The sequence below is a fragment of the Limnohabitans sp. 2KL-51 genome, assembly GCF_003063645.1.
GTDB lineage: Bacteria > Pseudomonadota > Gammaproteobacteria > Burkholderiales > Burkholderiaceae_C > Limnohabitans_A.
Window position 1 is genome coordinate 57672 of the sequence record NZ_NESJ01000015.1, and the last position, 83852, is coordinate 141523.

The 83852-nt window shown below is 59.1% G+C and carries 87 protein-coding genes, 1 tRNA gene, 1 pseudogene and 1 riboswitch (1 of these 90 only partly in view); of the genes and pseudogenes, 69 read left to right on the top strand and 20 right to left on the bottom strand.

The genetic code is table 11. From position 1 onward, the window contains the following. From B9Z49_RS15800 to B9Z49_RS15855, 12 genes and pseudogenes are all read left to right on the top strand, one after another. Positions 1–248: the 3' end of an aryl-sulfate sulfotransferase gene (locus B9Z49_RS15800; protein WP_108354404.1), read on the top strand. It extends 1402 nt beyond the left edge of the window; 248 of the gene's 1650 nt are visible here — the last part of the coding sequence; its start codon lies beyond the left edge, outside the window; it ends in the stop codon at positions 246–248. Continuing rightward, positions 245–703 carry a tripartite tricarboxylate transporter TctB family protein gene (locus B9Z49_RS15805; RefSeq protein ID WP_108354405.1) on the top strand — a complete coding sequence of 153 codons (459 nt, stop codon included), beginning with the start codon at positions 245–247 and terminating at the stop codon, positions 701–703. Before B9Z49_RS15800 ends, B9Z49_RS15805 begins: the two co-directional genes overlap by 4 nt. A 12-nt stretch (positions 704–715) precedes the next feature. Continuing rightward, positions 716–2218 carry a tripartite tricarboxylate transporter permease gene (locus B9Z49_RS15810; RefSeq protein WP_108354406.1) on the top strand — a complete coding sequence of 501 codons (1503 nt, stop codon included), beginning with the start codon at positions 716–718 and terminating at the stop codon, positions 2216–2218. 31 nt (positions 2219–2249) lie between these two features. Beyond that, positions 2250–3215 (top strand): tripartite tricarboxylate transporter substrate-binding protein, encoded by a 966-nt coding sequence (locus B9Z49_RS15815; protein ID WP_108354407.1) that lies wholly within the window; start codon positions 2250–2252, stop codon positions 3213–3215. 34 nt (positions 3216–3249) lie between these two features. Next, entirely contained in the window at positions 3250–4020 is a 771-nt protein-coding gene (locus B9Z49_RS15820) for a sulfite exporter TauE/SafE family protein (protein ID WP_108354408.1), read from the top strand. Positions 4021–4037: 17 nt separating this feature from the next. Next, positions 4038–5514, top strand: a pseudogene (locus B9Z49_RS15825) (NAD-dependent succinate-semialdehyde dehydrogenase). A gap of 132 nt (positions 5515–5646) precedes the next feature. Further along, positions 5647–6744 (top strand): porin, encoded by a 1098-nt coding sequence (locus B9Z49_RS15830; protein WP_108354409.1) that lies wholly within the window; start codon positions 5647–5649, stop codon positions 6742–6744. Between the two features lie 7 nt (positions 6745–6751). Continuing rightward, positions 6752–7507 (top strand): SDR family NAD(P)-dependent oxidoreductase, encoded by a 756-nt coding sequence (locus tag B9Z49_RS15835; RefSeq protein ID WP_108354410.1) that lies wholly within the window; start codon positions 6752–6754, stop codon positions 7505–7507. A 6-nt stretch (positions 7508–7513) separates the two neighbouring features. Further along, positions 7514–9085 carry a sulfatase-like hydrolase/transferase gene (locus B9Z49_RS15840; protein ID WP_108354411.1) on the top strand — a complete coding sequence of 524 codons (1572 nt, stop codon included), beginning with the start codon at positions 7514–7516 and terminating at the stop codon, positions 9083–9085. A 145-nt stretch (positions 9086–9230) separates the two neighbouring features. Then, a complete protein-coding gene (locus tag B9Z49_RS15845) occupies positions 9231–10685 on the top strand; it encodes an aldehyde dehydrogenase family protein (RefSeq protein WP_108354412.1) in 1455 nt (484 codons plus the stop codon). A gap of 18 nt (positions 10686–10703) precedes the next feature. Further along, positions 10704–11150, top strand: a complete 447-nt coding sequence (locus B9Z49_RS15850; RefSeq protein WP_108354413.1) for a VOC family protein — start codon at positions 10704–10706, stop codon at positions 11148–11150. Positions 11151–11440: 290 nt separating this feature from the next. Further along, on the top strand, positions 11441–12277 hold the full coding sequence (locus B9Z49_RS15855; protein ID WP_233254665.1) for a tripartite tricarboxylate transporter substrate binding protein: 837 nt from the start codon (positions 11441–11443) through the stop codon (positions 12275–12277). Between the two features lie 10 nt (positions 12278–12287). On the opposite strand, the gene B9Z49_RS15860 is transcribed toward B9Z49_RS15855, so the two are convergent. Next, the gene (locus tag B9Z49_RS15860; protein WP_108354473.1) at positions 12288–13220 is read right to left on the bottom strand and encodes a LysR family transcriptional regulator; all 933 of its coding nucleotides are present in this window, start codon (positions 13218–13220) and stop codon (positions 12288–12290) included. A 251-nt stretch (positions 13221–13471) separates the two neighbouring features. Between B9Z49_RS15860 and B9Z49_RS15865 the strand changes: the two genes are divergently transcribed. Beyond that, on the top strand, positions 13472–15046 hold the full coding sequence (locus B9Z49_RS15865) for an FAD-dependent monooxygenase (protein ID WP_233254657.1): 1575 nt from the start codon (positions 13472–13474) through the stop codon (positions 15044–15046). A gap of 251 nt (positions 15047–15297) precedes the next feature. Here the strand turns inward: B9Z49_RS15865 and B9Z49_RS15870 are convergent, their stop codons facing one another. Both B9Z49_RS15870 and B9Z49_RS15875 read right to left on the bottom strand, forming a co-directional pair. Continuing rightward, the gene (locus B9Z49_RS15870) at positions 15298–16155 is read right to left on the bottom strand and encodes a DUF6671 family protein (RefSeq protein WP_108354416.1); all 858 of its coding nucleotides are present in this window, start codon (positions 16153–16155) and stop codon (positions 15298–15300) included. Then, positions 16152–17159 carry a sodium-dependent bicarbonate transport family permease gene (locus tag B9Z49_RS15875; protein WP_108354417.1) on the bottom strand — a complete coding sequence of 336 codons (1008 nt, stop codon included), beginning with the start codon at positions 17157–17159 and terminating at the stop codon, positions 16152–16154. The genes B9Z49_RS15870 and B9Z49_RS15875 overlap by 4 nt, the downstream gene beginning before the upstream one ends. 83 nt (positions 17160–17242) lie before the next feature. Here B9Z49_RS15875 and B9Z49_RS15880 point away from each other — a divergent pair, with 83 nt between their 5' ends. Continuing rightward, entirely contained in the window at positions 17243–18139 is an 897-nt protein-coding gene (locus B9Z49_RS15880; protein ID WP_108354418.1) for a LysR family transcriptional regulator, read from the top strand. 15 nt (positions 18140–18154) lie between these two features. Here the strand turns inward: B9Z49_RS15880 and B9Z49_RS15885 are convergent, their stop codons facing one another. The 4 genes from B9Z49_RS15885 to B9Z49_RS15900 form a co-directional block, all read right to left on the bottom strand. Continuing rightward, complete coding sequence (locus tag B9Z49_RS15885) at positions 18155–19336, bottom strand: ATP-binding protein (protein WP_108354419.1); 1182 nt, start codon at positions 19334–19336, stop codon at positions 18155–18157. 263 nt (positions 19337–19599) lie between these two features. After that, the gene (locus B9Z49_RS15890) at positions 19600–20706 is read right to left on the bottom strand and encodes a hypothetical protein (RefSeq protein WP_108354420.1); all 1107 of its coding nucleotides are present in this window, start codon (positions 20704–20706) and stop codon (positions 19600–19602) included. 120 nt (positions 20707–20826) lie between these two features. Then, complete coding sequence (locus tag B9Z49_RS15895) at positions 20827–22365, bottom strand: cryptochrome/photolyase family protein (protein ID WP_108354421.1); 1539 nt, start codon at positions 22363–22365, stop codon at positions 20827–20829. Then, positions 22362–22559, bottom strand: coding sequence for a DUF2256 domain-containing protein (locus B9Z49_RS15900; RefSeq protein ID WP_108354474.1), 198 nt, complete (start codon positions 22557–22559; stop codon positions 22362–22364). The genes B9Z49_RS15895 and B9Z49_RS15900 overlap by 4 nt, the downstream gene beginning before the upstream one ends. Before the next feature lie 88 nt (positions 22560–22647). Here B9Z49_RS15900 and B9Z49_RS15905 point away from each other — a divergent pair, with 88 nt between their 5' ends. The 9 genes from B9Z49_RS15905 to B9Z49_RS15945 all read left to right on the top strand — a co-directional run bounded on the left by B9Z49_RS15905 (position 22648) and on the right by B9Z49_RS15945 (position 30584). After that, positions 22648–23253 (top strand): glutathione peroxidase, encoded by a 606-nt coding sequence (locus tag B9Z49_RS15905; RefSeq protein ID WP_108354475.1) that lies wholly within the window; start codon positions 22648–22650, stop codon positions 23251–23253. Positions 23254–23261: 8 nt separating this feature from the next. Then, positions 23262–24578, top strand: coding sequence for an NAD(P)/FAD-dependent oxidoreductase (locus tag B9Z49_RS15910; RefSeq protein ID WP_108354476.1), 1317 nt, complete (start codon positions 23262–23264; stop codon positions 24576–24578). Next, on the top strand, positions 24575–25351 hold the full coding sequence (locus B9Z49_RS15915; RefSeq protein WP_108354422.1) for a DUF1365 domain-containing protein: 777 nt from the start codon (positions 24575–24577) through the stop codon (positions 25349–25351). Before B9Z49_RS15910 ends, B9Z49_RS15915 begins: the two co-directional genes overlap by 4 nt. A 29-nt stretch (positions 25352–25380) precedes the next feature. Then, positions 25381–26625, top strand: coding sequence for a class I SAM-dependent methyltransferase (locus B9Z49_RS15920; protein ID WP_369913702.1), 1245 nt, complete (start codon positions 25381–25383; stop codon positions 26623–26625). A gap of 5 nt (positions 26626–26630) precedes the next feature. Continuing rightward, the gene (locus tag B9Z49_RS15925) at positions 26631–27245 is read left to right on the top strand and encodes a chalcone isomerase family protein (protein ID WP_108354424.1); all 615 of its coding nucleotides are present in this window, start codon (positions 26631–26633) and stop codon (positions 27243–27245) included. Beyond that, positions 27242–28606, top strand: a complete 1365-nt coding sequence (locus tag B9Z49_RS15930; protein ID WP_108354425.1) for an MFS transporter — start codon at positions 27242–27244, stop codon at positions 28604–28606. The genes B9Z49_RS15925 and B9Z49_RS15930 overlap by 4 nt, the downstream gene beginning before the upstream one ends. 99 nt (positions 28607–28705) lie before the next feature. Further along, a complete protein-coding gene (locus B9Z49_RS15935) occupies positions 28706–29236 on the top strand; it encodes a DUF3833 domain-containing protein (RefSeq protein ID WP_233254666.1) in 531 nt (176 codons plus the stop codon). 122 nt (positions 29237–29358) lie between these two features. Continuing rightward, positions 29359–30129, top strand: coding sequence for an SDR family oxidoreductase (locus B9Z49_RS15940; RefSeq protein WP_108354478.1), 771 nt, complete (start codon positions 29359–29361; stop codon positions 30127–30129). A 20-nt stretch (positions 30130–30149) separates the two neighbouring features. Next, a complete protein-coding gene (locus B9Z49_RS15945) occupies positions 30150–30584 on the top strand; it encodes a nuclear transport factor 2 family protein (RefSeq protein ID WP_108354426.1) in 435 nt (144 codons plus the stop codon). 31 nt (positions 30585–30615) lie between these two features. On the opposite strand, the gene B9Z49_RS15950 is transcribed toward B9Z49_RS15945, so the two are convergent. From B9Z49_RS15950 to B9Z49_RS15965, 4 genes are all read right to left on the bottom strand, one after another. After that, positions 30616–31305 (bottom strand): substrate-binding domain-containing protein, encoded by a 690-nt coding sequence (locus B9Z49_RS15950; RefSeq protein ID WP_108354427.1) that lies wholly within the window; start codon positions 31303–31305, stop codon positions 30616–30618. A gap of 43 nt (positions 31306–31348) precedes the next feature. Beyond that, on the bottom strand, positions 31349–32317 hold the full coding sequence (locus B9Z49_RS15955) for a tripartite tricarboxylate transporter substrate binding protein (RefSeq protein WP_108354428.1): 969 nt from the start codon (positions 32315–32317) through the stop codon (positions 31349–31351). Positions 32318–32394: 77 nt separating this feature from the next. Next, complete coding sequence (locus B9Z49_RS15960; protein WP_108354429.1) at positions 32395–33369, bottom strand: tripartite tricarboxylate transporter substrate binding protein; 975 nt, start codon at positions 33367–33369, stop codon at positions 32395–32397. Between the two features lie 51 nt (positions 33370–33420). Next, on the bottom strand, positions 33421–34293 hold the full coding sequence (locus B9Z49_RS15965) for a fumarylacetoacetate hydrolase family protein (RefSeq protein ID WP_108354430.1): 873 nt from the start codon (positions 34291–34293) through the stop codon (positions 33421–33423). Positions 34294–34587: 294 nt separating this feature from the next. Here B9Z49_RS15965 and B9Z49_RS15970 point away from each other — a divergent pair, with 294 nt between their 5' ends. Then, positions 34588–35274, top strand: coding sequence for a FadR/GntR family transcriptional regulator (locus B9Z49_RS15970; protein ID WP_108354431.1), 687 nt, complete (start codon positions 34588–34590; stop codon positions 35272–35274). Between the two features lie 28 nt (positions 35275–35302). Here the strand turns inward: B9Z49_RS15970 and B9Z49_RS15975 are convergent, their stop codons facing one another. Next, positions 35303–35917: a glutathione S-transferase N-terminal domain-containing protein gene (locus tag B9Z49_RS15975; RefSeq protein WP_108354432.1), complete on the bottom strand. Its 615-nt coding sequence runs from the start codon at positions 35915–35917 to the stop codon at positions 35303–35305. Positions 35918–36073: 156 nt separating this feature from the next. On the opposite strand from B9Z49_RS15975, the gene purB reads away from it, so the two are divergent. Both purB and B9Z49_RS15985 read left to right on the top strand, forming a co-directional pair. After that, a complete protein-coding gene (gene purB / locus B9Z49_RS15980; RefSeq protein WP_108354433.1) occupies positions 36074–37474 on the top strand; it encodes an adenylosuccinate lyase in 1401 nt (466 codons plus the stop codon). Between the two features lie 124 nt (positions 37475–37598). Then, a complete protein-coding gene (locus tag B9Z49_RS15985; RefSeq protein WP_108354434.1) occupies positions 37599–38159 on the top strand; it encodes a YaeQ family protein in 561 nt (186 codons plus the stop codon). 25 nt (positions 38160–38184) lie between these two features. On the opposite strand, the gene argC is transcribed toward B9Z49_RS15985, so the two are convergent. After that, positions 38185–39108: an N-acetyl-gamma-glutamyl-phosphate reductase gene (argC, locus tag B9Z49_RS15990; RefSeq protein WP_108354435.1), complete on the bottom strand. Its 924-nt coding sequence runs from the start codon at positions 39106–39108 to the stop codon at positions 38185–38187. Between the two features lie 184 nt (positions 39109–39292). Between argC and sucC the strand changes: the two genes are divergently transcribed. From sucC to B9Z49_RS16045, 12 genes are all read left to right on the top strand, one after another. After that, entirely contained in the window at positions 39293–40453 is a 1161-nt protein-coding gene (gene sucC, locus B9Z49_RS15995) for an ADP-forming succinate--CoA ligase subunit beta (RefSeq protein ID WP_108354436.1), read from the top strand. 94 nt (positions 40454–40547) lie between these two features. Beyond that, positions 40548–41444 carry a succinate--CoA ligase subunit alpha gene (gene sucD / locus B9Z49_RS16000; protein ID WP_053173032.1) on the top strand — a complete coding sequence of 299 codons (897 nt, stop codon included), beginning with the start codon at positions 40548–40550 and terminating at the stop codon, positions 41442–41444. A gap of 129 nt (positions 41445–41573) precedes the next feature. Further along, on the top strand, positions 41574–42284 hold the full coding sequence (locus tag B9Z49_RS16005) for a TerC family protein (protein ID WP_108354479.1): 711 nt from the start codon (positions 41574–41576) through the stop codon (positions 42282–42284). 150 nt (positions 42285–42434) lie between these two features. Continuing rightward, a complete protein-coding gene (locus B9Z49_RS16010) occupies positions 42435–42917 on the top strand; it encodes a pilin (RefSeq protein ID WP_108354437.1) in 483 nt (160 codons plus the stop codon). 61 nt (positions 42918–42978) lie between these two features. Then, entirely contained in the window at positions 42979–44475 is a 1497-nt protein-coding gene (locus B9Z49_RS16015; RefSeq protein ID WP_108354438.1) for a PglL family O-oligosaccharyltransferase, read from the top strand. A gap of 75 nt (positions 44476–44550) precedes the next feature. Next, positions 44551–45198 carry a response regulator transcription factor gene (locus B9Z49_RS16020; RefSeq protein WP_108354439.1) on the top strand — a complete coding sequence of 216 codons (648 nt, stop codon included), beginning with the start codon at positions 44551–44553 and terminating at the stop codon, positions 45196–45198. 24 nt (positions 45199–45222) lie between these two features. Beyond that, a riboswitch (S-adenosyl-L-homocysteine riboswitch) is annotated at positions 45223–45323 on the top strand. 55 nt (positions 45324–45378) lie between these two features. Continuing rightward, positions 45379–48117: a methionine synthase gene (gene metH, locus B9Z49_RS16025; protein ID WP_108354440.1), complete on the top strand. Its 2739-nt coding sequence runs from the start codon at positions 45379–45381 to the stop codon at positions 48115–48117. A gap of 131 nt (positions 48118–48248) precedes the next feature. Continuing rightward, positions 48249–48854, top strand: a complete 606-nt coding sequence (locus B9Z49_RS16030; RefSeq protein ID WP_233254659.1) for a LemA family protein — start codon at positions 48249–48251, stop codon at positions 48852–48854. After that, positions 48854–49837, top strand: coding sequence for a YgcG family protein (locus B9Z49_RS16035; protein WP_233254660.1), 984 nt, complete (start codon positions 48854–48856; stop codon positions 49835–49837). The genes B9Z49_RS16030 and B9Z49_RS16035 overlap by 1 nt, the downstream gene beginning before the upstream one ends. Before the next feature lies 1 nt (position 49838). Continuing rightward, complete coding sequence (locus tag B9Z49_RS16040; protein WP_108354441.1) at positions 49839–50381, top strand: TPM domain-containing protein; 543 nt, start codon at positions 49839–49841, stop codon at positions 50379–50381. Between the two features lie 85 nt (positions 50382–50466). Then, positions 50467–50631: a hypothetical protein gene (locus B9Z49_RS21830; protein ID WP_158273523.1), complete on the top strand. Its 165-nt coding sequence runs from the start codon at positions 50467–50469 to the stop codon at positions 50629–50631. Next, on the top strand, positions 50582–51652 hold the full coding sequence (locus B9Z49_RS16045) for a DUF6352 family protein (RefSeq protein WP_108354442.1): 1071 nt from the start codon (positions 50582–50584) through the stop codon (positions 51650–51652). The genes B9Z49_RS21830 and B9Z49_RS16045 overlap by 50 nt, the downstream gene beginning before the upstream one ends. 10 nt (positions 51653–51662) lie before the next feature. Here the strand turns inward: B9Z49_RS16045 and B9Z49_RS16050 are convergent, their stop codons facing one another. Genes B9Z49_RS16050 through B9Z49_RS16070 form a run of 5 tightly spaced genes read right to left on the bottom strand, consistent with a single transcriptional unit; the run spans position 51663 to position 57336 of the window. Next, complete coding sequence (locus tag B9Z49_RS16050) at positions 51663–53051, bottom strand: formimidoylglutamate deiminase (protein WP_369913690.1); 1389 nt, start codon at positions 53049–53051, stop codon at positions 51663–51665. Positions 53052–53057: 6 nt separating this feature from the next. After that, positions 53058–53681 (bottom strand): HutD family protein, encoded by a 624-nt coding sequence (locus B9Z49_RS16055; RefSeq protein WP_108354443.1) that lies wholly within the window; start codon positions 53679–53681, stop codon positions 53058–53060. A 4-nt stretch (positions 53682–53685) separates the two neighbouring features. Beyond that, a complete protein-coding gene (locus tag B9Z49_RS16060; protein ID WP_108354444.1) occupies positions 53686–55866 on the bottom strand; it encodes a TRAP transporter permease in 2181 nt (726 codons plus the stop codon). 10 nt (positions 55867–55876) lie between these two features. Continuing rightward, a complete protein-coding gene (locus B9Z49_RS16065; RefSeq protein WP_108354445.1) occupies positions 55877–56368 on the bottom strand; it encodes a DUF1850 domain-containing protein in 492 nt (163 codons plus the stop codon). Beyond that, positions 56365–57336 (bottom strand): TAXI family TRAP transporter solute-binding subunit, encoded by a 972-nt coding sequence (locus B9Z49_RS16070; RefSeq protein ID WP_108354446.1) that lies wholly within the window; start codon positions 57334–57336, stop codon positions 56365–56367. The genes B9Z49_RS16065 and B9Z49_RS16070 overlap by 4 nt, the downstream gene beginning before the upstream one ends. 186 nt (positions 57337–57522) lie before the next feature. Between B9Z49_RS16070 and B9Z49_RS16075 the strand changes: the two genes are divergently transcribed. The 8 genes from B9Z49_RS16075 (at position 57523) to B9Z49_RS16110 (ending at position 67182) form a co-directional block, all read left to right on the top strand. Continuing rightward, on the top strand, positions 57523–58533 hold the full coding sequence (locus B9Z49_RS16075; protein WP_108354447.1) for a LysR family transcriptional regulator: 1011 nt from the start codon (positions 57523–57525) through the stop codon (positions 58531–58533). A gap of 101 nt (positions 58534–58634) precedes the next feature. Continuing rightward, complete coding sequence (locus B9Z49_RS16080; protein ID WP_108354448.1) at positions 58635–59819, top strand: FAD-binding oxidoreductase; 1185 nt, start codon at positions 58635–58637, stop codon at positions 59817–59819. 67 nt (positions 59820–59886) lie between these two features. After that, positions 59887–61113, top strand: coding sequence for an ABC transporter substrate-binding protein (locus B9Z49_RS16085; RefSeq protein ID WP_108354449.1), 1227 nt, complete (start codon positions 59887–59889; stop codon positions 61111–61113). Between the two features lies 1 nt (position 61114). Continuing rightward, entirely contained in the window at positions 61115–62833 is a 1719-nt protein-coding gene (locus B9Z49_RS16090) for an ABC transporter permease (protein ID WP_233254661.1), read from the top strand. Then, positions 62830–63561, top strand: a complete 732-nt coding sequence (locus B9Z49_RS16095; RefSeq protein WP_233254662.1) for an ATP-binding cassette domain-containing protein — start codon at positions 62830–62832, stop codon at positions 63559–63561. Before B9Z49_RS16090 ends, B9Z49_RS16095 begins: the two co-directional genes overlap by 4 nt. Then, complete coding sequence (locus B9Z49_RS16100; protein WP_108354450.1) at positions 63554–64174, top strand: CDP-alcohol phosphatidyltransferase family protein; 621 nt, start codon at positions 63554–63556, stop codon at positions 64172–64174. The genes B9Z49_RS16095 and B9Z49_RS16100 overlap by 8 nt, the downstream gene beginning before the upstream one ends. Positions 64175–64267: 93 nt before the next feature. After that, positions 64268–66430 (top strand): FAD-dependent oxidoreductase, encoded by a 2163-nt coding sequence (locus B9Z49_RS16105; protein ID WP_108354451.1) that lies wholly within the window; start codon positions 64268–64270, stop codon positions 66428–66430. Next, the gene (locus B9Z49_RS16110) at positions 66427–67182 is read left to right on the top strand and encodes a DUF3047 domain-containing protein (protein ID WP_108354452.1); all 756 of its coding nucleotides are present in this window, start codon (positions 66427–66429) and stop codon (positions 67180–67182) included. Before B9Z49_RS16105 ends, B9Z49_RS16110 begins: the two co-directional genes overlap by 4 nt. A 27-nt stretch (positions 67183–67209) precedes the next feature. Here B9Z49_RS16110 and B9Z49_RS16115 read toward each other — a convergent pair whose 3' ends face one another. Further along, positions 67210–67959: an IclR family transcriptional regulator gene (locus B9Z49_RS16115; protein WP_108354453.1), complete on the bottom strand. Its 750-nt coding sequence runs from the start codon at positions 67957–67959 to the stop codon at positions 67210–67212. Positions 67960–68096: 137 nt separating this feature from the next. Between B9Z49_RS16115 and B9Z49_RS16120 the strand changes: the two genes are divergently transcribed. From B9Z49_RS16120 to ubiA, 4 genes are all read left to right on the top strand, one after another. Next, positions 68097–69371: a Rieske 2Fe-2S domain-containing protein gene (locus B9Z49_RS16120; protein ID WP_108354454.1), complete on the top strand. Its 1275-nt coding sequence runs from the start codon at positions 68097–68099 to the stop codon at positions 69369–69371. A 29-nt stretch (positions 69372–69400) separates the two neighbouring features. Further along, complete coding sequence (locus B9Z49_RS16125) at positions 69401–70387, top strand: tripartite tricarboxylate transporter substrate binding protein (RefSeq protein ID WP_108354455.1); 987 nt, start codon at positions 69401–69403, stop codon at positions 70385–70387. A gap of 5 nt (positions 70388–70392) precedes the next feature. Further along, the gene (locus B9Z49_RS16130; RefSeq protein WP_108354485.1) at positions 70393–71172 is read left to right on the top strand and encodes an SDR family NAD(P)-dependent oxidoreductase; all 780 of its coding nucleotides are present in this window, start codon (positions 70393–70395) and stop codon (positions 71170–71172) included. 132 nt (positions 71173–71304) lie between these two features. Then, on the top strand, positions 71305–72156 hold the full coding sequence (gene ubiA, locus B9Z49_RS16135) for a 4-hydroxybenzoate octaprenyltransferase (RefSeq protein ID WP_108354456.1): 852 nt from the start codon (positions 71305–71307) through the stop codon (positions 72154–72156). Positions 72157–72192: 36 nt separating this feature from the next. Here ubiA and proC read toward each other — a convergent pair whose 3' ends face one another. Beyond that, the gene (gene proC, locus B9Z49_RS16140; RefSeq protein ID WP_108354457.1) at positions 72193–73017 is read right to left on the bottom strand and encodes a pyrroline-5-carboxylate reductase; all 825 of its coding nucleotides are present in this window, start codon (positions 73015–73017) and stop codon (positions 72193–72195) included. Positions 73018–73105: 88 nt separating this feature from the next. Here proC and glpK point away from each other — a divergent pair, with 88 nt between their 5' ends. The 19 genes from glpK (at position 73106) to B9Z49_RS16235 (ending at position 83672) form a co-directional block, all read left to right on the top strand. Then, on the top strand, positions 73106–74608 hold the full coding sequence (gene glpK / locus B9Z49_RS16145) for a glycerol kinase GlpK (protein WP_233254663.1): 1503 nt from the start codon (positions 73106–73108) through the stop codon (positions 74606–74608). A gap of 256 nt (positions 74609–74864) precedes the next feature. After that, positions 74865–75233 (top strand): 50S ribosomal protein L14, encoded by a 369-nt coding sequence (gene rplN / locus B9Z49_RS16150; protein WP_108354459.1) that lies wholly within the window; start codon positions 74865–74867, stop codon positions 75231–75233. A 9-nt stretch (positions 75234–75242) separates the two neighbouring features. Next, positions 75243–75563 carry a 50S ribosomal protein L24 gene (rplX, locus tag B9Z49_RS16155; RefSeq protein WP_108354460.1) on the top strand — a complete coding sequence of 107 codons (321 nt, stop codon included), beginning with the start codon at positions 75243–75245 and terminating at the stop codon, positions 75561–75563. Positions 75564–75565: 2 nt separating this feature from the next. Further along, entirely contained in the window at positions 75566–76105 is a 540-nt protein-coding gene (rplE, locus tag B9Z49_RS16160; protein WP_108354486.1) for a 50S ribosomal protein L5, read from the top strand. A gap of 8 nt (positions 76106–76113) precedes the next feature. Further along, complete coding sequence (gene rpsN / locus B9Z49_RS16165; RefSeq protein WP_108354461.1) at positions 76114–76419, top strand: 30S ribosomal protein S14; 306 nt, start codon at positions 76114–76116, stop codon at positions 76417–76419. A gap of 18 nt (positions 76420–76437) precedes the next feature. Continuing rightward, complete coding sequence (gene rpsH / locus B9Z49_RS16170; RefSeq protein WP_062407198.1) at positions 76438–76833, top strand: 30S ribosomal protein S8; 396 nt, start codon at positions 76438–76440, stop codon at positions 76831–76833. Positions 76834–76846: 13 nt separating this feature from the next. After that, positions 76847–77380: a 50S ribosomal protein L6 gene (gene rplF, locus B9Z49_RS16175; RefSeq protein WP_108354462.1), complete on the top strand. Its 534-nt coding sequence runs from the start codon at positions 76847–76849 to the stop codon at positions 77378–77380. Positions 77381–77391: 11 nt separating this feature from the next. Then, complete coding sequence (rplR, locus tag B9Z49_RS16180) at positions 77392–77757, top strand: 50S ribosomal protein L18 (RefSeq protein ID WP_108354463.1); 366 nt, start codon at positions 77392–77394, stop codon at positions 77755–77757. A 17-nt stretch (positions 77758–77774) separates the two neighbouring features. Next, a complete protein-coding gene (gene rpsE / locus B9Z49_RS16185; protein ID WP_108354464.1) occupies positions 77775–78293 on the top strand; it encodes a 30S ribosomal protein S5 in 519 nt (172 codons plus the stop codon). Between the two features lie 14 nt (positions 78294–78307). Then, on the top strand, positions 78308–78490 hold the full coding sequence (gene rpmD / locus B9Z49_RS16190; protein ID WP_019429275.1) for a 50S ribosomal protein L30: 183 nt from the start codon (positions 78308–78310) through the stop codon (positions 78488–78490). A gap of 10 nt (positions 78491–78500) precedes the next feature. After that, positions 78501–78932, top strand: a complete 432-nt coding sequence (gene rplO / locus B9Z49_RS16195; protein WP_108354487.1) for a 50S ribosomal protein L15 — start codon at positions 78501–78503, stop codon at positions 78930–78932. A gap of 22 nt (positions 78933–78954) precedes the next feature. Further along, on the top strand, positions 78955–80274 hold the full coding sequence (gene secY, locus B9Z49_RS16200) for a preprotein translocase subunit SecY (protein WP_108354465.1): 1320 nt from the start codon (positions 78955–78957) through the stop codon (positions 80272–80274). A 104-nt stretch (positions 80275–80378) separates the two neighbouring features. Then, complete coding sequence (gene rpmJ, locus B9Z49_RS16205) at positions 80379–80492, top strand: 50S ribosomal protein L36 (RefSeq protein WP_028820150.1); 114 nt, start codon at positions 80379–80381, stop codon at positions 80490–80492. Between the two features lie 24 nt (positions 80493–80516). Then, entirely contained in the window at positions 80517–80882 is a 366-nt protein-coding gene (gene rpsM, locus B9Z49_RS16210) for a 30S ribosomal protein S13 (protein ID WP_019429278.1), read from the top strand. A gap of 19 nt (positions 80883–80901) precedes the next feature. Next, entirely contained in the window at positions 80902–81306 is a 405-nt protein-coding gene (gene rpsK, locus B9Z49_RS16215; RefSeq protein WP_019427456.1) for a 30S ribosomal protein S11, read from the top strand. An 86-nt stretch (positions 81307–81392) separates the two neighbouring features. Next, complete coding sequence (gene rpsD, locus B9Z49_RS16220) at positions 81393–82016, top strand: 30S ribosomal protein S4 (protein WP_108354466.1); 624 nt, start codon at positions 81393–81395, stop codon at positions 82014–82016. A 100-nt stretch (positions 82017–82116) separates the two neighbouring features. After that, positions 82117–83109, top strand: coding sequence for a DNA-directed RNA polymerase subunit alpha (gene rpoA / locus B9Z49_RS16225; protein ID WP_108354467.1), 993 nt, complete (start codon positions 82117–82119; stop codon positions 83107–83109). A gap of 81 nt (positions 83110–83190) precedes the next feature. Further along, a complete protein-coding gene (gene rplQ / locus B9Z49_RS16230; RefSeq protein ID WP_108354468.1) occupies positions 83191–83577 on the top strand; it encodes a 50S ribosomal protein L17 in 387 nt (128 codons plus the stop codon). An 18-nt stretch (positions 83578–83595) separates the two neighbouring features. Beyond that, a tRNA-Met gene (locus B9Z49_RS16235) sits at positions 83596–83672 on the top strand. Positions 83673–83852 lie beyond the last annotated feature (180 nt).

Sequence of the window (83852 nt, forward strand, 5' to 3'; positions counted from 1 at the left end):
TGCTGGTGGACTTCTCGCTGTGCTATCCCGGCCTGAACATCGAAACCTTTGATGCGAACGACCTGACGCGGGTCTACCCCGACGATCTTCCGTCAACGCCTCGCATCCGGGAGTACGCCATCGACGACCCGCAGAACCCCGTTTTTGACGTCGAGGTTGTCCCGCTACACGATTTGGTGCAAATGGAAGTTTTCGGGGTGGCTCGGGTTGCCATTCCAGATCAAGCGCTGCAAGAGGGACAGGTATGAAAATAAAGAGCGAAGTCGACTTCTGGTCGGGTGTGGTTTTCATCGTGGTGGGTTTGGCGTTTGCGATCGGTGCCACTGAATATCGATTTGGCACATCGGCAAGGCCCGGGCCTGGATATTTTCCGGTTGGGCTTGGACTGCTGCTGGCCACGGTGGGCGTTATCGAGTTGATCGGCGCTCTGGGCCGTGAACGCAATGAGGATGACCGCATCACGTCACCCATTTGGCGGCCCATTTTGGTCATCGTCGCTGCAGTGCTGGGAGCCGGTTTCCTCTTGCCGCGCGTCGGCATGTTGATCACCCTGCCGTTCGTCATCGTACTCACTTGCTTTGCTACGAGCGACTTCAAATTACGTGAGGCGTTTGGCTTGGCGGCAGTCCTCACCTTAGGCAGTTGGTTGCTCTTTGTCGTTGGGCTGGAGCTGCGTATTCCCATCATGCCAAGCAAAATATAAAGAGACGAGAAGATGGACCTGTTTTCCAACTTGGCAACCGGATTCGGAGTTGCGCTGACCTTGCAGAATCTGGCCTTCGCGCTAGGCGGTGTTTTTATCGGAACCCTCATAGGCGTTCTGCCAGGATTGGGGCCTGTGCCTGCCATCGCGATGCTTTTGCCGTCGATCTACACACTGGATCCGACGGCCGCGCTGATCATGCTGGCAGGCGTCTATTACGGTGCACAGTACGGCGGCTCGACCACGGCCATCCTGATCAACCTACCCGGAGAATCGAGCTCAATCGTCACGGCCATTGATGGGTATCAGATGGCACGCAAGGGGCGGGCTGGCGCTGCGCTGGCGGCGGCTGGACTTGGCTCATTCTTTGCAGGTTGCGTGGGTACCTTGGTGTTGGCGGCTTTTGCACCAGCACTGGCAGGGATTGCATTTGCCTTTGGTCCTGCGGAATACGCTGCGTTGATGCTGCTTGGTTTGATCGGTGCCGTTGTGCTGGCTTCTGGAGCAGTCATGAAGGCTGTTGGTATGGTGCTTCTAGGTCTCTTGCTTGGCCAGATCAACACCGATCCCTTGTCAGGTGTCGAGCGCTTTAGCTTTGGCATTCCAGAGTTGACCGACGGTCTTGGGTTCGTCGCAGTCGCTATGGGTCTTTTCGGCTTTGGCGAAATCATCGGCAACCTGAATCGCCCCCCTGAATCGCGTGAAGTCTTTACACGTGACGTCAAAAACTTATGGCCAACACGTGAGGACTTTCGGCAAGCGATGCCTGCTGTTTTGCGGGGTACGGCACTCGGCTCCTTGCTGGGTGTCCTACCCGGTGGTGGTGCCATCCTGGCGTCGTTTGTTTCTTATACGCTGGAAAAACGGGTCTCCAAGACACCCGAGCGATTTGGACACGGTGCCATTGAGGGCGTGGCCGGACCTGAAAGTGCAAACAATGCGGCGGCACAAACCTCCTTCATCCCGATGCTGACGCTGGGTATACCACCCAACCCCGTGATGGCATTGATGATTGGCGCGATGGTGGTCATGGGCATCACACCAGGCCCCAAGGTCATGGTTGAAAACCCCGACTTGTTCTGGGGTCTCATTGCTTCGATGTGGATCGGCAACTTGATGTTGATCATCCTCAACCTGCCGTTCATCGGCATTTGGGTGAAGCTCCTGACGGTGCCTTATCGGTTCTTGTTTCCATCGATCGTTTGTTTTTGCGTGATTGGCCTGTACACGCTGTCGAACAATAACTTCGATATCTACCTCGCTGGCGTGTTTGCCGTCATTGGCTTTGCATTCATCAAACTCCGGTGCGAAGCTGGCCCCTTGTTGCTGGGCATGGTGCTTGGGCCGATGCTCGAGGAGAACCTGCGCAGAACGCTTCTTGTTTCACGTGGGGATTGGAGCGTGCTCCTGACCCGTCCGATCTCTGGCACCTTGATCGCAATCGCTGTCGTGATGTTGGTCGCCGCATTGTTGCCCGCAATAAGAAAAAGGCGAGACAACGCCTTCCGTGATTAACCCCCTCACAAACATCAAAGGAGTTCAATTTATGAAGAATTTTTTCGCATCGATGGCCATTGTGTTGACTGGCGCAATGACCGCGATTCCGAATATGGCTCTGGCACAAAACCGTATCTTCGTCGGTACCGTTGCCGGTTCTGATCTGGACGGGCTTGCGCGTCGCGTGGCGGAAGTATTGGCTGCTTCTGATGGATCACGCTGGATCGTTGAGAACCGCCCCGGATCTGGCGGGGCCCTCGGATTCGATGCGATCAAGAGCGCGCCAGCAGACGGTACGACACTGCTGATGGCCCCATCGGGTGCAATGACCTTGACGCCCCACACACGTGGCAACCTCAAGTACTCTTTGGCAGACGTGGCACCAGTTTCCCGCGTTGCCGGATTCGATGTGGCCTACATCGTGAGCGCCAAGGTTCCGGCGACAACGCTGAAGGCCTACATCGACTGGGTCAAGCAAGACAACGCCCGCGCTGTGTTCGCCACCCCCCAGTTTGGCGGCATCCCGCACATGTTCGGCATCAAGTTGGGGCGCGCAGCCGGTGTCCCACTTGACAATGTGGCCTACCGCGGTGGTGGATCGCAGTTGATCACCGATGTGGTTGGTGGACACTTGTTGGCGGCCTCGTCGGGCGTTGCTGAGTGGTTGCGCGAACATCAAGCTGGAACGGTGCGCATATTGGCGACCAGCGGTACGAAAAGAGCCCCCCAACTGCCCAATGTGCCGACATTTCAAGAGCTCGGCTACAAAGACTTGGTGGCCTCAATTTCCTACATCTTGATGGCCCCTGCACAAACACCCAAGGCGATGATCGATGGCATAGCTGCCCGCGTGAACAAGGGACTTACCGACGCCAAATTGCGCGACGCTTTGACAGCGCAGGGTTTTGTGGTTGACGGTACAGCAGCCCCAGCAACGGTGGCAGCGGAGTTGAGGGCAGAGCACAAATATTGGGGTGACTTGGTTAAGGATACCGGCTTCAAGATGCCGAATTGACGAGCACGACTGAGCGCATCTGAGGCCACCGACGATGGAGTTGTTATCAGCCATGGTGTTCGGGGCTTGCGCGGGTGCTCTGATGTACTTGTCTGGTGTTGGGGGCGGCGTTGTCGTCGTGCCCATTCTGGTTGGGCTGTTTGGAATGTCCTTGCCAGTTGCGGTTGGCACGGCCAGTGCCTTCTCGTTTGTTTACAAGATCGGTGCGGGATTGAGCCACCAACGTGCCGGCAACGTGGCTTGGCCATTGTTGCGGACATTTCTGAAAGCGGCGTTAGGGGTGTGCCTCCTGTGCTCTGTATTGGTGGTTTGGGTCATGGGCCAATCAGGGGTTTTGGCCACAGTGGTGAATGGCTCGCTCAAGCTGGCGATATTTGTCGCAGGCGTATTGGCCCTGGTGTCCCTTCACTCACAAAATTTGAGTCGCGTCCTGCAAAGACTCGGGCTTGCCCCATTGGCGTGCGCCACCGGTGCGCTTGTCGGTGCGACAGGTACGGGAGGCGGCATCTTGGTCTCACCCGCGTTGATGGCCACCAGCGGCGAATCGGCGCAACGCGTGGTCGGCACTTCACTGGTCATCGGCCTCGCTCTTTCGGCCTGCACGGGGGTGGTTTTTGGCATGAGTGGCAGCATCGATACGACCCATCTGGGCGCCATGCTCCTGGGTGCCTTGGTGTCCATGCCGATCGCCAAGTTTGGCTTTAAGAGATTGAGCGCGCAAGACATTCGCCGGTTGACCTCTGCGGCGATCGTGGTGGCCCTAGCGTTGATGATGGCGTCGGTCTGGCGCAGCGCATTTTCCTGAAGAAAGAATTCGATCCCATGCAGTCCACGCCCTTGACTCGACCGCCCTTTGTCGCGGGATCGGTCCCCGAGTACCGTACGCCAGAGCTTCTGATCAACGGCCGATGGCGTTCTGGACGGGGTGCATTGCGCATCGCGGTTTGCAATCCGGCGACAGAAGAACCATTGGGTGATTTTTCTTCTGCCAGTACCGAGGATTTGGCAGAAGCTTTGGCTGCATCTGAGCTTGGCTTCGCAGCCTGGCGCCAACGGCCAGCCCGCGAACGCGCCGAAATTTTGGAGCGGGGTGTGGCGCGCATGCTGGAGCGACTGGAGACCATCGCCATCTGGCTCACTCTGGAACAGGGCAAGACCCTGGCCGAGTCGCGACAGGAAGTGCAAGTCGCCGCAGAGATGATCAAGTGGTATGCCGAGGAGTCACGCCGCGTGTATGGCCGACTGGCATCTTCGCGCTTGGTCGGTGCGCACCATGGAGGTGCGCAAGTACCCGGTTGGGCCGGTGTTGGCCCTTTCACCCTGGAACTACCCGGTGATATTGACGGCCCGCAAGATCGGTGGGGCGTTGGCGGCCGGATGCTCGGTGATCGTCAAGGCTGCCGAGGAAACACCTGCGGCCGTGGCCGCCATGGTGGATGGTCTCCAGGCTGAGCTGCCGCCTGGCGTCCTTCAACTTGTATATGGAAATCCAGTTGAAATATCAGAAACCTTGATTGCCAGTCCGGTCATTCGCAAGGTGTCCTTCACCGGTTCTGTGGGTGTGGGCCGAACACTGGCACGGCAGTGCGCTGAAGGATTCAAGCGGACCACGATGGAGCTGGGTGGGCATGCGCCCGTCATCGTGTGGGCCGATGCTGACCTTGACCGATTCGTACCCATGCTGGTGGGGCACAAGTTTCGCAACGCAGGACAGGCCTGTCTGGCACCCACACGTTTCCTGGTGCACAAGTCTATTGAACGTGAGTTCTGCGACCGCTTTGTTACCGAGGCCCAAGCCTTGAAGCTGGGTAACGGCATGAATCCAGCAGTGCAAATGGGGCCCATGGTCAACGCGCGCCGTAAGGCCGCCATGGCACCACTGGTGGCCGATGCACTGGCACATGGCGCCGAAATGGCCTGTGGAGGTGCGATGGGTGGTCTGGGGCACTTCCATGCACCGACTGTGCTGCGCAATGTGCCGCCCACGGCGCGGATCATGTCGGAGGAGCCCTTCGGGCCTCTGGCACCCATCACAGGATTCAACACCCTCGAGGAGGCGCTGGTCATTGCCAACCACAACCCGTATGGCCTGGCGGCTTATCTGTTCACCGACAGCAGGCGCATTGCCAATGTTGTAACTGAGCAACTGGAAGTAGGCGCCATCGCCATCAACAACGTCATGGTGTCTACGCCAGAAGCGCCCTTCGGCGGACTCAAGGACAGCGGCATCGGCAGCGAGAGCGGCATGGAAGGCATGGCGTCCTTCTTGGAGACACGCACTGTCCACGCGGCCCATTGAGCGTGGTCGAACAGCAATTAGGGTAAGTCCCAGCAGCAGATCATGCAGTATCTATTTGAGAAACGCCGTATTTTTTATAGAATCATCTAGACCTTGACTGAAGCCAACCTACAAACCCCATAGGAGAACACGATGAACAGTTCCAGCCTTTCCCGAGCTGCAGCGGCCATGCTTGCCATGACGGCATTGGGCGCGCAAGCGCAAGTGACCATTTCCGGCGCTATTGATACAAGCCTCGAATTCGTGAACACAGGGGATCCCGGCGGAAAGACAACCCAATTGGGGACAGGAACCGTCACGGGCAGCCGAATCGTTTTCTCAGCGCGCGAGGACATGGGCGGTGGACTTTCAGCCTTTACCCGGCTTGATATGGGCATCCGCACCGATTCAGGCGACATGCTGCCAGGTGCTAATGCCAATTTTGGTCGCACATCCATCGTAGGCATCGAAAGCCGTGAGTGGGGTCAACTGGCGTTGGGCCGCACGGGTACACCGCTCATTCCGATGCTGAACCAGACGGATTACGGGGGCATTGGCTATTACGGAAACAACGGCAGCATCAGTCAAAACATCATCGGCCGTGCGAGCAATGGCATTTACTACATGTCACCGGATATGCGTGGGCTTACGTTGCGTGCTGTGGTCACAGCAGGACTTGAGAACGCCACAGCGCCACAAGATCAGGGACGCATGATGGGCCTGGGTGCCTACTATCGCACAGGCAAATTGAATCTCGCCGCAGCCTATCAAAGCAGCAAAGAGAGAACCGGAACGGGCGCAAACCTCGCTGTAGATGATCAAACTGAGATGGGGCTCGGTGGTCGTTACGACTATGGCTGGGTGACGGTAAACGCCGGATGGTACAAGATCCACCAAGTCACACCGGCAGCTTCTCGTGATCGGGCCATTCCCAGTAACAACACCACGTCTTATTGGCTTGGCGCCGTGTTTCCCGTGGGAAAAGCAGGCAGGCTGGGCATGCAGATGGGTGAAACCAAAGGCGATCTGAAGGTCGCTGGTTTGCCTGAACCCAAGGGCACAACGATGGCGGCTTACTACAGCCACAGCCTTTCAAAGCGTACAAGCCTTTACGTCAACTATGGCCGCATCGACAACAATGCGGGCTCAATGCTCAGTTTGATTCCAGCTGCTTATTTTGCACGCGTGCGTCCTGCGGTCAAGGGCTCAGACCCAAGTGCATTCGCTGCGGGCATCGTTCACAACTTTTGACAAAACCATGAAATTAGCAGGACGTACCGCACTGGTGACTGGTGGCGCAACAGGTTTGGGCCGTGCATTCGTGCAGCGTCTGCTGGCTGATGGGGCGCGTGTTGTCATTGGTGACCTGCGCGGCGCCGATGTCGCCGCAGCAGAAGAGGACAGCACAGGCACGCGCTGTTTTGGCGTAACGATGGACGTGACCGATGAGGCTTCAGTCGCTGACGCGGTCAAGGCCATCGAAGCTCGCTTTGCTGGTGTGGATATCCTCGTCAACAACGCTGCGCTCTTTTCAACACTGGTGAACCGTCCTTTTGAGGAGTATTCCAGTGACGAATGGATGCAGGTCATGCGCGTGAACACGCTTGGCCCCTTCATCTGCGCCAAGGCTGTGGCACCACACATGAAGGGCCAGCAATGGGGCCGGATCATCAACGTGGCCTCCACATCGGCACTCAAGGGCCTGTCGAACATGGCCCACTATGTGACCAGCAAAGGTGCAGTCATCACTTTCACACGCGTGCTGGCACGTGAACTGGGTGCCTGGAACATCACGGCCAACGCACTGGCGCCGGGTTTGACGCTCTCGGACCAGATACTCAAAAATGATGACCATATGGCGAAGTTTGGCGAGGCCATTCGAAAGTCGCGCTCGATCCAACGCGATGCGTTGCCCGCCGACTTGGTAGGCACAGTGAGCTTTCTTGCAAGCGACGACGCCGCTTTCATGACTGGGCAGACGCTCTGCGTCGAGGGTGGTGCCATCTTTGTGTAAGTTCCCATGACCCAAGCACCACTGCGCAACTTGCTGTTCGTGATGAGCGACCAGTTGCGCTGGGACCACTTGGCCTGCAATGGCCACCCCAGCATCAGAACCCCCAACCTGGATGAACTGGCGGCTCGCAGCGTCAGATTCGACGCCGCATTTGTGCAGGCAGGCGTGTGTGGCCCGTCACGCATGTCTTATTACACCGGCCGCTACGTGGGCTCACACGGGGTGACCTGGAATCGTGTGCCGTTGCCCGTGGAGCAGCCTACCCTGGGTGACTACCTGGCGGGTGCGGGTCGACAGCTGCACTTGATTGGCAAGACACATGTCATTGCAGACACGGCGGGCATGCAACGCTTGGGCATGACGCCGGGCTCACCAGCTTGGTTGCACCATGCCAGCGGTGGCTTTGTGGAGATTGACCGCATCGAGGGCCATGGGCCGCCAGACGCCAAGAGCGGCTATGCTGACTATTTGCGTGCCCACGGCTACAAGGGCGATGACCCATGGACCGAACATGTGGTGGGCGCGGATGGACTCGATGGTGAAACTGCCAGCGGCTGGTTTTTGCGTAACCTGCACTTGCCCGCACGCGTGGCCGAGGAACACTCTGAGACAGCCTATGTCACCGGATGTGCCCTGAACTATTTGGCTGAGCAAGGACAAAAACCTTGGGCGCTGCACCTGTCCTATGTGAAGCCGCATTGGCCCTACTTGGCCCCTGCACCCTACCACCAGCGCTATGGCCCGCAGGACATGCTGCCAGTAAAAAAGCGGGCGAGTGAATTGATCGACCCACACCCGGTGGTGGCGGCCTATATGCAGATGGAAGAGTCACAGACTTTTGCGCGGGATGAGGTCGTACGCCAGGTTCGGCCGGTTTACATGGGCCTGATCGAGCAGCTCGACCACCACATCGGCCGTGTCATCCAGGCCTTGAAAGACAACGGGCAGCTCGAACACACCCTCATCGTCTTCACCAACGACCATGGCGACTTCGGTGGTGACCACCATCTGGGAGAAAAGGACCTGTTCCATGATCAGGTCATTCGATCGCCACTGATGGTGTTTGATCCACGTCCGCAGGCCGACGCCACCCGGGGTCATCGTGTGACAGCATTTGCCGAGTCCGTGGACGTGGTGCCTACCGCGCTGGACGCACTGCAGATCCGACCAGAGCTGGACCGGACTCAGGGGCGTTCTCTGATGCCCTGGATTCATGGCAACAGTCCGACAGACTGGCGTGACTGCGTTTTCGCGGAGATCGATTATTCGTTCCGCCGCGCCCGTCTGCTGCTCAATCGTCAGCCTGGAGAATGCCGCGGTTGGATGGTTCGCGAGAGGCAATGGAAGTACGTGCGTTGGCAAGGTTTCACGCCGCAACTTTTCAACCTGGGAGACGATCCGGACGAATATGTGGACTTGGGGAAAGACCCACGCTGTGCGGCTGAGCGCCAGCGTCTGGACGAACGTCTGCACGCTTGGCTCAACGATCAACATCCACGCTTGACCATGGGCGATGACGAGGTCGCGCAACGAACTGATCGTGCCAAGGAGCACGGTATCTATTACGGAACCTGGTGATGTTGGATGACCCCCTGATCATCAAATACACCTCAAAGGTCCTGAAATGAAGGCCGAATTCATCAGCGCTATCACCATCCAATGTTGGGTCGGAACGACGCCGATCTGGCCGTGAACTTAATCGAGAATCCAAGGAGTCAAAAAAGTGGAACGAGCAAAGAATTATTTGGACGGCATGTGGTCCGTCGGCACAGGACAACCCGGCATCTGCATCAACCCGGCCAATGGCGAACACGCTGCCCAATACAGCGAGGCATCACTTGACGATGCCTTGACGGCCATCGGTGCGGCTCGCCAAGCCTTCGACCATGGCGCTTGGTCGCGCAGCCCGCGCCTGCGTGAGGCGGTGTTGCTGGAGTTTGCGGCCAACCTGCAAGCGCGCGCGCCCGAGATCGAGCGTTGGCTGGTGACACTGAATGGCAAGCTGACACGCGAAGCGCGTGGCGAAATCGCTACCGCCGTGTCTGAACTGCGCTTTTATGCGGGTTTGGCGCGCAACCTGTGGGGGCGTGTGGCCGAGATCGACAACGGGTGCTATTCGCAGCTCAGCCGTGAACCTGCTGGCGTGGCTGGCATCATCGTTCCATGGAATGCGCCGGTGATTCTGCTCATTCGATCTCTGGCGCCAGCCTTGGCTGCAGGTTGCACGGTGGTGATTAAGGCAGCACACCAGACCGCCCTGGTGAACCAACTGACGCTGGAGTGTCTGACCTCCATCGCAGGACTGCCTTCAGGCGTGGTGTGTTCGTTCACAGAGTCAGGTGCGGATATCGGGCGCGCCATCAGCCAGTCCCCGCATATCGACGTCATCAGCTTCACAGGCTCTTCTGCTACTGGCAAAAAAATTGCCGCTGATGCGTCGGGTACGCTGAAACGTCTGTCGCTGGAACTCGGCGGAAAGGCGCCAGCCATCGTGTTGCCCGACGCCCCGCTGGTGTCGACCTTGACCGGTTTGGTCGCTGGCGCCCTGCCCATGGCTGGACAGCAATGCACAGCCATTGCGCGGGTGCTCGTCCACGAGAGCCGATTCGATGAGACCGCCGCAGCGCTGGCCGAACGTTTGAACAGCCTGGTGATCGGGCCTGGGCATGAGCCCAACTCGCAATTGGGTCCTTTGATTGACCACGCCAACCGTGACCGCCTAGCCCGTTTGGCAGCCGAGGCTTCGCAACACGGAAAAGTCTGGCTACAGGGCGGTGTCCCGACTGGCCCCCTGAGCCAGGGCGCGTTCGTCTCGCCCACGCTGGTGGAGGTGTCTGACCTGTCTTCCAAGTACATCCAGGAGGAGCTCTTCGGGCCAGTTCTGGTGATCGAGCGCTACCGCGATCAGGCCGATGCGATTGCGCGCGCCAACGCCACACGCTATGGCTTGGCCGCCAGCGTATGGACGAGCGATCGCGCCGCTGGGCAGGCCATGGCGCGAGAACTGAAATCGGGCACCGTCTGGATGAACACCCACAACAAACTCTTCCCCGAGGCCGAGACCGGCGGCTTCCGGGAAAGTGGCTATGGCCGCTTGCATGGCGTGGAAGGACTGAACGATTTCCTCAGTACCAAGCACGTTTACTGGGAAAGCCAACCCATCGGCGTGGTGCGTTGATTGATTTGAAGGAAAACCATGGCTGTTCTTCGCACGATCCACACGGGGCTCACGGTTCATGATCTGGAGCAAATGCTCGCCTTCTTCAGTCAATGCCTGAACGCCCAAGCGGGCGAAATTCGGCAGATACCGGTTGGCGACACGTTGGGGCACATCACAGGCGTTGAAGGCGCGCAGGCCCGTGTGGCCATGGTGACGCTTGCGGGCGGGCATGTGGTGGAGTTGCTGGAATACAGCGCACCTGAAAGTGCGACGTCCATGGCACCTCGACCTTGCGACATCGGCGGTGCGCATCTGGCGCTGGAGGTGGAGTCCGTGTCTGAAACGACGCAGGCGTTTGAGCGGTTCGGATTTGCCGTTGCCGGTCAAATCCTGACCCTGCCTGGCGGACCATTTGCCGGCAGGTGCGTGACCTATGTTCGAGATCAGCATGGCTTCACGCTTGAGTTGATTGGTGGTCGTTGAAAAGCATCAGTTTTGATCATGAAATCATGAACAGCTTACGTTTGATGAATGGGTAGACCTCAACTCAAATCTCGATTGAACAAGCTTTGAAAGCTGACTTGGATAGGACAGCTGAAACAAAAATAGGAGACCTCATGACCTGCGAAATTCCAAAAAACAGCCGCCGATCGATCCTGATGGCAAGCGCATTGATGTGCAGCGTTTTACCGATGTCCGTTGGCGCACAAAATTGGCCAGACAAGCCAATCAAAATTGTCGTGCCTGCACCCGGAGGATCAGCCGTGGAAGTGATGGCGCGTTTGCTCAGCGACAAACTCCAAGCTCGCACCGGGCAGCCTGTGATGGTGGATACAAGGCCTGGTGCGGATGGCGGGATCGCTGCAGTGGCTGTGAAATCGGCGACCGATGGCCACACATTCTTGCTTGGCAATGCCGGCATCATGACCATCAACCCGCACTTCAATGCACGCCTTCCGTACGACCCGGTGAAGGACTTCATGCCGGTGTCCATGCTCGTCAACAACGTGGTGGTGATGACCGTATCCCCCGCATTGGGCGTGAACAGCGTGAAAGAATTGATCGCGCTGTCCAAGCAACAGCCCGGCCGCATCAACTATGCGAGTGTTGGCGGGCGCGGCGGCGTACCGTTTCTTTCTGGACAACTTTTGCGTCAGCGCGCAGGCGCCGATCTGACCTGGATCGGCTATGCATCAGAAGCACAGGCTCGCACCGACCTGATGGGTGGGCAGATTCAGGTGATGTTCGATGTTTTGGCCTCAACTTTGCCGCTGGTTCAGGCGGGCAAGTTGAAGATCATTGCCGTGACCGGAACACAACGCGCGCCACAACTGCCCGACGTGCCGACACTCATAGAGGCCACAGGGGCCGGAGTTGAAGGCGTCGGCTGGTTGGCCTTGTTTGCACCGACAGGCACTCCTGAGACTGCAGTGAACGCAATGAACCAGCATTTGCGAGCGATTCTGGCCATGCCCGATGTTCGCGAACGCTTGAACGTGCTGGGCATGGAGCCGGTCCCCGGCTCACCTCAGGCATTGGCACGTACCCAACGTGACGACTTCGTCAAGTGGGAGCGATTGATCCAGGATCAGAAAATTCTGCCCCAGTGACCTTGCCTGTTTACTTGCGGGTGGTTTGTCTTTTTGGGGCAGGCGCAGCCAACTTGGCTGCTGTAGCTTTGAGGCGCGCCGTGAACTCCAAAGATGTGGACTTGGCCTGGGTGCCTCTGCGTGTGACGAGGTAGAGATCCAGGTTGACGACAGGTGCAGTGAGCATGCTGATTTGTAAACCATGACGTTTGCACTCCTCAATGGCAAACGAAGGGATGATGGCGTGACCCAATCCGGCGCGAACCATGGCAATCACAGTGCCAATGAAGTTCACCACTTGACGCTGTTCGCCGCCTCCCCCGATTTGGGCCAGATGGGCTTCCACCAACGATTGGATGGGGTTGTCAGCAGGAAGTCCAATCAACGGCAGATCACGAAGGCCAGTCCAGGGGCGAGATGACAGGTGAGTGCTGGGGTTTGACGCCGGTGGACTGATGCACATCAGTCGAAAGCGGCACAGAGGCTGCCGTAAAAGTCCAACGGCAGGCTTGACGAAGAAGCCCAGACCAATATCGGCATCACCATCTAAAACGCGCTGGCGTACAGCATGGACATCGACATCCGCAATTGTGATGTCCACTTGTGCATTCGACTTGGTGAACTCGCGAACGATCTCAGGCAAAAGGCTCATGGACACCATGGGCGTTGCTGCAACCTTCAGGCGGGAACGATTGGCCGATTCGGTTCCTTGGATTGCCGAACGCAGGTCCCGCAATTCCTGAACGATGCGCTGTGCCACAGGCAGGAGTTCGCGACCGGAATCGGTGAGCGTCACCGACCTCGGATTGCGGTCGAACAATCGGGCGCCAATTTGATCCTCCAATTCCTTGATCAACATGCTCATGCCCGACTGGGACATGGGGATGCACTCGGCAGCCTTTGAGATGCTGCGAAGACGAGCGACCTCCAGAAAAGCCAGCAACTGACGGCTGCTTAAATGCATGAGCTTTTCTGATGGATACATGAACAAGTTCAGTTTGAATGATTGAATGATGTCAAGTTTAATAGAGCCAGTTAAAAGGCCAATCGTCAGAATTGATTTGAGTTGGGTCTTTTAGTGAGGCGCAATGGTGGTTCGTCCACGTTGCTGAAAGTCAAAGTTTTTGCCGAAATAGGGCCAACGAAATGGGTGATGTAAAGATGATGGATACGACCGATGTAGTGATCGTGGGCGGAGGCCCCGTGGGTATGGGCATGGCCATTGACCTGGGGCAGCGCGGTGTTCGATGCGTTGTGGTGGAGCGTTATATTCAACCGCAGCCCATCCCCAAAGGTCAAAACCTGACCCAAAGAACGATGGAGCATTTCCAGGCATGGGGCGCTGAATCGCAACTTCGTGCGGCGCGAACGATTCCACCAGAGTACGGCATCGGTGGTTTGACGGCCTATGGGACGCTGTTAGGTGAGTACTCTTATGACTGGTTGCAGCGCGACCTTGTCAAGCCTTATTACCATGCAGCCAACGAGCGCTTACCTCAGTACGCAACAGAGGCCGTGCTGAGGAAACGTGCGGCTGAGTTACCCAAAATCGAGACGATCTATGGTTGGAGCGCCGTGTCCGTCGTACAGGATGATGATGGCGTCGAGCTTGTATTGACTGAACGTCAAGGCACTGGGCGACGCAAGTTACGAGCGAAATATGTGATCGGTTGTGATGGCAGTCGTTCGGTTGTACGCGAGCAGGTCGGAATAACGCAGACACGAACGGATCATGACCGTGTCATGGTGCTGCTGGTCTTTCGCTCGACAGAGTTGCATTCATTGCTTGAACGTTTTCCTGGCAAGTCTTATTACAACGTGCTTCATCCTGAACTCAAGGGTTACTGGAAATTTCTGGGTCGGGTTGATCTCGGCAAGACCTGGTTTTTCCATGCGCCGGTGCCACTTGGGACGACAGAAGACAATTTCGATTTCCACGCCTTCTTGCATGAGGCCATAGGCGCTGAGTTTGCAATTGAATTCGAACACATTGGTTTTTGGGATCTGCGATTCGCGGTCGCTGACAGCTATCGGGCAGGCCGCATTTTCATTGCGGGTGATGCTGCACACAGCCATCCGCCCTATGGCGGTTACGGCGTCAACTCTGGCTTTGAAGATGCACGCAATTTGGCCTGGAAGTTGGCAGCTGTAGTTCAGGGCCGTGCAGGGGATGCACTTCTCGATTCATACGAGGCTGAACGGCGACCCGTATTTTTGTCAACCGTGAACGATTTCATCGCGAAATCAATTGAACGGGACAGCCAGTTCATGAGTTCATTTGACCCTTCTGTCAATCGGACTGCTTTCGAATCGGAATGGCAGGCGCGAGCCAAAGGGGCAGTTGGTGAAGTCCACGCCTTTGAGCCGAACTACGAAGGTTCGCCGATCGTTTTGAATGGGAATAACGGCATCTGCAGCGCTGTCGGGTCACATCGCTTCGAAGCACGTACAGGGCATCATCTGCCACCTGCACCATTAACGGCCGGTGGGGATGTCTTCGGACATCTGGGCACAGATTTCACCTTGCTGTGCATTGGTACATCCGAAGAGAATGCGCGCGTGTTCAGTGAGGCTGCGGCTGCACTTTCGGTGCCTTTAAAAATGGTAGCGCTGACGTCCGGCCTGGGTGCTGACCGGTATGACGCCAAATGGGTTCTGGTCAGGCCAGACGATTTTGTCGCATGGACGAGCCAGGAAGAAGCCGTGTCGCCACAAACTGCAGCCTGGGTGTTGGCTCGGGCATCAGCCAATGCCAGCCCGGAGATGATGGTCAAGACAAGTGCTTATTGATCGGGCCCGGTGAAGTCTTGAGCAACATTCAAGGGATGGGGTTTTTTGTAGGAGCCCACCCCTGTGGGTGATGGCGTGCCTTGGCGGTGTGGATGAAATCGCCCACAAGGTGGGCTCCTACAAAAACAATACATCCGCATGGCCGAAAAAAACATGGGCCATTCAAACATCTACGGGCCGGATCAATAGCAGAGCGTTGCCCCATTCGCATTGTGCAGACACGATGGTTCAGTCATTTGTGATGACCACCATCATGGGTTGCAAAAATCACACCGGGCCGGATCAGCCCAAGGCTGGGCATTCACGGCACGTTGCCCTTCATGGCCGCATTTTTTGCAGCCCCATATTTCTGCTTTGGGCAAACGGGTCAAGCTGCCACACGCACGGCAAGGCAAACCCGGAATCTGCTGGCTGAGCCAGTACCCGGGAGAGTCACAGCTTGGGCAGGCTGAAAGCAATTTTTGAATGAGTTCTTCGGTGGCCTTGCGGATCATTTTTTGGCGAGTCGGGTTACAAAAAGCCCGCAGATCGTTTTCAGCAAACACCACGCCATTGGCAGACTTGGCTTGGGCCAGATGAAAGGCCTTGAGCAGCGAACTGTGATCATGGATGCCTTTGTCCATGTCGAGGTGCTCGGGGTGTTCGGGTCGCAGCACCAAAAGGTGTTCTGGAAACCCAGCCTCTGCGGCAAAGCGCTCCAGCTCTTGTAGGCTCGATACCATTCGGTGCAAGCTCAGGGCAGGGCCGTGAGCAAAGCTCGTTACTTCAATCCCTGACAAGCGATCTACCCACAACACGACTTCGGTGTTCCAGGGCATGAAGGCTCCAAATGGGTCTGGGCCAAACGCACCCTCGCTGGCCATGCCCACAGACGCGCCGGTCAGTGCCATGCCAATGCTGGACTTTTTTCTGGCCGCATCCAGCTGGGAGCCGGCGCGGGTCAGCTCTCGCGTGAAGGTGCCCAACTGGTCGGTGTCATAGCCATCGGTGTGCACCAGCTGACAGCCCAGGGCGGCTTCCAGGGGGCCGCGCACCAGGTCTTGTTTGCCATGTTGCGTCAGGATGGCAACTTGGCGACCTTGATAAAAAAGGGGCGGCGCTGTGCTCATGTCAGGACCATTTGAGCCACCGCCAAATAGACCGGGATGCCGAGCACGATGTTCAGCGGAAAGGTCAGCCCCAGGCTGAGCCCGAAATACAGCGCGGGTTTGGCCTCGGGCAAGGCGGTGCGCAGCACGGCGGGCACGGCAATGTATGAGGCGCTCGCGGCCAACACCATGAGCAAGGCCCCATCGCCTGCGCTCAGTTTCAAGGCGATAGCCAGGCCAAGGGCCAGCGCCGCATGCACGATGGGGCCGAGCACGGCATAGGCGATCAGCACAGGCGATTGGCCTTTGACCTGCGGCAGGTTGCGTGCAGCCATCAAGCCCATGTCGAGCAGGAAGAAGGCCAACATGCCCTTGAAGAGGTCCACCGAGAAGGGTGCCATCGCCTCTTTGCCCGCTTCGCCTGTGATCAGACCGATCACCATGGCCCCCAGCAGCAGCAACTGCGCGCCATCGGTGAAGGACTCGTGCAGGATCTTGCCCACCGACGCACCTTGAGGAGCGGTAGGCCCGCCCAGTGCGGCCACACCACCTGCTTGCAGCACCACACCCGAGGCCTGCTTTTGCCGCAGCGAATTGGCCAACACCACCGCCAGGATGATGGCGGGCGATTCCATCAGCGCCATGGCTGCAGCCATGTGTCCGCCATAAGGCACGCCCTGGTTTTCCAGTGTCTGCACTGCCGTTACAAAGGTCACCGCGCTCACCGAACCATAAGTGGCCGCCACCGCCGCTGCGTCAAAACCCGAGACAAAACGGCGCAGCAAGGCGTAACCGATGAGCGGAATGACGATGGCCAACAACACGGCGGCGGCCAGGCTGATGCCCACGCTGGCCGTCAGGCCCGATTGCGACAGCGCAAAACCGCCTTTGAGGCCCAGGGCCATCAACAGGTAGAGCGACAAAAAGCGGGAGATGGCGGGCGGTATTTCGAGGTTGGATTTGACGGTGCCGGCCAGCACGCCGAAGATGAAAAAGAGAATGGCGGGGTCGATCAGATTTTGCATAGGGTGTTCCTTGCGCCGATCATAAAAAAGGATGAAACACTTGTAAAATCGATTCTTCAACCCTTGAATATAGATAAAAGTCTATGAATGTCAGCTTCCGGCAATTGCGCCTTTTTCTGGCTTTGGCCGAAACTGGCAGCGTCAGCGCAGCGGCTAAAGTGATGCACGTCACCCAGCCCACGGCCTCGATGCAGCTCAAGGACATCAGCGAATCCGTGGGCTTGCCGCTGTACGAGTTGGTGGGTAAAAAACTCTACCTGACCGAGGTGGGCCAAGAGCTGGCGCAGACCGCACGCGCCGTGGCGCACACCTGGGACGCTTTTGAGCAAAACGTGGACGCCGTCAAGGGCTTGTCGCGCGGCAAGCTGCGGGTGGCGGTGGTGAGCACGGCCAAGTACTTCATGCCGCACCTGATCGGCAGCTTTTGCAAGCGCCACCCGGCCATTGACGTCTCGCTGGAAATCCTGAACCGCGATGGCGTGGTGCAACGCTTGCGTGACAACCTGGACGACCTGTACATCATGTCCATGCCCCCCAAAGACATGGACTTGGGCGACGAGGCCTTCATGCCGAATCCGATCGTGGTGATCGCACCGACTTCCGACCCCTTGGCCAAACGCAGCGCCGTGCCTTTGCAAGAATTGGCTCAACGCCGCTTCATCTTCCGCGAAAAAGGCTCAGGCACGCGCATGGCGGGCGACCAGTTTTTTCGGCAAATGAAGTTCCGCCCCGACGTGCGGCTGGAACTGGGCAGCAACGAGGCGATCAAGGAGTCGGTAGCGGGCGGCCTGGGCGTGGGCGTAGTCTCGCGTCATGCCCTGCATGGGCACCAAAAAGAAAATGGTGTGAGTGTGATCGACGTGCAGGGATTTCCTCTGCCCTCGGCCTGGCATATCGTCTACCCTGCCAGCAAAAAGCTCTCTCCGCTGGCGCTGGCGTTCAAGCAGCATGTGCTCCAACAAATAAGTCGGCGTAAATAACGGATTGGTGTGCCGCTATGAATTGGTGGGTACGGTGCGCAGCAGGTATTCGTGAAACAGGGGTACCGTGAAGGCTGTGTCGCCGTGGGTGGGGCTCCAGACGATGCCTTTGCGGATCAGGCTGGAGCGAACGGGCGCTTGTGTGCTGACCGTTTTCAGCAATTGATTGGCGATGTCCCCGGAGCGGTGTGGCCCAGGACCCAAGTCTGCCATGGCACGCAGATACCGGCGTTCACTGGGTGTGGTTCGTTCCAGCCGCACCTTGAAGAAACTTTCATCAAGTCCAGCGATGGTCAGTTGGGTTGCGGTCTTCACGACATCCAAAGTGATCGGACTGGTGGTGGCCACATCCCAGGTGTGTTTGCCCCACTCCTGCAAAAAATAGGGATAGCCTTGGGTTTTTTCCACAATGGCCAACGCTGCATCGTCGGTGTAGTGCACGCCCAGTTGTTGTGCCGGTTTGCGCAAGGCATCCATTGCGGCACTTGTGTTGAGTTTGTCGACTTGCGGGTATTCGAACAAGCGTTCTGAATACGACTTGGCTTCACCGGCCAGGGCCAGCAACTGTGGCAGGCCAGCCCCCACCAAAGTGATGGGCAAACGCAAGTGCGCGCAGCGGTGCAGCGCAGAGATCAGGGCAGCAAACTGACTTTCTTTGACATACTGAAGTTCGTCGATGAACATGACCATCACGGTGCCTGCGGCCTTGGCCGCTTCTCCGGTTTGAACCAACAGCGCAGTCAAGTCGGACTCCAGTTCGCCGTTATCGGCCAGACCGGGCTCAGGCGCGTAGTCAAAGCCCACTTCGATGTCGGCAAATTTAAGCTTTAGACCTTTGGCAAAACCCGCTAGTGCACGCAGGGCTCTTTGTGAAACTTCTTTGGCTGACTCGATGGTGCTCATGCGCAAGAGGGCCTTGCGCAATTCGGGCGCCAGCATCGCTGGCAAAGATTTGTTTTCAGGTGCTTCAATGCGCAAAGTCTGGATGCCTGTGCCCTCTGCGTCCAAGCGCATGCGGTCCAACAAAACCGTTTTTCCAACCCCTCGCAAACCCACCAAAATCAGACTTTTTGCTGAATTGCCGATGCGCAGTCGCTCTATGCAGATCCTGACCTTTTCGCGCAGTTCATTTCGACCGGCCAGCTCAGGCGGGGGCGTGCCTGCGCCGGGGTTGTACGGGTTGGTGATCGGATTCATTGATATGTATATTAGTAAAGTTATTGAAATTCTATAACATTTGTAATTTACTTATAAAACTCGTCGTGGGTCCAGATCTTCTTCAAACTTTATCCAACCCCGCCCACACGGCCCCAGCTTGCTCCCCGATCTGTGCCTTGCCCCCCATGAGCATGTGCTCAAGCAGATCAGTCGGCGTAAATGATGGCTACAGGGGGAGGTGAATGTGGGGTGCTCCAGGTTGGTCCTGACGCGTGAAGCTCAGTTTGGCCCACAGTCATGCTTTATCTGTGAACCAGCAGATTCAAAGTCCGAAATGCTGCTTCCATCGAGGGGCCCAAGCGGAACGCACGGTCTGACAAAAAGGGCGCAGCAAGGGGCGTTTGTCGCAAGCATTGGTGGATGGCCTCCACCATGGCTTGGGCATCGTTGATCGGGGTGAACACCACCAGATCCTCCCAATCGGCATGTTGGCCTTGATCGGTGGCGGCTTCAGAAATGACTCGCGCGCCCAAAGACAAGCATTCACAAATGCGCGTACTTTCGAGCAAAGCGTTTTCGTAATAGTGAATATTGACCACCACTTTGGCATGCGCCATGGCACGCCACAAGTCTTGGCCATACAAGCTGCGTTCCGCCCGCACGTCAAAGTGCTCGCTCAGCACCTTGAGAAAAGCCTGTCTTCTTTTGTTTTTCAAGTCGCCATAAAACAGCACATCGCATGCAGGCGAGCTGTCGGAGTCGGCGACTTCGTTTGAAAATTCAGCGCCAGGGTAGTTGGGCACCGGAGACAAGGGCACGTGAAAAACCATGTCGGCGGGTAGGCCTTGCTGGATCAAAAACTGGATGTTCTGCGCCGAGTAATCAAAAACCGCCACCGAGTTGTAAAGGATGTTCAGATAGTCAGGAGTGAACCACCGGGGATGAACCGATTGCTCCATTTGAAAAACGATGCGTTTTTCGCGTGGCGGCAAATGCGAAAACATTTGTGGGCAAATGACCAGGTACAAGTCTTCGGGAAAGGCCTCAGGCATCTCGTGGTCGATGTGAACCGCAAAACCCAAAGACTGGGCATGGGTCTGTAGGGCGTGTGCCACAAAAGAGGTAGCGTGTGTGTACACGATGTGCAGGGTGCGTGCAGAGCCCAAGTTTTTTTGATCAACGATGCGTTGGCGACGCAAAGGCCAATCGTTTGAGGATGAAGGCGCTGGGTTTTGCAAAGCCAGACGAAGCCACTCACGAAAAGCCGGATGAATGTCTATTGCTGTGGGCCCAACCCATGGTTTGAACACGGGGCGAGGCGCCAATTGGGCGTCAAATACCAGCGATGTCAACCAGGCACGTGGCTTGCCATTGGCATGAAAACCTATTTTTTTCAAAGGATGGATCATGATTTCTGCCAAGCATACGCACAAATCAGGCTTGAATTGTCGGCCGACAACAAGTTGTTGAACCGAGGTGTGTCACAACCCGACGGACTTCAGTGCCAACGCAGGACTTGTACACGTCATTTACAACCGATCCAACCCATCCCGACTCGCGTCTGCTTGCGCTCGGATCTGCGCTTTGTCTTCCGCGCTCATGCGACCCACATGCTTGACCATGAGCGCGGTGCGTGGGTTGCCAGAAAAGTCGGGTTCATGGCGGATCAAAAAGTCCCAATACAGCGTGGTCATGGGGCAGGCATCCGGGCCGGTGCGTTGCTCGGGTTGGTAGCGGCAGCCTTTGCAGTAGTTGCTCATACGGCTGATGTACTGGCCGCTGGCCACATAGGGTTTGCTGGTGAAGCGCCCGCCGTTGGCGTGCAGCGCCATCCCCAAGGTGTTCGGCGTCTCCACCCATTCCACCGCGTCGACGTACATGGCGCGGTACCAGGCGCTGACCTGTTGCGGTGACAGCCCCGCCAACACCGCAAACTGCCCGGTGACCATAAGGCGTTGAATGTGGTGCGCGTAGCCATGCTGCAGGCTTTGGCCAATGGTGGCTTGCATGCAGGCCATGTGCGTCTTGCCCGTCCAGTACCAGGCGGGTAAGTCGCGCGTGTGGCCGTAATGGTTGGCCTCAGCCATGAGCGGCATGTCCAGCCAATACACCCCGCGGATGAATTCGCGCCAGCCCAGCACCTGGCGGATGAAACCTTCGACACTCGCCAGTGGCAAGCCGCGTGCGTGGTAAGCCTGTTCGGCCGCGACGATCGCCTCACGCGGGTGGAGCAGGTGCAGGTTCAAGCTGCTGCCCACCAGCGCGTGCCAGCCAAAAGGCAGTGTGGTCCACATCGCGTCTTGCCAGGCACCAAAGTTTTCGAGCCGCTGGTCAATGAAGTGCTGAAGCGCCACCAAGGCGTCTTCGCGGGTCACGGGCCAAGCGAAATGGTCCAGCGTGCCCGGGTGTTTGGCAAAGCGTGTTTGCACCAGCGCGATCACGTCTTGCGTGACGCGGTCAGGCGCAAAATGTGCCGGCGGCGGCACGGTGCCCGGGCCTTTGGCCCCAAAGCCCTTGCGGTTCTCGGCGTCAAAGTTCCATTGCCCGCCCAACGGTTCTTTGCCCGCCATCAGCACGCCGTGGCGTTTGCGCATCTCGCGGTAAAAGAACTCCATGCGCAGCTCTTTCTTGTCCCCTGCCCACTTGGCAAATTCGGAGCGGCTGCACAAAAAGTGGGTGTCGGCCACCCAGCGCAGCGGCACCTGGGCTTGCTCGGCCGCCTTCTCGATCAGCCTTTCCATGCGCCAAGCTCCAGCCTCCAGCATCAACAGGGCTTGGGGTTGAAGGCTTTTCAGGGTGAGCATGAGCCGCCCATAAAAGTCATCGGGCAGCGTGGTGTCGTCCAGCTTCAAATAAGTGCAGGGCCAGCGGCGCTGGTGCGCTTCATTGGCAAAGTGCCTCATGCCCGACAAGAAGATCGCGATTCGGGCTTGGTGGTTCCAGACCTCGGCGGCCTCGCTGTCGGCTTCGATCAGCAACAACTGGTCTTGCGCCGGGTCAAAGTCCGCCAGAGCAGGGCTGTCCCAACCAAGCTGGTCTCCCAGCACCAAGACCAGGTGGCGTGTCATGCCAGGGCCTTGTTCGGAAAGTTGGTGTTGGAAGGCGCGCGGGATTTGTCGGCGCGGCAGCGCTCGCTGCAATACAAAACGCTGTCCCAGTTTTTGGCCCAGCTTTTGCGCCACACCATGGCGCGGCCACAAACCGCACACGGCTTTTGCGGCAAACTTTGTTTGTTCCCTTTGAACCCCGGGGTTTTGGCCATGCTTTTCTCCAATGGGCAGAGAGGGGATGTGACAATAAGATCAAACAAGTTTAAACTGATTAGTCATAAAATGAGTTTTGAAGTTCAAATGAGCCACTCTTCGGTAAAAAAATGGGGCATTAACCTGACTCTGGTCGCCTTGGCAGCCATGCAGGGTTTGGGGCTGGAAGCGGCGCAAGCTGCCACGCAAACGGCTGTTCAGGCGCCCGCCTGCCCAGCCATTCTTAACCACAGCTTTGACCGCCTGCAAGACGAAAAGCCGCAGTCACTCTGTCAGTACACGGGCAAGGTGGTGCTGGTGGTTAACACCGCCAGTTTTTGCGGTTTCACCTCGCAATACAAAGGCCTGGAAACGCTGAACACCCAATACAAAGACCGTGGCTTGGTGGTTCTGGGCTTTCCCTCGAACGACTTTTCTCAGGAAAAAGGCAGCAACAAGGACATCGCCGCCTTTTGTGAAAGCACCTTTGGCGTGAAGTTCCCGATGTTCACCAAAACCCAGGTCACGGGCGATGGTGCCGCGCCCTTGTTCAAGCAGCTCACCGCCCAAACCGGCCAAAAGCCCCGCTGGAACTTCCACAAATACCTGATTGGCCGGGACGGCAAGGTCATTGAACAGTACAGCAGCATGACCGGGCCGGAAAGCAAAACCCTGCTGTCCGCCATCGATACAGCGCTGAAAGCCAAGCCATGAGCCGCCGCATGAAACTGGCCATCGTGGGGTCTGGCATTTCCGGCCTGGCTGTAGCCCACACGCTGAAAGACCATGCCGACATCACCGTATTCGAGTCGGGTGACTACTTTGGCGGCCACACCCACACGGTGGACATCACCCTGCCTACGCCCAAAGGCCCGGTCACGCATGGCGTGGACACGGGTTTTTTGGTGTTCAACGAACGCACCTACCCCAACTTGATCAACCTGTTTGCCGAACTGCAGGTCGAAACCGCGCCGTCCAACATGTCGTTCTCGGTCAAGGTGCCGGGGGCGGTGAATGGCAAGACGCTGGAGTGGAGCGGCACCGACCTGAACAGCGTCTTCGCCCAGCGCAGCAACTTGGTCAACCCACGGTTTTGGCGCATGCTGGCCGATGTGATGCGCTTCAATGCGCTGTGCACCCGCATCGCCAAAGCCCAGCGCGAACAAGACCTGCAGCAGCCGCTGGTCGATTTTTTGCGCACGCACAAGTTCAGCGATGCTTTTCGCGACTGGTATTTTCTGCCCATGCTGGGCTGCATATGGAGTTGCCCGACCGACCAGATGCTGCAATTTCCGGTGGCCACCATGATTCGGTTTTGCCATAACCACGGTCTGATCCAGGTGACCAACCGGCCACAATGGTTCAGCGTGGTGGGGGGTGCACGCCACTACGTTGAGAAAATTTTGGCGGGCCTGCACGACAAGCGCCTCAGCACCCCGGTGCGCCTGATCGAGCGCGACGCGCAAGGCGTGCGCATCATCACCGACGGACATGCCGAACGCTTTGACGAAGTGGTGATCGCCACCCACACCGACCAGGCGCTGGGCCTGCTGCGCGAGCCCTCAGGTGAGGAGCGCAAGGTGTTGGGCGACATCCGTTACCAAGACAACCGTGCAGTGCTGCACACCGATGCCAGCGTTTTGCCGGCCAACCCCAAGGCCTGGGCCGCCTGGAATTACGAGCGCGCAGCCAGCACCGAGCGCGAGTCCTCTCGGGTGTGCCTGCATTACCTGCTCAACCTGTTGCAGCGCATCCCTTTTGCCCAGCCCGTGGTGGTGTCGCTCAACCCATTGCAGTCCATCGACCCTGCCACCATCTTGGGCGAATACGACTACGCGCACCCGGTGTTTGACCTCAAAGCGATTGACGCGCAAAAACGCGTGCCTTTGCTGCAAGGCCAGCACCACACTTGGTACGCCGGGGCCTGGACGGGTTATGGCTTTCACGAAGATGGCCTCAAGTCGGGTCTGCAAGTGGGCCGTGCCTTGCTCAAGCAAATCCACGAGCAAGGCGGCCTTCAGGAAAAACTGGCCGCATGACCTCAGCCACCGCACTCATTGGCTGGGGCCAAGTGCGCCACACGCGCCACCGCCCGGCCCACCACGCGTTCGTATACCCGACCGCTTTTTTGATGCTGCCCATGCGCAGCTTACAAGCGGGTCTGTGCCGCACCGATCTGGCCATCAACCGCCGCGCCTGGTTTGCCTTTCACGATGCCGACCACGGCGATGGCCGTCCGGCCAAGACCGGCGGGGCCTTGGCTTGGCTCGATGCCTTGCTGGACAAAGAAGGCATCGAGGACGCCACAGGTGAGGTCTGGTTGCAGGCCTTTCCGCGTGTGTTGGGCCATGCCTTCAAGCCCGTGAGCTTTTGGTACGCACACCGTGCCGATGGCAGCCTGGCCGCCATCGTGGCCGAGGTGAACAACACCTTTGGCGAGCGGCATTGCTACCTGTTGCCCGAGCCGCAATACGGCCAAACGATTGTGGCCCACAAGGTTTTCCATGTCTCACCCTTTTGCGATGTGCAAGGCCAATACCGCTTTCGCTTCATGCGTGTGACACACGCAGGCCAAGACCGGGTCGTGGCGCGTGTGGACCACGGCGACGCCGATGGCCCCTTGATCGACACCAGTTGGAGCGGCGTGCTCGAGCCTGCCACCGGTGAGGCCCTGCGCCGCGTGATGTGGCGCTATCCCCTGCTCACACTGGGTGTGGTGGCCCGCATCCACTGGCATGCGCTCTTGCTGTGGTCGAAAAAAGTACCGTTTTGGCGCAAGCCTGAGCCGCCCCGCGATTTTGTGACCCGATGAACACTGGACCCCACCGGATGCCGCCCTCTATGAAGACCGCTGACAACGCCCAAGCCTTGGGTCACCGCGCCACCACCAGCATTTCGCACGCCAGCCTGCCCAAGGCCGCTGCACGTCTGCTCAGCCTGTTAACGCGCCTGAAAATTGGCACGCTCACGGTGCATGCACCCGATGGCAACAACCAGGTCTTTGGCACGCACGAGGCCCCGTTTGCCGCTTTGCACATTCACCGCTGGGACATGTGCGCCGAGGTGCTGAAATCAGGTGACATTGGTTTTGCCGAGGGCTATATGGCGGGCGACTGGACGACGCCCGATTTGGCCGCCCTGCTGCGCCTGACCATTGCCAACCGTGACCACATTGAAAGCGCCATTTACGGTCACTGGCTGGGGCGTTTGTTCTACCGCATCAAACACCTGCTCAACCGCAACAACCGGACCAATAGCCGCAAAAACATCCACGCCCATTACGACTTGGGCAACGCCTTCTATGAGCTGTGGCTGGACGGCACGATGAACTACTCATCGGCCTGGTTTGATGGTGACCAAAGCCAAGACATGGCCGATGCCCAAAAAGCCAAGGTGCGCCGCGCCCTGCGCATGGTGGACGCCAAGCCTGGCGACCGGGTGCTCGAAATCGGCTGCGGCTGGGGCGCTTTGGCCGAAGCGGCCACCACTGAATTTGGGGCCCACATCACCGGCGTGACCCTGTCCACCGAGCAACTGGCTTTTGCCAACGCCCGCATGCAATCGCACGGCATGCAGGCACGCGCTGATTTGCGTTTGCAAGACTACCGCGACATCAGCGATGGGCCTTACGATGCGGTGTGCTCGATCGAGATGATCGAGGCGGTGGGCCAGGCCTATTGGCCAACCTACTTTCAGACCATCAGCCGCATGCTCAAGCCGGGTGGCCGCGCGTGCGTGCAGAGCATCACGATTGACGACCGGTTTTTTGAGCGCTACTTGCAATCGACCGATTTCATTCAGCAGTACATCTTTCCGGGCGGATGTTTGCCCAGCCCGAGCGAGTTCCGAAAACAAGCGCAAGATGCTGGCCTGCAGGTGGTCGATGAGCTGAACTTCGGTCCCGACTACGCAGAGACGCTGCGCCGCTGGCGCGAGAGCTTCATGTCGCAGTTGGGCACCGTGCGATCGCTCAAATTTGATGACCGCTTTATCCGCTTGTGGTCCTTTTATCTGGCGTATTGCGAAGCGGCGTTTGACGAAGCCAGCATCGACGTGGTGCAGTTCACTTTGGTCAAGCCCGGCTAATTCCCATGCACACCTCACTGACAACCCGCGCCACGTCCTGGTTGCTGCAAAGCAGCTGGCGACACGGCTTTCTTCTGGTCTTGTGGGGTGGCTTGTTCGGCGCAGCACAAGCGCAAAGCACCAGCGTGACCAGCCCCAACGCGGCTTACAGCCGTCCCGAAGTGGCGGGCTTGGGCGGCGTGGTGCCCACCGCGCCGGTGCGCCTGCGGGTTTGGGGCTTTGAGGTGTATGACGCCAGGTTGTGGACGCCGCGGGGTTTTCGGCACAGCCAGGCCATACAACAAGCCTTTGCCCTGGAGCTGCAATACCTGCGCAAACTGGAAGGCGCGGCCATTGCCAGTCGGTCGATTGACGAGATGCGGCGTGTGGGCAGCTTCACCGATGTGCAATCACAAAGCTGGCTGGCAGCCATGCGCGAGATGTTTCCCAACGTCAGCGCGGGTGAGCGCATCACGGGCATCAACCTGCCCGGTGAGGGGGTCGAATTTTGGGTCAATGGCCAACGCGTCGGCGTGGTCAAAGACGTGAATTTTGCGCGCTTGTTTTTTGGCATCTGGCTGGACGAGCGCACCTCTGAGCCCAAGATGCGTGCGCAACTCTTACAAGGCTTGCAACCATGAGTGACTTGGCCCTGGCAACCCCCATCGCTGTGCAGCGCAAGACCTCGGCCGCCTATGGCTTGCTGGGTTTGCCTTTGGCGTTTGTGGCGTTGCCGGTCTATGTGCATTTGCCCAACCTCTACGCCCAGCAGTACGGTGTGCCCCTGGCGGCATTGGGCGCGGTGCTCTTGCTCAGTCGCAGCATCGACGCGGTGGTGGACCCGTGGCTCGGGCGTTGGGGCGACAAGTTGTACCGCCACTCGTGGCAGGCCGTGTGGCTGGCGGCGGTGTTGTTGGCGCTGGCAGTGGCGGTGGGCTTTGCGGCCTTGTTTTTTCCGCCCGCGGCGGCTTTGTCGCCCACGGGTTTGCTGGTTTGGGTGGGCGCAGCGCTCACGCTCAGCCACCTGGCCTACAGCGGGCTGGGCATCTTGCACCAGGCCTGGGCGGCGCGCCAAGGCGGCGGGGGAATCGCTCAAAGCCGCTGGGTCGCCTGGCGTGAGGGCTTTGCGCTGGTGGGGGTGTTGCTGGCGTCTGCCTTGCCCGCGCTGTGGGGCTGGGGGCCGACGACGGCCTTGCTCGTGCTCATGCTGGCGCTGGGCTTATTCTTTTGGCGGTGGGTTGCGCGCAGCGCCTTGGCATCGACCATTGCGGTGGTGCCCGGGCATGCGGTGGGCAGCCTTTGGCAGCCCTGGCAGCACGCGGGCTTTCGCCGTTTGCTGATGGTGTTCATGCTCAACGGCCTGGCCAGCGCTGTTCCCGCCACGCTGGTGCTGTTTTTTGTGCAAGACCTGTTGCAAGCGCCCAAAGCCATGGAGCCGTTGTTTTTAGGCCTGTACTTTGCCGCCGGAGCGCTGTCGTTTCCGCTGTGGCTCAAGGTGATCGACCGCATTGGCCTGCTGCGCACTTGGGCCACGGGTATGGCTTTGTCGGTGCTGGCCTTTGTCAGCGTGGTCACGCTGGGCGCGGGCGATACAACAGGCTTTTTGGTGGTGTGTGCCCTATCGGGCATGGCGCTGGGCGCTGACCTCACGGTACCCGGTGCCCTGCTCAACCAACTGATTGACCGCTGCGGCGAGCGGGGCCGCACAGACGGCGCGTTCATGGGCTGGTGGAATTTGGCCACCAAACTCAATCTGGCGCTTGCCGCTGGGCTGTCTTTGCCATTGCTCGGTTTGTGGGGTTATGCCCCGGGTCAGCAGGGTGCCGATGCCGTGCTGGCGCTGGGCCTGGCTTATGGCCTGCTGCCTTGCGTACTCAAGCTCCTGGCCGGACTGGCTTTGTACACGGGCCTGATCCGTCGCCCCGATTTGATGTCGGGGCCTGACCTGGCCCACCCTTCAGCAGATTCTTCGGCCCACACTTCGGATCATCCTTTGGCATGAGGCCGCTTTGAACCCACACCACGAAAGGCTCCCATGCGCCCACAAGCCAACGCCATGATCCACCGCCGCACGGCCCTGACTCGCCTAGGTGCTTTGTCTATGGTCGCCGCCACACCCTTTGTGACCAGCTGCGCCGGGCCCCAAGTGCAAAACTACGCTCAAGAAAAACCACTGCTGGATTTGCGCACTTACTTCACCGGTACCATCGACGCGTGGGGCGTGTTCACCGACCGCAGCGGTCAAGTCGTTAAGCGCTTTACCGTAGTGATGGACTGCAGCTGGAATGGCGACGAAGGCGTTTTGGACGAAGCCTTTGTGTACTCAGATGGTACGAAGCAGCGCCGCATCTGGAAGCTCAAGGCCGGCCCTAACGGCAGCTACACCGGCCGCGCCGACGATGTGGTGGGCGAGGCCACGGGCCAAGTCAGTGGCAACGCATTCCGCTGGGGCTACACCCTGGCGCTGCCGGTCGATGGCCGGGTCTGGAACGTCGAGTTTGACGACTGGATGTACCTGATGGACGACCGCGTCATGCTCAACAAAGCCACCATGAGCAAATGGGGCGTCAAGCTGGGTGAAGTCACTTTGTCCTTTACGCGCCGCACGCCTTTGGCGTCCAAGTCGGGTTGATATTCATGAACTCACATTCCTCTGGCGTTGCAGCAATGCCCACTGAAGCGGCCGACATGGCCATGCCCAAAGCAGGCCCGCAAACTGCGGCACCCGCCCCACAGGCGCAAGCCCGAAACTGGCTGCAGCTCAACACGCCCATCACCCACTGGCAAGGCCGCCGGGTCTGGTTGGTGGGCGCATCCACCGGCATTGGCCTGGCCTGCGCACAAGCGCTGCGTGCGGCCGGAGCCCGGGTGGTGGTCTCAGCCCGCAATCCGCAAGGCATAGAAGACTGGGCCGCGCAGGACAGCGGCGTACAGTGGCGTGCACTGGACGTGAGCGATGCTGCCCAAGTGGAGGCCACGGCCCGCGCCCTGCTGGCTGAAGGCCCGCTCGACATGGTGGTCTATGCGGCAGGCACCTACCGTGCCCAACGCGCCACCGCCATGGACATCGATGACTTGTTGCAGCACGACAAGGTCAATTACCAGGGCGCTTTGCAGGTGGTTCACGCGGTGTTGCCGGGCATGCTGGCACGGCGCAGCGGGCACATCAGCCTGCTCAGCAGCGTGGCGGGTTGGCGCGGCCTGCCCAATGGCCTGGCGTATGGCCCGACCAAGGCCGCCCTCACCCACTTGGCCGAGACGCTGTACATGGACTTGCAGGACCAAGGCATTGGCGTGAGCGTGGTCAACCCCGGGTTTGTCGCCACGCCGCTCACGGCGCAAAACCAGTTCACCATGCCCGCCCTGATCAGCCCCGAAGAAGCCGCCCGCCAAATGCTCAAGGGCTGGTCACAAGGTCAGTTCGACATCCATTTCCCCAAACGCTTCACGCTCTGGCTGAAACTGCTGCGCTTGCTGCCCTACCGCTTGTATTTCCCGTTGGTGCGCAAGTTCACGGGGCTTTGAGCCCGAATGGAAAGCCACACATGAACAGCCGACAAGCCACCGACAACCTGGCCACTTTTTTTGAAACCCTGTCGCCACGAAGCGTGGCGCAGCTGCACACGATTTATGACGCGCAAGCCCGCTTCAAAGACCCCTTCAACGAGGTGCAGGGTTTAGCAGAGATTGAACGGATTTTTCAGCACATGTACGTGGCGTTGAACCAGCCGCACTTTGTCGTGACCGGCCAGGTGGTGGACGGCGCACAGGCCTTTTTGACCTGGGAATTTCGCTTTCGCTTCAAGCGCTTTGACACCACCACCTTGCAAGCCGTGCGTGGTGCCAGCCATGTGGTGTTCAACGAGCAGGGTTTGGTGACCATGCACCGCGATTATTGGGATGCTGCCGAAGAGCTCTACGAAAAACTGCCGGTTCTGGGCGGCGTGATGCGCTGGCTCAAAAAACGCGCCAATACCTGAAGCCGTTCAACGGCCGGGCGACTCGGCGACCTCAGAACTCAAAACCGCCTTGCCTGCGCACCGCCTCGGATGCGGGACCACTCAACAGGTCGGCCAAGAATTGAGCCTGCTGCAGGTTTTGCGTGTGGGTGCAAATGCCCAGCGTGTAGTCGGTGCTCAGCTCGAATTCGGCAGGCAGCACGGCGACCAGGTCCACCCCTTCGGTGTAGTTGATTTCGGTGACTTGCGTGCAGCCGATCAAGCCGCTTTCCGTGCTTTTGGCCATCTCGCCCATGGCCGTGGCACCGTTCGGAAAGGCACGAAATTGACCCCGCATGCTTTCATTGAGCCCCAAAGCCTTTAGCACGTTCATGAAGTGGATGCCGGCTGTGGCTTTGTCTGGGTCTGGAAAGTAAATGCCCTTGGCTGCGCTGATGGCCGCATGCAGTTCGGCTCGGGTGCGCACGGGCGGATGCGGCGTACCGCTGCGCACGGCCACGCCTGTTTTGACCAAGCCCAGCGATCGTGCACTGCCCGCCACCACATGACCTGAAGCGATCAGTTGCTCGATCAGGGGTTGCGTGAAAATCACCACATCGCAGGGCGCACCGGCCACCAATTTGTCGCGCATCATGCCCACCGCGCTGAAGGTGCCGTCGATGCGGCTGCCGGTGGCTTGTTCAAACTCGGCTTGGACGCCTTTGACCACGGCTGCGGCTGCGCCGCCACTCAATACATGCATGTTGTGCTTTCCATCAAGGGGCAAAAGTGGCCGTTGAAACGCTTCAGTCCGGCTTGGCGCCCGAGACTTTGACGATGTTGGCCCACTTGGCGATGTCAGCGTTCAGATACTGGTCAAATTCGGGCACGCTCATCGACATGGGCACCGCACCCTGCTTGGCCCAGGCGGCTTTCACTTCGGGGTTATTCACAATTTTGCGCACTTCGGCGTTGAGTTTGTTCACGACATCGGCAGGGGTGCCTTTGGGGGCCATCAGGCCCAGCCAGATGGTGGCTTCGAATTTGGACACGGTCTCGGCCACGGTGGGAAGATCCTGCAGGTTTGCCGAGCGGGCCAGGCCTGTGCCTGCCAAAGCGCGAACCTTGCCATCGCGCGAGAGCGACGCCATGGTGGTTTCAGCGTCGAACATCACATCGACCTGGCCGCCCACGATGTCGGTGCGAGCGCCAGAGCTGCCTTTGTAGGGCACATGGGTCATGTCGATGCCCGCCATGAATTTGAACAACTCGCCCGCCATGTGGTATGGCGTGCCGTTGCCCGAGGATGCGTAATTGATTTTTCCGGGCTTGGACTTGGCCAGCGCCACCAGCTCTCCCACCGTCTTGACAGGTACGGAGGGGTGCACCACCAAGAGCAAGTTGGAGTAATTGACCGGCGCGATGCCCACAAAGTCCTTCATCAAGGCAAACGGTTTGGTCGAGATTAAGGACTCGTTCACGGTGTGCGTGTTCGACATCATCAGCAAGGTGTAGCCATCGGCCGCTGACTTGGCCACCAGATCGGTCCCGATGATCGAGCCTGCGCCGGGCTTGTTGTCGATCACAAAGGTCTGCTTGAGCTCTTCGCCCAAACGTTGCGCCATAAAGCGGGCGTAGTTGTCGGCGGGGCCACCTGCTGCAAAAGGCACCACGATTTTCACGGGACGGTTGGGGAAGCTCTGCGCATGCACCAAGCCGCAGGCCAGTGCCAAAGTCAAGGCGGTGAATTTCAGGGTCTTATTCAAGTGGTTCATGGGGTGTCTCCGATGGGTTGAATGGGAAAGCTTTGGGAAACGTTGGGTCAGGCTCGGGCCAAGTGAACCGCTTGGGGTCAATCGACCTTGCCGATGCGCTTGACCAAGGCGCTCATTTCTTTGCCGTCGGCCTGCACAAAGCGCTCGAACTCGGGCGCATCTTGGTACATGAAGGAGGTGCCAGCAGAAGTCAGTGCGGCCACTGCGCGTGCATCTTGTGCCGCAAAGCGGGCCGCTTGTCGCAAAGCGTCCACCACAGCGGCAGGGGTGTCTGCCGGAACAAACATGCCCGCCCACTGCGAGTATTGGATCGGCACCCCCAACTCTTTGAAGCTGGGGACCTCGGGCATGCTGGTCAGGCGTCCATCGCCCCAGTGGGCCAGGGCGCGCAAGCGGCCTGAAGCGATGTGTTGTTTCACACTGGCAGGGCCAGTGGACAGTGCTTCAATTTGCCCGCCCAGCAAAGACAAGACAGCTGGGCCAGCACCCGTGTAGGGCACGTGCAGCATGAAGGTCGAGGTGGCAGCTTTGAGCTGCTCCATAGGCACATGCATGGTGCCGTAGTTGCCAGACGAACCGAAGCTGATGCGACCGGGGTTGGTCTTGGCGTAAGCGATGAAGTCAGCGTAGGTTTTCCATGGGCTGTCGGCACGCACCACCAGCACCGTGGGATCGGCCGTGAAGCGGGCCACGGGTTTGAGCTGATGTGTTTCGTAGAGAGGGGCACGCTTGAGGATTTTGTCGGCTTCTGGCAAGACCACTAAGGAGGACAAAGACATCAGCACCGTGTAGCCATCTCCTTTGGATTTGGCAACTTGTGCCATGCCAATGCCGCCACCTGCGCCGCCTTTGTTCTCCACCACGATGCTTTGCTTGAGGTGCCGCGACATGGCTTCTGCCACGGGACGCCCCACCGTGTCGGCCACGCCACCGGGCGGAAAGGGCACCACCATGGTGATGGGTTTGGTCGGGTAGACCTGCGCCATGGCATTCAGGCCTGTGCAGGCCCATGCTGCGCACAGCGTGGCTGCCAAGAGTTGTCGCTTTTGCATGTCTTGTCTCCTCGGTTTGGGTTGGTGTGCACCTGTCCGCGTGAGGTGTTTTTAAACGAAACGGTTTTCGATGTGGCCCACGCCATCGATTTCGACCCGGATCACATCGCCCTTGGCGATGTAGCGCGGTGGGTTCAGGCCCATGCCCACGCCAGCCGGTGTGCCCGTGGCGATGATGTCGCCAGGGTAGAGCGTGATGCCTCGGGAGATGGTTTCGATCAGGGTGGGGATGTCGAAAATCATGTTCTCAGTGGGGCCGTCCTGTCGCAACTCGCCATTGACCCAGCAGCGCACCCGGGTGTTGCGGCCGTCGATTTCGTCGGCGGTCACGATCCAAGGGCCCATGGGGCAAAAGGTGTCAAACGACTTGCCCATGTCCCATTGTTGGTGGCGCATCTGCACGTCGCGGGCGGTCACGTCGTTGACCACGGTGTAGCCAAACACATGCTTCATGGCGTCGGCCTGGCTGATGTTCTTGCCACCTTGGCCAATGATCACGGCCAGTTCGGCTTCGTAGTCGATTTGCTCGGACACGTTGGCGCCGGGCAGATGCACATCGTCGGTCGGGCCCACCACGCATTCGGGCACTTTGGTGAACACGATGGGCCAGGCCTTGGTGTCGGTGTTGCTGTCCTTGAAGACCGACGCCTGCAGTTCTTTGGCGTGCGCATGGTAGTTGCGGCCCACGCACCACACGTTGCGGCGGGGCAAGGGCAAGGGCGATTCGAGTTTCACCGAGGACATGGCCAGCGCTGCATCCGCCAGGGCAGGCAGGGGCTGGCCGGCAACCAGGGCATCAATGATGGGCTGTGCCCCGCGTTGGGCTTGTGATTCGCTCAGGGCAAAAGGCGTGACCAGCAGGCCGTCGGCCGAAACTTGGCCGACATGGCGTTTTCCGTGGTGAGCAAATGTGGCGATGCGCAAAATTCTTCTCCTGGGGCGTGTAACAAATTCGGGCTTGTTCAATAAAAAAGGTTGCAGTGCAACCAATGCAAACCATCATACGGAGTCAGGCTGACTGGTCAAGACCCATACCGGACAATTTGCATGAGGGTTTTTACGGGGTGATGTCGGTTTTGCATAGGCACTTCCCCCCAGCAATCATGACATTTGTGGGTTTTATGCCTTGTGCACGAGGGAGTCAGGCGGGTGCTACCAAAGGCTTTCAAGGCGGAGGTTAAATTGGTATGATTTGGTTTTTCCCCATCAACCCACAACGTGGACTCCTCTTACCTCTTTCGCGCCACCTTGCTTGACCAGTTGCACAGCGGCCAGTGGCAGGCTGGTGAGCGCTTGCCGACCGAGCGTGCGTTTGTTGAGCAATACCAGATCAGCCGCAGCACTGTGCGCAAGGTGCTGGCCGACATGAAGGCCCAAGGGCTGATCGCCCAGACCGTGGGCAGTGGCACTTATGTCACCGACAAGGCGATGGTCGCTGTCAGTTCGAAAAAGACCACGGCGGTTAATGCGCCCGATGCCACCTGGCACACCAGTCCGGCCGAACTCATGGAGGCGCGCATGGCCCTGGAACCCGCCATCATCGAGATGGTGATTGGCAACGCTACCCTGGCCGATTTTGAGCAAATGGACAATTGCTGCACACACGCCGAAGCGGCGATCAGTGTTGAAGAGTTCGAGGTCTGGGATGGCATGTTTCACGAAATCATTGCCCGTGCCGCACACAATGCCTTTGTGGCCCGTTTGTTCAAGCTCATGAACCAGGCCCGCGCCCAAGGGGAGTGGGGCATGTTGAAAAAACGCAGCCTCACGCCCGAGCGGCGGTTGACTTACCAGTCAGAACACCGCGCTTTGCTGCAGGCCATCAAGGCCCGCGACCCGGTGCTGGCCAAGTCCTTGTCCACGGAGCATTTGGTCCATGTGCGGCGCAATTTGTTGAATTACTGAATGGCACACCCTGTGGGCTACAGCGTCATCAAGTCGGTGAGGTGTCGATGAAGCTGGGCCGCTGCGCCAGCTTGTCGTGCAGCTTGTGCAGGTTGGGGTATGGCGTGCGCCAGTCGATTTGCGGAAAGCGGAAATCCAGATAGGCCACGGCGCAGACCACGGCAATATCGGACAGGCTCAGGTGAATGCCGGAACAAAATGCTTTGTCGCCGAGGCCTGTGCTCATGGCCCGAAGGGCGTGCTGAATCTTGTCGAGTTGTCGATCGATCCAGGCCTGGCTGCGCTGGCTGTCTTCGCGGCCGGTCCAAACGGCCTCCATGCGGGCCAGCAGCGCAGCATCGAGCAGGCCATCGGCCAAGGCCTCCCAGGTCTTGACTTCTGCCCGCTCACGCCCGGCTGATGGAATGAGTTTGCCCACCGGAGACAAGGTGTCCAAGTACTCAACGATCACGCGCGAATCAAACACCGCTTCTCCGCCCTCCATCACCAGACAGGGAACTTTGCCCAAGGGGTTGGAGGCGTGTATCAGGGTCTGGGCCGACCACACGTCTTCGGTGACGAACTGGTAGTCCAGTTTTTTCTCGGCCATGACAACTCGCACCTTGCGAACATAAGGACTAGTGACCGAGCCAATGAGTTTCATAAATCAAAAGAAGTGAAAATAAATGGATATCCGATTCTAGGTGAAGCCGAAGAATGTTTTTATCGTCTTGCGTTAGGGGGTGCGCCCATGAGGACAAGATTGGCGCTTGCAACGAGTCGAATCGAGCTGACAGGGCGCGGGAATTACAATGGAAGCATGAATTTCACCCCCATTTCTGCCCTGTCACCGCTGGATGGCCGTTATGCCAGCAAACTCGATGCCCTGCGCCCGCTCATGAGCGAGCAGGGTTACATGCACCGCCGTGTTCAGGTTGAAATCGCCTGGTTCATCGCTTTGTCCGATGCAGGTTTTGCCGAATTCAAGCCCTTGACCCCCGGCGCACGCGCCTATTTGACAGCGTTGGTGAAGAACTTCGCAGAATCCGACGCCCTGGCCATCAAGGATTTTGAAAAGGTCACCAACCACGACGTGAAAGCCGTGGAGTACTGGCTCAAGTCCAAGTTTCAGGATCGCCCTGAGCTGGAAAAAGCCTCCGAATTTGTGCACTTTGCCTGTACCAGCGAAGACATCAACAACACCAGCCACGCCTTGCAACTCAAGGGCGCACGCGCCCAGGTCATCCTGCCGGGTCTCGATGGCCTGATCACCAAATTGCGCGAGATGGCGCACACCTTTGCCGACGTGCCCATGCTCAGCCGCACCCATGGCCAGACCGCCAGCCCCACCACGGTGGGCAAGGAAATGGCCAATGTCGTAATGCGCCTGAAGGGCTGCCGCGAAAAAATTGCCGCTGTGCAATTGATGGGCAAGATGAATGGCGCGGTCGGCAACTACAACGCCCACTTGTCGGCCTGGCCCGACTTTGACTGGGAAGCCTTTGCCCGTAAAGTCGTGGAAACCCCTGAGATCAGCGAAACACAAAGCAGCCAATGGGGTCTGGGTTTGACATTCCAACCCTTCAGCATTCAGATCGAGCCGCATGACTACATGGCCGAGCTGTTTGATGCCTTAGCCCGCACCAACACTATTCTGATCGATCTGTCGCGTGACATTTGGGGCTATGTGGGCTTGGGCTACTTCAAGCAGCGCTTGAAAGCCGGCGAAATAGGCTCTTCCACCATGCCGCACAAGGTCAACCCGATCGACTTCGAGAACGCCGAAGGCAACCTGGGCCTGGCCAATGCCGTGCTCAAGCACCTGAGCGAGAAGCTGCCAATCAGCCGCTGGCAGCGAGATTTGACCGACTCGACCGTGCTGCGCAACATGGGCGTGGGCCTGGGCTACACCGCGCTGGCCTATGCCTCTCTCATGACCGGATTGAACAAGCTCGAACTCAATCAAGAGGCGCTCGCCGCCGATTTGGACGCCGCCTGGGAAGTCCTGGCCGAGCCGATCCAGACCGTGATGCGCCGCTATGGCGTACAAGGCGCTTACGAAAAACTCAAGGAAGTCACTCGTGGAAAGACCGTCACGGCTGCCGACCTGCATGGTTTGATTCAAGCTTTGGAGATCCCGCAAGCCGACAAAGACCGCCTGCTGGCCATGACGCCGGGCAGTTATGTCGGTAAGGCCGCAGAGCTGGCGCGCCGCGTCTGAGGTTTCAACGAAGACAGTCTTTACATTGCTTGTCACCCCGGACTGATCAGGGGTCCATCTTTTCCCGCCATGGATGCCGGATCCAGTCCGGCATGACAGATGCAGGCGCAAACTCAAGAAGCCCATGGCACTCAAATCCACCATCTACAAAGCCAATCTGTCGATCGCCGACATCGATCACAGCTATTACGAAGACCACCAGCTCACACTGGCGCGTCACCCCAGCGAGACCGACGAGCGCATGATGATCCGCTTGCTGGCGCTGGCCATCAACGCTTACAAGCTGCAGGCCGTGTGCAACGGCGACGGCAAGCTGGCCTTTGGTGCGGGCTTGTCGGACCCGGACGACCCGGACTGCAGCCTGCGTGACTTCACGGGTCGGACACGCATGTGGATCGAAGTCGGCCAGCCCGAAGACAAGCCCATCATGAAAGCTTGCCAAAAGGCCGATGAGGTGCTGCTGTATTGCTTTAACCATGCAGCCGAAGTCTGGTGGAAAGGCATCGAGACCAAATTGACGCGCTTAGACAAGCTTCAAGTCTGGCGTGTGCCGACTGAGGGCTCCCAAGAATTGGCCAAGCTGGCTGAGCGCAGCATGCAGCTGCAAGCCACCCTTCAAGAAGGCAGCGTGACCTTCAGCAGCGACAAAGGCAGCGTGCACATTGAGTTGATCCGCTGGAAATAAGCGCAGATCGGGTGCAGCGTTAGGCTCACAAACCCAGCATCAGTTCGATGTTTTGCACGGCCGCGCCGCTGGCGCCTTTGCCCAGGTTGTCCAATCGGGCGATCACCACGGCATGCCGTGCCTCTTCATTGGCAAATACCCGAATTTCCAGTTTGTTGGTGTTGTTCAGGGCGGTGGCGTCCAGTTTGGCGTCGGCCGTGGCGGGCAGCACACTCACCCAGCCGCCTGCAGCCTGGCTAACCGCGTAGTGCGCCTGCAAGGCCGCGTGCAGGTCTGCGCCCGTGGGCTTGCCCGGTAAGCTGTCCAGATGCAGTGGCAGTTGCACCAACATGCCTTGGCGGAAATTGCCTACGGCGGGCACAAACAAGGGCCGCATTGTCAGTCCGGTGTAGTGCATGATTTCGGGGATGTGCTTGTGCTTGAGGCCCAGGGCATAAGCCTCAAATAAAGGAGCCCGGCCTGCTTCGAAGTCTTCGATCATGCTGCGGCCGCCGCCGGAGTAACCACTCACGGATGGCAAGCACACTGGAAAATCTGGCGGCAGTAAGCCCGCGTCGATCAAGGGCCGCAAGATGGCGATCGCACCCGTGGCATAGCAGCCGGGGTTGGCCACGCGCTGGGCCTGGCGTACGGCGGCGGCCTGATCGGCAGCCAGTTCGGGAAAGCCGAACACCCATTCAGGGTGGCAACGGTGCGCGGTGGAGGCGTCCACAATGCGCGGTTTTTGACCCGGCAAGCGGTCAATCATGGCCACCGATTCGATGGCCGCATCGTCGTGCAGACACAACACCACCAAATCGGCGGCGGCCATCAGCTCCTGCTTGGCTTCGGGGTCTTTGCGGCGTGCCGGAGCGATGCTGAGCACTTCGATCTGGGCCATCGAAGCCAGGCGCTCGCGAATTTGCAAGCCCGTTGTTCCTGCTTCGCCATCGATGAAAATTTTAGCCATAGGTAATACTTTCTAAAGGGTTCTGGCGCAGTGCGTCAAGCCTATGTAAGAAGCGAGGCCCAGTATTGGTGCATTGCAGCATGATACAGTCGCACGCTGAAGTGTCCAGAGCCTGCTGGAGGGCCTACTTGATTGAAGGACTGCAGCGGACCGGTCGAATTCCACCCCTCTGAGAGAAGACCTCATGAAGATTCACGAGTACCAAGGCAAGGAAATCTTGCGTCAATTCGGTGTGCCCGTTCCCCGCGGCATTCCGGCATTTACAGTTCAAGAGGCGATCGAAGCCGCTCAAAAATTGGGCGGCCCTGTTTGGGTGATCAAGGCCCAGATCCACGCCGGTGGCCGTGGCAAGGGCGGCGGCGTGAAGGTGGCCAAGACCATTGACGATGTGAAGCGCATTTCTGGCGAGATCCTGGGCATGCAACTTGTCACGCATCAAACAGGCCCAGTCGGCCAAAAAGTCCGCCGCCTCTATATTGAAGACGGCGCTGACATCAATAAGGAATATTACGTTTCCGTGGTCACCGACCGCGCCACCCAAAAGATCGCTTTCATCGCTTCCAGCGAAGGCGGCATGGACATCGAGGAAGTGGCGCACAGCACCCCCGAGAAAATCATCACCGAATTCGTCGATCCGTTGACCGGTTTGGGCGATGCACAAGCCAAGAGAATCTCTGACGCCATTGGCATGCCAGCAGACTCCACAGCTCAAGCCGTGGACATCTTCAAGAAGCTGTACCAGTGCTACATGGAAACTGACGCGTCTTTGGTGGAAATCAACCCCCTGAACCGAGACAGCAAAGGCAACGTCATGGCACTGGACGCGAAGTTCAACTTCGACGCCAACGCCTTGTTCCGTCACCCCGAAATCGTGGCTTACCGCGATCTGGACGAAGAAGATCCTGCTGAAGTAGAAGCTTCCAAGTTCGATCTGGCCTACATCAGCCTGGACGGCAACATCGGTTGCCTGGTCAACGGCGCTGGCCTGGCCATGGCCACCATGGACACCATCAAGTTGTTCGGCGGCGAGCCGGCCAACTTCCTGGACGTGGGCGGCGGCGCAACAGCCGAGAAGGTCACCGAAGCCTTCAAGATCATGCTGGCCAACAAGAATGTCAAAGGCATTTTGGTCAACATCTTCGGCGGCATCATGAAGTGCGACACCATCGCCACCGGTGTGATCACCGCTTGCAAGGCCGTGAACTTGTCCGTGCCACTGGTCGTGCGCATGAAGGGCACCAATGACGAGCTGGGCAAGAAAATGCTGGCCGAATCCGGTCTGCCGATCATCTCCGCCGACACCATGGCCGAAGCCGCGACCGCCATCGTCGCAGCCGTCAAATAAATGTCTTTGTGGGACAGATCTTCAGCTCTGTCCCCAACTGATTAACTTTGCGGGACAGATCTTGAGCGCTGTCCCCAACTGATTAGGAACAAACATGTCCATCTACATCAACAAAGACACCAAAGTCATCACCCAAGGCATCACCGGCAAAACCGGTCAGTTCCACACTGAGAAGTGCCAGGAATACGCGAACGGCAAGAACTGCTTCGTCGCGGGTGTGAACCCCAAGAAGGCGGGCGAGTCCATCTTCAACATCCCGATCTACGCATCGGTCAAAGAAGCCGCCACTCAAACTGGCGCGACCGTGTCCGTGATCTACGTGCCCCCAGCAGGCGCAGCCGCTGCCATCTGGGAAGCCGTAGAAGCCGACCTGGACATGGCGATTTGCATCACCGAAGGCATTCCAGTGCGTGACATGCTCGAAGTGCGCAACAAGATGAAGGCCAAGGAAGCCGCTGGCGGCAAGCGCACGCTGCTGCTGGGCCCCAACTGCCCAGGTCTGATCACCCCCGACGAAATCAAGATCGGCATCATGCCCGGTCACATCCACCGCAAAGGCCGCATTGGCGTGGTGTCCCGTTCGGGCACTTTGACCTATGAAGCCGTGGCCATGTTGACCGAAGTGGGCCTGGGCCAGTCCAGCGCCGTCGGTATCGGTGGCGACCCGATCAACGGTTTGAAGCACATCGACGTGATGAAGGCTTTCAACGATGATCCAGATACCGACGCCGTCATCATGATCGGTGAAATCGGCGGTCCAGACGAAGCCGAAGCCGCCATGTGGTGCAAGGCCAACATGAAAAAGCCCGTGGTCGGCTTCATCGCCGGTGTGACAGCCCCTCCCGGCAAGCGCATGGGCCACGCCGGTGCCTTGATCTCCGGCGGTGCCGACACGGCCGACGCCAAGCTGGCCATCATGGAAGAGTGCGGCTTCATCGTCACACGCAACCCGTCTGAACTGGGCAAACTGCTCAAGGCTCAGCTGAAGTAAACTGCCAGCCGCCTCCGTGCGGCTGTGGTTTGCCACAATACCGAAGCCGGATGTCCTGCAGGACAATCCGGTTTTCCGTTTTTTGAACTCATGTTTCACTGGCCTTGTGCCTGTGACAAAAGGAACGCCGTGGAAGAATTTCTGACCCCTACTTTTTGGTTCGCCGTCGGCCAGATCATCATGATCGACATCCTGTTGGGTGGCGACAACGCCGTGGTGATTGCGCTGGCCTGCCGCCAGCTGCCAGACCACCAACGCACCAAAGGCATCATGTGGGGCACAGCAGGTGCCATCATCTTGCGCGTCATCCTGATCTTCTTTGCGCTCACCTTGCTGGCCATTCCCTTCCTCAAGTTTGTGGGCGCGCTCTTGCTGATTTGGATTGGCGTGAAGCTGCTCACCCCCGATGCTGAAGACGACCACAGCAACATCAAGGGCAGCGACAAGCTCTGGGGCGCTGTCAAAACCGTCATCATCGCCGACTTGGTGATGAGCGTGGACAACGTGATCGCCATTGCCGGCGCTGCCCAGACTTCTGGCAATGCCGACCACCAGATGCCTTTGGTGATCTTCGGCTTGCTGGTCAGCATCCCGATCATCGTCTGGGGCAGTCAGTTGGTGCTCAAACTCATGGACCGCTTCCCGATGATCATCACCGCTGGCGGCATGCTGCTGGGTTGGATCGCGGGCACTATGACGCAAACCGACCCGGGCCTTGTGGCTTACTTGCCGCAAGACAAGGTGTGGGGTTATGCCATGGGCACGGCCGGCGCTTTGCTGGTGCTGGTATTGGGCAAAGTCATCATGGCGCGACGCGCCGCCCCGGGCAGCGCGGCCTGAACCTGACCGGCCTCTTCAGCCCCAAGTTGCACCGCGACTTGGGGTTTTTGTTCGTTTGTGGGTTGTTTGTTTTCAACAGCAACAAACCACACTGGAGTTTGATGGGGGGATGATTTACCATCTCTTCACATTAACCAGGGAGAAAATGCCATGCAAAAAAGGCAACAAGGGATGACACTGATCGAGCTGATGATCGTTATTGCGATCATTGGCATTTTGGGCGCTTTGGCGCTGCCGGCTTACCAGGACTACAGCATTCGGGCTCGGGTTTCCGAGATGCTGCTGGCCGCAGGCGGGTGCAAAACCGCCGCCAACGAGGCGATCACTTCTGCTTCTCAGGCCGATGTTTCGGCCACATTGCCCCTGGCCTGTGAAAACCAGACCACCAAATACGTCAGCCGCATCGGCGCCGATGCCAATGGCGTGATCACCGTGGTGGGCAACCATGAGACGTTGCGTGGCAGCACCAGCGCGTCGGCCAACAGCATCAGCCTGACGCCCATTCAGACGGGAAGCACCGCTGTCAACGGCACTACCGATGGCGGCAAGCCCATCGCCAGCTGGCGCTGCGGCCCGGCGGCCACCAATGGTTTGCCGGCCAAATATTTGCCCGCATCGTGCAAGGCATCCTGATCTTTTTGACCACGCTTGAACGCCCGGCCTTTTCGGGCGTGGGTTTGTAGACTGAGTTCCAATGACAGAGCTTCGGTCGACAGCGCAAGGCACTGGTCGCATCCACCATGTGGGGCTGGTGTTGCTGTTGGCGTGGCCCTGGGTGCAGCCTTTTACCAGCCCCCCTTTGCCCAATGCGTGGCCCTGGTTGACCAGCTGGACTTGCTTGGCATTGGCTTTGTTGATGTCCCAGCGCCTGACGGTGGCCGTTGTTGTTCAAAGTTGGGCTATCGCAGCGTTGCTCAGCAGTGCCATGGGCTTGGTACAGTTTTTTGGCCAAGCCGAGTTTTGGGCGCCTGCCTTGCATGTGCCCGACTATCTGGGTGACGCCATGGGCAACTTGCGCCAACGAAACCAGCTGGCCAGTTTGCTGGCCATGGGCATCTTGGCGGTGATGATCTGGCGTGCACTGGGCCTGTGCATTGCTCACAGCCTTTGGATGCTGGCCTTGTTGGCCACGGGCATGGCCGCGACATCTTCGCGCACAGGTTTGTTGCAGCTTGTGTTCATTGGCCTTTGGATGCTGTGGCACCGCTTGGCCCCCAAAGGGCGAGAGGCATTGGCGCTCACTGTGTTCTTGCTGTGCGTGTATGCCCTGGCTTCTTGGGTTTTGCCTGGGTTGTTGCTGCAGCTGAGTGGACAGGCCACGGACAACGCCATGGCGCGCATGGGTGCCTTCGGCGGCTGCGGCAGCCGCCAGGTGCTCTGGTCCAATGTGCTGCACTTGTTGGCGCAAAAACCGCTGGGCGGCTGGGGCTGGGACCAGCTGCGTTATGCGCACTACATCACCGAATACCCATCGGAACGCTTTTGCGACATGTTGGGCAACGCCCATAACCTGCCTTTGCACACAGCGTTTGTTTGGGGCGTGCCAGCCGCCTTGGCAGGGATGCTGGGTGTGTCGGTGTGGGTTATTCGTGCCAGGCCGTGGCGCTACAAAAGTGCAGGGCAACAGCTTGCGTGGGGGGTGCTCGGTGTTCTGGCTCTGCACAGTTTTCTGGAGTACCCGCTCTGGTACGGTCCATTTCAGGTGGCCTTGCTGCTTTGTCTGTGGCTCATGGGTGGGCGGGTTTGGCTAGCCTGGCAAGACAGGGCTCGTACGACCGGAGTGGGCCTGGTTTTGCTGGGCATTTTGGCTTTCATTGCCTACGACCATGCACAAGTCCAACAGATTTACTGGCCTTCAGCGCAACGCTACAGCGTCTGGCGTGACCAAGCGTTGCAAGTGGCGCAACGTGCTTGGTTGTTTCGCGGCACGGCCTTGTTTGCGCAGGTCACCACCACGCCGGTGCATGAGGGCAATGCCCGCGCCATGCTGGAGAACAGTTTGCGGGCCATGCACACTTCGCCCGAGCCGCGCGTGATCGAAAAACTGCTCGACAGTGCCCAGCTGCTGGGTGAAGACGCTCTGTTTGAGGCGCATAAAAAACATTTTCAGAGGGTTTATCCACAAGCCTATCTGGCTTGGGCCCACCATCGCCAACCTGAACCAGCAGACAGTGCAGGATCAAATTTTTAAAAATTACCCAATTGGGTAATTACATAAGCAGGCGTATTTGATAAATTAATAGAAAATTTTGATATTAGTACTATTATGAAAAAACATCTTGGACATATTTTTTTGGTGGATGACAACCACGACATGCGCTTTTATCTGAGCGACATGTTGATCCTGCTTGGGTACACGATCGACAGCTATGACAATGCCACCTCATTTCTTGAACAATCGATGGACATATCGCCTGCCGTGGTCTTGCTGGACATGCGCATGCCTGGCCTGAATGGGCTGGAGTTGCAAGCCAAGCTGGATGCCTTGGGTCGTAAAACGCCCATCGTTTTCATCAGCGGTGAAAGTAACAAAGACGAAATCATTGAGGCGTTCCGACTCGGCGCGGTCGATTTCCTGCTCAAACCTTTCAATCGGGAAAAGCTTTGCCAAGTGGTGGACAAAGCTCTTGACATGGACCGACAACGCAACCATGAGTTCATCAACACCGATGCAGTCAGGCGATCTTTCGCCACGCTGTCTGCCAGAGAGCAGGAAATCTTCGTGCTGATTGTTCAGGGCCAGACCAACAAAGGAATAGCCGAAGTCACAGGCATCCAGCCGGGCACCGCCAAGAAACACCGGGCCACCGTTTACCAAAAGTTCGGAGTCAACACGAGCGCAGAACTCATCAGCCAGTGCAAGGGTGTCGAATTGAGCAAACTCATGCAAGTGCAAACTTTGACGGAGCAATGAACGGGCAAGGTTAAAATCGCAATCTTACCCAAGGAGCGTTGCAGCCCGCAGCCGTCTAGGCGCAGCAGGTCAGGCTTGGGGCCGTTCAATGTCTGAATGATTTTGCACAACGACGCTCACCTTCAAATCCAAGGTGAGCCCGTGTCTGTTGTCGCGTCTGAAATCGTGTCTGTTCCCCCCATGAAGTTGTCCGGTCTGGAGCCTGTCTCCATCGGCACCGCCTCGTTGTTCGTCAACGTGGGTGAGCGTACCAACGTGACCGGCTCCAAGGCCTTTGCCCGCATGATCCTGAACGGCGAATACGAGCAGGCCTTGGCCGTGGCGCGACAGCAGGTCGAAAACGGTGCGCAGGTGATCGACGTGAACATGGACGAAGCCATGCTCGACAGCCAAGCGGCCATGGTTCGGTTTTTGAACCTGATGGCAGGTGAGCCCGATATTGCCCGCGTGCCGGTGATGGTGGATTCGAGCAAATGGACCGTGATCGAAGCGGGTCTGCGCTGCATCCAGGGCAAGGGCATCGTCAATTCGATCAGCATGAAAGAGGGCTTGGACGAGTTCAAACGCCAGGCCAAGCTGGTGAAGCGCTATGGCGCGGCCGCGGTGGTCATGGCGTTCGATGAAAAAGGCCAGGCCGACACCTACGCACGCAAAGTCGAAATTTGCGAACGCGCTTACCGAGTGCTGGTGGACGAAGTCGGCTTTCCTCCGGAAGACATCATTTTTGACCCGAACATTTTTGCGATTGCCACCGGCATCGAAGAGCACGACAACTACGCGGTGGACTTCATCAACGCCACGCGTTGGATCAAGCAAAACCTGCCGGGTGCCAAGGTGAGCGGCGGCGTGTCCAACGTGTCCTTCAGTTTCCGGGGCAACGACCCGGTGCGCGAGGCCATCCACACCGTTTTCCTGTACCACGCCATCCAGGCGGGCATGGACATGGGCATCGTCAACGCGGGCATGGTCGGCGTCTACGACGACCTGGAGCCCACACTGCGCGAGCGGGTCGAAGACGTGGTGCTGAACCGCGTACCCCAATACAAAGACGGCGAAGCGCGCTTGACCCCAGGCGAGCGCCTGATCGAAGTGGCCGAGACCGCCAAGGGCGCGGCCAAAGACGACAGCCAAAAGCTGGCTTGGCGCGGCACGCCCGATGCGCCTGTGCGCGTGGCGCAGCGCTTGAGCCATTCGCTGGTGCATGGTATCACCGACTTCATCAGCGACGACACCGAAGAAGCCTACCAAGAGATTCTGGCCAAGGGAGGCCGCCCGCTGCATGTGATCGAAGGCCCGCTCATGGACGGCATGAACGTGGTCGGCGATTTGTTCGGCCAAGGCAAGATGTTCTTGCCGCAGGTGGTCAAGAGTGCCCGCGTGATGAAGCAGGCAGTGGCGCATTTGCTGCCTTACATCGAAGCCGAAAAACTCGCTCAGGAAGCGGCAGGCGAAGACGTGAAAGCGAAGGGCAAGATCGTGATCGCCACCGTCAAGGGCGATGTACACGACATTGGCAAAAACATCGTCACCGTGGTTTTGCAGTGCAACAACTTTGAAGTGGTGAACATGGGCGTGATGGTGCCGTGTCACGAAATTCTCGCCAAAGCAAAAGCAGAAAACGCCGACATCATTGGCCTGTCGGGCCTGATCACGCCCAGCCTCGAAGAGATGCAGTACGTGGCGGCTGAGATGGAAAAAGACCCGTATTTCCGTGAGCGCCAAATGCCGCTGCTGATCGGTGGGGCCACTTGCAGTCGCGTGCACACCGCCGTCAAGATTTCGCCCCATTACAGCGGCCCGGTGGTCTATGTGCCCGACGCTTCGCGCAGCGTGGGCGTGGCGCAAGGGCTGTTGTCTGAGCAAGCCGCCAAGTTCATTGCCGACCTGAACACCGATTACGACAAAGTGCGCGAGCAGCACGCCAACAAAAAACAAACGCCGATGTGGACGCTGGCGCAAGCCCGCGCCAACAAAACACCGATCGACTGGTCGCAAGGCGTTCCCGCCGCGCCCAAGTTCATTGGCCGCCGGGTGTTCAAGAACTACGACCTGGCCGAAATCGCGCAATACATCGACTGGGGCCCGTTCTTTCAGACCTGGGACTTGGCCGGACCTTTCCCGGCCATCCTCGATGATGAAGTGGTGGGTGAGCAGGCCCGCAAGGTCTATGCAGACGGCCAAGCCATGCTGCAAAAAATCATCGACGGCCGCTGGGTCACGGCCAATGCCGTGCTGGGCCTGTACCCCGCCAACACGGTGAAAGACGACGACATCGCGCTCTACACCGACGAATCACGCCAGCAAGTCGCCATGACTTGGCGCGGCCTGCGTCAGCAGACTGAAAAGCAAAGCATCGACGGCGTGATGCGCCCCAGCCGTTGCCTGGCCGACTTCGTCGCGCCGCAAGGCACAGCGCCAGACCATGTGGGCGTCTTCGCCGTCACGGCAGGCATCGGCGCTGACAAACGCGCCGTCGCCTTTGAAGCCGCGCACGACGACTACAGCGCCATCATGCTCAAGTCATTGGCCGACCGCTTGGCCGAGGCATTGGCCGAATGCCTGCACAAAAAAGTGCGCACCGACCTGTGGGGTTATGCCGCAACCGAGGCTCTGACAAGCGAAGACCTGATCGCAGAAAAGTACCAGGGCATCCGCCCCGCACCCGGCTACCCCGCTTGCCCCGACCACAGCGCCAAACAAGCCATGTTTGATTTGCTGCAGTGCCAGGACATCGGCATGGGCCTGACCGAGAGCCTGGCCATGACACCTGCGGCCAGCGTGAGCGGTTTTTACATCGCGCATCCTGAAGCGCAGTATTTCAACGTGGGCAAAGTGGGCGACGACCAGGTGAGCGATCTGGCCGAGCGAAAGGGCGTGGAGGTCAAAGACCTGCAGCGCTTGCTCGCGCCCAACCTCTGACGACTGGGCCTGGCGCACGGGCGCAGGCCGCTTTCCGGTGAATGGTGCGGGTTGTTGACCTGGGCGTGTGTCTGCACGCGATCACATGGGGTAAGCTTTTCGTTTGTTACACAGTTTGGGAGAAATAAGCGATGAACCGTATTGCGATGCGCGCCAGTGCCTGGATGGCCACAGCGACCTTGGCGCTGAGCCTGACCGGCTGCGGCTACAACGACTTCCAGCGCTTGGATGAGCAGACCACTTCTGCGTGGTCCGAAGTGCTCAACCAGTACCAGCGCCGCGCTGATCTGGTGCCCAACATCGTGGCCACCGTCAAGGGCGAGGCCAATTTTGAGCAGGAAACCTTGACCAAGGTGATCGAGGCCCGCGCCAAGGCCACGAGCTTTCAGATCACCCCCGAGGTGCTGACCAACCCACAGGCGCTGCAACAGTTCCAGGCCATGCAGGGTCAACTCTCCAGCGCCCTGTCGCGCCTGATGGTGGTTTCCGAGCAATATCCCAACCTCAAGGCCAACCAGGGCTTTGCCGATTTGCGTGTGCAGCTCGAAGGCACCGAAAACCGCATCACGGTGGCGCGCAACCGCTACATCGCTGCCGTGAAGGATTACAACGTCTTGGCCCGCAGCTTCCCGAGCAACTTGACGGCCATGGTGTTTGGCTACGCGCCCAAGCCCAACTTCACCGTGGCCAACGAAGCGGCCATCAGCGCGCCGCCCAAGGTGGAATTCGGCAAGTGATGCACACCCACATGCCCAAGACTTGGCCCATCGGCCGATTTTTCGGGAATATCGTGGACGAAAATATGACGCGGCTACTTTTGAGCGCGATGGCTTGGGTCATCTTGACCCTGTCGCCTGCATGGGCCCAAGCGCTGGTGCCCGTGCCGCCCCTCACCGCTCGGGTGATGGACCAGACCGGCACCTTGGCCCCTGGCGATGTGGCGGCTCTTGAGCAGCAACTCCAGAGCTTTGAGCAACAGCGTGGCACCCAGATCGTGGTGCTGGTGCTGCCCAGCACCGCGCCCGAGGACATCGCCGATTTCACCCAACGCCTGGGCGATGCCTGGAAGATCGGTCGGCGCGAGGTGGGCGATGGCGTGCTGCTGGTGGTGGCCTTGAACGATCGCCGTTTGCGCATCGCGCCGGCCAAGTCGCTGGAAGGCGCGGTGCCCGACTTGGCCGCCCAACGCATCATTGACCAGGTGATCACGCCCGCATTTCGACAGGGCGATGTGGCAGGGGGCCTGCGTGCCGGCCTCAGCCACCTGCAAGCCCGCATCGAGGGCGAGGCCTTGCCGCTGCCCAAAGCAGGCGCACAAGGGGGCAAACCCCCTGGGGGTGTCGAAGTCGATTGGCTGAATGTGGCTGTTTTGTTGCTGGTGGCTTTGCCGGTCGTGGCGGGCGTGCTGCGCCGGGTGCTGGGGCAGCGCTGGGGTGCATTGGCCAGCGGGGGCGTGGTCGGTGTTGTGGTTTGGGGCATGACCGGCTTGCTCTGGCTAGGGGGTATCGCCGCTATGCTGGGCCTGATGTCGGCGCTGTTCATGCAGGCCTGGCCCAGTGCGCTGGGTAGGCGCAGCCAAGGCGGCCGTGGCGGTGATTTTTCCGGTTGGGGCGGCGGTGGTCGCGGCTCATCCGGCTCTTGGGGTGGGTCCGGTGGCGGTGGGTTTTCGTCGGGCGGCGGTGGTGATTTTGGGGGCGGCGGTGCCTCCGGGAGATGGTGACATGCGCGAATCGCTGATGACCCAAGGGGCACGTTGGTGGCGACACCGCTGGATGCACGAGCGTGCCGCCGAGCGGGCAGTGCCCCCAGCCATGGCCGAGCAACTGCAGGCCCGGGTGAGCGCCAGCGAGGCGAGGCACAGCGGCGAAATCGTGCTGTGCGTCGAAGCGGCCTTGCCCAACAGCTATCTGTGGCGGGCGGGGCGCGAAACACCCTTGCCAGCGGTGATACGTGAGCGCGCACTGTCTTGGTTTGGCAAGTTGCGCGTGTGGGACACCGAGCACAACAATGGCGTGCTCATCTATATGCTGCTGGCCGAGCGCCACGTCGAAATCGTGGCCGACCGGGGCATCAGCCGCCACGTGCCCGATGCGCATTGGCAAGCGGTGGTGCAGCATTTGGGTGAGCACTTGCAAATCGGCGACTTCGACAGCGGTCTCACGCAGGCCCTGCAAGAAGTCTCGGCGCTGCTGGTCCAGCATTTCCCGCTGCAGCCCGGTGAGGCGAATCCAAACGAGCTCTCCAACCGGGTGGTTTGGGCCTGAGCCCTCGGCCAGCGCCCATTCGCCATTCAAAGGACGGCTTTTTTGTAGGAACCCACCCCTGTGGGCGATGGGCGTGGAACACGCCATGAAAACCATCGCCCACAGGGTGGCCTCCTACAAAGATAACAATAGCCGCATTGCCGACAAAAAATGGGCCATTCAAACTTCATCGGGCCGGTTCCCTCAACAAAAGGTAAGCGATGCAAAATTTCTGGACCGCCTGCGGCCACCAACACCTGACGCGCAATGAGCGGGGTTGGCTGGTGGCGAGCCCCGACTATTGGCGGCTGTGGCTGCAGCGCCCCGAGCTGGCGCTGGTGCCTGAATCGTGCAAGGCCGAAAAGCGTTTGCATGCCGTCCTGACCGAGACGCCCAATATGCAGGTCACCCCTGCAGACTACAAATATTTCAAGGACGATGATGTCCGTGAAAATTACAAGTTGTTTCTGCGTTTTCGCGATGAATTAGAGGCCGCAGGCTCACTCGAAGCGGCCTACATGGGCTGGATCCAGAGCGGTAACAACCAGCTGCCGCCCTTGTTCATCGACCTGGTGGTGCAGGCCATCGTGTGCAATGTCTTGACCGGCGTGGACGATGCCTGGATTTGGCGTGCGGCAGAACTGCTGTTCAGACGTCAGCGCATCACCGTGCGCGATGGCCGTGTGCTGTCGGGTGACAGCGACACGCTCGATAACTTGCAAGCCACCGGCGGCTTGGGCGAGATGGGCCGCTTGCTGATGGAGGGCGGTGCGCCGCTCAAAGCGGTCGATGTGAAAGTGCTGCACAAGGACAACGAAGACCGTTACCTGTTGCAGCTTGAAGGCCTGGGGCGCTATGGCTTCTTGCTCGACATGACCCACGAAATCCAGAACGAATTACCGCACGGCTTGATTTTGAAAATGGTCAACGCCCGCTCGGGCCTCAAGGCATTGGCCGCCGTGCTGACCCGATGGGTGCAACACTTTTTCGGCGTATCGGTGCAAATCGAGCCGGTGCAAAAAGTCGACGACCCCGCTTGGCGCTGGCATGTGGGCCTGGACGCCACTGCTACCGCCTTGCTCAACGACCTGTACCAAGGCACCGAGCTGGACGCCAAGCGCCAACAGCAACTCATCAGCCTGTTCAAACTGCGCTTTGACAATCCGCAAGACATGCGCGCAGATGTGCAGGGCAAGCCCGTCTATCTGGGCTTGGCCATGAACGAGCAGGGCTTGCTCAAGCTCAAACCGCAAAATTTATTGCTCAATTTGCCGCTGGCGCGCGAGGTCTAACAAGCCGCCATCAGGCTTGCAGCAGGTCGCGGCGTGCTTGCACCAGGCCCGCCATGGCCTCGTCGTGCAAGGCGTGTCGGCCATGTTGCACCACCCACTGACCGCCAGAACAGACCTGTGCCACGGCGCTTTGGCGGCTGCTGGCAAACACATGGCTGGCCAGCATCTGGTCGGGCGACAAGCCGGCCAAGGCCGGGTGCTGGGCATCGAGCACGATGAAGTCGGCCTGCTGCCCCACGGCGAGCCCGGCCACTGGGCGAGCCGCGGCCTGCGCACCTCCGGCCACAGCCCCTTGCCACAGGGCTTGGGCCACGTCCGGTTGGCGCTCGTTGGCCGCCACGTTGCGTTGCCGCAAAGACAGGCGCTGGCTGTATTCGAGCAGCATCAGGTCTTCGGCCGGGTTCACCGCGATGTGGCTGTCCGAGCCGATGCCCCAGGCACCTTGCTGGTTGTGCCAGGTCTTGAATTCAAAAATGCCGTCACCCAGATTCGCCTCGGTGGTGGGACACAGCCCCGCCACCGCCCCCGAGGCCGCAGCGCGCTGGTATTCGTGTGCGTCCATGTGCGTGGCGTGCACCAGGCACCAGCGTGTATCTACTGGCGCATGGTCCAGCAGCCAAGCCACTGGGCGCTGTCCTGACCAGGCTACACAAGCATCGACCTCGGCCGTTTGTTCCGCGATGTGGATGTGGATGGGCGCGCTGGCGTCCAGCGCCTTCAGCCCCGTGAGCACCTCCCGCAGGCTTTCGGGCGTCACCGCCCGCAAGGAGTGCGGTGCAAGCCCCAGCCGGGCCGATTGGGCATCACAAGCGGGCCGCAGGCGTTCAAGCAAGCGCAGCATGGCCTCGGTGCTGTGGATGAATCGGTTTTGTCCCGCAGTGGGCGCGCTCCCCCCAAAGCCGCTGTTTTGGTAGAGCACGGGCAGCAGCGTCATGCCGATGCCGGTGCGCTGGGCGGCGCGCAGCAGGCTGAGCGACATCTCGGCCGGGTCGGCATAAGCGTGGCCATGGGGGTCGTGGTGCAGGTAATGGAATTCACAGACGCTGGTCACGCCCGCCTCCAGCATCTCGACGTAAAGACCCGTGGCAATGGCCTCCAGTTGTGCGGGTCCCAGCTGGGCCGCAAATTGGTACATCAGCGTGCGCCAGCTCCAAAAGCTGTCTTGCGTGTGGCTGCGGTATTCGGTCAAACCGGCCATGGCCCGTTGAAAAGCATGTGAATGCAAATTGGGCATGCCCGGCAGCACCGGCCCTGAGGCGCGTGGCACCAGGGGGGTGGGAGACAGTCCTGCCTGGATGGCTTGCCATTGGCCTTGGGCATTCCATTGCAGCAAGACATCTCGGGCCCAGCCGTCTGGCAGCAAGGCGTGTTCGGCAAACAGCTGGTGATGCATCGGCATGGTGGTTCAGTGTGGGCTGGGCGTGAAGCGGACGGCCAGTAAAGCCGCATCCGGGTCTGAGTCGACGCATCGGCATGACCAGCCCTGAGTGATGCCCTGCCACCAAAGCCCTGTTTGCGGTGCAATGGCGTGTGGCTGGACCTCTGCCTTGTCGGTGTCAGGGGTCTGCATTTGCCATGCACCCTGAATGGCCATCAGCAAACCAGCCGGTGCGGGCAGCAAAGTCTCTCGACGACGCAACACGCGCACCTCGGCCTGACACACACCACGGCGGGTCATGACATTGAAGTCGTGGCAGTCCCCGTTCAGCAAACGCCCATGCACTGCTGCATCGCCTGAAAAGGCAAAGGGCTGCAAAGGCGTGTCCAGCGCATGCAACACACTGTCATCTGCGCTGCCATCCGCGCTGCTCAACTGCACACCACCACCTTCGAGCAGCGTGATGACCCGGTCCACACCCGCGAACACTGAAAAATCACCGTCGCGGGCAATGTGCGCAATGCTGATGCGCCAGTCGAAATTCTGCATGCCCGCTTGTGGCGGGTGGCACGCGATTTCACGCGTCACGCCGCCGCCGTTTTTCCAGGGGCTGGCGTGCAGTTGGGCGCGTTCAAACAAATGGATGGGCATGGGCTCAGGCGGTGTTCGGCAAGGGGCGGCTGTGCCACAGCAAGATCAGCAGCACACCCGGAATGGCCACGGCTGCGACCACAGGATTGGCAAACACCAGGGAGATGGACATGGCATTCAACAAAAAGAATGACAGCTTTCGGATGGGCCGGGCCACAAAGCCTGTGTAGGCTGCACCCAGCCCCATCACCGCCACGACCGCGCAAACAGTGGCCAGCAAGAAAGAGAACCAGGTGAAGTCAATGAACAACAAAGCGGGCGTGTAGACAAAAGCAAAGGGCACCAGCACCTTGCCCATGGACAGTCTGAAAGCCGTCATGCCGGTGCGCATGGGTTCGCTGCGGGCAATGCCGGCGGCTGCAAAGGCGGCCAGAGCCACAGGCGGTGTCACATCGGCCAAAACGCCGTAATAAAAGACAAAGAAGTGGGTCGCCAGTTGCGGCACCCCCAGTCCTGCCAGCGCCGGGGCAACGATAGAAGCCAAGATGATGTAAGTGGGCGTGGTGGGCACACCCGAGCCCATGATGATGCAAGCGGCTGCGGTGAACATCAGGCCAAAGAAAATGGTGACCTGTTTGAGCTCAAACCAGTTGAACACATCCACCACCATGAACATTTGGGCGGCCAGGCCCGAGACATCGATCACCCAGGCCGAGAACTTGAAACCCATGCCCGTCAGCGTGGTGATGCCCAGGACAAAGCCGACGCAGGCACACGCTGCGCCAATACCCAACGCCGCTTTGGCACCCATCTCGAAGCCCTGCACCAGCGCTTGTGGCCCCACCGCCATGCCCGTCATGTTTTTGCCCAAGGGCCCGATCAAGCGGGGAATCCACGAGCAGGCCACAGTCAGGGTGATGCCCCAAAAGGCGGCGAGGAATGGCGTGAACTGCATCAACAGCAGCGTGACCATGACCACCAGCGGAATGAACAGGTGCCATGAACTTTTGATCACCCAACTCAAGGACGGAATCTCTTTGGGGTCCATGCCCTGGAGCTTCAATCGCTTGGCTTCCAGGTGCACCATGAACAAGATGGCAAAGTAATGCAGCAGGGCCGGAACAATCGCAACTAAAATCAAGGTGTTGTACGGAATGCCCAAGGTCTCGGCCATGATGAAAGCCGCAGCCCCCATGATGGGCGGGGTGATCTGACCCCCGCAAGAAGCAGAGGCTTCGACTGCCCCCGCAAAGCGCGGCGAGAAGCCGACTTTTTTCATCATCGGAATGGTCATGACGCCAGTGGTCACGGTGTTGGCAATGGCCGAGCCAGAAATCATGCCGAACAGGCCCGAAGACACCACGCTGACCTTGGCCGGACCACCGGAAAAACGCCCCGCCGCAATGGTGGCCAGATTCACAAACAACTGCCCCAACCCGGTCAGTTGGGCCATGATGCCGAACAACACAAAGTGGAAAACAAAGGTGGCGACCACACCGACCGGGATGCCGTAAATGCCTTCCGTGCCTTTGTACAAATGGGCCACGATGCGCGACAGGCTGTAACCCCGGTGCGACAAACCGCCCGGCAGATAAGGCCCCAGCAAGCCGTAAAAAATCGCCGCAATCGCCAGCAGCGGCAAGAAGATGCCCATGGTGCGGCGCGTGGCCTCGATCACCATGGCAATCGCAATCACGCCCATCATCAAGTCCAGCGGCGTGTGCTGGCCGGGGCGATCGATGTAGATGTGTTGAAAAAACACCAGCAGGTACAGCGAAAAGCCCGAAGCCAGCGCCGCAAACACCCAGTCACGCCATGGGATGTGGGTGTGGCTGCCATCGAAATGCTTGAACGGCAAGGACAAACCGGCCAATGCCACCAGCACCGCCAGGAAGGTGTAACGCATGGCGTCGGGTATGGGCTCGGTGATCTTGCCCAGCAAACTCCAGCCCATGAACAGGTAAAAGGCCGCCAGACCCACTGACACGGTCCATTCCCAGTGACCAGGCATACGTTTTTGGCGCGGGAACACCAAAAAGCACAAGCCCAACACCACCGCCAGGTGGATGGCGCGGTGTGCGATTTCGTTTTCAAGGCCAAAACCGGCGGTGTAATAGTGCCAGGCCGACAGGCCTGCACACAAAACCATCACGACTTTGGCACTCCAGCCAGCCAAGCGGCGGAAACTCGATTCGGGGTCAAACTGCTCGATCAGGCGATCGATCTCTTGTTGGCTGGTACTCATGGGTTTTCCATCATGGCAAAGGGCAATTTTCAGCCCGGATTTCTATTGATTTTGGGCTCAGCTGGCCCAGTAAAACTTCACGTCCGTCGGATAGCACCAGCCGCATCGACTGGGCGGGCAAAGGCAAGACCACCAAAGGCTCAACCACCCGATCCAGCAGCAAACGCCAGCCCGCGCCATCGCGCAGCAAGCGCTCGCCTGGCCCGGCCGCCGATGGCAGACCGTAGCCTTCGCCTTCAAAGCGCTCTTCCACCAGGTGCGCGCGCCAGCCCTGCGTGCTGTGCCGCCAGACATAGCGGTCCAGCACGGGCGTGCCCAGCACCGAATGGGTGAACGCCACATCGGCAGCGGGTTGGATCGGGTTCAGGGGCAAGCGGGTCAAAGCACGGCCGCTGCGGTGTTCGGTCAGTACCAGCTCACAAGCGGGCGCAGCCCCAGGGGCTGCCCATGCGCAGGCCACCAGCGCCCACGCCACCAGGGCGAGGCGCTTGGGGCATGTCACTTGGCGATGCCTTTTTCTTTGAAGTAACGCAAGGCACCGGGGTGCAAGGGCACGCTGGCCACCGAGGTGGCGGTGTTCAGGTTGATGTTTTTGCCCTGCACATGCACCTGGCCCATGATGGCCGTGTTTTCATACAGCGCCTTGGTCACTTCGTAGGCCACGTTCTCGGGTACGCCATCGTGTGTGGCCCAAATGGCCATCACCGCCAGCGTGGGCACGGCCGCAGTCTGGCCCTTGTAACTGTTGGCAGGCAGCTGCACTTGGGTGTAGTAAGGCTGCTCTTTGAGCAAGGTCGCCACTTCGGGGCCCGACAGCGGAATGATCTTCAGGGCGTGACTTTGTGCAAAGTCGGTCACCGCTGCCACGGGCACGCCGCCCGTGATCAAGGTGGCGTGCAAGTTGCCGTCTTTGATCTTGTCCACCGCTTGGGTGAAAGATGAGCTGTCTTCTTTCACATCGGTGCGGGCCATGCCGTGCACCTTGAGCAAATCGGTCACCAACTGGTACTGGCCCGAGCCGGGCGCGCCCGAGGAAATGCTTTTGCCCTTGAGGTCCTTGACGCCGTTGATGCCCGAATCGGCACGGGTGATCAGCTGCACGGTCTCGGGGTACAGCGCGCCCAGGGCACGCAGGTTTTTCAGGGGCGCATTGGCAAACTGGGCTTTGCCGTTGTAGGCCGCGTCCAGAATGTCGGCGGCCACAAAGGCCGACTCGATGTCCTTGGTGCCCAGCAGTTTGGCGTTGCCCACCGAGGCACCGGCGGCTTCAGCGGTGGCGGTGATTTTCTTGCCGTCGACGGTGGCCTTGTTGGAGATCAGCTGGGCCAGCATGCCGCCCAAGGGGTAATAGGTGCCGCCGGTGCCGCCCGTGGCCACACCGAAAAACACACGCTGTTGTGCGATGGCCGCACCTGAGAGCAAAGCGGCAGAGGCCACCACGGTGATGGCCAGACGGCGATTGATTTTCATGGTTCATTTCCTTCAGGAATGGGTGAGAGGTTCACAATGGACGGGGTCGGGAACGCTTGCGGCGTGCAGACTGGCCGACAGCGTTACAGTGTGGATTGGAATTGGAAGGCCCGTCCATCGTTTGCAAAAATTGATGCTCAGCATCACAAAAACCAATGAAACCTTTCACAACCTGCACGCAGCCTCATGAAAAAACGCGCTTCTGACAAAGTGTCGCCGCCCTCGTGGGAGCAGCTGGGCATCTGGGTGGCCTTGGTGGAAACCGGCTCGGTGTCGGCGGCGGCGCAGCGGCTGGAAATATCGCAAGCGGGTGTGTCGCAGCACATTCGGCAACTGGAAGAGACCTTGGGCGTGTCGCTGCTGGACCGTGCCACGCGCCCGGCACACCCCACTGCCGCAGGACACCGGCTGTATGAACAGGCCAAAGATTTGCTTTCGCGTGCGGGCCAAATGACACAAACCGTGCGCTCGCTCAGCCGCAGCAAAAGGGCCATGCTGCGCATGGGCTGCGTCGATTCATTTGCCGCCGTGATCGGCCCGCAGATGGTGCGTGGTTTGTCTGGGCGTGTGCAGCGCTTGCGCTTGGTCTCGGGCATCAACCCGGGGCTGGCCGACTTGTTTGACAACCACCAGCTCGACGCGTTGATCACCACCGACGACCCCAAGTACTTGCCCGGAAGGGAGTGCCTGGCCTTGTTTTCGGAGCAGTTCTTGGTGGCCGTGCCGCAGAGTTTTCAGGTCCCTCCCCTGGCGTCTTTGTCGCAACTGAGCCAGCTCAGGCCCTTCATGCATTACAGCACCCGCTCCAAAATGGGCGCGCTGGTGGACGCCTACCTGAACCGACACGACCCCCACATCGAGCGCGTGTTTGAGTTTGACGCGACCGACCCCTTGCTCAGCCTGGTGCGCGAAGACCTGGGCATCGCCCTGACCACCCCCATGTGTTTGTGGCAATCGCGATACCACGCCATGAACCTGAAATACCTGCACTTGAATGCGCTGCGGCACCAAGGGCAGGCTTACCCGCCTTTGAAGCGAACCTTCTACCTCGTCTACCGCCCCGACGAATTGGGCCCGCTGGCCCAAGACATCGCGGCCATGGTGCGGGTGGCGGTGCGCGAGTTGCAGCGCCAATGGGTGCTGGAGCTGAAAATTCCCCACGACTTGCTCAGCGTCGAAGAGGCCAGCGAGATCTGAAGACGGCTGCGCCAAGTGTGATGCTGATGATCAACCAATGCAAAACTGATGGCCCTTTCAGGCGCACACCTTAAGCTGACCCTAAACTACAGGAGTCGGATGTGAGCCATTGGGATGCGATCGTGATTGGGGCCGGTGTGATCGGCACGTCGGTGGCCTACAACTTGGCCGCCATGGGCGCCAAACGTGTGCTGGTGCTGGAGCGCGATCAAATCGGCGCGGGCACCACCTCCCAGTCCAGCGGGATCTTGCGCACGCACTATTCGGTGATCGAAAACGTGGTGCTGGCTCAGCAGTCATGGGCGGTGTTCAAAGACTTTGCGGGTCATTTGCAAGACGAGGACGCCTCGGCCGGTTTGGTGCGCTGTGGCTACCTGATTGCCGCGCCACAAGGCCCCAAGCTCGAACCCCTGGCCCAGTCTTTGGCGGCGCAACAGGCGCAGGGCATTGAGGTGCATCGCCTGAGCGCGCAAGAAGCCAGCGAGCGCCTGCCCATTTGCCGCTTTGACGATGCGGCCCTGATTGGCTTTGAGCCCGAGGCCGGTTTTGCCGATGCCTACCTGGTGGCCAGCAGCTACGCCCGCGCCGCCCGCAGGTTGGGCGTGAAATTCATGGAAGGCGAATGCGTGACACGGCTCGTGCTCACGCAGCAAACCGTGACCGGTGTGGAGACGACCCGTGGCGTGTTCCATGCCCCGGTGGTCATCAGCACGCAAAACATTTGGGCGCAAGAGTTGGCCCAATGGACGGGCATTCAGGTGCCTTTGACGCCCGAGCGGCATAAAGTCATGGCGCTGCAAGGCCCCGAGGCCTACACCTCCGCCATGCCCGTCTATAAAGACCTGGGCTCAGCGGGCATGCTGTATTGCCGCAGCTATGGGGGGCAACAAATGCTGGTGAGCGAAGGCACGGCAGGCGAGGCCCTGAGTGGGCCGGACAACACCCAAGGAGATGTGTCCATGGACGATGTGATGCATGTGGGCGAACAGGTGGCCGAGCGTTTCCCCTCTTTTGCCGAAGCCGGTCTGGCGTCATCCTGGACGGGGGTGTACGACGTGACGCCCGACTGGAACCCGGTGCTGGGGGCCGTGCCCGATGTACCGGGTCTGGTCGTGGGCTTTGGCTTTTCAGGCCACGGCTTCAAACTGTCCCCGGTCGTGGGCCGCGTGTTGGCCCAACAAGCCTTGGGGCTGCCCACCGATGTGCCCTTGACGCCCTACGCGCTGGAGCGCTTCAGAACCGGGCAATTGCTGCATGGCCGTTATGGATCGGGGGCTGTGGCCTGAGTGAACCCCGTGAAGTTTTCGGGTCAGCGAGAATCAGGCCTTTTGGGCCACTGACCCGGATGACTTCATGAACCTGTTCAATCGTCGCCAATCTCTCACGCTGTTGGGAGCCGCTGTGCTGGTGCCCAGTGTCACGCCCACATGGGCGCAGGGCACCACGACTTCGACCACCCCATGGCCCGACACCCTGCGCGCCGCTCGCGGCCAAACCGTGTACTTCAATGCTTGGGCGGGCAGCGAGCGCATCAACGCTTACTTGCAATGGGTGGCGGGCGAGTTGCAGCGCGACTTTGGTGTGAAGCTGCAGCACGTCAAGATCAGCGACGCGGCCGATGTGGTCAAGCGTGTGCGCGCCGAAAAGCAAGCAGGCCGCAAAGACACCGAAGGTACGGTGGACCTGGTCTGGATCAATGGCGAAAACTTTGCCGCCATGAAACGCGATGCTTTGTTGTCGGCGCCCTTCGCCCCAACTTTGCCCAACTTTCAGTGGGTGGACACCGTGGGTAAGCCCACCACACTGGTGGATTTTTCAGTGCCCACCGACGGGCTGGAATCGCCTTGGGGCATGGCGCAGCTCACGTTTTTTGCCGATGCCAAACGCCTGCCCCAAGTGCCGCAAAGCATGGGGGAGTTGCTGGCCCTCGCCCGCAGCCAACCGGGGCGCATCACCTACCCGCGCCCACCCAACTTCCATGGCACCACCTTCGTCAAGCAGGCCTTGATCGAGCACGCGCCTGATGTGAAAGCGCTGGCCCAGCCCGTCACAGCCGCCGCACTGGAGGCGCAAGCCGCACCGCTGTGGCGTTTTCTGGATGCGCTGCACCCGCACCTGTGGCGCGGCGGCAAGCAGTTCCCGCAAAATTCGGCCGCGCAGCGCCAGATGATGGCCGACGGCGAGCTGCTGCTGGCCCTCACGTTTAACCCCAACGAAGCGGCCAACGAAATAGCCGCCAAACGCTTGAGCGCCACGGTGCAAAGCTGGCAATTTGCCAAGGGCACCATTGGCAACACGCACTTTGTGGCCATCCCCTACAACGCGCCCAGCAAAGCGGGCGCACAAGTCGTGGCCAACTTTTTGCTCTCGCCCGCCGCGCAAGCGCGCAAGGCCGACATCGATGTGTGGGGCGACCCGACGGTGCTCGACGTGACGCGCCTGCCCGCCGCCGACCGCGGACGCTTTGCATCGGCCCTGCGCCCTGGGCAACTGTCCCAGAGCGCCCCAGCCTTGCCCGAGCCCCACGCCTCGTGGGTCGATGCGTTAGAAAAAGAATGGACCCGCCGCTACGGCGTGTGACATGCCTTTCGTGAAGGTGCTTGGAGCTTTGCTGCTGGCGTTGATCGCGGCCGTGCCCATCGGCGCAGCGCTGTTGGCGGTGGGCGCGCAAATGCTGGACGCCTCCGCTTGGCAAGCCCTGTGGGCCGACCCGCAAACTTGGCGCGCCTGGGGCATGACGCTGTGGACCGGTTTGGCCTCGACCGCGTTGGCGTGGATCACGGTGGCGCATGTGCTGGCCAGCGGCTTCATCCGCCAACAACTGGGGCGCTGGCTGGCCCATTTGCCTGCTTTGCTGGCCACGCCGCACGCTGCCATGGCCATTGGGCTGGTGCTGTGGCTCTCGCCCAGCGGCTGGGCGCTGCGGCTGGTGTCGCCGGGCCTCACCGGGTTTGACGCACCGCCGCCCTGGTTCACCACGCAAGACCCGTGGGGCCTGGGGCTCATCTTGGCGCTGTGGCTCAAAGAAGTGCCGTTTTTGTTGTGGGTGGCCGCCACGCAGATGCAGCGCGAAGACCTGCGCCGCCGCTGGCAAGCCGAATACGCCCTGGCCCAAACCTTGGGCAGCACCCCCGCACAAGCCTTTGCGCAAATCATCTGGCCCCAACTGGCCCCGCGCCTGCGTTGGCCGCTGCTGGCGGTGCTGGCCTATGGCCTCACGGTGGTCGACATGGCGCTCATCATTGGCCCCGCCACACCGCCCACCTTGGCCGTGCTTGCCTGGCAATGGCTCAGCGATGCCGACCTGCTCACGCAATCGCAAGGCGTGGCGGCGGCGGGGTGGTTGACGTGCACGGTGTTGGTGAGTGGCGTGTTGATGGTGGTGGTGTTGCAAGCGTTTGCGGCCATGCGTAAATTCGCGAGCAGGGGCAAGCGCCCACGCAGTCAGGCGGCTGATCGGAGGGGCTCGCTCCCACAGAAAACCCCGCCATGGGTTCTGCATTTTTGTAGGAGGCTGCCCCTGCCGTCGAATGTCATGTGGACCACCCTCCTCAGCACCTACGCCGCTGTCTGGTTCGCCCTGACCGTGGGCAGTGTCTCGGGCGTGTGGCCTTTCCCCCAAGTGTGGCCCGAGCTGTGGACGCTGGGCGCCTGGCAACAAGTGGCCAGCAGCGCGCACACCGTGTGGACCACCTTGGGCCTGGGCGTGGTATCGGCCAGTGTGTGTTTGCTGTGGTCGGTGGCCTGGCTGGAGCTGGCCCCCCGCCGCTGGCAGCAGGCCCTGCAACCCTGGTTCTTGTTGCCGCTGGTCTTGCCATCGGTGCTGTGGGTGGTGGGCTTGTACAGCCTGGCGCTGCACACCCGCCTCGAAGGCCAATGGCTGGGCCTGAGCCTGGCGCACGCGGTCATGGTCTTGCCCTATGTGCTGCTGGCGCTGGTGCCCGCATATCAGGCGGTGGAACCGCGCCAAGCCGCACTGGTGGCCAGCTTGGGCCATGGCCGCTGGGTGTATCTGTGGCGCGTGAAGTGGCCTTTGCTAAAACGCGCCATCGCCTCGGCCTGGGCCGTGGGCTTTGCGGTCAGCGTGGCGCAATACCTGCCCACGCTCTATGTGGGCGCGGGCCGCTTTACCACCGTCACCACCGAAGCCGTCACCTTGGCTGCGGGCGCGCAACGCTCGCTCATGAGTGCCTACGCCGCGCTGCAAATGCTCTTGCCCATCGCCGCCTTTGCGCTGGCCGCGTGGCTGGGCAGGCCCCGCCGATTTGAGAAGTTCGCCCCCATGAAAGCCACACCATGACCGACACCACAAAAGATGCCGTGCATCACGGCATGAACGGCGGCCTTCACGTTCACATTGAACGCTTGGGCAGCGAACGCCACGCGCTGGTGAGCAGCCTGCGCCTGCATGTACCGCCCGGCGAGATCCTCACGCTCATGGGCCCGAGTGGCTGTGGCAAAAGCTCGGTGCTCGCGTCCATAGCGGGCACGCTGGCCAGCGTGTCCGAAGGGCTGCAGCCCCTGCAATTGCAAGGCTCGGTGCAACTGAATGGCCGCGAACTTGCGCATCTGCCAACGCACCAACGCGGCGTGGGCCTGGTGTTTCAAGACGCCTTGCTCTTCCCGCACATGACGGTGGCCGAGAACCTGCTGTTTGCTGTGCCCGCCAATGACGTCAGGGGCAACAAGGGCAGCACCGCGCAACGCCAAGCCCGCGTGCAACAAGCGCTGCAAGAAGCCGAGCTGATCGACATGGGCAATCGCGACCCGTCCACGCTCTCGGGCGGGCAGCGTGCGCGGGTGGCGCTCATGCGCGCATTGTTGGCCGAACCGCAAGCGCTGTTGCTCGATGAGCCATTTTCCAAACTCGACGCCGCCTTGCGCGCCCAGCTGCGCCCGTGGGTGTTTGCGCATGTGCGCGAGCGGCGCATCCCGGTGGTGCTGGTCACGCACGACGAACAAGACGTGGCCGACCCGCAGCGCGTGCTGCACTTGCGCGCCACCGAAGAAAGCCCAACCCATGTTTGACCGCCACGCCCAAACCCTCTTGCGCCCCGCGCTCACCGCCGCCGCACGCGGCTTGGTGCGCGCAGGCATCAGCGCCGACGCGCTGACCTGGCTGGGCTTTGCCATCGGCATGGCCGCCGCCGTGGCCATTGCGCTGCAAGCGTGGTGGTGGGGCTTGGCGCTGCTGCTGGCCTCGCGCTTGCTCGACGGCCTGGACGGCAGCGTGGCCCGCCTGACCCAGCCCACCGACGCGGGCGGCTTCCTGGACATCGCACTCGACTTCGTGTTCTACGCCGCCAGCCCCCTGGCTTTTGCGGTGGCCAACCCCAGCGCCAACGCATTGCCAGCGGCCGTACTGCTGGCCAGCTTCATCGGCACCGGCAGCAGCTTTTTGGCCTTCGCGGTGCTGGCCGAAAAACGCGGCCTGAAGGACACCGCCTTGCCAGGCAAAAGCTTTTACTTCTTAGGCGGCCTGACCGAAGCCACCGAGACCATCACCGTCTTCGCCGCCATGTGCATCTGGCCTGAACACTTTGCGGTGTTGGCTTATGGGTTTGCGGGGTTGTGTGCGATCACCACGGGGATGCGGGTGGTGTGGGGCTATAGACGGCTTCAAGCCAGAAACAGTTCCTGACGCAGGCTGTAACCTGTCATCTTGTGGCGGCGAATCATCAATCAGCAGCTGTTCACTGTTTAAATCATGGGGTCATCCTGGAGCTTTCATCTCATGCGCTTTCGTCAAACTGTTTTGTTGCTCTTGCTGGCGCTGGCCATCGGTGCATTTGTCGCGCTGGAGCTCGGGCGCTACTTGAGCTTTGACCAGCTCAAAGCCAGCCAGGCGAGTTTTGCTCAGCTGCACGCCGAGCAGCCGCTCACGGTGGCGGCGGTGTATTTCCTGATCTATGTGCTGGCGACAGCGCTGTCCATTCCGGGGGCGGTGATCATCACCTTGGCGGGTGGGGCTATTTTTGGCTTGTGGCAGGGTTTGTTGATCGTGTCCTTTGCGTCCACCGTGGGCGCGACCTTGGCGTTTTTAGCGTCGCGCTTTTTGTTGCGCGACTGGGTGGAGGCACGCTTTGGTCAGCGCCTGACCGACATCAACGCGGGTGTGAACCGCGAGGGCGCGTTTTACCTTTTCACCTTGCGCTTGATCCCAGTGGTGCCGTTCTTCTTGATCAACCTGCTCATGGGCCTGACCCGCATGAAGGTGTGGACGTATTACTGGGTCAGCCAGATCGGCATGCTGGCGGGCACGGCGGTGTATGTGAACGCGGGCACGCAGCTGGCGCAGCTCGATTCGGTGAAGGGCATCTTGAGCCCTGCGCTCTTGGGCAGCTTTGTGCTGCTGGGCATCTTCCCGCTGATCGCGCGCCGCATTGTGGCCGCTGTGCAAAAGCGCAAGGTCTACGCCCGTTGGGCCGACCAGCGCCCCAAGACCTTTGACCGCAACCTGATCGTCATCGGCGGCGGCGCGGGCGGTTTGGTCAGCGCCTACATCGCCGCAGCCGTCAAGGCCAAGGTCACGCTGATCGAGGCGCACAAGATGGGTGGCGACTGCTTGAACTATGGCTGTGTGCCGAGCAAAGCGCTGATCAAAAGTGCAAAGCTCGCGCACCAGATGCGCCACGCGTCGAACTACGGCCTGAGCGATGCGGCCCCGAGCTTCAGCTTCAAAGCGGTGATGCAGCGCGTGCACGACGTGATTGCCGCCATCGAGCCGCACGACAGCATCGAGCGTTACACCGGCTTGGGCGTGGAGGTGTTGCAGGGTTTCGGCAAACTGGTGAACCCGTGGACGGTGGAGGTGGCGTTGAACGACGGCACAACCCAACGCTTGACGGCCCGCTGCATCGTGATCGCTGCCGGTGCCCGCCCCTTTGTGCCGCCGCTGCCTGGCTTGGACGATGTGGGCTACGTGAACAGCGACACCCTATGGGACGAATTTTCCAAGCTCGATGAAGTGCCCAAGCGTTTGGTGGTGCTGGGCGGTGGGCCGATTGGTTGCGAGTTGGCACAAAGCTTTGCGCGACTGGGCTCGCACGTTACCCAAGTGGAAATGGGCGCACGCATCATGGTGCGCGAAGACGAAGAGGTGAGTGAACTCGCCAAAGCTTCATTGGAGGCCGACGGCGTACAAGTGCTCACCGGGCATAAAGCGCTGCGTTGCGAGCTGGTGGACGGCGAAAAGACCCTGGTGGTTGAACACGCTGGCGCAGAACAATGCATCGTGTTTGACCAGTTGCTGTGCGCGGTGGGCCGCGTGGCGCGTTTGCAGGGTTACGGCCTCGAAGACTTGGGCATCCCCACGCACCGTACGGTGCAGACCAACGAGTACCTGCAAACCATTTACCCCAACATCTACGCCGCTGGCGACGTGGCAGGGCCGTTCCAGTTCACCCACACCGCTGCGCACCAAGCTTGGTACGCGGCAGTCAACGCGCTGTTTGGCGAGTGGAAGCTGTTCAAGGCCGACTACTCGGTGATTCCGTGGGCCACTTTCATTGACCCCGAGGTGGCGCGGGTGGGCCTGAACGAGCAAGAAGCCAAAGAAAAGAATATCCCGTATGAAGTGACAAAGTACGGCATCGACGATCTGGACCGCGCCATTGCGGACAGCGAAGCACACGGTTATGTGAAGGTGCTCACGGTGCCGGGCAAAGACAAAATTTTGGGTGTGACCATCGTGGGTGCACACGCGGCAGACTTGCTGGCCGAATACGTGCTGGCCATGAAACACGGCCTGGGCTTGAACAAAATCTTGGGCACCATCCACACCTACCCCACGATGTCGGAGGCCAACAAATTCGCCGCAGGTGAATGGAAACGCGCCCATGCGCCGCAGAAGTTGCTGGCCTGGGTGAAGAAATACCATGATTGGCGGCGTGGATGAAACTGTTTTTGAAGCCCGCTCATACCCTGCTGGCGCTGGGATGGGCCTTCGTTGCCGTGTCGGCTGTGGCGCAAAGCCTTTCGCCATTGGTTCCACTCGAAGGGGCCGCGGCCAGCCCATGGCGGTTTGTGGGCTTCCCCAAATCCAAGGCCGACATCCCGCCCACGCGCTTTGAATTGGCCGAGGTGCAAGGCGAGCGGGCGCTGAGGGTCAGCACCCGCGCTTCGTATGGCACCTGGGTGCACGACCTGTCCAATGTCAACCCGGGCCGACTGCAATGGCACTGGCGGCTGGACCAGCCGCTCGCGGGCGGCAAAGGTGTGGCCGACATCTTGACCAAAGCCGGAGACGACGCCGCCCTCAAGGTCTGCGTCATGTTTGACCATTCGCTGGACCGCGTGCCATTTGCCCAGCGCACCTTGTTGCGCATTGCCCGCACCGTGAGTGGCGAAGACCTGCCAGCCGCCACGCTTTGCTATGTGTGGGACAGCGTGCACCCTGCGGGCCTGCACGGCGCCAACCCCTACACCCAGCGCGTGCGCTTCATCACGTTGCAAGGCAAGGGCGCGCCTTTGGCCCAGTGGCAAATCGAAACCCGCGACGTGGCCGCCGACTTTGCGAACTTGTTTGCCGATGAACTGCTCGCAGGGGCAGGTGTTCCCAAAGTGCGTGCGGTGCTGATCGGGGCCGACAGCGATAACACCGGCGCTCAAAGCGTGGGTTGGGTTCGTGGCCTTCAGTGGCAACCCTAGACCGCCATTTCTGTCAAGCGATCAGGCTCAGGTGTGGCCCAAAGCCTGTGACAGGGCGGCGGCTTCTTTGACCAACACGGCACCGAACTGCCGCACTTTGTCTTCTTTGAGGCGGGCACCCGGCCCAAACACGGCGATGGAGCCAGCCACTTGTCCATGGCTGTTGAAGAACGGTGAAGCAATGGCCACGGCCCCTTCAATCAAGGCGTTTTTGCTGGTGGCGTAGCCCCGTTTCCTGATTTGGCGCAGCTCTTGCGCCAAGCGCATCGGGTCTAGGTTCAGGCCTTCGGCATAACGCTCGATCGCCTCAATCGAGGTGTTGGCATGTGCCAGGATGACCTGGCCACTGGCCCCCAAAACAATGCGTTCTTGGTAACCCACACCCCTTTTGAAGCTCAGCGCCTGCGGGCTGGGTAACTCGGCAACGCACAGGCGCATGTTGCCTTGTGGCACAAAAAGGGCCACGGTTTCTTGGGTGGCTTCCCACACGCGTTGCATGATGGCTTGTCCCACCGAAGAGATGTTCAGGCCCGACGACCACACATGGGTCAACTGGCCGACGGCAGGTCCCAGCCTGAACCTCTGGGGATCGCCCGAGGACACCACAAAACCTGAATGCACCAGCGTTTGCAGCAATCGGTACAAGGTAGGCCGACTCAAGGGGACGCGCTCGAGCAATTGCGCGGCGCTCAGTTCGTGCTCGTTCACCGAGAACGCTTTCAAAATGTCCAAAGCCCGTTCAACGGCCCGGACGCCATCGCCGCTGCTGGTGCTCATGCCAAAACCCTTCAAAACCTTGTGTGTCCCGTGTGTATCGTGTGTCCGTCTGGTGGACAACATTATCATTTTATGGACCGCTGCACAGTTGAGCATGACTGTGACAGTCACTTATTCAAGCCAAGGAGACGTTTTTCATGAACAAGGACATGTCTGAAACCCTGATCCGTGTGGGCCCCGGCACGCGCATGGGCAACCTGATGCGGCGCTACTGGGTGCCTGCTTTGACCAGCAGCGAAATCGAGCTGGCCGACGGTCCGCAAGTGCGCATCGAGTTGTTGGGCGAAAAGCTGCTGGCATTTCGCAACACCGATGGCCAAGCCTGCATGATCGGTGAGTTTTGTTCGCACCGCGGTGTCTCGCTGTACTTTGGCCGCAACGAAGAAAACGGCATCCGTTGCGCCTACCACGGCGTCAAGTTTGATGGCAATGGCCAGTGTGTGGACGTGCCCTCCAACCCCAAAGCCTGTGCGCACATGCACATCAAGGGCTACCCCTGCGTGGAGCGCGGCGGCATCGTCTGGGCCTACATGGGCCCACCGGACAAAATGCCCGAGCCGCCCGAACTGGAGTGGTGCACCTTGCCAGACAGCCACGTGTTCGTGACCAAGCGGCTGCAATACTCCAGCTACCTGCAGGCCATGGAGGGTGGTATCGACACGGCCCACGTCTCTTATGTGCACCGTTATGAAGTGGACACCGACCCGATGCACCAGGGCGTCAAGGCGCTCGACTACATCAAGGCCGATGGCAATGTGGTGTTTGAAATCGAAAAGACTTCGTTTGGCATGAGCTTGTATGGCCGTCGCATGGGCGAGCCCGACAGTTTTTATTGGCGCATCACCCAGTGGTTGTTCCCCTGGTTCACCATGATTCCGCCGTTTGGCCACCACGCGCTCGGTGGCCATGCTTGGGTGCCGGTCAACGACCACGAGTGCTGGGCCTGGAGCATGAATTGGCAACCCAAGCAGCCGCTCAGCGCCGAAGAAAACGAAGCCATGGCTGCGGGCAAAGGCATTCATGTGGAATACGACGCCCCAGGCAGTTTTGTGCCCAAAGCCAATCGCGACAACGACTACCTGATGGACCGCAAGGCCCAACAGGAAAAACGCGCTTACAGCGGGGTGTTCGGGTTTTCGGCACAAGACTATTCGCTGCAAGAAAGTATGGGTTCCATTCAGGACCATGCGGCCGAGAAACTGCTGCCCACAGACCGGGCGATTGTCATGGCGCGGCGCATGCTGCACGATGCGGCGGTGGCGCTGGAGCAAGGCATTGAGCCCCCGGCGTTGGATGCCTCCGAGCAACATGTACGCCCTGCCGGCGTGTTGTTGCCCAAAGGCGATGACCCCATGGTTTGGGCCAAGGCACACTTGGCCAATGGACTGGACGAACCGGTTTTTTCGATTTGACAAACATCCAAAGCACAACAGGAGACAAGATGAAAAACTTCAACCGTCGACAAATGGGCGCCCTGGCACTGGCCACTACCTTGTGTATGGGGGCCGTCACATCGGCTTGGGCGCAAGAATGGATGCCGACCAAGCCCGTGCGCATCATCGTGCCCATCACAGGCAGCACCAACGATGTGCTGGCGCGGCTGATCGCCCCCAAACTGCAAGAAGTTTTCGGGCAGCCCTTTGTGGTGGAAAACAAGCCCGGCGCTGGTGGCAACATTGGCGCCGACATGGTGGCCAAAGCCGCACCCGACGGTCACACCTTGCTGATTGGCTACAACGGTCCATTGGCCATCAATGTCAGTTTGTTCGACAAAATGCCCTACGACCCGGTCAAAGATCTGGCCCCCATCACCTTGATGGTCAAGGCCCCGCAATATCTGGTGGTCAACCCGGCTTCGGGCATCACCAGCGTGAAGGACTTTGTCGAGAAGACCAAGGCCAACCCAGCCAAGTATTCTTATGGATCAGTGGCTTTGGGCAGTGCCTCGCACCTGACCATGGAAATGTTCAAGTCGGCTGCTGGATTTCACATCACCCACATCCCTTACCGGGGTGCCGGACCAGCGGTCGGCGATTTGATCGCCGGCAACATCCAGGCGGGCTTCTTTGTGCCGGGCAATGTGCAGCAATTTGCCAAGGAAGGCCGCCTGAAATTACTGGCCACCTCAGGCCTCAAGCGCTTTGCCACCACGCCTGACATTCCCACCCTCAGCGAGTCGGGCTACCCCGACTTTGAAGCCACCTCGTGGATTGGGTTTCTGACCACTGGCGGCACGCCTGCGCCCATCATCGAGCGCTACAACCGCGAGATCGTTAAAATCGTCCGCTCGCCCGAGATCACCAAGCGATTGCTGGACATGGAGTTTGAGATTGTGGCCACCACGCCCAACCAGTTCCGCGACTGGATTGGCTCGGAAATCAAGCGTTGGGGCAAGGTCATCAAAGACACCGGCACCAAGGCGGAGTGAGCGGCATGGGCCAGCCACGTTTGCAAGGTCAAGTGGCGCTGATCACCGGCGCTGGTTCGGGCATTGGCGCGGCGACAGCGCACATTTTTTGCCAGGAAGGCGCTTCGGTCTTTTTGGTGGATGCCGATGCGCAGGGCTTGGAACGCACAAGCCAGACCATTGTGCAAGCGATGCCCAAGGCCCGTGTGCTGTGCGTCCAGGCCGATGTGAGCGACCTCTCGCCGGCGCTGGAAGCCGTGGCGCGCTGTGTCAAAGAACTCGGAGGCCTGGACATCCTGGTCAACAACGCCGCCATGCGCAATTACTCGGCGGCAGCCCAAGCAACTGCGCCCGAATGGCACGCGATTGTGGGCGTCAACCTGGTGGGCATCACGAATTACTGTCACGCCGCCTTGCCGCACCTGCGCAGCACTGGCCACGGTCGCATCGTCAATGTGTCGTCTTGCTACGCCGTCAAAGGCCGAAAAGGCATGGCCCTGTACGACGCCACCAAGGCCGCACAACTGGCCTTGACCCGGTCCTTGGCGTGTGAAGAGGCGGTGCACGGCGTGCGCGTTAACGCGGTTTGCCCGGGATCGACATTGACCGACTTTCATGTAGGCCGAGCGCAACAATCAGGCAAAAGCATCGAGCAACTCAAGACGGAACGCAAAGACAGCTCTTTGCTGGGTCGATGGGCTGCTCCTGAAGAAATCGCTTGGCCGATTTTGTGGATGTCCTCGTCAGAGGGCTCATTCATCACCGGCAGTACCCTGGTGGTGGATGGTGGCTTGCACATCGTTTGAGCGTAGACCCCACTTTGTATGCGGTTGAGTTTGGCGGCCGTTTCTGATTTCAGCTGGTGCCGTCTGCGGCTTGGCCGATGACTTGAGGCCGCAGGCACTGCATCGACGGACAGGGGGACGGATAATTCGTGAATGATCCCCAAAATCAAGCTGTACCTGGACCTGATTCGCTGGAACCGACCTGCCGGCTGGTTGCTGCTGTTGTGGCCGACTTTGTCCGCCTTGTGGGTGGCTGCTGGTGGCTTTCCGGGTTGGCATTTGGTGGCGGTGTTCACGTTGGGCACCATCCTCATGCGCAGCGCCGGGTGCTGCGTCAACGATGTGGCCGATCGCGAATTTGACAAGCATGTCAAACGCACAGCCTTACGCCCAGTGACCAGTGGGCGTCTGAGCGTCAAGGAGGCGCTGGGTTTGGGCGTGGCGTTGGCGCTGCTGGCCTTTGTGCTGGTGCTCAGCACCAACCGCGTAACCGTGGCTTGGTCGTTTGCCGCTTTGGCGGTGACCGTGGTTTATCCCTACGCCAAACGCCTTGTGTCCATGCCACAGGCGGTGTTGGGGGTGGCGTTCAGTTTTGGGATTCCGATGGCTTTTGCAGCGGTTCAAAGCGCAGTGCCCCTGTTGGCTTGGGGTTTGCTTTTGGGCAATTTGTTTTGGGTGCTGGCTTACGACACCGAATACGCGATGGTGGACCGCGATGACGATTTGAAGATCGGCATGAAAACTTCGGCCATCACCCTGGGCCAATGGGATGTGGCCGCCATCGCGGGCTTCTATGCGGCCTTTTTGGCCTTGTGGGCGCTGCTGTTGGACGCGCCCGAACGCGGCGCTTGGCTTTGGGCGGGCTTGGCGGCTGCGGCCGCGCAGGCGATGTGGCATGTGTGGCTGATCAGGGACCGCAGCCGCGAGGGATGCTTCAAGGCCTTTAGGCTGAACCACTGGGTGGGATTAAGCGTGTTTGCGGGCCTGGTCTTGTCTTACACCTGATGTCCAGCGCCACTGGCAGGGATTGTTGACCCACGTTCAGGCCTTGCCAAATTCATCACCCAATTCGCGGGCGCGTTGCTCAGCTGCCTGCATGGCGCTCACAAAAGCTGGCTTGATGCCGGCTGCTTCCATCGCGCTGATGGCTGCATAGGTGGTGCCGCCTTTCGAGGTGACCCGCTGGCGCAGCACCTCTGGCGATTCCTTGGAAGCCGCCGCCAGGGAAGAGGCACCTGAAAACGTGGCCACCGCCAGTTGATAGGCCTGTGCGGCGCTCAGGCCCATGCCGACGCCTGCTTCGGTCATGGCTTCGAGGAAGAAAAACACATAGGCAGGGCCCGAGCCCGACAAGGCGGTCACCGCGTCCAGCAAAGATTCCTGCTGCACCCACAGGTATTGCCCGGTCGTGCCAATGACTTGCTCCACCAATTGTTGGTCGGTTGAAGTGACCGATGGGCAGGCAAACAAGCCGGTAATGCCCTGGCCCACCAGTGCGGGGGTGTTGGGCATGCAGCGCACCACCCGATCTGAGCCGACCCAGCGGGAAATGCTGTCAGTGCGGATGCCCGCCGCTACCGAAAGGTGCAGCGCGCCTTGGGTGTGGGGCATGACCGGGGCGGCGGCTTCGTTAAAGATTTGCGGCTTGATCGCCCAGACCACCAAATCCGCCCGTGCCAAGGCAGGGCCTGCGACGCGCAGTGCGGTGATGCCAAAGTCCTTGAGCAGTTTGTCGGCGGCTTCGGCAAAGGGTTCAACCACGGTGAATTGATCGGGTCTCATGCCTTGGCGGATCAGGCCACCCATGATGGCGCTGGCCATGTTGCCGCCGCCAATAAAGGCCATGTGTTGCGCAAAAGAAGTCATGGTGTCAGTCTCTCAGGTGTCTTGGTTGAAAGGTCAATCGGGGAATTGTCGCTGTTTGTCCGAGCCGCTTTGCGCTAATCTTGTGCGCATGGATTACATGCTTTCAATTGACCAAGGCACCACCAGCTCACGGGCCGTGGTGTTCGACCATGGTGGCCGGGTGGTGGCCATGGCACAGCGCGAATTCACCCAGCATTTCCCGCAACCGGGGTGGGTTGAGCACGATGCCAAAGAAATTTGGCAAACCCAATTGGCTGTCCTGCGCGAGGTGCTGGTGCATGCGGGCATCACGGCCAGCCAGGTGCGTGCTCTGGGCATCACCAACCAGCGTGAAACCACCGTGCTGTGGGATCGACAAACGGGTGAGCCAGTGGCCCCGGCCATCGTCTGGCAGGACCGGCGCACCAGCGGGTTTTGCGATGCCCTGCGCGCAGCAGGCCACGCCCCGGGTATCGCTGCCAAAACCGGCTTGGTGCTGGATTCATATTTTTCGGGCACCAAGCTGGCGTGGTTGCTGGACCATATTCCGGGGGCCCGATTGCGGGGCGAGCGGGGCGAGTTGGCCTTCGGCACCGTTGACAGCTGGTTGCTGTGGCAGTTGACGGGCGGACGGGTGCACGCCACAGAACCCAGCAATGCCTCTCGTACGCTGCTTTTCAATCTGAAAACCGGCACCTGGGACGATGACATGCTGGCGCTGCTGAACATTCCGCACGCTGTGTTGCCACAGATATTGCCCTCGTGCGGCCAAGTGGGCATGACCGATGCCCAGTGGTTGGGGGCCAGTGTGCCGATTGCAGGCTGGGCGGGAGACCAGCAAGCGGCCCTGTTCGGTCAGGCCTGCTTTGCACCCGGCATGGCCAAAAATACCTATGGCACGGGCTGCTTCATGCTGATGAACACGGGTGATCAGCCTGTGGCAAGCCAAAACCAACTGCTCAGCACCGTGGCCTGGCAAGGTCCAAGCACTGCGCAAAAGCCCTTGGCCTATGCATTAGAAGGTTCGGTGTTCATGGCTGGGGCCACGGTTCAGTGGTTGCGCGACGGATTGCAGATCATCGACAGCGCGGCCCAAGTTGAAGCCCTGGCAGCCAGCGTGCCTGACACGGGAGATGTCTTTTTGGTCCCCGCTTTTGTCGGATTGGGCGCGCCCGATTGGGATGGCCAGGCCCGAGGCGCCTTGGTGGGCATGACGCGTGGCACGGGCCGGGCCCATATTGCCCGGGCCGCTTTAGAGGCCATTGCCTTGCAGACGGCCGATGTCTTTCTTGCCATGAGTGCTGACAGCGGATTGGCGCTGACCGAGCTGAGGGTGGATGGCGGTGCCAGTAAAAACGACTTGCTGATGCAAATTCAGGCGAATGTGCTGGGCGTGCCAGTGGTGCGCAGCCGAATCAGTGAAACCACAGCACTTGGGGCGGCCTATCTGGCGGGGCTGGCCACAGGCTATTGGTCGGGAGCAGACGAACTGTCGGCGCAATGGCAAGAGGAGAGGCGTTTCTTGCCGCAATGGCAGGAATCTCAAATAAGGGCCCATACGCAGCGTTGGCGAGAAGCCGTGGCACGCTCACGGTCGTGGGCTCAAAACTGAAGCCTGAGTATTCTGCAAGGCGCAGCCTGGCGGTCCAACGCCAAAACTCTGGCGTTGAAGCAGGAAAATTTCGGAAACATGTTGCACACGACCTTTTTTCTGGCATAATCGTGGGCTTCGCCTTGCAAAAGGCGTGGTTATCTGCCCAAACAGAAGCTCAGCAAGTGGTTTGCTGAGTGTATGACGGGTCCAAGACTGATTCCTGCAGGTTGGCTTTTCGGCTTGCTTGCAAGGAATACAAGTTGGGAACAAAGAAATGATCCAGACAGAATCTCGGTTGGATGTGGCCGACAACACCGGCGCCAAGTCCGTGCTGTGCATCAAGGTGCTCGGCGGGTCCAGGCGTCGCTATGCAAGTGTTGGCGACATCATCAAAGTGAGCATCAAAGAAGCTGCCCCGCGTGGTCGCGTCAAAAAAGGCGAGATCTACAGTGCTGTGGTGGTTCGCACTGCCAAAGGCATACGCCGTGGCGATGGCTCCCTCATCAAATTCGATGGCAACGCAGCCGTGTTGCTGAACGCCAAGTTGGAGCCTATTGGCACCCGCATCTTCGGCCCGGTCACGCGTGAACTGCGTACCGAGAAGTTCATGAAGATCGTGTCCTTGGCTCCTGAAGTACTGTAAGGACGCGCCATGAACAAGATTCGCACAGGCGATGAAATCATCGTCATCACAGGTCGGGACAAGGGTAAGCGCGGCAAAGTGACTGCCCGCGCAACCGATTCCCATGTGTTGATCGACGGTATCAATATCGTTAAAAAGCACGCCAAGCCAAACCCCATGAAGGGCACAACTGGCGGCATCATCGAAAAGGCCATGCCGATTCACCAATCCAATGTGGCCATTTTCAATGCCGCAACGGGTAAGGCAGATCGCGTGGGCGTCAAATTGCAGGCTGACGGCAAACGCGTACGTGTTTACAAGTCCAGCGGCGAAGAAATCAAGGTGGCATGAGCATGGCACGTTTGCAACAACTCTTCCGCGAAAAAATCGCAGCTGACTTGATCGCCAAATTTGGCTACAAGTCGCCCATGCAGGTTCCTCGCATCACCAAGATCACCTTGAACATGGGTGTGTCTGAAGCGGTCGCTGACAAGAAAGTCATGGACCACGCAGTGAGCGACTTGACCAAGATTGCAGGCCAAAAGCCTGTGGTGACCAAGGCCAAGAAAGCCATTGCCGGCTTTAAGATTCGCGAAATGCAGCCGATTGGTTGCATGGTCACTCTGCGCGGGGTTCAGATGTATGAATTCCTGGACCGTTTCGTGACCGTGGCGCTGCCCCGAGTCCGTGACTTCCGCGGTATTTCCGGTCGTGCGTTCGATGGTCGTGGTAACTACAACATCGGCGTCAAAGAACAGATCATTTTCCCTGAGATTGAGTACGACAAGGTCGATGCCTTGCGCGGTCTCAACATCAGCATCACCACCACGGCCAAGTCTGACGAAGAGTGCAAAGCACTTTTGACAGCTTTCCGCTTCCCCTTCAAGAACTGAGGTGTCACGTGGCTAAAGTAGCTTTGATCGAGCGCGAGCTCAAGCGTGAAAAATTGGCAGCCAAGTACGCAAAGAAATATGCGGAATTTAAAGCCATCGCCAACGATTTCAAGCGCAGCGATGAAGAGCGTGCAGCTGCCCGTCTGGGTCTGCAAAAGCTCCCGCGCAACGCCAACCCGACCCGCCAACGCAACCGCTGTGAAATCACCGGTCGCCCACGTGGTACGTTCCGTCAATTTGGTCTGGGTCGCGCCAAGATCCGTGAAATGGCCTTTGCCGGCCATATCCCGGGCGTGACCAAGGCCAGCTGGTAATCGGCAGGAGATAACAACATGAGCATGAGTGATCCTATTGCCGATCTGTTGACCCGCATCCGCAACGCACAAATGGTGGCAAAAGCCGCCGTGATGGTGCCTTCATCCAAAGTGAAGGTGGCCATTGCCCAAGTGCTGAAAGATGAAGGCTACATTGATGGCTTCCAAGTCAAAACCGAAGATGGCAAAGCCACCCTCGAAATCGCCCTGAAGTACTACGCTGGCCGTCCGGTTATCGAACGTATTGAACGCGTGAGCCGCCCCGGCCTGCGTGTTTACAAGGGTCGTGATGCTATTCCTCAAGTCCAAAACGGCTTGGGCGTGGCCATCGTCACCACCCCCCAAGGCGTGATGACCGATCGCAAAGCACGTGCAGCCGGTGTCGGCGGCGAAGTGCTGTGCTACGTCGCTTAAAGGGAGAAAAAGAATGTCCCGCGTAGGAAAAATGCCTGTGACCATCCCCGCTGGTGTGGATGTGTCAGTTAAACAAGATCAGATCAGTGTCAAGGGTTCGGGTGGTCAATTGGCCATCGCTTCCAACATGCTGGTGACTGTGACCAACGAAGGTGGCAAATTGAGTTTTGCCCCAGCCAATGAGTCACGCGAAGCCAATGCCATGAGTGGCACCATGCGTCAGCTGGTGAACAACATGGTGAATGGCGTGACCAAGGGCTTCGAGAAGAAGTTGAACCTGGTCGGCGTGGGTTACAAGGCGGCAGCATCCGGTGCCAAATTGAACCTGGTTGTTGGTTATTCACACCCGGTCAACATCGACATGCCTGCTGGCATCACGGTGGCCACTCCAACCGCGACTGAAATCGTGATCAAGGGTGCTGACCGTCAACGTGTTGGCCAAATTGCTGCTGAGATCCGTGCTGTTCGTCCTCCTGAGCCCTACAAAGGCAAGGGCATCCGTTATTCGGATGAGAAGATCACGATCAAAGAGACCAAGAAGAAATAAGGAGCTGCACCATGTTGACCAAGAAAGAGCAGCGTCTGCGTCGTGCACGCCAAACACGCATCCGCATTGCACAGCAAGGCGTGGCCCGTTTGAGCGTGAGCCGCACCAACTTGCACATCTACGCCAGCGTTATTTCTGGATGTGGAACCAAAGTGTTGGCCAGCGCCTCCACCGCCGAAGCCGAAGTGCGTTCGGCATTGGGTGCAGCAGGCAAAGGCGGCAATACCGCCGCAGCCACCGTCATTGGCAAGCGCATTGCTGAAAAAGCAATAGCTGCTGGCGTTGAGAAGGTCGCGTTCGACCGCGCAGGTTTCGCTTACCACGGTCGTGTCAAGGCTTTGGCCGAAGCAGCCCGTGAAGCAGGTCTGCAGTTCTAAACGGATCGGAGTAAAAAATGGCTAAATTTACAGCAAAACCGCAGAGCGACGGTCCCGAAGACGGTCTGCGCGAAAAGATGATCGCGGTGAACCGCGTGACCAAGGTGGTCAAGGGCGGCCGTATCCTCGGTTTCGCAGCGTTGACTGTGGTCGGTGACGGCGATGGCAAGGTGGGCATGGGCAAGGGCAAATCGAAAGAAGTGCCAGCAGCCGTGCAAAAAGCGATGGAAGAAGCCCGTCGCAACCTGGCCAAAGTGCACCTCAAAAACGGCACGATTCACCACGCAGTGTTTGGTCATCACGGCGCTGCCCATGTGATGATGGCACCAGCACCCAAAGGTACTGGCATCATCGCTGGCGGTCCTATGCGAGCTGTGTTTGAAGTGGTGGGCATCACGGACATCGTGGCCAAGAGCCACGGTTCATCCAACCCCTACAACATGGTTCGTGCCACATTGGACGCCTTGTCCAACTGCACAACAGCCTCCAACGTGGCTGCCAAGCGTGGCAAGTCCGTTGAAGAGCTGTTCGGCTGAACCGGAGATCGAACATGACGACACAATCAACCGTGAAAGTCCAATTGGTTCGTAGCCCAATTGGCACCAAAGTTTCGCACCGCGCCACTGTCCGTGGCTTGGGTCTGCGCAAGCTCAACTCCGTGAGTGAGCTGCAGGATACGCCTGCAGTGCGCGGCATGATCAACAAGATCAGCTATCTGGTCAAAGTTCTCTAAGAGGCCGATGATGGAACTCAATAGCATCAAGCCTGCAGAAGGCTCCAAGCACGCACCTCGCCGAGTTGGCCGTGGTATTGGCTCCGGTCTGGGTAAAACAGCAGGCCGTGGTCACAAAGGTCAGAAATCCCGTTCGGGTGGTTACCACAAAGTCGGTTTCGAAGGCGGTCAGATGCCTTTGCAGCGCCGTTTGCCCAAACGCGGCTTCAAATCACATTTGCTGAAGTACAACGCAGAAATCACACTGACCATCTTGTCCCGTTTGGACTTGGCTGAAGTAGATGTTTTGACACTGAAGCAAGCCGGTCTTGTTTCACAAATGGCCAAAGTGGTCAAAGTGATCAACACGGGTGAGTTGACCAAGGCTGTCAAGTTGACTGGCATCGGTGCAACTGCAGGTGCAAAGGCAGCCATTGAAGCTGCCGGTGGCACCGTGGCCTGAAACTTGATGGACGAGACACAACGTGGCAACCAACGCTAATCAAACAGCCAAAGCAGGCAAGTACGGTGACTTGCGTCGTCGACTGGTCTTCCTGTTGTTGGCGTTGGTGGTCTACCGCATTGGGGCGCACATTCCTGTGCCCGGCATCGATCCTGACCAACTCAAGCAGTTGTTTAACGGTCAACAGGGCGGCATCCTGAGCTTGTTCAACATGTTCTCAGGCGGTGCTTTGTCTCGCTTCACCATCTTTGCTTTGGGCATCATGCCCTACATCTCTGCTTCCATTGTGATGCAGCTGATGACTTACGTGGTCCCCATGTTTGAGCAAATGAAGAAGGAAGGGGAATCGGGTCGTCGCAAGATTACCCAGTACACACGTTTCGGTGCTTTGGGTTTGGCACTGTTCCAGTCTTTCGGTATTGCCGTTGCGTTAGAAGCATCTGCTGGTTTGGTGATCAATCCCGGAATGGGCTTTCGTATGACGGCAGTGGTCAGTTTGACTGCCGGAGCGATGTTCTTGATGTGGTTGGGTGAGCAGATCACAGAGCGTGGTTTGGGCAACGGTATCTCGATTCTCATCTTTGCTGGCATTGCTGCAGGATTGCCTAGCGCACTGGGTGGTTTGTTCGAGCTGGTGCGTACCGGTGCGATGAATCCGCTGATCTCGGTGTTGATCATCGTGTTAGTGGGTTTGGTCACTTACTTCGTGGTATTTGTCGAGCGCGGCCAACGCAAGATCCTTGTGAATTACGCACGCCGCCAGGTGGGCAACAAGGTCTACGGTGGTCAATCTTCACACTTGCCACTCAAGTTGAACATGGCTGGTGTGATTCCCCCGATCTTTGCTTCTTCTATCATTCTTTTGCCTGCCACACTGATTGGCTGGTTCAGTTCCGGTACATCTGAAAGCAGTGTGGTTCGGTTCTTCAAGGATGTGGCCAGCGCATTGGCGCCAGGCCAGCCGATTTACGTGATGTTTTACGCTGCAGCCATCATTTTCTTCTGCTTCTTTTACACAGCGTTGGTTTTCAACAGCCGTGAAACAGCCGATAACCTGAAGAAAAGTGGCGCATTCATTCCTGGCATTCGCCCGGGTGACCAAACAGCCAAATACATCGACAAGATCTTGTTACGTTTGACCGCAGTCGGCGCCGCTTACATCACTTTCGTGTGTTTGCTGCCTGAATTTTTGATTCTGAAATACAATGTTCCGTTTTACTTTGGCGGCACTTCTCTGCTGATCATTGTGGTCGTGACCATGGATTTCATGGCTCAAGTACAAAATTACTTGATGTCACAACAGTACGATTCGCTTCTGAAAAAGGCGAGCTTCAAGTCCTGACTGGCTTGTTGAAAGTTTGGTAATGAACCCTGAGCTGTGGCGAGGGGCCATATTTTTCACCTGGTCTGAGAAGTCTGGGTATCGATGAGTTTTAGGAGAGAACCATGAGAGTTTCTGCTTCGGTGAAAAAAATTTGCCGTAACTGCAAAGTCATCCGCCGTAAAGGCGTTGTTCGTGTGATCTGCACCGATCCACGTCACAAGCAGCGTCAAGGCTGATTGAATTAGTTTTAGAGGACGAAAATGGCACGTATCGCTGGCATCAACATTCCGCCGCACAAACATGCTGAAATTGGCTTGACCGCCATTTTCGGTATTGGTCGCACCCGCGCTCGACAAATTTGCGAGGCCTCCGGCATCGCTTATTCGAAGAAGATCAAGGACCTGACCGACGCAGACTTGGAAAAAATTCGCGACCAGATCGCAGTGTTCACCATTGAAGGTGACTTGCGCCGCGAAACCACCATGAACATCAAGCGTTTGATGGACATTGGTTGCTACCGTGGTTTCCGCCACCGTCGCGGTTTGCCCATGCGCGGTCAGCGCACACGTACCAACGCACGTACTCGCAAGGGTCCGCGCAAAGGTGCTGCGGCGCTGAAAAAATAAGCAGAATTGAGAGACCACCATGGCAAAAGCACAATCCAACAGCGCCGCACAACGTGTCCGCAAAAAAGTCCGCAAGAACATTGCTGATGGTATTGCTCACGTGCACGCTTCGTTCAACAACACCATCATCACGATCACCGATCGCCAGGGCAACGCCTTGTCGTGGGCTTCATCGGGTGGTCAGGGTTTCAAGGGTTCGCGCAAATCGACACCTTTTGCAGCTCAGGTCGCCTCTGAAGTGGCTGGCCGTGCTGCGCAAGAACAAGGCATTAAAAACCTAGACGTCGAGATCAAGGGCCCCGGTCCTGGTCGCGAATCCTCGGTTCGTGCCTTGGGTGCATTGGGCATCCGCATCACGTCGATTGCCGATGTGACACCGGTTCCCCATAACGGCTGCCGCCCTCAAAAGCGCCGCCGTATCTAACTTCAAACCAAGCCCACCGCCAGGCCATGCTTGCATCGCCTGGCTCCCGCATTTGTTGATGCGGCAGCTGCATAAAGGAAAATCAAGTGGCACGCTACCTCGGCCCCAAGGCCAAACTTTCCCGCCGTGAAGGCACCGACCTGTTCCTCAAGAGCGCACGTCGCTCCATTGCGGACAAGTGTAAATTTGACTCCAAGCCAGGCCAACACGGGCGCACTTCTGGCCAGCGCACGTCGGACTATGGTCTGCAATTGCGTGAAAAGCAAAAAGTCAAACGCATGTACGGTGTGCTCGAAAAGCAGTTTCGCCGCTACTTTGCCGAAGCTGACCGCCGTAAGGGCAATACAGGCTCCAACCTGCTGGCCTTGCTCGAGTGCCGTCTGGACAACGTGGTTTACCGTATGGGCTTCGGTTCGACACGTGCAGAAGCCCGTCAAATGGTTTCTCACAAAGCCATTACCGTGAACGGCCAATCTGTGAACATCCCTTCTTTCCTGGTCAAGGCCGGTGATGTGGTGGCTGTTCGTGAAAAATCCAAAAAGCAAAATCGTGTGGTTGAGGCGCTGCAATTGGCCGCTCAAGTTGGCATGCCTGCATGGGTCGAAGTGAATGCTGATAAAGCAGAAGGCACCTTCAAGAAAGTGCCTGACCGCGACGAATTTGGTGCCGACATCAACGAATCGTTGATCGTCGAACTGTATTCACGTTAATACGTTGTTTCAATCGTTCCCGACGCACAAGGCATTGTGGGTCGGGTGCTTCATCAGCCTTACCGGTGTAACGAACCGAGGGTATTGAGAGGAAGTCTGAATGCAAACCAATCTGTTGAAACCCAAAGCAATCCAGGTCGAACAACTGGCTACCAACCGTGCCAAAGTCACGTTGGAACCTTTTGAGCGCGGCTACGGCCACACCTTGGGCAATGCGCTGCGCCGTGTTTTGCTTTCTTCCATGGTCGGTTATTCCGCCACTGAAGTGACCATTGCCGGTGTCGTGCACGAATACTCATCCATCGATGGTGTGCAGCAAGATGTAGTGAACATCCTGTTGAACCTCAAAGGTGTCGTGTTCAAGCTGCACAACCGCGATGAAGTCACGCTCAGCTTGCGAAAAGATGGTGAAGGTCCGGTAACGGCTGCCGACATCCAGACACCGCATGATGTTGAAATCATCAACCCTGATCACGTCATTGCAAATCTGTCGCAAGGTGGCAAGTTGGACATGCAGATCAAGGTCGAAAAAGGCCGTGGTTATGTGCCCGGCAGCATGCGCCGCTATGCCGACGAGCCGACCAAAGCATTGGGCCGTATTGTGCTTGACGCGTCGTTCTCGCCCGTCAAGCGTGTGAGCTACACCGTTGAAAGCGCACGTGTGGAGCAACGCACCGATCTGGACAAGTTGGTCATTGAAATCGAAACCAACGGTGCCATCTCAGCCGAAGACGCTGTGCGCGCATCTTCCAAGATCTTGGTAGAGCAGCTGGCAGTGTTTGCACAACTGGAAGGCAGCGAGCTGTCCGCCTTTGATGCACCTGCTGCGCGTGGTGGTGCAGGCAGTTTCGATCCGATCCTGTTGCGCCCTGTGGACGAACTCGAACTCACCGTTCGCTCGGCCAATTGCCTCAAAGCAGAAAACATTTACTACATCGGTGACCTGATTCAGCGTACCGAGAACGAGTTGCTCAAGACCCCTAACCTGGGTCGAAAGTCACTTAACGAAATCAAGGAAGTTCTGGCTTCGCGTGGTTTGACTTTGGGTATGAAGCTCGAAGCCTGGCCACCAGCAGGTCTGGAAAAGCGATAATTTGAAGTTCCCGGTTAACTCCGGGGTGTGCACGGGCAGTACCTGATACGGCTGCCTGTTTAATAAAGAAAGGTAAGCACCATGCGCCACGGACACGGCCTCCGTAAATTGAACCGCACCAGCGAGCACCGCCTCGCCATGCTGCGCAACATGATGAATTCGCTCATCGAGCACGAAGTTATCAAAACGACACTCCCTAAAGCCAAAGAGCTGCGTCGCGTCATTGAGCCGATGATCACTTTGGCCAAAGAAGACAGCTTGTCCAACAAACGCTTGGCTTTTAACCGCCTTCGTGACCGTGACAGCGTCGTCAAATTGTTTGCCGATTTGGGCCCACGTTTTGCCAAGCGTCCTGGTGGTTACACACGCATCCTGAAAATGGGATACCGCGTGGGTGACAATGCACCGATGGCCTTGGTTGAGTTGGTCGATCGCGCTGCAACACCAGCTGATGCAGCAGCTGAGTAAGGTATAATTCTGAGATACCGCGGGGTGGAGCAGTCTGGTAGCTCGTTGGGCTCATAACCCAAAGGTCGTTGGTTCAAATCCGGCCCCCGCAACCAAATGTCAGCACAAGTTGCACATATATAAAAGCCCTCTTCGGAGGGCTTTTTTATTGTGCGCCCAGCATGGGCGCACACCTGCGGGTGCAAGTCCCGCTGCGAGCTGGTCACAGTGAGCAAAGTGAAACGCAACTGCGTGAGGGTGACCGAACGTGGGAAGGAAGCGTGGATCGTAAATCG

What these genes read in the sequence shown, in the direction of transcription:
- B9Z49_RS15850 (WP_108354413.1), top strand. Translation starts at nt 10,704, where the DNA reads ATGGCTGTTCTTCGCACGATCCACACGGGGCTCACGGTTCATGATCTG.
- rplN (WP_108354459.1), top strand. Translation starts at nt 74,865, where the DNA reads ATGATCCAGACAGAATCTCGGTTGGATGTGGCCGACAACACCGGCGCC.
- B9Z49_RS15925 (WP_108354424.1), top strand. Translation starts at nt 26,631, where the DNA reads ATGCACACCTCACTGACAACCCGCGCCACGTCCTGGTTGCTGCAAAGC.
- B9Z49_RS15920 (WP_369913702.1), top strand. Translation starts at nt 25,381, where the DNA reads ATGAAGACCGCTGACAACGCCCAAGCCTTGGGTCACCGCGCCACCACC.
- B9Z49_RS15945 (WP_108354426.1), top strand. Translation starts at nt 30,150, where the DNA reads ATGAACAGCCGACAAGCCACCGACAACCTGGCCACTTTTTTTGAAACC.
- proC (WP_108354457.1), bottom strand. Translation starts at nt 73,017, where the DNA reads ATGACTTCTTTTGCGCAACACATGGCCTTTATTGGCGGCGGCAACATG.
- B9Z49_RS16040 (WP_108354441.1), top strand. Translation starts at nt 49,839, where the DNA reads ATGCGCGAATCGCTGATGACCCAAGGGGCACGTTGGTGGCGACACCGC.
- B9Z49_RS15880 (WP_108354418.1), top strand. Translation starts at nt 17,243, where the DNA reads ATGAATGTCAGCTTCCGGCAATTGCGCCTTTTTCTGGCTTTGGCCGAA.
- B9Z49_RS16085 (WP_108354449.1), top strand. Translation starts at nt 59,887, where the DNA reads ATGAACCTGTTCAATCGTCGCCAATCTCTCACGCTGTTGGGAGCCGCT.
- B9Z49_RS15870 (WP_108354416.1), bottom strand. Translation starts at nt 16,155, where the DNA reads ATGAGCACAGCGCCGCCCCTTTTTTATCAAGGTCGCCAAGTTGCCATC.
- B9Z49_RS15975 (WP_108354432.1), bottom strand. Translation starts at nt 35,917, where the DNA reads ATGAAACTCATTGGCTCGGTCACTAGTCCTTATGTTCGCAAGGTGCGA.
- B9Z49_RS16015 (WP_108354438.1), top strand. Translation starts at nt 42,979, where the DNA reads ATGACAGAGCTTCGGTCGACAGCGCAAGGCACTGGTCGCATCCACCAT.
- B9Z49_RS16120 (WP_108354454.1), top strand. Translation starts at nt 68,097, where the DNA reads ATGAACAAGGACATGTCTGAAACCCTGATCCGTGTGGGCCCCGGCACG.
- rplE (WP_108354486.1), top strand. Translation starts at nt 75,566, where the DNA reads ATGGCACGTTTGCAACAACTCTTCCGCGAAAAAATCGCAGCTGACTTG.
- B9Z49_RS16115 (WP_108354453.1), bottom strand. Translation starts at nt 67,959, where the DNA reads ATGAGCACCAGCAGCGGCGATGGCGTCCGGGCCGTTGAACGGGCTTTG.
- B9Z49_RS16050 (WP_369913690.1), bottom strand. Translation starts at nt 53,051, where the DNA reads ATGCCGATGCATCACCAGCTGTTTGCCGAACACGCCTTGCTGCCAGAC.
- B9Z49_RS15950 (WP_108354427.1), bottom strand. Translation starts at nt 31,305, where the DNA reads ATGCATGTATTGAGTGGCGGCGCAGCCGCAGCCGTGGTCAAAGGCGTC.
- B9Z49_RS15875 (WP_108354417.1), bottom strand. Translation starts at nt 17,159, where the DNA reads ATGCAAAATCTGATCGACCCCGCCATTCTCTTTTTCATCTTCGGCGTG.
- B9Z49_RS16010 (WP_108354437.1), top strand. Translation starts at nt 42,435, where the DNA reads ATGCAAAAAAGGCAACAAGGGATGACACTGATCGAGCTGATGATCGTT.
- B9Z49_RS15885 (WP_108354419.1), bottom strand. Translation starts at nt 19,336, where the DNA reads ATGAATCCGATCACCAACCCGTACAACCCCGGCGCAGGCACGCCCCCG.
- B9Z49_RS15835 (WP_108354410.1), top strand. Translation starts at nt 6,752, where the DNA reads ATGAAATTAGCAGGACGTACCGCACTGGTGACTGGTGGCGCAACAGGT.
- glpK (WP_233254663.1), top strand. Translation starts at nt 73,106, where the DNA reads ATGGATTACATGCTTTCAATTGACCAAGGCACCACCAGCTCACGGGCC.
- B9Z49_RS15915 (WP_108354422.1), top strand. Translation starts at nt 24,575, where the DNA reads ATGACCTCAGCCACCGCACTCATTGGCTGGGGCCAAGTGCGCCACACG.
- rplQ (WP_108354468.1), top strand. Translation starts at nt 83,191, where the DNA reads ATGCGCCACGGACACGGCCTCCGTAAATTGAACCGCACCAGCGAGCAC.
- B9Z49_RS16045 (WP_108354442.1), top strand. Translation starts at nt 50,582, where the DNA reads ATGCAAAATTTCTGGACCGCCTGCGGCCACCAACACCTGACGCGCAAT.
- B9Z49_RS16070 (WP_108354446.1), bottom strand. Translation starts at nt 57,336, where the DNA reads ATGAAAATCAATCGCCGTCTGGCCATCACCGTGGTGGCCTCTGCCGCT.
- argC (WP_108354435.1), bottom strand. Translation starts at nt 39,108, where the DNA reads ATGGCTAAAATTTTCATCGATGGCGAAGCAGGAACAACGGGCTTGCAA.
- sucC (WP_108354436.1), top strand. Translation starts at nt 39,293, where the DNA reads ATGAAGATTCACGAGTACCAAGGCAAGGAAATCTTGCGTCAATTCGGT.
- B9Z49_RS16090 (WP_233254661.1), top strand. Translation starts at nt 61,115, where the DNA reads ATGCCTTTCGTGAAGGTGCTTGGAGCTTTGCTGCTGGCGTTGATCGCG.
- purB (WP_108354433.1), top strand. Translation starts at nt 36,074, where the DNA reads ATGAATTTCACCCCCATTTCTGCCCTGTCACCGCTGGATGGCCGTTAT.
- rpsK (WP_019427456.1), top strand. Translation starts at nt 80,902, where the DNA reads ATGGCAAAAGCACAATCCAACAGCGCCGCACAACGTGTCCGCAAAAAA.
- B9Z49_RS16105 (WP_108354451.1), top strand. Translation starts at nt 64,268, where the DNA reads ATGCGCTTTCGTCAAACTGTTTTGTTGCTCTTGCTGGCGCTGGCCATC.
- B9Z49_RS15895 (WP_108354421.1), bottom strand. Translation starts at nt 22,365, where the DNA reads ATGACACGCCACCTGGTCTTGGTGCTGGGAGACCAGCTTGGTTGGGAC.
- metH (WP_108354440.1), top strand. Translation starts at nt 45,379, where the DNA reads ATGAAGTTGTCCGGTCTGGAGCCTGTCTCCATCGGCACCGCCTCGTTG.
- rpmD (WP_019429275.1), top strand. Translation starts at nt 78,308, where the DNA reads ATGACGACACAATCAACCGTGAAAGTCCAATTGGTTCGTAGCCCAATT.
- B9Z49_RS15805 (WP_108354405.1), top strand. Translation starts at nt 245, where the DNA reads ATGAAAATAAAGAGCGAAGTCGACTTCTGGTCGGGTGTGGTTTTCATC.
- B9Z49_RS15890 (WP_108354420.1), bottom strand. Translation starts at nt 20,706, where the DNA reads ATGATCCATCCTTTGAAAAAAATAGGTTTTCATGCCAATGGCAAGCCA.
- B9Z49_RS15820 (WP_108354408.1), top strand. Translation starts at nt 3,250, where the DNA reads ATGGAGTTGTTATCAGCCATGGTGTTCGGGGCTTGCGCGGGTGCTCTG.
- B9Z49_RS16020 (WP_108354439.1), top strand. Translation starts at nt 44,551, where the DNA reads ATGAAAAAACATCTTGGACATATTTTTTTGGTGGATGACAACCACGAC.
- B9Z49_RS15840 (WP_108354411.1), top strand. Translation starts at nt 7,514, where the DNA reads ATGACCCAAGCACCACTGCGCAACTTGCTGTTCGTGATGAGCGACCAG.
- B9Z49_RS16100 (WP_108354450.1), top strand. Translation starts at nt 63,554, where the DNA reads ATGTTTGACCGCCACGCCCAAACCCTCTTGCGCCCCGCGCTCACCGCC.
- rpoA (WP_108354467.1), top strand. Translation starts at nt 82,117, where the DNA reads ATGCAAACCAATCTGTTGAAACCCAAAGCAATCCAGGTCGAACAACTG.
- B9Z49_RS15930 (WP_108354425.1), top strand. Translation starts at nt 27,242, where the DNA reads ATGAGTGACTTGGCCCTGGCAACCCCCATCGCTGTGCAGCGCAAGACC.
- B9Z49_RS15935 (WP_233254666.1), top strand. Translation starts at nt 28,706, where the DNA reads ATGGTCGCCGCCACACCCTTTGTGACCAGCTGCGCCGGGCCCCAAGTG.
- B9Z49_RS16060 (WP_108354444.1), bottom strand. Translation starts at nt 55,866, where the DNA reads ATGAGTACCAGCCAACAAGAGATCGATCGCCTGATCGAGCAGTTTGAC.
- B9Z49_RS16055 (WP_108354443.1), bottom strand. Translation starts at nt 53,681, where the DNA reads ATGCCCATCCATTTGTTTGAACGCGCCCAACTGCACGCCAGCCCCTGG.
- rpmJ (WP_028820150.1), top strand. Translation starts at nt 80,379, where the DNA reads ATGAGAGTTTCTGCTTCGGTGAAAAAAATTTGCCGTAACTGCAAAGTC.
- B9Z49_RS15815 (WP_108354407.1), top strand. Translation starts at nt 2,250, where the DNA reads ATGAAGAATTTTTTCGCATCGATGGCCATTGTGTTGACTGGCGCAATG.
- B9Z49_RS15865 (WP_233254657.1), top strand. Translation starts at nt 13,472, where the DNA reads ATGGCCATTGACCTGGGGCAGCGCGGTGTTCGATGCGTTGTGGTGGAG.
- B9Z49_RS16130 (WP_108354485.1), top strand. Translation starts at nt 70,393, where the DNA reads ATGGGCCAGCCACGTTTGCAAGGTCAAGTGGCGCTGATCACCGGCGCT.
- B9Z49_RS15855 (WP_233254665.1), top strand. Translation starts at nt 11,441, where the DNA reads ATGGCGCGTTTGCTCAGCGACAAACTCCAAGCTCGCACCGGGCAGCCT.
- ubiA (WP_108354456.1), top strand. Translation starts at nt 71,305, where the DNA reads ATGATCCCCAAAATCAAGCTGTACCTGGACCTGATTCGCTGGAACCGA.
- B9Z49_RS16075 (WP_108354447.1), top strand. Translation starts at nt 57,523, where the DNA reads ATGAAAAAACGCGCTTCTGACAAAGTGTCGCCGCCCTCGTGGGAGCAG.
- B9Z49_RS15900 (WP_108354474.1), bottom strand. Translation starts at nt 22,559, where the DNA reads ATGGCCAAAACCCCGGGGTTCAAAGGGAACAAACAAAGTTTGCCGCAA.
- B9Z49_RS21830 (WP_158273523.1), top strand. Translation starts at nt 50,467, where the DNA reads ATGAAAACCATCGCCCACAGGGTGGCCTCCTACAAAGATAACAATAGC.
- rpsE (WP_108354464.1), top strand. Translation starts at nt 77,775, where the DNA reads ATGGCTAAATTTACAGCAAAACCGCAGAGCGACGGTCCCGAAGACGGT.
- B9Z49_RS15910 (WP_108354476.1), top strand. Translation starts at nt 23,262, where the DNA reads ATGAAACTGGCCATCGTGGGGTCTGGCATTTCCGGCCTGGCTGTAGCC.
- B9Z49_RS16095 (WP_233254662.1), top strand. Translation starts at nt 62,830, where the DNA reads ATGACCGACACCACAAAAGATGCCGTGCATCACGGCATGAACGGCGGC.
- B9Z49_RS16035 (WP_233254660.1), top strand. Translation starts at nt 48,854, where the DNA reads ATGCACACCCACATGCCCAAGACTTGGCCCATCGGCCGATTTTTCGGG.
- B9Z49_RS15810 (WP_108354406.1), top strand. Translation starts at nt 716, where the DNA reads ATGGACCTGTTTTCCAACTTGGCAACCGGATTCGGAGTTGCGCTGACC.
- rplR (WP_108354463.1), top strand. Translation starts at nt 77,392, where the DNA reads ATGTTGACCAAGAAAGAGCAGCGTCTGCGTCGTGCACGCCAAACACGC.
- B9Z49_RS16110 (WP_108354452.1), top strand. Translation starts at nt 66,427, where the DNA reads ATGAAACTGTTTTTGAAGCCCGCTCATACCCTGCTGGCGCTGGGATGG.
- B9Z49_RS15960 (WP_108354429.1), bottom strand. Translation starts at nt 33,369, where the DNA reads ATGCAAAAGCGACAACTCTTGGCAGCCACGCTGTGCGCAGCATGGGCC.
- rpsH (WP_062407198.1), top strand. Translation starts at nt 76,438, where the DNA reads ATGAGCATGAGTGATCCTATTGCCGATCTGTTGACCCGCATCCGCAAC.
- rplF (WP_108354462.1), top strand. Translation starts at nt 76,847, where the DNA reads ATGTCCCGCGTAGGAAAAATGCCTGTGACCATCCCCGCTGGTGTGGAT.
- rpsM (WP_019429278.1), top strand. Translation starts at nt 80,517, where the DNA reads ATGGCACGTATCGCTGGCATCAACATTCCGCCGCACAAACATGCTGAA.
- B9Z49_RS15860 (WP_108354473.1), bottom strand. Translation starts at nt 13,220, where the DNA reads ATGCATTTAAGCAGCCGTCAGTTGCTGGCTTTTCTGGAGGTCGCTCGT.
- sucD (WP_053173032.1), top strand. Translation starts at nt 40,548, where the DNA reads ATGTCCATCTACATCAACAAAGACACCAAAGTCATCACCCAAGGCATC.
- B9Z49_RS15905 (WP_108354475.1), top strand. Translation starts at nt 22,648, where the DNA reads ATGAGCCACTCTTCGGTAAAAAAATGGGGCATTAACCTGACTCTGGTC.
- B9Z49_RS16125 (WP_108354455.1), top strand. Translation starts at nt 69,401, where the DNA reads ATGAAAAACTTCAACCGTCGACAAATGGGCGCCCTGGCACTGGCCACT.
- B9Z49_RS15985 (WP_108354434.1), top strand. Translation starts at nt 37,599, where the DNA reads ATGGCACTCAAATCCACCATCTACAAAGCCAATCTGTCGATCGCCGAC.
- B9Z49_RS16030 (WP_233254659.1), top strand. Translation starts at nt 48,249, where the DNA reads ATGAACCGTATTGCGATGCGCGCCAGTGCCTGGATGGCCACAGCGACC.
- B9Z49_RS15830 (WP_108354409.1), top strand. Translation starts at nt 5,647, where the DNA reads ATGAACAGTTCCAGCCTTTCCCGAGCTGCAGCGGCCATGCTTGCCATG.
- B9Z49_RS15955 (WP_108354428.1), bottom strand. Translation starts at nt 32,317, where the DNA reads ATGAACCACTTGAATAAGACCCTGAAATTCACCGCCTTGACTTTGGCA.
- rplO (WP_108354487.1), top strand. Translation starts at nt 78,501, where the DNA reads ATGGAACTCAATAGCATCAAGCCTGCAGAAGGCTCCAAGCACGCACCT.
- rplX (WP_108354460.1), top strand. Translation starts at nt 75,243, where the DNA reads ATGAACAAGATTCGCACAGGCGATGAAATCATCGTCATCACAGGTCGG.